Origin of the sequence: Pseudomonas sp. JV449, assembly GCF_032424295.1 — a bacterium.
Taxonomy (GTDB): Bacteria; Pseudomonadota; Gammaproteobacteria; order Pseudomonadales; family Pseudomonadaceae; genus Aquipseudomonas; species Aquipseudomonas marginalis.
In genome coordinates this window covers 1-115,343 of record NZ_VYKD01000016.1, presented here as the reverse complement: position 1 = coordinate 115,343, position 115,343 = coordinate 1, and the positions used below count along the sequence as shown (strand labels likewise).

Below are 115,343 nucleotides of genomic sequence, written 5' to 3'. Positions count from 1 at the left end.
CGGCATGCAGGCGGAATTCCAAGAGTGCCTTCATCGCCTCGCTAATGTCGCGGCGCGCGTCCAGGCACGGTTTCAGGTATTCGTTCTCGATGCGGTACAGCGTGCAGAACGTCTTGGCGGAAAAGTCCGCCAGCACGGCCTGGTCGGACAGGATCCCGGCCTCGCCAATCACTTCTCCCGGCCCCATGCGCCCGGCTTCGAATACATGGCCGCCCTTGGTCAACATCACCGAGACCACGCCGGACTCGACGATAAACAAATGATCACTGACCTCCCCCGCCGGCAGGATCATCTCGCCGGCGCGGTAGGTGTGCAGGGTCATGTTCTGGCTGAAGGTGTCTTTCTCTTCCTGGCGCAGGGTGGAGAAAATCGATGAACGCTCCAGCAACGCCCGCGCGGCGGACATGGCCGGCGGCGCGCTGCTTTCGGTGGCGGACAGCACAGCCACGCCCGCCGCTTGCAGGTGCCGGAACGCCAGGTCATAGAGCTGGTTGCGCACCTCGCGCTTGAGGGCCATGGCTGGCACGAAGCCGCTGATTTCATACTCCACGCCGCCACTGGCAGAGGTCTTGAACGCCACGCTCGGCGCCGGCTTGGCCAACAGTGGCCGACACCCCTGCATCGCACGCTCCAGCGCCTCGATCACGGTTTGCGGGCGCGCATGGGGGCTGACCTGCAGGCTGACCGCCAGGCCGAACATATCCGCCGGGCGTGAGAAGTTGATGATCTTGGCCTTGGCCGCCAGGGAGTTGGGAATCACCGCCAGGCTGCCCTGGGAGGTTTGCAGGCGCGTGGCACGCCAGTCGATGTCGGTGACCCGCCCTTCGGTACCGTCGATGGAGATCCAGTCGTCGATCTGATAAGGCTTGGTGGTGTTGAGCACGATCCCGGAAAACACATCGCTCAGGGTACTTTGCAACGCCAGGCCGACGATGATCGCCACCGCACCGGAGGTGGCCAGCACTCCCTTGACCGGCAGGTCGAGCACGTAGGCCATGGCGGCGATGATCGCGATGAGGAAAATCACCGCGCCCATCAGGTCCTGCAACAATCGCCCGGTGTGACCCACCCGCTGCATCATCACCGCGCCCAGCAACACCGTCAGCGTGCGCGCCGCAAACAGCCACCAGCCGATCTGCAAGGCCGTGGCGGCCAGGTGCAAGGCGGTACTGTCGGCATAGGGCGCAAGTTGCATGGGGTTCATGCCGTCGTTGAACAACACGGCACTGAACACGGCAAAAATCGCCAACCGCGCAGCCAGCTTCCAATTGGCCAGGTCGGCAGAGATCAGGCGCCACACGGCGATGTCGATAAAGATCAGCGCCACGGCGCAGAACATCGGGTGATCAGCGATAAATGAGGGCATCCAGGCGACTCCAGGGCGAATGACGGGAAGATCGCATGAAATAGAGGTTGCGGGTATAGCGCAGAAAAAATATTCGGGCAATGGCACAGTGATTCGAAAACCACACAGACAGGAGAGCTTTAACTGAGGGGTATAAGCATATACAACTTCCTTCAGATAATTCTGAAGAAGCGTCTAAACACATTACAAGCATCACGAACAATTCAAACCACTCAATCTAAACACGCTCATGACCCAACACCACAAGAAATGTACTACATGTCTTTGGGACGTGATTGCTTTGAAAATAACCACATTTAGTACGAGGCTGTAAGCGAAAGCCAATAGGAAATTAATTATGACCATCGCAAAAGACATTTCAATTATTGGGGCGGGCCATATGGGGTATGCAATCGCTACTGGTTTAATACAATCATCTCCAAACATATCGATAGCAGCTATTGACCTTGATCATGTCCACGACAAAGAAATGGAAGATGCGGGCATCCATGTAATAAACAGCTTACCAGAGCATTCAGCTTCGAAAATCATGATTCTGGCCATCCCACCCCAAGCATTTATAAAATTCGCAAAAATCAATTCGCAGATTAAGCATCATGCCGGAATAACAGTTTCAGTCATGGCAGGAATCAATCTATCTGATCTCGTAGGCCATCTAAAAACCTCCCAAGTCTGCCGAGCCATTCCAAATCTTCCTTGCGCCGTCAACGAAGGCATGAGTGTATTAATGTACGCACCTCGAACCACGCAGAAAAACAAGCGAGTCGTTAACGAACTATTCTCGAAACTCGGTAGTTTTCTCATCGTGGAAGAGGAAAAGCTCATAGACGATGCAACAGCGTTGGTAGGCGGAGGTCCCGCCTACGTTGCTTACTTTGCACAAGCTCTTATTGAGTACGCTTTGATGGCAGGTTTCGACAAACCTGACGCTTATTCCATGGTTGCGCAAACTCTGCGAGGATCCTCAGCGCTTCTGGAGTCGTATAAAGAGTCGCCAGCAAAAATTTGTGAAAACGTCATGACGCCAAATGGAACAACAGAAAAAGCAATAAGCTTTTTCAAGGAGAAAAAGGTACAAGCAATCATTATGGACGGGCTGAAATACGCCTGTGCACGCTCAAGAGAACTTGGACGGAGACCTTAGGTATGCTGGGATTAATTGATCATGGCTCGGCAGGTAATTTTCACGTTGAAAATAACTGTAAGAAATGTCTTGATGAGCCCTATAAAACTTATTTTGGCTTAGGGCAAAGCGTGAGCCTGACTCAGGCTCCTGACGTATTTAAAGTGAGCCGTGCAGGCATAAAACTAGGAAATCACCTAGTACAATCATTAAATCCAAAAAATCTCAATAGCAGCTTTTTGGATATTGGCACAGGAAGTGGAGTCCTTGCGCTATTGATGCGCAAGCTCGGTGGCAATGATATTACAGCTACAGATATCTGCGAAAAATCCATTGCACAGGCAAAAATCAACGAACATCTCAACTTCAAACAACCGACCATTTCCTTTTTTGTGAGTGATTTATTTGATGGTCTTTCGGAACAACGATTCCAAACTATCGTTTTTAATCCTCCTGGTTGGCGAACACCCTCTCGATCACTGATTCAGCGACTGGAAACCCTAGGTCGGACAGGCCAGTTGCCCATACGTAGTATGTTCTACGGTGATGAGGTTATAAGCCGCTTTCTTGATGAGTTACCAAAATATCTTAACCCCACAGGGGTAGCAATTGTCGGGTTAAACTCGCTGGTAGGAATACGCGACATTTTGGAAAGGTACAACCAAAAATATAGCAACACCCCTCCATTAACCTATAAGTTAATTGAGCGACATACGCTCCCACTTATTCATTATTCAACGCACTGGAAAGCACTAGAGGAACACTTAAAATTAGAGTTTAAAAAGTGGGAGGCTTTGGATTTAGCCACATACTCCACCGGTAAAAATGGCGATATTTACTGGTCATATGAAATTATCGAATTTTCTCATCACCAGAAATAACCGATCATGAACGCATATAAAACATCTAGATCAACGCACGCGCTTTCCATATTTTTATGTGGACTGGCAAACTTTCTTCTGGGGATCTCATCCCTTTACTGGAGAGGACTCAGCGATATTTCACCCACAACATTGATCGCCTATCGAATCACACTATCCGCTGCCATCCTCACTCTTTTCGTCGGTTTGTTTCGTAAAAAAAGAAACATAAAAAAACTCACTATAAAATTAGTTCTTCTACATTGCATTGCTTCGTTACTCATCGCAGTAAATTGGGGAGCTTTCATCTGGGCCTCCATTCACGGGCTTTTTTTAGAAAGTGGCCTTGGCTATCTGTTAGCTCCTTTCTTTTCTATTGCCTTAGGGATAACACTTTACCACGAATCAATCACTTTTAAAAAAGCCCTCTCCGCACTAATCGCATTCAGCCTTATAATCGCGCTAATCATATTCTCCAACAACCTAAACCATTTGACTTACATTATAATTTCCACAACATGGGGGCTTTACACCTACATCAAAAAACTCACCCCCTTAGACATGGTAAGCGGACTGCTTGTAGAAACCATATTCTTAACTGCATGCCTAACAATAGCTACTCTAGCATTCAGCCTTCCAGTTATGTATCCCAGCGAGTTTTTCACCCACTCAAACAAGCTAATCTGGCTCGCGGGCGGAGTATCCATAGTTCCTTTATTAATGCTATCTTACTCAACAGGAAAAATACCGCTATCCCTAACTGGCCTCCTACAATTCATACTGCCCGCCACGCTTATTTTAGTTTCAATACTCACACACACTCAAAAAACATCAGACGCACCACTAGAATAACCATTTATAACAATGAGCGATTTTAATCGCCCTCATAACTTACAAAACAACAAGCACCCAAAATTCTAAAAACAGGCCTCACAAATGAACAGAAGCTATGATGTTATCGTTATCGGCCTTGGAATTATGGGGGCCGCTGCTTTGTGGAGAGTCGCATCAAAATGTACCAGATCATTAGGAATCGACGCATCCGGCCCCAACCATTGCCACGGGTCCTCCCATGGAGCGTCGAGAATATTTCGCCGGGCGTACTGGGAGGGCGAAAAATATCTTCAACTACTTAATCACGCTGATTTGCTGTGGAAAGAACTGGAGCACGTGACTCAAAGACACCTGCTTTTTCGCACGGGAGGAGTTTTCATCGGAGATAAATCCAGCCGTATAGTGTCCGGAAGCATTGAAACCGCGAAAAAGGGAAAAATTGAGCATGAGGTATGGATCGCTTCAGATGCTAGAAAGCATTTGCCAGCATTCAACATACAGGATGAGATGGTAGTTGTTTACGAGCCTGGTGCATATGCAATTTCGGCCAGCGAGGCGAGACTGGCAATGCTGAACGATGCCGTTCTACATGGCGCTTTCACTGAATTCGGCAACAATGTCGTAAAACTCGAAAAAGATGGCACTGGCGTGCGTGTAACGACCAAAAGTGGATGTATTTATTTTGCTGGCTCGGTAATAGTCACAACAGGACCGTGGATCACTACCAACCTTATGCCGGAGCTCACTAGGTTCCTAGAGCCACGTCGAGTACCAATTTATTGGTTCAAACCAAAAGCAGGCTGCGAAACTCCGTTTTCTCAAGAACAATTTCCCATTTTTCTTTACGAGAGGCAGGATGGCGGACTTCTCTACGGAGTTCCCTCAATAATTAGTAATGAACCCGGCGTAAAAATCGGCTTTCACAATAGGCAGCAAAGTCCCTCGCTCCCCGACTGGGAAAATGTTCCCGTACAACATAGATATATAACGGAAATCCCCCCAATCATAGAGTCCATATTCCCTAAACTTGAAGGCATCCCGACACAAGCAAAAAACTGTTTCTATACAATGAGTCGCGATGAATCTTTTTTGATAGGAAAATCTAAAGCACTTGAGTCAACCTATTTCGCTTCTGCGTGCTCAGGACACGGATTTAAATTTGCGCCGGCTATTGGGGATGCCTTGGCTAATATGGCCATTGGTCAACAAGCAAGCTTTTCGCTATCAGCTTTTTCAGTCGATCGATTTAACTGAAGTCGCCTAATCTTTAAAGATTAGGGCATCCAGGCGACTCCAGGGCGAATGACGGGAAGATCGCATGAAATGCCGTTCCAGGGTATAGCGAAAAAAAGTGGGAGGAGGCTTGCCTCCGATAGCAGAGTGTCAGGTTGAACATCTGTACCTGATCCACCGCCATCGGGGGCAAGTCGAATCGTCGCACCGCCCCTCCCACATTGGCCTTGTGGCCGACCTTAATCCTGCATCCGCCCGAAACGACCCGATTGGAAATCCGCAAACGCCTGGTGAATCTCCTGCTCGGTATTCATCACAAACGGTCCATGCCCAACGATAGGCTCGTCAATCGGTTCGCCGCTGAGCAGCAGGACCTTCGCGTCGTCGTTGGCCTCCAGGATGAGTTGGCGGCCATCGCGGTCGAACAACGCCAGTTGGCCTTGGCGTGCGACGTCTTCGCCATTGACCAGCACCGTGCCGCGCAGGATCACCAGGGCAGTGTTGCGCCCGGCGTGCAGGTCGAGGGTGACGGGCTTGCCGGCGTTGAGGCGCAGGTCCCACACATCGATCGGCGTGAAGGTGCGCGCCGGTCCCTGGGTGCCGGCGAATTCACCGGCGATCAGGCGCAGGTGGCCGGCGTCGTTGGCCAGGGGCAGCACGGGGATATCGCCGTCGACGATGGTCTGGTAGCCCGCGTCGGCCATTTTGTCCTTGGCGGGCAGGTTGACCCACAGTTGCACCATCTCCAACGCACCGCCGCTGCGGGCGAAGGCGGCGGAGTGGAACTCCTCGTGGAGGATGCCCTTGGCGGCGGTCATCCATTGCACATCGCCCGGGCCGATTTTGCCGCCGGCGCCGGTGGAATCGCGGTGTTCGACTTCGCCATCGTAGACGATGGTCACGGTTTCAAAACCGCGATGGGGGTGCTGGCCGACGCCGCGACGCTGGTCTGTCGGGTTGAAATCGGCCGGCCCGGCGTGGTCCAGGAGCAGGAATGGGCTGATGTGCTTGCCCATCGAGTCGTAGGAAAACAGCGTACGCACGGGAAAGCCGTCGCCGACCCAATGGGCGCGAGGGCTGGTGTAGATGCCGATGAGTTTTTTCATGGTAGTCCTCCAAAGTGCATACACCTTAAAACTCGCAGCAATTCGGCGCTAGACGGTAAAAATAACCTTGATCGTCCTACCGGCAGGACGATCTACGACTGCAGCCTCACAAAAACAGCGTTAATGATAATGACTCGTAGTAATATCCGCCCTCTCCCGCTCAACCCTCGAGGGCTGCAATGCCGTTTGCCCCTGCGCCTGCCGCACCGCGCGTACTGGTGGTGGATGACCACCGCAAGATTCGTGAACCCTTGGCCACGTACCTGCGACGTTACACCTTTGAGGTGCGCACCGCTGAAGACGCGGCCGGCATGTGGCAATTGCTCAAGACCCAGGCGTTCGATGTGGTGGTGCTCGACGTGCTGCTGCCGGATGGCGATGGCTTTGAGTTGTGCAACCAGTTGCATCGGCGCAGCAACACCCCGGTGATCCTGCTGACCGCCCGCGACACTGCCGCCGACCGCATACGCGGCCTGGACCTGGGTGCCGACGATTACGTCACCAAGCCGTTCGAGCCCCGGGAGCTGGTGGCGCGTATCAACAGCGTGCTGCGCCGTCAGGGCCGCGCGACCGGCCCCACCGCGCCCGGCACTGGCGCACGGGCCTATGAGTTTGCCGGCTGGCACTTCAGTGTGACCAGCGCCACCTTGCGCCGCGACGGCAGCCCGGCCATCCAGCTCAGCACTGCCGAAAGCCGGCTGTTGCAAGTGTTCCTCGCCCACCCCAACACCCTGTTGCCCCGCGAACGCTTGATCGACCTCACCGCCGCCGCCGACAGCGATGTCAGCGACCGCGCCATCGACCGGCAAGTCAGCCGCCTGCGCCGCAAGCTGGCCCAGGGCGATGCCACCCCGGAACTGTTACGCACCATCTGGGGCGGCGGCTATCTATTGGCGTCCGAGGTCAGCGAATGCACACCTTGAGCCGGCTGTGGCCGCGGACCCTGGCACGGCAGTTGAGCCTGTTGTTGCTGCTGGCACTGCTGGCGTCGAACGCCATTGCGATGTTGTTCCTGCAGCGCACCGGCAGCCTGATCCACCCGCTGTCGCGCAGTTTCAGCCTGGAACGCCTGGGGATTGCCCATCACACGGCAATCGACCTGACCTCGAGTGAAACCGCGCACCTGCTGGCCGGCATGAGCACCGACGACACGCGCTTCTGGATCGGCCCCACGCCGGAGGTGGCGCCGTTTGCGCAACGCCCGGAAGAACAGCGCCTGGCCAACGAGCTGCGCCACCAATTACAGCTGGATAACAGCGCCGCCATCGGCATGCAGTTGGAACGCATCAGCGGCGCCGACGCCCGCACCCATGTGTTCAGCCCCGCCGGCTGGGCGCCGTTGCGCCTGCGCAGCAGCGTGCCGCTGCCCAACGGTACCTACCTGAATGCCGTGCAATACCCCGCCGGCGCCTATGAATGGGGTCGCGTCCTGGCCTACAGCCTGCCGGTGACGACCCTGCCGGTGCTGCTGATCGTGATGTTTTTCATTGCCCGCGTGGTGCGCCCGATCAAGACCCTGGCCAAGGCCTCCGAGCGCGTCAGCCGCGGTGAATGGATCGCCCCGCTGCCGGAAACCGGCCCACAGGAAGCCCGCGACCTCACTGCCGCCTTCAACACCATGCAGGCCAACCTCGCACGGCATGTCGAAGGCCGCACGCGGATGCTCGCAGCGGTCAGCCATGACTTGAATACGCCGATCACCGAACTGCGCCTGCAAGTGGAATTGCTGGAGCCCGGCGCAGCCCGCGATGACATGCTCGAAAGCCTCGCGGAATTGAGTGCCATGGTGCGTGAAACCCTGAATTTCGTGCGCGATGACACGGTGCAGGAACCTACCGCTACGACTTCATTGAACGACCTGCTGGATGACCTGGCCAAGCGTTACCAACGCCTTCAGCAGCCCGTCACCTGGGCCGGCGCACCGCCCTTGCTGCTGACCTGCCGCCCGCTGGCGCTCAAACGTGCACTGACCAACCTGATTGACAACGCCCTGCGCCATGCCGGCGATGCCGACCTGAGCCTGGTTCGCGAGGACAACGGCTGGCTGCGCATCGAGGTTCTCGACCACGGCCAAGGTCTACCCGAGGCGTGGTTGAGCAAAGTCTTCGAGCCCTTCGTACAACGGGGTGTCAGTGACGGCGGCGTGGGGCTGGGCCTGGCGATTGCACGGTCGTGCATCCAGGCCCATGGCGGTGAACTGGTCTTGGAGAATCGCCCACCGGCCGGCCTGTGCGCGGTGGTGCGATTGCCCACCGCGCTCTAGAAGTTGAGCGTGGCGCCCATCCACAGGGTGCGGCCGTAGTTCACCGTGCCATAGGTTTCATCGTCCAGGCGCTTGTCGGTGAGGTTGTTCAGGGAGGCGTTGAGGGTCAACGAATCGCTCACGTCATAGGAGCCGCCCAGGTCGGCGGTGGTGTAGCCCGGCGCCGGTTCGTCGGTGGTGATGGTGTTGCCGGTTTCCTCGCCGTAGTAGCTCAGCGAAGCCCAGGCCTGGGTGCGATCGTTAATGGTCCACTCGGTACGCACATTGGCTTTTTGCTCAGGGGTGAGGGCCAGGGGCGCGCCTTTGTTGGCGCCGCTTTTCTGCTCGGAGTCAGTGTAGGTGTAGTTGGCTTTGAGCAGCACGCTGGGGTTGATGTCCCATTGGCCGTTGAGCTCAACGCCCTGGATGATCGCCTTGTCGACGTTGACCCGCTCCATGATGGTGTAGCCGTTCCAGCGCCGGTCGGTGGTGACGGTGGAAAGCTTGTCCTGGAAGTCGTTGTAGAACAGCGTCACGCCGCCGGACAGGTTGTCGCGGTTGCTCCACAGCGCCGAGACTTCATAGTTGGTGCTGGTCTCGGGCTTGAGGTCCGGGTTGCCGAACATCACGAAGCGGTTGCGGCGCAGGTAGGCGTAATCCTCGACGACCGCACGCAGCTCGGGGGCCTTAAAGCCACGTGCAACACCGCCCTTGAACGTCCACTGCTCGGTGGCGCGCCACACCCCGTAGACCCGCGGGCTGAGGTGGGCGCCGTACTCTTCGTGCTCATCCAGGCGCAGGCCGGTGGTCAGGGCGAAGCTGTCGGTCATCGACCACTCGTTTTCCGCGAACAGGGCTTTTTGCACCACCGAGAATTTATAGTCGACGCGGTCACCGAGGCCCTGGTTCCAGTCGGTGAGCTCGCTTTTATTCCATTGCACGCCCACGGTGCTGACGTTATGGGCGGTGGGCACCACCAGCTTGGCGTCAAACACGCTGTTCTTGATCTCGGGTTTGCGCCCGTAGATGTCAGTCTGCGCCGGTGTCGCCTTGCCTTCACGGCTGGAGGTTTCCTGGGACAAGGCAATGTCCGAGGTGGCCCAGCCCCAGCGGCCCTGGTGGGACAGCGACCAGTGATCGCGGTTGTTTTCCTGTTCGCGGGTGGCCCAGTTGGCGCTCATGCCGTCGCCATTCTTCAAGCGCGTGGCGCCGGCTTCCAGCAGGATGTCGTGGTCGATAGTGGGGGTGAAGGCCAGGCGCGCGGTGAGGTCGCGGTGGTCAGCCTTGCTGAAGCCATTGGTCTGCTCGATGTCGTCATCGGCCTGGCGATCCAGGTAGCGGCCCCACACCTGCAAACCGAGGAAATCTTCCTTGAGCGGACCACTGAGGTAGAACTGGGTCTGGCGTGCATTACCCTGGTCGCTGTGCTGACGCGCCGAGTAGTCATACCCGATGGAGCCGCCCCAGGTCGGTGAGACCTTGCGCGTAATCACGTTGATCACCCCGCCGATGGCATCCGAGCCGTACAGTGACGACATCGGCCCGCGCACCACTTCAATCCGCTCGATGGCCGCGGCGGGTGGCACAAAGCTCTGTTCGTAGCCACTGTTGCCGTTGACCCGCGATTCCCGCGCACTCTGGCGCTTGCCGTCGACCATGATCAGGGTGTAGTCGGCCGGCATGCCCCGGATGGAAATGTCGGTTTCATTCGCACCGCCGTTGACGGTCACGCCTTCCACATCTTTAACCGCGTCGCCGAGGTCGCGGTAGGACTTGCGACGCAGCGCCTCGCCATCGATCACGGTGACCGAGGCCGGTGCGTCTTCCGCACTTTGCGCAAAACCGGATGCAGTCACCACTACATCATTGAGTTCCAGTGCAACAGGCTCATCGGCGTGGGCATGAAGACTGGCGGCAACCAGCAGGGCCAGGGGCGAGAAACGAAAAGCAGGCAGCATGGGCGAAGACCTTCGGATTAGACTCAAAAGAGAATCGTAATCATCCAGCCCCGAATAACTTGGACAAAGTGTGACAGCTCAAGCCGCCGCGACCTCTGCGGTACGGCGCTCACGCAACAGATGGAAGGCCGCGAAAGCCGTCACGGCAAAACACGCCTGGATCACGATCATCGGTGTTGCACTGCCGTCACGCAGATGGCTCAGTAACAGGCCGCTGCAGGTCGCGCCGAACATCTGCGCAAAGCCCATCAAGCCGGCCGCCAAACCGGCACGGTGAGCGTTGGGCATGACCCCTCCGGCCACAGACCCGGGCAATACCAGGCCGCCGCCGAGGGTCGCCAGCGCAATGGGAATATCCAGGCCCAGCACCGACAGGCCAAACAGCGCATAAATCACCAGTGCGGCAATCCCGCCCATGGCTACCAGCGTCACGCCCATCGCCACAATCCGTTGCGGCCCCAGGCGCTGGATGTTGCGTCGGGTGTAGGTGGAACCGATGATCAGCATCGACACGATCAGGCCAAAATTGATGCCGTACTCCAGGCTGCTCAAGCCCAACAGATTGATATACACCGCCGAGGAACCGGCGATCACCGCGAACATGGCGCCATAGGTACACGCCAGCGCCACGGCGAACGCGCGGTACTGGCGGCCCTTGAGCAGGTCCAGGTATTGCCCGCCGAGGGTGCGCCAGTGGCCGGCCTTGGGGTCGAGGAAGTGGTTGCTCTCGCGAAAGAACAGCAGCGCCAGCAGCAGCACCCCACTGCCAATCACCAGTGCCAGCAGGATCGGCGCACGCCAGCCCAGCAGCTTGATCAGCAGGCCGCCGACCATCGGTGCGACGACGATGGCGTACAGCATGCCGATCATGGTCAGCGCCAGCGCCGGCCCCGCCTCGGCCTTCCACACGTCACGCACCACGGTACGCGCCAGTACCAGCGCAGCGCAGGCGCCGAGGCCTTGCACGACGCGAGTGGCGATAAATTGCTGGATGTCATTGACCAGCAGCATCGACAAGGTCGCCAGCACATACAGCAACAGCCCGCCGATCAGCACCGGACGGCGGCCGATGCGGTCCGACAGCGGGCCAAACAGCAGTTGCCCCAGGCCAAAGGCGGCGACAAACGCCGACAGTGCCATCAGCGCCGAACCCGGTGGCGCCAACAGGGCGTGCTCGATCAGACCCAAGCCTGGAATGATCAATTGGGTCGAGACTTCACCCAGCGCCGTCAAGGCCACCAGTAAAAACAACAAGCTTCGCGATGGGGCCGGGGCGTTCGACATGGGGATTATCCGAGGCTGGATTTATTTATATTTCGACCATAATATGCGTAAAAAATTATGTCCATAATTTTTTGCCCAATGGTAATCCCCGGAGCCCGACATGATCCCTCTCCCCTCGCGCCTTCTCATGCCCCTGGCCGTGTTGATCGTCCTCAGCGGCTGCAACAGCCAGACCGACACCGCCGCCCAAGCGCCGCAACCGCGTCCGGTACTCGCCGCCAAGGTCGAAGCCGCCGGCACTCAGCAAAGCGCCTATACCGGCGTGGTGGCTGCGCGTACGGAAAGCGACCTGGGCTTCCGGGTCAGCGGCAAGGTCATCGAACGCAAGGTCGACCCCGGCCAGCACGTTTCCCGTGGCGACACCCTGCTGGTGCTCGACATCGGCGACTTCGAGCTGGCCCTGCGTTCGGCGAAAAACCGCGTCAACGCCGCCCAGGCACAACTGCGTCAGCGCCGTGACGATGAAAACCGCTACCAGCGCCTGGCCAGTACCGGTGCCGTGTCACGACAGATCTTCGACCAGTCGGCGACTAACTTGCGCGTGGCCGAGGCCGAGTTGGCCGCGGCGCAATCCGACGCCAGTCAGATCGAGAACCGCCGCACTTATTCGGTGCTCAAGGCCGATGGCGACGGCATCATCACCGACGTGCGGGTGGACCGCGGCCAAGTGGTCGCCGAAGGGCAAATCGTCGCGCGCCTGGCCCATGACGGTGCCCGCGAAGCCATCGTCAACCTGCCGGAAAACCAGCGCGACCAGGCCGCGCAAAAAGCCCTGGCCTTCCCCTTCGGCGCCCCGGACCAGGCGGTGACGGCGACCTTGCGCGAACTGTCGGCCAGCGCCGATCCCACCACCCGCACCTACCGCGCCCGTTATGTGCTGCACGGTAACGTCGAGCGCTTCGCCCTCGGCTCGACCATCACCGTGCGCCTGCAAGGCGACGGCCAGGCACAACAAACCCGCGTACCGATCGGCGCCTTGCACGATGCAGGGCAAGGCACCGGTGTGTGGTTGATCGGCGCGGATGACAAGGTCAGCTTCGCCGCCGTCAAGGTCGCCAGCCTCGGCCAGGAAGACGCCCTGCTCAACAGCGGCGTGAACCCCGGCCAGGTCGTCGTCGCCCTCGGTGCGCACCTGTTGCACGGTGGCGACGCGGTGCGCCTGTTGCCCGCCCAGGTGCTGGCCCTCAACCGCAAACAGGACCAATGAGCATGCGCGGCATCAACCTCTCGGAACTGGCGGTCAAGCACCGCGCAGTCACGCTGTTTTTGATCATTGCGATCCTCGCCGCCGGGATCTTCTCGTTCGGCAAACTGGGACGCGCCGAAGACCCCTCGTTTACCGTCAAGGTCATGACCATTACCGCCGCCTGGCCCGGCGCCACTGCCCAGGAGATGCAGGAGCAGGTGGCCGACCGCCTGGAGAAGCGCCTGCAGGAACTGGACTACTACGACCGCGTCGAGACCATCGCCCAGCCAGGCTTTGTGTCGATGCGCATGACCTACAAGGAGTCCACGCGCCCCAGCGAAATCCAGGAGCTGTTCTACCAGACGCGCAAAAAACTCAGCGATGAAGCCGCGAGGCTGCCCAACGGGGTGATCGGGCCGTTCTTCAACGATGAATATTCCGATGTGTACTTCGCCCTGTACGCCCTGGAGGCCGAGCACTTGCCCCATCGGCAACAGGTGCAGATGGCCGAGGCCTTGCGCCAGGGCCTGCTCAACCTGCCGGGGGTGAAGAAGGTCAATATCCTCGGCGAGCAGGCCCAGCGGATTTTTGTCGAGTTCTCCTATGAGCGCCTGGCGACCCTGGGGATCAAGCCGGAGCAGATCTTCGCTGCCCTCGCCGCGCAGAACGCCGTGGCCCCGTCAGGTTTTGTCGAAACCGCAGGCGCGCGCGCCTATATCCGTATCGACGGTGCCTTCGATAGCCTGGCGCTGATCGAAAACGTGCCCCTGGAAGTCAACGGTCGCGTGCTGCGCATTGCCGATGTAGCCAGCGTCAGCCGCGGTTATGAAGACCCGCCCAGCTATCGCATCCGCCACCAGGGCGACCCGGCGCTGATGCTCGGCGTGATCATGGAAAAACACTGGAACGGTCTGGAGCTGGACAAAAGCCTCAAGGCCGAGGAAGCCCGGATCCAGGCGGACCTGCCGTTGGGCGTGAACTTCGCCAAAGTCTCCGACCAGGCGAAAAACATCAGCCTGGCGGTGAATGAATTCATGCTCAAATTCTTCGTTGCCCTGGCGGTGGTGATGCTCATCAGCCTGCTGGCCCTGGGCTTTCGCGTCGGCCTGGTGGTGGCGGCTGCGGTGCCGCTGACCTTGTCGGTGGTGTTTGTGATCATGCTGCTCACCGGGCGTGAGTTCGACCGCATTACCCTGGGTGCACTGATCATTTCCCTGGGCCTGCTGGTGGATGACGCCATCATCGCCATTGAAATGATGGTGGTAAAACTGGAGGAAGGTTTTGACCGGGTTCATGCAGCCACCTTCGCCTGGAGCTCCACGGCGGCCCCGATGCTCACCGGTACGTTGGTGACGATCATCGGCTTTCTGCCGGTGGGATTTGCACGGTCCGGTGCGGGGGAATACGCCGGCAATATCTTCTGGATCGTCGGCTTTGCGCTGATCTCGTCCTGGCTGGTGGCGGTGGTGTTCACGCCGTACCTGGGTGTGAAGTTGCTGCCGCAGATCAAACCGGTGCCCGGTGGCCACGACGCGATTTACGCCGGGCGCTATTACCAGAAACTGCGTGATTTGGTCGAAGCCTGCGTACGCAGGCGTTGGCTGGTGACCGGGTTGGTGATCGCTGCCTTTGTACTGTGCGTACTGGGCATGGCCGTGGTGAAGAAACAGTTCTTCCCCAACTCCGACCGTTCCGAGCTGATTCTTGAGGTGTATATGCCGCCCGGCAGTGCCTTCAAGAGCACCGAGGCGGTGGCGGCGCAGTTGGAAAAGGCGCTGCTGCAAGAGCCGCAGGCCAGCATGGTCGACACCTATGTGGGCGGTGGTGCACCGCGTTTCTTCCTGTCGCTGAACCCCGAAATGCCGGACCCGGCGTTTGCCAAGCTGATCGTGCAGACGCCGGACTCTCACGCCCGTGACGCCTTGAAGCTGCGCATGCGTGAGCGAATTGCGGCCGGTGAGTTTCCGGCGGCGCGGGTGCGGGTCACCCAGTTGCTGTTCGGCCCGCCGGTGCCCTTCCCCGTGGTGTTCCGCGTGTCCGGCCCCAATGTGGAGGTGCTGCGCGGCGTGTCCGAGGACGTGCGCAAGGTCGTTGCCGCCAACGCGCTGACCAAGGACGCCTTTCTCGATTGGGGCGAGCGCACCAGCGGTTATCGCCTGGTGCTGGATCAAGACCGCCTGCGCCTGCTCGGTTTTACCCCCAACGAGGTCAAATCCCAGCTCAACGCCTTGCTCAGCGGCAACCCGATCACCGAAGTGCGTGAGGGCAACCGCACCGTGTCCGTGGTCGCCCGCGCCCAGGGCAACCAGCGCGAGAACCTCGGCAACCTCAACAACATGACCCTGACCAACAGCGCCGGCACGTCGGTGCCCCTGGCCCAGGTCGGGCAGTTCCAGGCGGTGATGGAAGAGCCGATCCTCAAGCGCCGCAACCGCGCGAGCACCGTGGAAGTGCGTGCCGACATCATCGACGGCGTGCAACCGCCCGACGTGGAAATGGCCGTGTACAAAGACCTGCAACCGCTGATCGCCCGGCTGCCGGCCGGTTACCGGATCGACATCGGCGGCCCGGTGGAAGAAAGCGCCAAGGCCAACGTTGCGCTGGCGGCGCTGTTCCCGATCATGATCCTGCTGACCCTCACGGTGATCATGTTCCAGGTGCGTTCCTTCGGCGTGATGTTCATGGTCTTCGCCACCGCGCCGCTGGGCTTGATTGGCGCGGTGCCGACCTTGCTGCTGTTCAACCAGCCGTTCGGGTTCAACGCGATCCTGGGCTTGATCGGGATCGGCGGGATCCTGATGCGCAACACGTTGATCTTTACCGACCAGATCCGCCAGAACCAGGAGCATGGCATGGCGATCCACGCGGCGATTGTCGAGGCCACGGTGCGGCGCGCGCGGCCGGTGATATTGACCGCGCTGGCGGCGGCGCTGGCGTTTATTCCGCTGACGTTGTCGGTGTTCTGGTCGTCCCTGGCATTCGTGCTGATTGGCGGGGTGGTGGTGGGCACGGTGTTGACGCTGTTGTTTCTGCCGGCGCTGTGCAGCCTGGTGCTGGGGCGGGAGAAGACAAAAATTGTCGAAACGCCCCACGTAAGCGCCGGATAAGCGCTACTCCCCTGCCCTGAAAACCGCTGCAAAGTCCCTCGCCTGAATACACAGTGCGAGGGATTGCAGATGGTGGTTTTCGTTAAAGCCCCGGTTGAAGGGGCTGTTTCATGATCGAGGTGACCCGCCAAGCCATTGGCTACCTGGTGCTGGCCGCCATGGATTCAAAGACGCGGGACGTCGAATCCGTTCTCAGCGACTTCGGGCGCTGCCTCAATACCTACGAGACCTGGGCGGAAAGCTTCTTTAGCTTTTCGGCCCTGGATATCGAACAGGTCTTCAAGGTCGGGGATGAAGTGGCGCTCATCGCGCCGATCAACCGCGCCATCCTTCCCAGCAGCACGACCGCAATGTGCCAGGCAAACGGCACGTTGACCCTGGTGCATATGTTCCAGAGCGCTCGGTTCGTGCCCATTGGCAATACGCCCGTGATGGTGCAACGCATCGATCCAGAGGGCGGCCCCCTGGGCGAGCCGATCCACAAGACCATCGGCCCCAGCGGCATCCTCGAAATCACCGAGTGTGATCGCAACCAGCAGTACCGGGTCAGCTTCTACCCCAACGTCTCCAAAGACCATTTCAAGGCGCTGTATGCCTCTTATCAGTCGGTTATCGCCCCGCTGGACAGTTGGTTGCGCAGTGAATGGGAGACCACCTTCGAACCGTTGTGGAAGGGTTACTCCGAAGCCAGCTTCCCCAAGCGCTACCTCGCCCTGCATCAAGCCTATGCCCGCGGCTTCGGCGAAGCGCTTTATTCACTCTGGGACACTGTCAAGCAGCTGTTTCAGTGGCTTGGCGACCCGCTGGCTTATGCCGAACAACTGTTGCACTACCTGTCAGCGGACGAACTTGAAAAGCTGCTGAGCCTCGGCGCCGACGCCCTCGCCAAGGGCTTGTTGGTGCTCAGCGACGAGCCGCTGCTGTTCATCTATCTGTCGGCAATGGTCAGCTGGATGCGTCTGTTGCCACCGCCCTATATGAACGAGTTGCTCGGGGAAATCAGCGCCGACGTATTGATCAACTTGTTGCTGTGTCTCGCCACTGCCGGGATGGGGATGGCGGTTCGAATAAGTACCAACGTGCTGGGCGGCATCAAGTCTCAACGTGCGCGCCGATGGTTGGAACGCATGGCTGGGCAGTTCGGAAAATCGCCCATGGATGAGCATGTCGAGCTCGCCAAACCGGTTCTGCTGGGTGGCCCTGCGACGTCGATCAAGACTGTACCGGTTGCGCCGTTGAAGGCGGGGGAGCATGTGGTTTCGAACCCGGTGCCGGCGGTTCGCAGGAAGACTCAGCAGACGGTGTTGGTCAGGCAGGAGCCTGTCGATGATGTGCCCGTTTCAGGGAAGAACCCGAACGGGGATGCGACGGCCCCTTCGGATAAGACCGTCACCAACGGCTGCCCCGTGTCGATGGTTACCGGGGAGGAATTGATCACCCTCACCGACGGCACGTTGGATGGAATCTTGCCGTTCGAGTGGACACGGTTGTACCGCACCAGTGCGGTGGAAGTGGATGTCGGGTTGGGGTTTGGCTGGAGTCATTCGCTGGCGCATCGGCTTGCGGTGTCGGGCGATTCGGTGGTGTGGACGGACCATGAGAATCGCAGTACTTCGTTTCCGATGCCGACCGTTGCTCGGCCTGCAATCACCAACAGCTTGGCCGAAGCAGCGATCTATTTGGGCGCATCGCCAGATGAATTAGTGCTGGCCCAGGCATCACGGTTTTATCACTTTCGCGACGGTGTGCTGGTCTCGATCAGTGATGCGTACGACAACTGGCTGCGGATTTCTCGGGATTTTCTGGGGCGTATCGAGCGGCTGGATAACGGTGCGGGGTGTGCGCTGTTCCTGCGCTATGCGTCGGGCCGCATCGTCGCGGTGGACTACCAGGTGCAGCGGGCCGAAGACCGTGGTCCGTATGTCTGGATTACTGAGCAGAGCATTGTTTCCTACGCCTATGACGATGCTGGCCGACTGGTCTCGGCGACCAATGCGGTAGGTGAAAGCGAGGTTTATCGCTACGACGATCAGCACGTGATTCTTGAACGTGGACTGGCCGGTGGGGCGAGTTTCTTTTGGGAATGGGAACGGCCGGGCAAGGCTGCGCGATGTGTGCGGCATTGGGCCAGTTTTTCCCAGATGGATACGCGGTATGTCTGGGGGGACGACGGCCGTGTCACGCTGCACAACGCCGATGGCAGTCAGGAAGTGTATGTCCATGACGACCGGGCGCGGCTGGTACAGCGGATTGATCCGGACGGTGCCCAGCATTTCAAATCCTACGACGCTAAAGGCCGGCTGACGGTTGAGCAGGATCCGCTGGGGGCGGTGACGGCGTATCAGTATGACGAAGCCGGACGTTTGGTGGCGTTGTTTCCGGGGGATGATGAGCCAACAACCTACGAGCATGACAATGGCTTCGTACGGGTTGTAAGGCGGGGTCTGGCGGTCTGGAAGTACGAGCGTAACGACCAGGGCGATGTCATCCGCAAGATCGATCCCGATGGTCATGTCACCGACTACAGCTACGACAAATACGGGCAACTGGTTGGGGTTTGGTACCCGGATCACAGTTGTCAGCGGCTGGTGTGGAATGAGCGGGGGCAACTGATTGAGGAGCAGCTGCCCAATGGCGGGATCAAGCGGTATCGCTATGACGATCTTGGCCGTCAGGTGGCGCGCGAGGATGAGCATGGCGCGCTGACCCAGTATCAGTGGGACAGCGTGGGTCGCTTGGTTCGCGTGGTGCTGCCCGGTGGGGCGTGTCGGGAATACAGCTACAACCCCTACGGAAAAATCACCGCCGAACGCGACGAACTGGGCCACGTCACCCGCTACGAATACGCCGACGGGTTGCACCTGATCAGTCGGCGCATCAACGCTGATGGCACTCAGGTCAACTACCGCTACGACAACGTGCGGTTATTGCTGACCGAGATCGAAAACGAAGTCGGCGAGACCTACCGACTTGCTTATCATCCCAACGGACTGATCCAGCAGGAAACCAGGTTTGATGGGCAGCGTACGGCCTACGTCTACGACCTCAACGGCAACCTGCAGGAAAAGACCGAACACGGTGACGATGGCAGTCAGCTCGTTACCCGTTACGAGCGAGACCACGCCGGACGCCTCGTCAGAAAAACCCTGCCCGACGGTAGCCTTGTTGAATATGCCTACGACCGCCAGGGCAACCTCCTCAGCGTCGATGACGGCCACTGGGCGTTGGCCTACGAATACGACCAACAAAGCCGCCTCACCGCCGAACACCAAGGCTGGGGCACCTTGCGCTACGGCTACGACGCCTGCGGCGAGCTTCAACACCTGCGCCTGCCGGACAACAACCGCCTGGTGTTCAACCACAGCAAAGGCGGCCACCTCGCCACCGTCGAATTAAACGGCGCGCTGCTGACGTCTCATCTGTTCAAGGCCGGCCAGGAACATCAGCGCCAACAAGGCCAACTCCTCAGCCACTACCACTACGACGACCAGCACCGCCTGCACGCCCACGCGATCACCCAGCAACAAGACCATCTCTACCAACGCCAATACGACTATGACAAATCCGGCAACCTCACCCGACTGCTCGACACCCGCAAAGGCGAACACCGCTACCACTACGACCCACTAGGCCGCCTCACCCGCGCCGACCACTCCCAAGACCTGCAGGAACGCTTCGGCCACACCCGCGCCGGCAACCTGCTGATGCAAGACCGCCCCGGCCCCGACATCGTCGCCGGCAACCGCCTGATGATCCAGGGCGACCGCCACTACGACTATGACGCCTTCGGCAACCTCATCCGCGAGCGGCGTGGCAAAGGCCATCAACTCGTTACCGAATACCGTTACGACTGCCAGCATCGGCTGATAGGCATCACCCAACCCAACGGCCAAACCGCCAGCTACCGCTACGACCCGTTTGGGCGGCGCATCAGCAAAACCGTGGACGGCCTAACGACGGAGTTTTTCTGGCAAGGCGACAGGCTGATTGCCGAGCACCATGCGGATAGCCATCGCAGCTATCTCTATGAACCCGACAGCTTTCGTCCACTGGCCCTGTTGGAAGGTTTCGGCCCAGAAGAAACGAAGCCGTACCACTACCAACTCGACCATCTCGGCACACCGCAGGAACTCACCGACCCCGGCGGCGAAATCGTCTGGTCCGCGCATTACCGCGCCTACGGCCAGATCAGCCGACTCGACAAAGGCACAATCGACAACCCGCTACGTTTTCAGGGTCAGTACTTCGATCAGGAAAGCGGGCTGCACTACAACCGCCATCGCTACTACAATCCGGATGTTGGATGTTACCTGACGCCAGATCCGGTGAAGTTGGCGGGTGGGATCAACGCGTACCAGTACGTGCCCAATCCTACGGGGTGGATTGATCCGCTGGGCTTAAGCACCTGCCCTGGTGACGAATGCAAGCCTAACGCTGCTCCTATTTTTCCGAAGCCTAGCGTTAATGAAGGCGCGCCCGCTCTACCTCAACTGCCGAGCACTCAGCGACAGGCGAGAATAGATGAACTGACAGAGGTAAATGCAAAACAAAAAGTACTGGGTTGGGAGCAGGAATACGATATGCACTCGGTTGAAAAGCATGGCCCAGAGATACCAGACAACGCTTTAAGGCAACGATCTATTGATGGAACGAATCCAACCACAGGGGAGAGGGAAACTATCAGTTCCAGCTCCCAATTTAAAACCTGGAGAATGCAGCTTCACGCTCTAAACAAAGCCATGGGTAGGATGCAAAGCAATTCACCATCTCCTACAGGTCTTGATGGAGCGGGTAACCCAGTGGTTATCGTCGAGCTACCCGGAGCTGGACGAGGCTACAAACCTAACCGGCGGGACGCAAACGATCCTAAGTACATTGAAAATATGGACAGAGCGGAGGTCAGATTTGATATAAACAATCCAACTCGGCCATTTACCGCATTCCCTAAGTGAGCAGAAAATGCTGAAATGCCCATTCATGAATACACCTTACACTCCTAATATTTCTCATATATTGGGAGCCTTATCGATATACGACCTTGAGGATACAGTTGGCAAAGAACTATGGAAGTACGACCCTAACAATGAGAAAGACAGAGAGATAATTATTATTTCTTTTGTCCTGAAGAAACTTATGCATTTATCATACAGACATCGCTTCGTATTGATGTCTGCACTCCGAGATGTGCTAGACAAACCCGACTTTGACTTTTCGAAAGAATTCGAAAGCGATTACGACGAATACATAACTATGGCTTGGGACGAAACAGAAATCACCGACCCTAGAGGCTTCTTCGCCGATATCTACCGTTTAGCCAATGAGGTCTGGAAAGACGACCTGCAAAAAGCCAGCCTCGAAGACCAGTCGACGTGGTAGCGCCACCATTCTCCCTGACACCCCAACGCCCCCTGTGGGGAGCGAGCTTGCTCGCGTTGGGCCGCAAAGCGGCCCCAATCAAAGCAATGCGGTGTTTCAGGTAGATTGGCGGTGTCTGGTTTAGGGCTGCTACGCAGCCCAACGCGAGCAAGCTCGCTCACCACAAGTGTTCGCTCACGAGGGGGGTTACGTTGCCCTTAGATCCCAGCCAACGCCAAGTCCATAGCAAAGTAAGTAAAGATCAAATCCGCCCCCGCCCGCTTGATCGATCCCAACGTTTCCCGCACAACCCGGTCCTCATCGATCGCTCCCGCCTGGGCGCCGAATTTGATCATCGCGTATTCGCCGCTGACCTGGTACGCCGCCACCGGCAGGCGCGAGGCTTCGCGGATGTCGCGGATGATGTCGAGGTAGGCACCGGCCGGCTTGACCATCAGTGCGTCCGCGCCTTCCTGTTCGTCCAGCAGCGATTCGCGCACGGCTTCGCGGCGGTTCATCGGGTTCATCTGGTAGCTTTTGCGGTCGCCCTTGAGCGCACTGCCGCCGGCTTCGCGGAATGGGCCGTAGAGGGCCGAGGCGAATTTGGTGGAGTAGGCCATGATCGGGATATGGGTGAAGCCGGCTTCATCCAGCGCACGGCGGATGGCCTGGACCTGGCCGTCCATGGCGGCCGAGGGGGCGATCACGTCGGCCCCGGCGCGGGCGGCGGCAACGGCTTGCTTGCCGAGGTTGACCAGGGTCGCGTCGTTGTCGACATGGGCACCGTGCATCACGCCGCAGTGGCCGTGGTCGGTGTATTCGCAGAAGCAGGTGTCGGACATTACGATCATGTCCGGCACCGCGTCCTTGATGATCGAGGACATCCGCGAGACCAGGCCGCGTTCCTTCCAGGTGTCGCTGCCGTTGGCGTCCAGGTGGTGGGACACGCCGAAGGTCATCACCGACTTGATACCGGCACGGGCATAGCGCTCGATCTCGGCAGCCAGCTTCTTTTCCGGGATGCGTTGCACGCCGGGCATGCTGGTGATCGGCACGAAGTCGTCGATTTCTTCTTCGACGAAAATCGGCAGCACCAGGTCGTTGAGGGTGAACTCGGTTTCCTGGAACAAGCCACGCAGCTCCGGGGAGCGGCGCAGGCGGCGTGGACGGGCTTGGGGGAACTGGCTGGTCATGGCTGTCCTGAAAAAGTGGCGGGAAATCTTTGGGGCGAAAGCTTATGCCCCAAGGCCCCGGCAGCACAAATGCCCAGGGGCCAACAGTGTATTGCGGGGGCCGTAATAATGTATTGATCTAGAGCTGTAGATGACCTTCGATACACACCGTAACGGCGCCGCCGACCCAGATTTCATCACCCTGGCGCTCGACGCGAATACGCCCCGCACGCCCCATGGCCGTGCCCTGGCTGACCACGTAGCACTCAGGTGCGAGTCCTTCGCTGAGCAGCCATTGTGCGACGCCCGCATTCAGGCTGCCGGTGGCAGGGTCTTCCTGGGCCCCGTCGCCTGCGACAAAGGCACGCACCTCAAACTGCGCGTCCACGTCGTCAGCCGGGTTGCAAGGAGCAATCACCCCGACGGCCAGCCCAAGCAGCTGCGAATAGTCCGGCTGCAAGGCCAGGACCTGATCACGGTCAGCCAGCATCACCGCGAGCCACCCCGCGCCATTGTCGACCCACTGGCTGCGCACAATGGCCCCCGGCGCCAGGCCCAATCCCAGGCGAACGCGCTCCAGCAGCGCGGAGTCCACAGGGCCGGAGCGCATCAACGGCGGTGCAATAAACGCCAGTTCATCGCCTTGACGCCGAATACGCACCAGGCCGATTCCACACTCCTGGATAATCTCCTCGCCTTGGGGTACCCCACCCGCCTTGAGCCACGCATGGCAACTGCCCAGCGTCGGGTGCCCGGCGAACGGCAGCTCCTGCAAGGTGGTAAAGATCCTCACCCGGTAGTCCGTCCGAGCATCGCGCGGTGTCAGCAAAAACGTGGTTTCACTGAGGTTTGTCCATTTGGCGAAGTCAGCCATCTGTTGGTCGCTGAGGCTGTCAGCACCCAGCACGACGGCCAGCGGATTGCCCTTGAGCGACACGCTGCTGAATACATCCAGTTGTTTGAAATCGAAAGTCGGCATGCTTCAGCTCGGAATATTCAGGCCACGGATGACCGCCGGCCGGGCGACAAAGCCGTCCAGCGCGCGCAGTACGTTAGGGAAGTCGGCAATGCCCACCAGATCGCCCGATTCATAGAAACCGATCAGGTTGCGAATCCAGGGGAAGGTGGCGATGTCGGCGATGCTGTAGTCGTCGCCCATGATCCAGGTGCGGCCGAGCAGGCGCTTTTCCAGCACGTCCAGCAGGCGACGGGATTCCGCGGCGTAACGGTCGCGGGGGCGCTTGTCTTCGTAGTCCTTGCCGGCGAACTTATTGAAGAAGCCCAGTTGGCCAAACATCGGACCGATGCCCCCCATCTGGAACATCAGCCATTGAATCGTTTCATAACGTGTCGCCGGATCTTCGGAAAGCAACTGGCTGGATTTTTCCGCCAGGTAGATCAGGATTGCGCCTGACTCGAACAGCGCCAACGGCTGCCCCGCCGGGCCGTCGGGGTCGATGATCGCGGGGATTTTGTTGTTGGGGTTCAGGGACAGGAACTCGGGGGAAAACTGGTCCTGGGTCTCGAAACTGACCTTGTGCGCCTCATAAGGCAGGCCCAGCTCTTCGAGCATGATCGAGACTTTTACCCCGTTGGGCGTGGGCAACGAGTACAGTTGCAGGCGCTCCGGATGCCGGGCGGGCCATTTGCTGTTGATCGGGAACGCGGCGATCGGGTTCATCGGGAAACTCCCTGGCGGAAAGCCCCCATGATAATCATCTGTCCCACGTCCTGCATGGGTCATCAATGCGCAACATCAGCGGGCTATTATCCCCCGTGGGCGAACCAATACGCCCGCGTGCACTCTTAAGTGCGCTCAAACGGTGAATGGAGGCACCTCGCTGTACTGACACGGAATACCCGCAGGACGCCCCAGGCGTCATTGGGGCCAGGCTTGTCCGCCTTAACGTGACGCACGAAGACTCGAACCCATAATGACGATCAAGCCTCTGCGCCTTGTGCAACGACTGAAACACTACGCCTACATCATGTTGCCCCTTTTGCTGGTGAGCGGCGCCATGGTTGCCGCCCTCGACGCCCGGGAAAGCCGCGCCCAACCGGTGGACGGCGTGCAAACCCTGGTGTTCCTGCGCCACGCCGAGAAACCGGCCGGCGGCCTGGGCCAACTCAATTGCCAAGGGTTGAACCGAGCAATGAACCTGGCCACCCTGCTGCCGGAAAAATTCGGCAAGGCCAACTTCGTGTTTGCCGCCAACCCGACGCGCAATGTCGAGGAAGGTGAGCTGGACAATTCCTACAGCTATATTCGCCCGTTGATGACCATCAGCCCCAGCGCCATCAAGTTGGGCCTGCCGGTGAACATCAAGTTCTCGGCCAACGACACCAGCGACCTGGCCGACGAGCTGGTGGAAGACAAATACCACAATGCCACCATCTACACCGCGTGGTCCCACGGCTACCTGCCGGAGCTGATCAACAAGGTGGCCAGTGAGGCCTCCGGCGAAAAACACACGATTACCGACGACTGGTCCGGCAGCGACTACGACACGCTGTACGTACTGACGCTGACCTGGCACAACGGCAAAGCCTCGTTGCTCAGCCGCAACTACAAGCAGGGCCTGAACGACGGTGAAGAAACCTGCCCGCAGCCAACACAGGTGAGTGCCGATAGCTGAGGGCGTATGATGCACCGCTATTGACTCATTTGCGGACCCTCCCCCATGCCCAACCTCGCCTCCACCCAGCCCGTCCGGGGCTGGTCGTTCTGGTGGAAACCTGCCCTCTTCCTATTGGTGGCCTGCGTCGGCCTCTACTACGTGAAGTGGTCGCCCTACTACTTCAAGGCGTTTGTCGCCGCTGACAACCACAGCATCGGCGCCTCGATCCTCAACGATCAACAAAGCTCGCCATTGGCGGCAGCGCTGGCCTACGCCCAGGTGTATTTCCTGGCGATCTGGAAGGCTGCCGTACTGGCGGTGATCCTCGGCTCGCTGCTGCAAGTGCTGATCCCCCGCGACTGGTTGCTGCGCCTGTTTGGCCGTGCCGGCCTCGGCTCGACCTTGCGCGGCGGGCTGTTCGCCTTGCCGGGGATGATGTGCAGTTGCTGCGCGGCGCCCGTCGCGGCCGGTATGCGCCGCCAGCAGGTGTCGGTGGGCGCGGCATTGGCCTTCTGGATTGCCAACCCGGTGCTGAATCCGGCGACGCTGGTGTTCATGGGTTTTGTACTGGGCTGGGGCTTTACCGCGTTGAGGCTGGTGGCGGGCATTGTGCTGGTGGTGGGTGTGTCACTGGTGGCACAACGCATCGCACGGCCGGACCAGGTGCCGGAAGTTGCCTTGGACGCGGTGGCCGAGGCCAGCCAGGTCGAAGCGCAACCCTTCTTCAGTCGCTGGCTGCGTACCCTGTGGCAGCTGTTCTGGAGCACCATACCGATCTATATCCTGGCGGTGCTGGTGCTCGGTGCCGCACGGGTGTGGCTGTTCCCCCACGTGGACGGCGCCATGGCCAACAGCCTGGTGTGGCTGGTGCCCCTGTCGATTGTCGGCACGCTGTTTGTGATTCCTACAGCGGCAGAGATCCCCATCGTACAAACCATGATGACCCTGGGCATGGGCACCGGCCCGGCCGTGGCCTTGCTGATGACCCTGCCCAGCGTGAGCCTGCCGTCGCTGTTGATGCTGCGCAAGGATTTCGATGCGCGGGTGCTGGTGACGGTGGCCGGGTTGACCATGCTGGTGGGCGTGGTGTGCGGGTTGATCGGCGCGCTTATCCTCTGAGGGCGCGCTCGCGCAGATAGGCCGTGACTGCGCCCTGCTCTCCCGCAAACTCGATGCGTGCGCCTTTGCTTTCACGCTGGAAGGCGTACATCGGGTCGTAATACTCGCGCAACAGCCCTTCAATCCAGGCGCGATGCAGGTCCACGGCGCCGCTGCGCAGCTGTTCCGCCAGAGCATCCTGCATGATCGCCTGCAACCGCTGGAAACGCTCGCCGCCCAGGCGCTTGTGGATATTGGCCAGGCCCTGGGTCAGGCGTTCGGCAAACAACGCCTGCCCCTGCTCACCAAATACCGCGATGAATTCTGCGCAAAGGTCAATCACGTAATCGCGCAGGATGCGCTCGACACGGCCTTCGACGCTGTCTTCCAGCCACACCATCGGAAAGGTCTGCATGCCCTTGTGCAACGGCAACGGCAGCGCGCAGCTGCCGATCATGCGGCTTTCATCCTCGACCACGAACTGCTCGATACCGCCCGCGCGTTTTTTCAGCAGGTCCACCGCCAGGCGGTTTTCGAAGTCGATAGTGGAGGGTTGCGCCGTGGCGCGTTTGCCGAAGCTGGAACCGCGGTGGTTGGCATGGCCCTCCAGGTCCAGGGCGTTGCGCAACTGGCCCAGCACCTCGGTCTTGCCGGTGCCGGTCATACCGCCCAGCAACACGAAATCACAGTGGGCGGCCGCCTGGTCAAGGGTATCCAGCAGGAAGGTCCGCATGGCCTTGTAGCCACCGCCGACCCGGGGGTACTCGATGCCGGCTTCGGTCTTCAACCATTGCTGCACGATCTGCGAGCGCAGCCCGCCACGGAAGCAATACAAGAAACCGTCAGGATTGGCCTGGGCAAACCGTGCCCATTGTTCGATGCGTTCAGCCTTGATCGTCCCCGACACCAGCTCATGCCCCAGCACAATCGCGGCTTGCTGGCCCTGCTGCTTGTAGCAGGTGCCGACGCGTTGACGCTCGTCATCGGTCATCAACGGCAGGTTGATCACGCCGGGGAACGCGCCCTTGGCGAATTCGACCGGTGCACGGGTGTCCATCATCGGCCGGTCGTTGAGGAAAATGTCGCGGTAATCGGTGATGTCAGTTGCCATCAAACCACCTCTACCGCGTGGGTCTGTCGCTCAACCAGTTCGCCGATGGGCTCAAGGTTCAGGCCCAGCTCGGCGGCGACCGCATGGAATTCTGCGTCGCCTTCAGGCGCGACCGCGATCAGCAGGCCACCGCTGGTCTGCGGGTCGCACAGCACGCGTTTGTGCAATTCCTGCAGACGCCCGACCTTGCTCGAGTAGCTGTCGAAGTTGCGCAAGGTGCCACCCGGCATGCAGCCCTGGTCCAGGTAGTCCTCGATCCCGGGCAGACGTGGGACTTTGTCGTATTCGATACGTGCGGTCACAGCGCTGCCGTCCGCCATCTCCACCAAATGGCCCAACAGACCGAAACCGGTGACATCCGTCATTGCCGTCACACCGGCCAGCTTGCCGAAACGGCTGCCGGGTTTGTTGAGGGTGCACATCCAGTCACGGGCCAGGCCGATATCCGCCTCACGCAACTTGCCCTTCTTTTCGGCGGTGGTGAGGATGCCGATGCCCAACGGTTTGGTCAGATACAGACGGCAGCCCACGGTGGCGGTGTCGTTGCGCTTCATATGGCGCTTTTGCACGATGCCGGTGACGGCCAGGCCGAAGATCGGCTCGGGCGCGTCAATGGAGTGCCCGCCCGCCAACGGGATGCCGGCTTCGTCGCACACCGAGCGGCCGCCACGGATCACTTCACGGGCGATCTCCGGCGCCAGCACGTTCACCGGCCAGCCAAGAATGGCGATGGCCATCAACGGGTCGCCGCCCATGGCGTAGATGTCACTGATGGCATTGGTGGCGGCGATGCGGCCGAAATCGAAGGGATCATCGACAATCGGCATGAAAAAGTCAGTGGTGGAGACCACGCCACGCTCATCGTCGATGGCGTACACCGCCGCGTCGTCGCGGGAGGTGTTGCCCACCCACAGGTTGGGGTCAAGGTTCTGCGCGCCGCTGCCAGCCAGGATCACTTCCAGCACCTGGGGCGAAATCTTGCAGCCACAACCCGCGCCGTGGCTGTACTGGGTAAGGCGAATCGGCTCGTTCATGGTGGACCTCAAGCTATCAAGTGGGCGGATTCTAACAGACAGCAAAAGGCCGGCTGGGCTCTTGTGAGCACCGCCGGCCTTTGGGGTTGCAGCGTTACTGCCGGGCAGCGAGCAGACGCTTGTGACGGTTGCGCCGAGCGATGTTCAGGCACTCGATGGCCGCCGAGAAGGCCATGGCCGCGTAGACGTAGCCTTTAGGCACATGGGCGCCGAAGCCTTCGGCGATCAGCGTCATGCCGATCATGATCAGGAAGCCCAGGGCCAGCATCACCACGGTCGGGTTGTCGTTGATGAACTTGGCCAACGGCTCGGCCGCCACCAGCATCACGATCACCGAGGTCACCACGGCGATGATCATGATCGGCAAGTGCTCGGTCATGCCCACGGCGGTAATGATGCTGTCGATGGAGAACACCAGGTCAAGCAACAGGATCTGCCCGATGGCTGCGGCAAAGCCGATGGCCACGACATTGCCGGTGCTGGTCTTTTCTTCGGGCTCAGGGTCCATGCTGTGATGGATCTCGGTGGTGGCCTTCCAGACCAGGAACAGGCCACCGGCGATCAGGATCATGTCCTTCCATGAGAACGCCTGGCCGAGCACTTCGAACACCGGCGTAGTCAATTGCACGATAAACGCAATGGTGCTCAACAGGCCCAGGCGCAACACCAGCGCCATGCTGATACCGATGCGTCGCGCCTTGGCCCGATGTTTCTCCGGCAATTTGTTGGTGAGGATCGAGATAAAGATCAGGTTATCGATGCCCAGCACGATTTCCATCACGATCAAGGTGGCCAGGGCAATCCAGGCGGTAGGGCTGGCGGCCAGTTGTAAAAGGTAATCCATAGGTCAGTCCTGACGTTGTGCTGGGGAGATTAGGTTTCTTTGGTGTTCGATTCAGACTCGTTTTCTTCCTGATCGTCCTTTTTTTGTGGATTGATCAGGCCATTTGTCGCTTCACTCAACGCCTGCTCGGCAGCTTTCTGGGTGTCATCGATGGCTTGCTTGGCCGACTCGGTGGCTTTGCCCATGACCTGTTGCGCGCTTTTTTCGACCTGATCGCAACCGCTGATCATCACCAATGAAAGCGCAAGCAACGATGCCGCGCTCAGGAAATTGAGTTTCATCATGTCTTCCTCGTTAGAACCATTGGGTCCAAATAGTGGCCCCGCGATAGCGAGGCATTCTATGCAGGCAAACAGTTCAGGAAAATTCGTATTTTCCTCGCGTATACTTCGGTTTTTACGAAGCGACGATCATCATGCTCAATTACCGACAGTTGCATTACTTCTGGGTAGTGGCCAAGACCGGCAGCATCGTGCGCGCCTGCGAGCAACTGAACCTCACGCCCCAGACCATCAGCGGGCAGATCAGCCTGCTGGAGCAAACCTACGGGATTGCGCTGTTTCAGCGGGTAGGCCGCCAGCTTGAACTCACCGAAGCCGGGCGCCAGGCCCTGCCCTATGCCGAACAGATGTTCCAGACCGGCAATGAACTGGAGGCGATGCTGCGCGCGCAGCCCGATGAGCAACAGATCCTGTTTCGGGTCGGGGTGGCGGATGTGGTGCCCAAGTCCATCGTGTACCGACTGATCGCGCCGACCATGGAATTGAGCGAGCCCCTGCGCATTACCTGCCGTGAAGACAAACTCGAGCGTTTATTGGCCGACCTGGCGATCCAGCGCCTGGACCTGGTGATCTCCGACAGCCCCATGCCCTCGCACCTGGATATCAAGGGCTACAGCCAGAAACTGGGGGAATGTGGCATCAGTTTTTTCGCCACCCAGGCATTGGCTGACAGGTACGCCGGTGACTTCCCACAGTGCCTGCACGGCGCGCCCCTGTTGATTCCCGGCGCGGAAACCGTAGTACGCAGCCGTTTGCAGCGCTGGTTTGCCGAGCAGCAGATCCTGCCCAGGATCATCGGCGAGTTCGATGACAGCGCCTTGATGCAGGCCTTTGGCCAATCCGGCAGCGGGATCTTTATCGCGCCCAGCGTGATCGCCGATGAGGTGGTGCGCCAGTACGGGGTGGCGTTGATTGGCCAGACCGATGCCGTCACCGAATCGTTCTACGCGATCTCGGTGGAACGCAAGGTCAAGCACCCCGGCATCGTGGCGATAACCGAAGGTGCACGGCGAGAGTTGTTTACCGCCCTGCCCTGAGCGTTCAGGCGTTGGACGCGGCCGCTGGCCTGGCGGTCATCAGCCACAGCGCCAGCAGGATCGACACCAGGATAAACCCGGAAGCGGCAAAACCCAGGCTGCCGAGGCCGAGGGTGTCGATCACATGCCCGCCGACCATGGCCCCCAGGCCAATGCCCAGGTTGGCCCCGGCGATATTCAACGACGCCGCAAACGCCGGCGCATGGGGTGCGGCCTTCATCAACCGCACATGGCTGACCAGGAACAGCGCCGCCTGGGTCACGCCCCACACCGCCATCGCCGCCGCCAGGCCGACCGTGGAGTGGATCGCAGGTACCAGCGCGACCATGCCGGCGATCATGAAACCGCAGAACACCGTCGAGGCAATCAGCGGGTGACGGTCCACCGCACGCCCGCCCAGGGAGTTGCCGATCAGCCCCACTGCGCCAAAGCCCATCAGGCACCAGCCCACCAGCGTGCCGTCGAAACCGGCCAGGCGCTCAAGGATGTCCGCCAGGTAGGTATACGCCGTGAACATGCCGCTGAACACCAGGACCGACAACAGGATATGGCCTTGCATCAGCGGGTTGCGCAGGATCTTGAACTGCGAGCGCAACGACACCTGGTCGTTCTTCGGCTGGGTCACCGGCAGGTAGATAAACAGCAGCAAGGCCTTGGCCAGCGCGACCACGGCGAGGATCGCAAACGCGGCGCGCCAGCCGAACATATCGGAAATCAACGTGCCCACCGGGATACCGAACACCGTGGCGCAGACGATGCCGAAGCCGATTTTTTCGATGGCGCGCCCGGCGTATTCGGGGCCGACAATATCCACCGCCGTTTCACTGGCCAGGGCCCAGAACACCGGCAGGCCCAGGGCCGGGATCAAGCGCGCCAACGCCATCACCCAGATATTCGGCGCCAATGCGGCCACGGTATTGGCCACGCCGAACAGGAGCAGGATGCTGATAAACAGACGCTTGCGGGGGAAACGGGCGCAGTACGCGGTCAGAAACGGACCAAAGCCCGCCACGGTAAAGGCAAACAAGGTCACCAGCAGGCCAGCCTGGGACACGCTGACGTTGAGGTCCCGGGCGATGGACGGCAACAGGCCGACGATAACGAATTCTGTGGTCAGCACGGTAAAACCGGCGGCCGACAGCAGCAGGATGGGAAACAGCATGAAAACTCCAGAAACGACGACATCAACGACAGCCCGAAGGGCCCGCTGACGGAGAGGAAAGGTGAGAGGGGAGAATCTTAACAGAGTATGTCCGGCTTTTGCGAAGCCCCGGTGACCCAATGCCGCAGCGGCCGGGACAGGTCCAGCGGCATGCTAGACTTCGCGCCCTGCTTCCTACAGCTCTTTCCGCCTGCATTGCTGCGCCCTTAAAAAAACTAGAGACAACCTTTATATGACTGCTGCCCCTTCCCTTTTCCAACGCCTGGCCCGCATCAGCCTGGTCACGCAAATCGTCATCGGCTTGATCGCCGGTATCCTGCTGGCCCTGCTCTTGCCGGAGGCGGCCAAGGCCGCCGGGTTTATCGGCAAGGTATTTGTTGCCGCGCTCAAGGCCGTGGCGCCGATCCTGGTGTTTGTGCTGGTGATGGCGTCGATCGCCAACCATAAACACGGCCAGGAAACCCATATCAAGCCGATCCTGTTCCTGTACCTGCTGGGCACCTTTGCCGCCGCCGTGGTGGCGGTGATTGCCAGCATGTGGTTTCCCTCATCGCTGGTGCTCGCCACCCATGACGCCACCGTGAGCGCTCCCGGCGGCATCGGCGAGGTCTTGCAAAGCCTGCTGTTGAGCGTGGTGGACAACCCCATCAGCGCGCTGATGAACGCCAACTTCATCGGCATCCTGGCCTGGGCCATCGGCATGGGCATTGCCATTCGCCATGCCGGCGAGACCACCCGCACGGTGCTCGACGACCTGTCCAACGGCGTGACCCTGATCGTGCGCGTGGTGATCCGCTTCGCCCCGCTGGGTATCTTCGGCCTGGTGGCTTCGACACTCGCCACTTCGGGCTTCGGCGCCCTGCTCGGCTACGCCCACCTGCTGGTGGTACTGATCGGTTGCATGCTGTTCGTGGCACTGGTGGTCAACCCGGCCATCGTGTTCTGGAAACTGCGCCGCAACCCGTTCCCGCTGGTGCTGATGTGCCTGCGCGAAAGCGGCATCACCGCGTTTTTTACCCGCAGTTCGGCGGCGAATATCCCGGTGAACCTGGCCTTGAGCAAACGCCTGGGCCTGCATGAAGACACCTACTCGGTGTCGATTCCACTGGGTGCCACGATCAACATGGCTGGCGCTGCGATCACCATCACCGTGTTGACCCTGGCGGCCGTGCACACCCTCGGCATTGCCGTGGACCTGCCGACTGCCGTGCTGCTCAGCGTGGTCGCGGCGATCTGTGCCTGCGGTGCGTCGGGTGTGGCCGGCGGCTCGCTGCTGCTGATTCCCCTGGCATGCAGCCTGTTCGGTATCCCCAGCGAAATCGCCATGCAGGTGGTGGCCGTAGGCTTCATCATCGGCGTGTTGCAGGATTCGGCGGAAACCGCGCTCAATTCGTCCACCGATGTGCTGTTTACCGCGGCGGCGTGCCTGGGCAAGGAAGAGCAGTCGGTTTAAAACAGCCAGCGTAAGCAAGCCCGGCGCCGTTCTTCAATGAAGAACGGCGCCGGGCTTTTTTTGTATGGGCTGGTCGGGTTTTCCGTGCCACGTGCTGGCTCGCAACCACGACAAACATTATGTAACACTGCCAACAGATGCCTCGGTCGATAAGGATTGTTCACCGCCATGCTCGGACAGCACCCCCTGATTCAAAAACTGTACGACTTCGTATACGCCGAACAGGCCGCCAACTGGCAAAAACTTCAAGAGGTATGGGAACGTCCCTTGAAGGACAAGTTGCTGCAGGGCTGGACACAGGGCTTCGTTCGACTCGAACGTGGCGATACAGCCAAATTACTGTGGGCCTACCTCGACGACAACGAATCGCGCTTTCGTGCAGGTGACTTGCTGCGTCTGCATCTGGGCGATGCCCAAGGCCCGCTGCTATGCCAGGCCATGAAGTTCGAAAAGGAAGAGGATGATCGCTGGCTTCTCAGTTCGGATCAGGCAATGCTCATTTGGGAGAGCTATCAGGAAGGTGTTTGCTACGCGGACCCTGATGGCATGGACCTGACGCCGAAATATCTTCAAACCTTGCAGGATATTGAGAGCGACGTACACGGTAACAACGCGATTCTTCCTTTGCTCGGCGATGCTCCCAATATCGGCTTCCATGACGCGGACCTCGAATACGCCGAGCAGATCGCGCTCAAAGAGGGCTGCAACCAGAAACAAGCCGAGGCCGTGGGTTTTGCCTTCGGTGCTGAACAGGTCGCCTGCATTCAAGGTCCACCCGGTACCGGCAAGACCAGAGCCCTGGCCCTGATCGCTCAATTGCTGGTCGAGCGCGGCGAACGGGTGTTCATCACTTCGCATACACACATGGCCATCAACAACGCTCTGAGTAAGATTGCTGCGCGCGATGTGCCGACCGTCAAGGTCGGTGGCCGCCGGGAAGACCTCGACAAACACGTGGACTGGGCAGCCGAACCGGCCAGATGGGAAGGGATGCCAGAGGCAGGTCAAGGTTATGTGATTGGCGCCACGCCTTTTGCAACGTGTTCCTCATTGTCCAATTACAATTTCGACACGGTGATCTTCGACGAGGCCAGTCAGATCACCGTACCTCTCGCCCTGATGGCGATGCGCAAGGGCAAACGCTTTATTTTCATCGGCGACCAGAAACAACTTCCCCCCGTACTGCTTTCTCGCTCGGTTCTGTCAAAAGAATCCATGTCTGTGTTCGCCCGCCTGACGGCTCAGGATGCCGATCACACGGTAATGCTTGAAGAAACCTACCGGATGAATCGCTGGCTGACCCAGTGGCCCAGCCAAATGTATTACGGCGGGCGATTACGCGCCGCCGGGCGAAACAAGGACCGTCTCCTGTCGCCCATTCATCAGGCAGATGTCAGCGAAGCGCTTGATCCGCAAACCTGCGCGGTGTTCATCCCGACGCAGGACGCAAAAGCGCGGAACCGCAACCCAGCAGACGCCAGGTGCGTCGTCCAGTTGTGCCGGCAAGCGAACGACATGGGGCTGCCACTCCATGAAATCGGCATCGTGACGCCCTACCGTGCTCAGGGTCGAGCCATTCGCAAGGCGCTGGCCAAACAGTTCGGCAGCGAGGCCGCCAGTACAATCGTCGCGGATACTGTCGAGCGTATGCAGGGTCAGGAGCGGGAGTTGGTGATCCTGTCCCTGTGCAGTGGCGACGAAGCGTTTATCAGTGCAATCGGGACATTTTTCTTTCAGCCTGAGCGCCTGAACGTTTCCATCACACGCGCGATGACCAAGCTGATCATCATCGGGCCGGAGCTGCAGCACGGGATCATCTGTTCCAGCGAAACAGCACAGGCCTGGGCTGAGCAATACCGCCAGTTGATCAGCCAATGCCATAAGGTAAATTTCCCGCTATGACTCTTTTCATACCCGAATGGCAGCGCAGCAGCGGCTCCCAGCAACAGTGCAAGCGGGTACTCAAGAAGCTTGAGGATGACTACGTCGTCCGCAAATGCCTGACCCAAGACAGTTGGGCACCGGATTTTTTCCTACAGCGCGGTGAGCTTGAGTGGCTGGCGCTGATGGTGTGCGAGTTGCCGTACGATACGCTGGACCCGGACCAGCTGTTTTTGACCGCAGAGCAGACAGCATTCAGCCAGATGCTGGAGAAACTGGGAACATTCGAAACCCAGGCCGGTATCCCGGCCATGCGCAAGATGGTGGTGATGTGGGGCTGCGACTCCGAGCAAAGTAAAATCCTCTGGTCAAGGCATTGCGAAGGTCGGGGAATCTGGCTGATGTCGAAGAAGACGTTCCTTGAGTCCGGTGCAGAACAACTGCCCAAGCTGCTCAAGGCACTGTCTTCGGAAACCCGGCAGACCCTTATGGGCCGTTACTTTTCCGAGGCCGAAATAGCCGGGCTCCGCTCAACACGCCGTCAGTTTTCGCGCGACAACAGTGCCCGCACGCTGCGCTACTTTCTGGACCCTCAGCAAGAGTGGGCCAGCAAGCTCGACCTGGACCTTCCGGATGAGCAAACGGAAATGGCGGGGGATTTTTCCGTGCGGCTGATCAATGGTGTAGCGGGCAGCGGCAAAACGCTTATTGCTGCCAGTCGCGCCTATATCCTGGCCAGGAAATTCCCTGACCAGCAGGTTCTCATGCTGATTCACAACGTTCCTGTCGTGAAAGATCTGAAACACCGCCTGCAGCGCGTCTATGGGGAAATCCCCAAGAACCTCACCATCATGACGGCGCTGGGCTGGATCTCAAGGCAATGGAGGGCGCTGTTTAAAGAAACACTGAAGATGCCTAAGTTCACTACCGAAGCCATAGGCCTTATTCAGCATTTTCGCGACACGGAATACCGGGAACTGAAACCGGACAATAACCAGTTGCTTGATGAGTTCAACTTTATAAACGACAACGTCGTCATCGACGAGCCTGATTATCTCAAGGCAGAACGGGCAGGCCAGGGCTTTGCGCTGCGCAAAGAGGAGCGACAACAGGTCTGGGCGCTGTACGAACGGGTGACCAAAGCCCTGTTCAATCAGCATGGGCTGCGTTTATGGAGCTCGCTCCCCCGTGATCTGTGCCTGGCCAATCGCCCAGACACGCTGGAAGCCTATCAGCACATTCTGGTGGACGAGGCGCAGTTCTTCGCACCGTCGTGGTTCCAACTGATCAAACTCACCCTGGAAAAAACCGAGGGAACGCTGTTTTTATGCGCTGATCCGAATCAGGGCTTTCTGAAGAGCCGCCTTAGCTGGAAACGAGTCGGCCTGGATGTGGCGGGCAAGACCAAAAAGCTGCGCAAATCGTATCGCACCACCCAGGCCATACTAAGCGCTGCCAGCCAGATGTTGGCCGATATTACACAGACCGATCCGGACGAGTATCTGCAACCAGACTTCGACGGTATGGAAGCAGGTACACCGCCGCTGTTTGTTCTGTCGCCCTCTCCACAGGATGCCGTTGTCCAGGCCTGCAATGAAATTGGAGCGCATCGGAACAGCTATGAATTACCGTTGTCGGCGATGTTGCTGCTGTATGGCAAGGGCATAGACAAAGCGTTGTTAATGAAAACCCTGAAGAAGAGTTTCGGCACCGAGCGAATCTGGGACATGAATGATCCAGACGTCGTCCCCGGTCATGATGAGACGCTGCGAATCGCGACAGTTGAAAGTGCAACCGGACTGGAAGCCAACGTAGTGTTTCTGGTTGGGCTGGAAAAATTGCTCAGGATTATCGAGCAGAAGGCTGGCATCACGGCGGACGAGCTGGAACGGAATGCTCGCAAGCTGTATATGGCGATGACTCGCGCAGGCCAACGGCTTGTGCTGATCTCGTCTACCCCGCTACCGGAGAAAATTGCGGGGGTGTTTGTCCACACCGGGATGGAATAAAAAACGCCCAGGGTCATTCGACGAAGAACGGCTCCGGGCGTTTTCCGATGCCTGGGCTTAGAAAGCGCCCATGTAGTCACGCTTGCCCACTTCTACACCGTTGTGACGCAGCAAGGCGTATGCGGTGGTGACGTGGAAGAAGAACTGCGGCAGGCCGTAGGTCAGCAGGTAGGACTGGCCGCTGAAGCGCTTCTCTTTCGGCGTGCCTGGGCGGGTGATGATCTCGATGCCTTCCTTGCCGTCGACTTGCTCGGGCTTGATGGTGTCGACAAACGCCAGCACCTTGGCGATCAGCGCTTGCAGGTCGGCGAAGGTGACTTCGGTGTCTTCGTATTTCGGCACTTCGATCTCAGCCAGGCGTGCGGAAACACCCTTGGCGAAGTCGACGGCGATCTGCACCTGGCGCACCAGTTGGAACATGTCCGGGAACAGCCGCGCTTGCAGCAAGGCGTTGGGTTCGATGTTCCTGGCGGTGGCGTGGGCTTCGGCTTTGTTCAGCACATCGCTCAGGGCGCTGAGCATTTGCTTGAAGACCGGGATGGAGGCGGCGTACAGGGAAATAGTCATGGCAGTCTCATGGGTAGTGGCAGGGTTGGAACCAGCGGCGATTATAGACACGCCAGGCGCTTGTCTTTTATTTTTTCCGGCTTACGCTAGGCGGGGGCGTTCTCAATTAGTTTCCTCGCCGCGCTGGGCCTGGCCCGCTTTAAGGCGACAACGCGGCGGGGAAACTAATTGAGAACGCCCCCATTCACTGCATAGGGAAAGCGCGATGACCGCCGAGCACGATACCGACACCCCTGAGCCGCGCCTGAACAGCACGGAAATTCGCGTCCTGGGTTGCCTGATCGAAAAACAGGCGACCAACCCGGAAACCTATCCCCTGACCCTCAACGCCCTGGTCCTGGCCTGCAACCAGAAGACCAGCCGCGAGCCGGTGATGAACCTGAGCCAGGGCCAGGTTGGCCAGAGTCTACGTGCGTTGGAAGGCCAAGGCTTCACGCGCCTGGTGATGGGCAGCCGTGCCGACCGCTGGGAGCATCGCGTGGACAAGGCGCTGGAACTGGTGCCGGCCCAGGTGATCCTGACCGGGCTGCTGTTCTTGCGTGGGCCGCAGACGGTCAACGAACTGCTGACCCGCAGCGGGCGCATGCATGACTTCGAGGATGCCGAGCAGGTGGTGCACCAGTTGGAGCGCCTGATTGCCCGCGGGCTGGCGCTGCTGGTGCCGCGCCAGGCAGGGCAGCGGGAAGATCGCTATACCCATGCGCTGGGGGATCCGGCGGACATCGAGGTGATTATCGCGGCGCGGGGAAGCCCGGTGGAGCGCTCTGCCGGCGCAGTCTCGCTGGATCGTATCGAAGAGCTTGAAGCACGAATTGCAGCTCTGGAGGAGCGGCTGGCGCAGCTGGAACAGGCCTGACACGGTCAAACATGTGGGAGGGGCTTGCCCCCTCCCACATTTAGAGCTGCAGTGGCCTTCAGTTGCGGGCGAAGGCTACTGCTGCCTGGAACTGTTCATCCGTAGGCCGCACGCCGGTATAAAGCACAAACTGCTCCAACGCCTGGATCGCAATCACCTCCAGCCCAGTGATTACCCGCTTGCCTTTGGCCCGTCCACGCACGATCAGTGGCGTTTCGGCGGGGATCGCCACCACATCGAAGACAGTGTCCGCTGCATCCACGGCATCCGCCTCGAACGCCAGGGCATCCGCCTCGGCCCCGCCGGTCATGCCGATGGGCGTCACGTTGATCAGCATCTGCGGGCGCAAATCGCCCAGTTCCGCCTGCCACTCATACCCCAGGTTATGCGCCAACGCCCGGCCCGCCGCTTCGTTACGCGCCACGATCACACCATTGGCGTAACCGCCATCCCGCAAGGCGCTCGCCACGGCCTTGGCCATACCGCCACTGCCACGCAGGGCGAAGGTCGAATCCTGCGGCACGGCGTGTTTCTTGAGCAATTGTTCGACGGCGATGTAGTCGGTGTTGTAGGCCTTGAGATGGCCATTGGTATTGACGATGGTATTCAGGGAGTCGATGGCTTGAACCGAATCGTCCAGTTCGTCCACTAAGGCAATGGCGGCCTCCTTGAAGGGCATGGACACCCCGCAACCCCGGATGCCCAACGCACGGATACCACCTATCGCGCCGGGCAAATCCTGGCTGCTGAAGGCTTTATAGTAGAAGTTCAGCCCCAGCTGTTCGTACAGGTGGTTATGAAAACGCAAGCCAAAATTCCCAGGGCGGGCCGACAGCGACATGCACAGTTGGGTGTCCTTGTTGGGGTGCATCTGCATGGATAACTCCTTTGAGTAAGCAAATCGGTACAGACCTTACACAACCTTTACTTAGCGGCCGTGCTGTTTTTCAGAAATACGTTGTCTTAAAAGTATCCCCGCGACATTACTTGAGTCTATTGATTGCAGACCACAAGCGCAGGGGCTAACCGAGGAATGACCATGATTCGTACAATCCCCAAGATCGCCTTGCTGGTAGGTGCACTCGCTATGGCAGGCCAAGCCTCCGCCCATGGTGGTGGATGGGGTGGCCCAGCCGTCTTGGGTGCCCTGGTCGGCGCCGCCGTAGTGGGCTCCGTGGTGGCCAGCCAGCCCCGTGAGGTCTATGTGCAGCAGCCGGTCTACGTGCAACCACAGCCGGTGTATGCCGCGCCCCCGCCCGTCTACTACGCACCACCGCCACCGGTGTACGTGCAGCAGGAGGTCTATTACCGCCCGGCGCCGGTCTACTACGGCCCACCGCGTGGCTACTATGGCCCGCCCCACGGCTATTACCGCCGCGGCTGGTAAGTCTCAACCGTCAGCTATGCAACAGGCCTCGCCCACCCGCGGGGCCTTTTCTTGTGGGTAACGTCCGGATTTATCCTGCCAAGGTCGCTCTGAGGACAATGGCCGGGCTGCAATCCCACATGATTAAGGTCGAAAGTCTACTTGCCCGAACGGGGCTCACGCTGTCATGTTTGTGTCACGACACACTCCCACTATCAATCCTGTCCACTCCATAACAACAAGGACGACTGACCATGCCCACACAAAATCCGCACCGCACCGCTGGCCTGTGTACGTCCAGCAAGGTCTACAGCGCCCTCACGGAGCTCAAGCACCTGGAAGGCCACCGCAGCGCCAAGTTCCTCGCGCTGCTGGCGGAAAACCTGGTGCACAAAGGCCTGCTTAATGAGCAGGAAGTGGTGAGCATGCTCGATCAAGTGGTCGACTGAGGCCTTTTGTTGATGTCGACTATCGAGCCAGATGATTTTTCCTGAGCGCCTGTGCCCCGTAAGGTGACCTCCATAGCGATTGGAGGTCCTTATGCCCACTGTTCAAATCATGTCCGTCATCGGCAGCGCCGTCCCTGCCCCGCTTCGAGAGCTGGGTTTATTGGCTTGCTGGTACGTGGTGCGCGACGGCGAAGCCATCAGCGGCCCGCTGACGACTAAAGACGCAGCGGAGAAGCAGTTACAAGCTACAAGCTACAAACTTGAAGCTTGAAGCTTGAAGCTTGAAGCTGCCCCTCTACGGCAACGGCAACTTGACCCGCGGCTTGCTTTCGACAAACAACGCCCAACTGGACATGAACAACGCCGCCACCAGCGGCCCGATCACAAATCCGTTGAGGCCGAATACCGACAGGCCGCCCAGGGTCGAGATCAGGATCAGGTAGTCCGGCATCTTGGTGTCCTTGCCCACCAGGATCGGGCGTAATACGTTGTCCACCAGGCCGATCACAAACACGCCGAACAGGCCCAGCACCACACCCTGCCAGATCGAACCGCTCAACAGGAAGTAGGCGGCCACCGGCCCCCACACAATGCCCGCGCCCACGGCCGGCAGCAGTGACAGAAACGCCATCAACACCGCCCACAGCAACGCACTGGGAATGTCCAGGAACCAGAAGATCAAACCACCCAGCGCCCCCTGGGTCACGGCCACCAGCACGTTGCCCTTGACCGTGGCGCGCACCACCCGATTGAACTTGAGCTGCAACCGACGCTTCTGCGGCTCGGCCAGCGGCACCGCCGTGCGGACCTTGCGCACCAGTTCCGGGCCGTCCCGCAGCAGGAAAAACAGCAGGTACAGCATGATGAAAAAACTCACCAGGAAATCAAACGTGCCCTGACCGAAGCTGAACGCCTGGGTCGCAAAGAACTGGCTGCCCTGCATGGCGCTCTTGACGATCTTCTCGCGCAGCCCTTCCAGGTTGCCCATGCCGAAGCGGTCCAGCAGGTGCTGGAAGTACGGCGGCAGGAAGTTCTTGAACTGCTCGATATAGCCGGCCACATCCAGCTTGCCACTCTCGACGTTTTTGTACAGCGTGGCGCCCTCTTGCACCAGCAATGCGCTGGTAATGATCACCGGCAGGATCGCGATCACCAGGCACACCATCAAGGTGGCCAGGGACGTCAGGTTGCGGTTCCAGCCGAAGCGCTGCTGCAGGCGACGCTGCATCGGCGCAAAGATGATGCCGAGGATCACCGCCCAGAACACTGCACCGTAGAACGGCAGCAATATCCAGATAAAGGCGACGGTCACCAGGGCCAGCAGTAGCAGCAGGGTCTTGAATTGCAGGTTGGTTTGATTCATGTCCGATCCATGTCAGAAAAGCAGGCCGCGCGTGTGCGTCCAGCTGCTTAGTCCACCGCAAATCCCGGGAGTGCCATCTTTGTTGCGGTAAGCGTAGACCCAGATCAATAAAGCCCGGCACATGTTGGGCTACGCTCGCGGCCTTTTGCGATCCGATCCCCATGCCTCTCGTCCTTGCCCCCGAACTGCTCGCCCCCGCCGGCACCCTGAAAAACATGCGCTACGCCTTCGCCTACGGCGCCGATGCAGTCTACGCCGGCCAGCCGCGCTACAGCCTGCGCGTGCGCAACAACGAGTTTGACCACGCCAACCTGGCGCTCGGCATCCAGGAAGCCCACGCGCTGGGCAAGCGGTTCTATGTGGTGGTGAACATCGCGCCGCACAATGCCAAGCTCAAGACGTTCCTCAAGGACCTCGCCCCGGTGATCGCCATGGGCCCGGATGCGCTGATCATGTCCGACCCAGGGCTGATCATGCTGGTGCGCCGGCACTTCCCGATGATGCCGATCCATCTCTCAGTGCAGGCCAATACGGTGAACTGGGCCAGCGTGGAGTTCTGGCAGCAGCAAGGAATTTGCCGGGTGATCCTGTCGCGGGAGCTGTCCCTGGAAGAAATCGGCGAGATTCGCCAGCAGGTGCCGGCCATGGAGCTGGAAGTGTTTGTCCACGGTGCCTTGTGCATGGCCTATTCCGGGCGCTGCCTGCTCTCGGGCTACATGAACAAACGTGATGCCAACCAGGGCACCTGCACCAATGCCTGCCGCTGGAAATACCAGGCCACCCCGGCGGTGGAAAACGCCACGGGCGATATTGTCCAGGTGTATCAACCGGAACCCACACTGGGGATCGGCGCGCCCACCGACCAGGTGTTCCTGCTGCAGGAAGCCAACCGCCCCGACGAACAGATGCCCGCCTTCGAGGATGAACACGGCACCTACATCATGAACGCCAAGGACCTGCGCGCCGTGCAGCATGTGGAGCGCCTGACCCACATGGGCGTGCATTCGCTGAAGATCGAAGGCCGCACCAAATCGCATTTCTACTGCGCCCGCACGACCCAGGTGTACCGCCAGGCAATCGATGATGCCGTGGCCGGCCGTGCGTTTGACCGCAACTTGATGACCGACCTGGAATCCCTGGCCCAACGCGGCTACACCGAAGGTTTCCTGCGCCGCCACGTGCACGACGAATACCAGAATTACCAGAACGGCAGCTCAGTGTCCGAGCGCCAGCAGTTTGTTGGCGAATTGACCGGCGAGCGCCGCGGCGAGTTGGCCGAGGTCAAGGTGAAGAACCGCTTTGCCGTCGGCAATCATCTGGAATTGATGACCCCCGCCGGCAACTTTCACTTTGACCTGTCCAGTCTGCACAACGCCAAGGGTGAAGCCATCGAAGTGGCGCCGGGGGATGGGCACACGGTGTATGTGCCCCTGCCAGCGCAGGTGGATCTGCGCTTTGGGTTGTTGATGCGCGATCTCTAGATCCTGAACTGCCCCACCAACTGCCCCAACCGCTGGCCCAGGTCCGCCAGACTGCGCGAGGTCTGGGCGCCCAACTGGGTTTCATCGGCCACGCTGTCCACCGCCACGGCAATCTGATGCACGCTGCGGTTGATCTCTTCGGCGACGGCGGTCTGTTCTTCGGCAGCGCTGGCAATCTGCGCGTTCATCGAGTTGATGGTGCCGATCAACTGGGCCATGGTGTCCAGGGACGCCCCGGCTTCGTTGGCCTTGGCCGAGGTGCCGTCGCCGGCATCGCTGGAGCGGCGCATGGCATCCACGGCCGCTTCGGTGCCTTTTTGCAGGCGGTCGATCATGCCCTGGATTTCCTGGGTGCTGGTTTGCGTGCGGCTGGCCAGGGCGCGCACCTCGTCGGCGACCACGGCAAAACCGCGCCCGGCCTCCCCTGCCCGCGCGGCCTCGATCGCCGCGTTGAGGGCCAGCAGGTTGGTTTGTTCGGCAATCGAGCGGATCACGCCGAGCACGCTGACAATCGACGACACGTCCTGCTGCAGGCTGTCGAGGGACACACCGCTGCTGCGGATGTCATTCACCAGCGCATGGATCTGCGCGATGCTGCCGTCCACCACGCGCTTGGCGGCCTGGCCTTCGGCGTCGGTCTGTTGCGCGGCCACGGAGGCGCCCTGGGCACTGCGCGCCACTTCTTGCGCTGCGGAGGACATCTGATTGATGGCGGTGGCCACCTGGTCGGTCTCGTGACGCTGGCGTTCCATGGCCTGCTCAGAACGCTGGGCCTGGTCGGACACCTGGCTGACCAGGCCGGTGAGTTGGGTGGTCATCTCGGTGATCTGGCGCACCAGGCCATGGATCTTGTCGACAAAGCGGTTGAACGCACCAGCCAGGTCGCCCAGCTCGTCCTGGCTGGTGATGGCCAGGCGGCGGGTCAAATCGCCTTCGCCGGCAGCAATGTCGTCGAGGTTGGCTTTCATCAAATGCAGCGGGCGCAAAATGGTGTTGGCCAGCAGCATGCCGGCAGCGGCGATCACCAGCAACACCACCACGGCCACGCCGAGGATGCTCAGCAGCACGCCTTCCATGCGCGTTTTCACTTTGGCTTCGACCACCGCCACCTGGGCTTCGATGCCATCCAGGTTCACCGAGGTACCGATGACCATGTCCCACTTGGGCAGGTATTCGGTGTAGCCCATCTTGGGCACCAGTTCGGTCTGGCCGGGCTGGGTCGAGCTGTATTGCAGGTAGTGGGTGCCGTCCTTGCCGACCTTGACCAGGTCGCGGTTGACGTAGACACCGTTGGGATCACGGTTGTCCTTGAAGCTCTTGCCCACGCCGTCGGGGCTGTTGCCCTTGAACAGGCGGATGGTCTCGGAGTCGTAGCCGAAGAAGTAACCGTCCTTGCCGTAGCTGGTGTTGGACAGCAGCTTGACCACCTCGGCCCGCGCCACCGTATCGCCGGGGGCGGCCGCGTCATAGAGCGGCTTGATGGTGGTCATGGCCACTTCCACATAACTTTGCAGGGTGGCCTTGGCGTTGTTGAGCAGGCGCTGGCGGGTTTCATCCACCTCATTGCGCGCCTGGCCCTGGAGGATCCACACGGTGGTCAGGCTGATGACCACGGCGAACAGCAACACCGGCACAACGGCGAGGGACAGGACTTTGGCCTTCAGGCTCAGACGCATGGCTTTTCTCTCTTATTGGGCGACTTGAGAGGTTATCGGCCAGCGCCGGTGAATCTGTAGATCAGAGCGTCATCGCCGCCAACCAGCCAAACGCCAGCAATGGGAGGTTGTAGTGCAGGAACGTCGGCACCACGGTGTCCCAGATATGGTGATGCTGGCCGTCGATATTCAGGCCGGAGGTCGGGCCCAGGGTGGAGTCCGAGGCGGGCGAACCGGCATCACCCAGCGCCCCGGCGGTGCCGACGATGCACACGATGGCCAGCGGGCTGAAGCCCAGTTGCACACACAGCGGCACGAAAATCGCCGCCAGGATCGGTACTGTGGAAAACGACGAGCCGATGCCCATGGTCACCAGCAGCCCCACCAGCAACATCAACAACGCCCCCACCCCACGGCTATGGCCGATGAACGCCGCCGAGGTTTCCACCAGCGAGCGTACGTCGCCGGTAGCCTTGAGCACTTCGGCAAAGCCTGACGAGGCGATCATGATGAAGCCGATCATCGCCATCATCTTCATGCCTTCGGTAAACAGGTCGTCGGTGTCGCGCCAGCGCACGATGCCCGAGACCGAGAAGATCAGGAACCCGGCCAAGGCGCCGATAATCATGGAGTCCAGCCACAACTGGATGATGAACGCCGAGGCAATCGCCAGGCCCGCCACCGCCAGGGTCAGCGGGTTGTACTGCACCGCCACTTGCTCGACCCGCTCGATTTTCTCCAGGTCATACACGCGCTTCTTGCGGTAGCTGATAAACACCGCCACCAGCAGCCCGACCACCATGCCCAGCGCCGGCAGGCTCATGGCGTGGGTGACGTTGACCTGGCTGATGTCCACGCCGCTCTTGGCCACGTTGGCCAGCAGGATCTGGTTGAGGAAGATATTGCCGAAGCCCACCGGCAGGAACATGTACGGCGTGATCAGGCCGAAGGTCATCACGCAGGCGATCAGGCGGCGGTCCAACTGCAATTTGGTCAGCACATACAACAGGGGCGGCACCAGCAACGGGATAAACGCGATATGGATCGGCAGGATGTTCTGCGACGCAATCGCGACCACCCACAGCAGGCCGATCAGCAGCCATTTGACGTGGTTGCCGCCGCTGGCTTGCTGACGGTCGACCAGCAGCAAGGCCCTGTCCGCCAGGGCGTGGGCCAGGCCGGACTTGGCAATCGCCACGGCGAAAGCGCCGAGCAAGGCGTAGGACAAGGCCACGGTCGCCCCCCCTCCCAAGCCACCGTTGAACGCCTTGAGCGTGGCCTCGATGCCCAGGCCACCGGTCAGGCCGCCCACCAGGGCGCCGACAATAATGGCGATGACCACATGCACGCGGGACAGGCTGAGCACCAGCATGGTGCCGACCGCGGCGATGACTGCGTTAATCATGGTTACCTCAAGCAGAAACATACAAAACAGGCATGCCCGCGCCCGGGCGGCCATCGGATGGCAGCCGGCGTGCAGGCTTGAAGGAGGTCTTATTAGAGGGCGCGCACTGTGCAGCAGGTCGCGCCTCATGTCAAAAAGCGACGCCGCTTTCAGGTTTAAATTGATCGTTTGAATAAAGAAAATTCCAGATCGGCCGATAACCGTGCTCTATGTGTTTTCAGGTAAGGATGTACCGATGTCCCTCAGACAGCTCTCCATTCAATGGAAAATCACCCTGCTCGCCGGCCTGTGCCTGCTGGGGATCGTGACCCTGCTGGTGGGTTTGTCGTTGTACCGCATGGCGCAGAGTTCCGAGCAGGTCAAGGCTTCCAGCATGCAGATGCTCGATGAAGCGGCCCAGGCTCGCATCGAGGCCCAAGGTGAGGTGCAGGCCGCGGGCATCCGCCGGCAATTCATGGACGCCTATCAATATGGGCACGGGTTTTCCCGCCAGGTCCTGTTCCTGCGTGAGCAAGCCGAAAAACGCTTCCTCGACGCCTTCGACACCCGCGAAGACCTGACCCGCCAGGTCAAGGCCGCCCTGCAGGCCAACCCGGAACTGCTGGGGCTGTCCCTGGTATTCGAAGCCAATGCGCTGGATGGCAAGGATGAGTTGTTTGCCGACCAGGCCGAACTGGGCAGCAACGACAAGGGCCGCTTCGCCCTGTACTGGTCGCAGCCGACGCCGGGCACGCTGACATCGATGGCACTGCCGGAAAGCGACATGTCCGACACCCGCGTCGGCCCCAGCGGCGAACCGGCCAACGCCTGGTTCACCTGCCCGCGCAGCACCTTCAAGCCGTGTGTGATCGAACCGTACTTTTATGTGATCGACGGGCAAAACGTGCTGATGACCAGCATCGTGTTTCCGTTGACGGTCAATGGCAAGGTGATCGCTTCGCTGTCGGTGGACATCAACCTCAACAGCCTGCAGGCCGTGAGCCAGCAGGCCAGCCAGAAGCTGTATGACGGCCAGACCCAGGTCAGTATCCTCAGCCCCACCGGTTTGCTTGCCGGCTACAGCGCGGACGCCAGCCAGTTGAGCAAACGCCTGGATCAGGTCGATACGCAAAGCGGCGCGCAATTGATCAGCGCCCTGGCCGGCGGGACACAGACCCGCAGTCTGCGCACCGACCATCAACTCAAGGTGCTGGCGCCGTTCGCGCCGATTCCCGACGGCAAGCCATGGGGGGTGTTGCTGGATGTACCGGAAAAAGTCCTGGTGGGGCCGGCTGAAGCACTGAAGACCCAGATGGACGCCGATAATACCCGCGGCACCCTGCTGGAACTGGGCTTGGGCCTGCTGGCTGCCGTGATCGGCCTGATCCTGGTCTGGCTGATGGCCCGCAGCGTGACCCGACCGATCCTCGGCGTGGCCCATATGCTTGAAGACATCGCCAGCGGCGAAGGCGACCTGACCCGCCGCCTGGCGTATGACAAACAGGACGAACTGGGCCAGCTCGCCGGCTGGTTCAACCGTTTCCTCGACAAGCTGCAACCCATCATTGCCGAAGTCAAACGCTCGGTGCAGGACGCCCGTGGCACCGCCGACCAGTCCGCCGCGATTGCGACGCAAACCAGCGCCGGCATGGAGCAGCAGTACCGCCAGGTCGACCAGGTGGCCACCGCCTCCCACGAAATGAGCGCCACCGCCCAGGACGTGGCCCGCAGCGCCGCCCAGGCGGCCCAGGCCGCGCGGGATGCCGACCAGGCTACCCGCGACGGCCTGACAGTGATCGACCGCACCACCACCAACATCGGCCAACTGGCGGCCGATATGAGCACCGCCATGGCCCAGGTCGAAGGCCTGTCTGCCAACAGTGAGAAGATCGGCTCCGTGCTCGAAGTGATTCGCGGCATCGCCGAGCAAACCAACCTGCTGGCGCTCAACGCGGCAATCGAAGCCGCCCGCGCCGGTGAGGCCGGCCGGGGGTTTGCCGTGGTCGCCGACGAGGTACGCAACCTGGCACGGCGGACCCAGGAGTCGGTGGAGGAAACCCGCCTGGTGATCGAGCAATTGCAGAGCGGTACCGAAGAGGTCGTCGGCTCCATGGGCAACAGCTATCGCCAGGCCCAGGGCAGTGTCGAACAGGTCGGCGAGGCCGTTACCGCCCTGCGCCAGATCGGCGATGCGGTCACGGTGATCAGCGACATGAACCTGCAAATCGCCAGCGCTGCCGAAGAACAAAGCGCGGTGGCCGAAGAGATCAACCACAATGTGGCGACCATTCGCGATGTGACCGAGTCGTTGTCGGAACAGGCCAATGAGTCGGCGCGGGTGAGCCAGGCGTTGAACAGCCTGGCCAATCAGCAGCAGGGGTTGATGGACCAGTTCCGCGTCTGAGTGATCGCTCCCACGCGTGGATACCGTCTTATCCAACACCACACACATCCGTAGCAGCTGCCGAGCCTTGGCGAGGCTGCGTCGGCCGCGACTCGAGCTTGAGTCGCCAGCGCGCCTGACGCAGCCTCGCTTGCGCTCGGCAGCTGCTACGGGGGTGGGGCCGTGAGGTGGATTGGTTTTCGTAGCAGCTGTCGAGCGCAAGCGAGGCTGCGTCGGCCGCGGCTCGAGCTTGAATCGGCAGCGCGCCTGACGCAGCCTCGCTTGCGCTCGGCAGCTGCGGATTTGCGCGGTGTTGGATAAGACGGTATCTACGGGGGTGTTTTCAGATCTGGCGGCGTGGCAATTCGATCAGTGCCTTGAGCCCGCCCAGCTCGCTCTCCTGCAACTGCAACATCCCGCCCCACACCTCGACAATGTCGCGCACGATCCCCAGCCCCAGGCCATGGCCGTCGATCTGTTCGTCCAGGCGTGCACCGCGGCTGAAGACCTGGTCACGCTGGGCCTCGGGAATCCCGGGACCGTCATCTTCCACCGCCAGCAGGTAAGCATGCGGCGTCTCGCTGACGCTCACGCGCACCTCCGCATCCGCCCATTTGCAGGCGTTGTCCAGCAGGTTGCCGAGCAGCTCCAGCAGGTCTTCGCGGTCCCAGGGCAGTTGCAGACCCGGCGCGACGTGGTAACTGAGGTCCAGGTGTTCGCCATGGATCATGTTCAACGTGGCGAGCAGGCCGGGCAGTTCTTGTTCACAGTCGAACAAGGCACCCGGCAGGGTTTCGCCGGCCAGCCGGGCGCGATTGAGTTCACGGTTGAGGCGTTGTTGCACCTGCTCCAATTGTTCGCGCAGCAGTTTGCTCAGTTCGGGGTGATCCTTGAGCGCCTCGCTCGAGGCGGCGCTCAACAGCACCGCCAGCGGGGTTTTCAGCGCATGCCCAAGGTTGCCGAGGGCATTGCGCGAACGTTTGAGACTGTCTTCGGTGTGGGCCAGCAGGTGGTTGATCTGGGCGACCAGTGGTTCCAGTTCCAGCGGCACCTGGGTGTCGAGTTGCGAGCGTTGGCCTTGTTGCAGTTGGGCGATCTGGTTACGCGCGTTTTCCAGCGGGCGCAAGGCGCGACGTACGGTGACTCGCTGCAAAAACAACACCAGCAGCAGTGCCGCCAGCCCCAGCACCAGGCCGATCCGACGCATCAGGCGAAAACTTTCCCGCACCGGGGTGTAGTCCTGGGCCACGCTGATGGAAATCGATTGGCCAAAGCGCTTGTAGTCCGAACGCAGCACCAGCAATTGCTGGCCTTCGGGCCCCAATTGCAGGTTGCCCTTGAGCCCGGCCTCGGGCAGTCGGGGCAATTCCTGGTCCCACAGCGAACGGGAGCGCCAGTGAGTGTCGGCAAAATCGATACGGAAATAATGCCCGGAAAACGGCCGCTGGTAGGCCGGCGACAGGCGCTGCTCATCCAGTTGCACACCGTTGGGCCCGCGTACCAGGGCGACCAGCAGGTTCTCGGCATCGTTGCGCAACCCCGCTTCCAGGTAGCGTTGCAAACCGGCCTCGAACAACCACAGGCTGGTTTGCGCCAGTACCACGCCGACGATCACCATCACGCTGATCAGGCCCAGGCTCAGGCGGCGCTGAATCGACTTCATGCAGGGCTGGCGCCAAAGCGGTAACCCTGGCCGCGCCGGGTTTCGATCACGCTGCGGCCGAGTTTGCGGCGCAGGTGGTTGACGTGCACTTCCAGCACGTTGGAGTCGCGCTCGGTCTCGCCGTCGTACAGGTGCTCGGCCAGGTGGCTTTTCGAGAGGATCTGTTCGGGGTGCAGCATGAAGTAGCGCAACAGGCGAAATTCTGCGGCGGTCAGTTGGATCTCGTCGCCATCGCGCAGCACGCACTGGCGGCCTTCGTCCAGGTGCAGGCCGGCAGCTTGCAAGGTGGGTTGGTTGGCCTGCCCGTGGGAGCGGCGCAACAGCGCCTGGATGCGCAGGTGCAGCTCTTCGGGGTGAAACGGTTTGCTCAGGTAATCGTCGGCACCGGCCTTGAGCCCTTCGATGCGCTCGGCCCAGGAATCGCGGGCGGTGAGGATCAACACCGGGGTGGTCAGCGCGGCGGCGCGCCATTGCGCCAGCACCTCAAGGCCGGGCAAACCGGGCAGGCCGAGGTCGAGGATGATCAGGTCGTAGGGTTCGCTGCGGCCCTGATACGCGGCGTCACGGCCGTCGGCCAGCCAGTCGACGGCATAACCCTGGCGCTGCAGGCCGGCCAGCAGTTCATCGGCCAGGGGTACGTTGTCTTCCACCAGGAGCAGGCGCATCAGTCTTCCTCATCTTTGATCAGTACACCGTTGGTGGCGTCGAGTTTGATCTCGCGCACCACGCCGTCGGTGGTCACCAGTTCCACTTCGTAGGCATATTGGCCGTGCTTTTTCTCAAGCTCGGCTTTCAGCAGGCGCGAGCCGGGATACCGCGCCATGGCCTGCTGCAACAGTTGCTCCAGAGGCAGGATCACCCCCTGCTGGCGCAGCGCCAAGGCTTCGTCCTGGTTGAGGTCGCGGGCCTGCAAGCCTGAGCAGAACACCACCAGCACCAACGCCACTCGACTGCCGGCGCGTAAATTTACCTTCATTACGTATCCTGATGATTCTTGAGAACCTGCCCGGTAAGCGCGTCCAATTCGACCTCCCATTCAATGCCGTCGGCATCTTGCAGTTCGACTTCATAGACATACTTGCCGTAAGCCTCGTCCAGGTCGGTGTCCAACAGCGTTGAACCGGGGTGCAGGGCCTGGGCTGTGGCTTCGAGCTGGTCGAAAGCGACAATTGTAACAGTGGCGGGCACGATCAGTGGTTTGTCGGGGTCCACGGCTCCGGCCTGAGTCGCCGTGGAGGCGATGATAGCGGCGGCGACCAGAGCAGTGAGGCGTTTCATGATGAGTCTCCGTTACACGATGTTTTTCCTACGCCGGCCACGGTAGCGGCTGCAACTTAACTGAAACTGAATTGCCACCATGGCAATTTCCAGCAGGCGCGACGGGCTACGATGTTTATTCAGGACTCACGCGGTATCGTTAACGTTTTTCGCGAGCACGCTTGCGCCTACACCTCGCTTCAACAGAGACCGGTATGACAGCCATCCATATCAAGTTCCCCGCCCTGACCCTCAAGGCCGGCAAACGCGCCTTTGCGCACATTCGCGAACAGGGTCTCAAGCCTGCGGATGTCGGCATCCTTCCCGGTGCGGCCGGCGGCCCCAAGGCGCTGGGGATCCAGGGCCTGGACCTGGCGCTGTTCGGCGACTGGCTGCCGCGCGCACCGCGGGAGCGGGCGTTGATCGGCGCATCGATCGGTTCCTGGCGGTTTGCCAGCGCCTGCCTGCCCGACCCGGTGCAAGGCCTGCTGGACCTCGGCCGCCTGTACAACGAACAACGCTTTGCCAAAGGCGTGACCATGGCCGAAGTCAGCCGCAGCTGCCAGCGCATGCTCGACGACCTGCTGGCCGGCCGCGATGCACGAGTGCTGGACAACCCCGACTACCGGCTGAACATCATGGTGGTCAAGAGCCACGGCCTGCTCGCCGATGACCACCGTGGGCGCCTGGGTTTGGGCCTGTCATCGGTGATTGCCGACAACCTGCGCGGCCGTGCGCGGCTGGCGCGGCATTTCGAGCGGCTGATCATCCACGACCCGCGCCAGGCACCGCCGGTGCACCCGCTGAAGGATTTTCCATCGCGCTTTCTTGAGCTGGACATGGGTAACCTGCGCCAGGCGCTGCTGGCGTCCGGGTCGATCCCCATGGTGATGCAAGGCGTGCGCGACCTGCCCGGAGCCGGCACCGGCACTTACCGCGACGGCGGCCTGCTGGACTACCACCTCGACCTGCCCTACCACGGCGACGACATCGTGCTGTACCCGCACTTCACCGACCGGGTCATCCCCGGCTGGTTCGACAAGGGCCTGCCATGGCGGCGCAGCAACCCACAAGGCTTGCAGGATGTGTTGCTGCTGGCGCCGTCCAGGGACTACCTGGCCCGCCTGCCCCACGGCAAACTGCCGGACCGCAGCGACTTCAAGCGCTTCATGGGCGACGACCCGAGCCGCAACAAGTACTGGCAAACCGCGATGAGCGAGAGCCGGCGGCTGGGGGATGAGTTTCTGCAGCTGGCCGATAACGGTGGCCTGGGCGAGCGCTTGCAGGCGCTTTGACCCAGCGGTATGCGCGGCATGGGATCAAGCTGTTAAACTCGCCGCCTGCCAGATACCTGACCGAGCTGAAAATACTGTGGAAATCTTCAAAGAGTTTACCTTCGAGTCCGCCCACCGCCTGCCCCACGTACCGGAAGGCCACAAGTGCGGGCGCCTGCATGGGCATTCGTTCAAGGTGGCGATCCACCTGAGCGGCGACCTGGATCCCCATACCGGCTGGATTCGTGACTTCTCGGAGATCAAGGCGATTTTCAAGCCGCTCTACGAACGCCTCGACCACAACTACCTCAATGACATCCCAGGCCTGGAAAACCCCACCAGCGAAGTGCTGGCCAAGTGGATCTGGACTGAACTCAAGCCGCTGCTGCCGGAGCTCAGTGCGATCCGCATCCACGAGACCTGCACCAGTGGCTGCATCTATCGCGGCGAGTAAACCTGCGCTGTTAAAAAACCACCCTTGCGGTGGTTTTTTTGTGCCTCCCGTAGCACCCTTCCACCCTTGCCCTTCTTCGCGACCGAGGAGATGTCCATGGAAACTACCTGGCTGGCCCAGGCCAAACGCTTGCAAGCATTGGCCTCCACGGGGCTGCACTTTTGCACCGATGATTTCGAGCGCGAACGCCTGGAAGAAATCGCCGAGATTGCCCACAGCATGCTGGCACAACTGGGCAACGTGCCGCTGGAGCGCATCACCGGGCTGGTGTCGGATTTCGCCCAGCGCTATTCGACGCCGATGATCGACGTACGTGGCGCGGTGATCGAGGGTGAGCGGATTCTGCTGGTGCGCGAGGCCACCGACGGTTGCTGGGCGCTGCCCGGTGGTTATGCCGATATCGGGTTGTCGGCGGCGGAAAACATCATCAAGGAAATTCGCGAGGAAGCCGGCCTGAGCGTTACTGCGCGTGCACTGTATAGCGTCACCCACAAGGCCAAGGGGCTGTACCGGCCGGATGTGCGGGATTTCTACAAGTTGTATTTCCTGTGTGAACGGGTGGATCAACTGGCGCCGGTGGCCGGGTTCGAGACCACCGAGGTGGGCTTTTTCAGCCTGGACGAGCTGCCGCCGCTGTCCCGTGGGCGCACCATCGAAAGTGATCTGGAGGCGGCGTTCGCCTTTCATCGCGGCGAGACCACGCAGACGCTGTTCGACTGATCCAATTTGTATCACTGCTGCACCGCTTTCGTGCCCGTCTGGGCACAACGAACACTCCCGCCTGCATTCCCCGCCTGTTTGGCTATAAATACTGTGCACGGTGCACAGTGGCGACCGTGCGCCTGTCACTGCCGGTGATTTGGCACGCCCGATGCAACAGGCCTGCGTCACTCATTCAGGGAGCACGCACATGACGCAGCAAGAACCGGGCAACGATTACCCCTTAAGCGAAGTCCCCATGCATGCGCGCAAAGGCCTGGCGTCGACCGCCATGGTGCTGCTGGGCTTTACCTTTTTTACCGCGACCATGTTTGCCGGCGGCAAGCTCGGGGTGGCGTTCAGTTTCACCGAGATGCTCGGCGTGGTGGCCCTGGGTAACCTGCTGTTGGGTATCTACGCCGCAGGCCTGGGTTACATCGCGTTCAAGAGCGGGTTGAACTCGGTGTTGATGGGCCGCTTCTGCTTTGGCGAGGTGGGCAGCAAGCTCAGTGACTTGATCCTCGGGTTCACCCAGATCGGCTGGTACGCCTGGGGCACCGCCACGGCGGCCGTGGTGCTGGGCAAGTATTTCGAGCTGAGCCAGGGCAGCGTGCTGGCGTTGATGGTGCTGTTCGGCCTGGTGTTTTGCGCCACGGCCTACGTGGGCTATCGCGGGCTGGAGATTCTTTCCTACATCGCGGTGCCAGCCATGGGCCTGTTGCTGTTGCTGTCGATGTGGGTCGCCACGGTGAAAGTCGGCGGGCTGGATGGGCTGCTGGCGGTGGTGCCGACCGGCGAGCTGGATTTGTCCACGGCGATCACCCTGGTGTTCGGCACGTTCGTCAGCGGCGCCACCCAGGCCACCAACTGGACGCGATTTTCCCGCTCGGCCAAGGTCGCGGTGCTGGCCAGCCTGATCGGGTTCTTTATCGGCAATGGTTTGATGGTGCTGATCGGCGCCTATGGCGCGATCGTCTACCAACAGCCCGACGTGGTCGAAGTGTTGCTGCTGCAAGGCTTTGCCATGGCGGCAATGGCCATGTTACTGCTCAATATCTGGAGCACCCAGGACAACACCATCTACAACTTCGCCGTGGCCGGCTGCAACCTGCTGCGCACCAAGCGGCGCAAAACCGTGACCTTGGCGGGTGCGGTGATCGGCACCTTGCTGGCGTTGCTGGGTATGTACGACATGCTGGTGCCGTACCTGATCCTGCTGGGCACGGTGATTCCGCCGATTGGCGGGGTGATCATGGCGGACTTCTTCTACCGCTGGCGCGGCCACTACCCGCGCCTGGCGGATGCGCGCCTGCCAGCCTTCAACTGGGCCGGGCTGGTGGCGTACGCAGTGGGTACCGTGCTGGCGTTCAACTCGCCGTGGGTCGCGCCGTTGGTGGGCATCGCTGCCGCGTCGCTGACCTACGTCGCGCTCACCGCCGTGCTGCGCGTGCCTTTGGCTGATGCCCGGGCATGAGCCTGACCATTGCGGATGTACTGGCGTTGCCGGGACTGGAATCCATGCGCCTGCGCGCCGGCGCTGCCGCCCTGGATAACGTCGTGCGTTGGCCTTATGTGGCGGAAAACAGTGGGATCGCCGAGTGGGTGCTGGGCGGTGAATTGGTGTTCGTCACCGGCATCAACCACCCACGGGATGAGGCCAACCTCCTGCAACTGCTGGACGAAGCCTGCCAGCGCCAAGTGGCCGGGTTGGTGATCCTGACGGGAGCGGCGTATATCCAGGCAATTCCCCAGCGCTTGCTCGACGCCGCCGAAACCGCCGGCATGCCGCTGATCGAACAGCCCTACTCGCTGAAAATGGTACTGGTGACCCAGGCGATTGGTTCGGCGCTGATCCAGTCCGAGCAACTGGGACGCTCGCGGCACGACGTGCTGGAGCGCTTGCTGAGCGGGGATTATCAATCCCTGGATTTGCTGCTGCATCGGGCCGTGCAATTGAATATGCCACTGGCCGGGCATTGGCAGGTCGCCCAACTGCAATTGGAAGGCAGTGAGTTGCTGTTTGCCCAGGGTGACGCGGCACAGGTGGAGGCACAGCTGGCGCGGCAACACGACGGTATCAGTCGGCGCTTGCGTCAATTATCGGCGGTACTGCCGGTACTGGGGCGCGCCGGACAATGGACCCTGCTGCTGCCGGCACCGGATGCCGTCACGGCCTTGGCCAACCGCCAGCAACTGGCCAACTGGCTGAACCCGCTCAACCTGCGCCTGGCGCCGCTGAAATTGTTTATCGGCCTGAGCGCCGCTGCACACCCACCCGCGCGCCTGGCCCAGGCGCAGGACGAAGCACGCCAGGCATTGGTGGCGGCACGACGCTTCAGCGAGCGTGCCGGGCTGTGCGTGTATGACGAACTGGGCGTGCTCAAGCTGCTCAGCGGTGTGCGTGATCGCGCCCTGCTCGACCAGTTCCTCAATGAACGCCTGGGCCCGCTGCTGCGTCACGACCTGCACCACGGGCCCAGCCTGATGCCGACCCTGGAAGCCTGGTTTCACGAGAATGGTAACCTTGTGGCTGCCGCCCAGCGCCTGGCCTTGCACCGCAATACCCTGACACACCGTGTCCAGCGCATCGAAGCCCTGTGCGGTCTGACATTGGATAACGCTTATGACCGCCTGGACATCGGCATCGCCCTGATGATCTGGCGGCTGTCTGCCTGATTGTTTTTAGCCAAGAGGAACTTGCCCATGCACATCATCAACGCCCGCCTGCGCAACCGTGAAGGCCTGCATGATCTGCACCTGGAACACGGCCGGATCGCCAGCATCACCCCACACACAACAGCGCCGGCAGTGGGGCCCAATGACCTGGACGCAGCCGGCAACCTGGTGATACCGCCCTTCGTCGAACCGCACATTCACCTCGATGCCACCCTCACCGCCGGCGAACCACGCTGGAACATGAGCGGCACCCTGTTCGAAGGCATCGAGTGCTGGGGTGAACGCAAGGCCACCATCACCGAGGAAGACACCAGGACCCGCGCCAAAAAAACCATCCAGTCCCTCGCCGCCCACGGCATCCAGCATGTACGCACCCATGTCGATGTCACCGACCCCGACCTCACGGCGCTCAAGGCCATGCTGCAAGTGCGCGAAGAAAGCACGCACCTGATCGACCTGCAAATCGTCGCCTTTCCCCAGGAAGGCATCGAGTCATACCGCAACGGCCGCGAACTGATGGAAGAAGCTATTCACCTGGGCGCCGATGTGATCGGCGGCATCCCCCACTTTGAATACACCCGCGACCAAGGCGTGAGTTCGGTGAAGTTCCTGATGGACCTGGCCGAACGCACCGGCTGCCTGGTGGATGTGCACTGCGACGAGACCGACGACCCGCACTCACGCTTCCTCGAAGTACTTGCCGAAGAAGCCCGCAGCCGCGACATGGGGGCCCGCGTCACCGCCAGCCACACCACGGCCATGGGTTCCTACGACAATGCCTACTGCGCCAAACTGTTCCGCCTGCTGGGGCACTCCGGGATCAGCTTCGTCTCTTGTCCCACCGAAAGCATCCACCTGCAGGGTCGCTTCGACAGCTTCCCGAAACGCCGTGGTGTCACCCGGGTCAACGAGCTGCTGGAGGCCGGCATGAACGTATGCTTTGGCCAGGACTCCATCGTCGATCCCTGGTACCCGCTGGGCAACGGCAACATCCTGCGCGTGCTGGAAGCCGGTTTGCACATCTGCCATATGCTCGGCTACCGCAACCTGCAAAGCGCCCTCGACCTGGTGACCGACAACAGCGCCAAGGCCCTGGCCCTGGGTGACCGTTACGGCCTAGAAGCCGGGCGCCCAGCCAACCTGCTGATCCTCTCGGCCGACAGCGACTACGAGGTGATTCGCAGCCAAGGGCTGCCGCTGTACTCGATTCGCCACGGCAAGGTGTTGATGAAACGCCAGCCGGCGCAGGTAGAGTTTGTCTAAGCACCCAGGTCAGACGATTGAGTCGAGATCCAGCGGCTGTGCCCTCCCCAGCTCACTCTGCGCAGCGGGAGGGATGCTCGCGACCTGAGGCAACGCCTGATTTTCACGATGGCGGAACCAGCGCTTGAGACTGGGTTGCAGGTTGGAGGAGTGGCTATGGCTGCCGTAGACATCACGCGCGTCGAGACGACGCCAGCGCAGGGTTTGCAGGCGTTCGCGACTGGTGTGCAGGCGGTCGATCTCAGCGTTCAGCGGCTCATGGTATTCATAGGCACGGTCGTTGGCCGGGCGCTGTCGAGCCAGTTCACGCCGCTTGTCTTGCAGTTGCTTGCGCATGGTCGCAAGGGCGTGGTCGAGCAGTTCAAACTCCCGTTGGGTCACCAGAGGACCGTTGCTATCCACCGCTTGTTGCCAGCGACGCAACGTCGCCCAGGCGGCCGGGATGTAGCTGGCGGTCATGAAATGCTGCTTGTATTGCACCAACTGTTTGATCAGGCCTTCGCGATCGGGCATGTCACCGCGCGTTTGCCATGCCCGGTTGCGGCCGGCTTCTTCAATGGACTCGCAGCCCGGCTTCCACAGCACGGACGAATGCGTACCGTCCGGGAGCATGATCGGCATGAAGTGCTGTTGATCGCCGTGGTGTTGGTAGGGGTTGCCGCCAATACGCACCAGGCCGGCGGCGAACAACAGGCCCCCGGCCGTGGGGGCGCTGAATAGCGTGACGGCACCGGGGATCCAGAGTTTGGCGGTGGTGTTCATCCAAGGGGCCGGGACGCTGGGGACCGGGTCGTTGTGGTTGACGATGCGGTGGTGGACCAACGTGGAAGCGCCGGCAGTGAATTCGGCATCGGCGGCGCGGGGGGCGCCGTAGGTGTAGAGGAGGATGTTGTAGTTACGCTCAGGAATACGACGTAACGCTTCTGCCAGTAACAACGCAATTGCGCCGCCCAAGCTATGACCGCAAATGACTATTCGTTGGCCTATGTGAAATTGACTGAGGTAACGCAGTACGAAGTCACGCACAGCCCGGTAAGCCTGATAGAAACCTTCGTGTGCCTTGCCGACCCCGTCGGCGAATGCAACCTGATGGGCGTTTGCATCCCGTAGTGCGTCGGCCGTGCTGAACGTTCCGCGCACTGAAATCAGGATCACCTCATCGTGATGGGTGATGAACGCCTGGGTGTCAGTGCCGTCTTTTTCGTCATCAAAGAAGTGCAAGCTTGCGGGATGTTCCTGTTTTTCGCCCAACTCCGGGCGATTTTGCAGGTACAACTCAGGGTCGAAGGGCAGGATTTCGAAGCGCCTGGAATAAGGGACATCTTCATAAAGAGGGAGAAATCGCCGGGTTTGCTCGGGATCAACTCGCCAGGCTTCACGGTATCCAGACAGTTGCTTGCCAAACAGATTCCCAACGCTGGGGTCCAGCGGGAAATGGACTTTATCAACGGGTTTCTTTGAGGGTTCCTGCCCAAAATCGCAGTAACTCAACGCTGCAAACAAAGCCAACTGATACAGGTTCAAAGCACAGAACTCATCTTCAGTGGAGAGCATCGGGCGCAAGGCTCGCAGCGGTCGGACTTCGAGAACGGTATGCTGGCTGGGGAACAGCACGATACCCGATAAGGTTGGCTGGGGCGGGCCAAAGCCCAGGTCGGCCATCATTTTTAATGCGTGGCGCTGGGGGCGGTGGGGTGTTTTTTCCACGGGGGGAAGATGGGCGATATGGCGAACCAGATCGCTTACTTCAACTTGGTAAAACCGATCTGAGCTCTGTCGTCCTGGATTGCTTTCAGTTCGCCGACCATCGACGCTTGAAAAACGGGTTTGTTCAGCTCGCACTTGAAGATCGGTGATCGGTAATGGATAGCTGTCTCGCTGCTGCAATGTTGAATAGTAGCCCCTCCCCGCCTCATATGGAGCATCTAAAACCAGCACGACAGGACCGCGACACTGCCCCTCCAACCGTGCAAACCCTTCTCCATTCAAATGGCCTTTGTACCGCTGCCCTGCGCTGTCAACAACATCATATCTAAGCCCTCCATAGGCTTTCCCATCACCTGATTCATCCACCAGACAAAAACTCAGCCAACCTCCATGCAATGCGCAAGCAGGCATACTTTCATCAAAAAAAGGGTGCTTCCATTCTTCCATCGTCATGCCTGGATATCCTTATTCAGTACAAGTTGGATAGATGTCGCATATACGCCCATCGGGCATTGTGATGGGCTTGAAGTCGGTAGTATTCCCGTTACAGAACGCATAAAGATCATCAAAATCCGTCCCTAGACAACGCTTCCACCCACCAGGAAAACGAATCCAGTTATCGCCCATGTAAGGTCGCTCTTCGGGATTGAGTCCTACTTTTATCAGTACCTTTTGTCCTCCCAGTTCATCTCGCAGCAAACCACCTCTCGTACCAGTGTTAGATAGCGCCCCACTGTCACTCAAATATCCACATTTAAGGACCTTTATGATTACGTGCTTCCGCCCTGCAGTCCGAAACAACCACTGACACTGCCAAGACAGCTCCTTAACTCCCGACTCCGGCATTCCTGGCCGATCCCCCTCCAGAAGATCCCGAATGGAAATCCCCCCTATATCCCCCCCAACGTCCGAATCCCGCTTGCCCCACTTCGCATAAAGATCAAAATCCACACTTCGCAGCACCAACGGACACCCCTGTACCGTCTCACTCAGAGGCAACTCATAACTCGCACGACTCGCCACCGGCTTGTACTCGGTAAAAAAGACCTTCCGCTCCGGCCTCTTGCCTCGGCGCCTTGGCAAGGTGCAGGTCTCACCTGTTGCAGGCCCATAGTTGGCGGCAGTTTTAAGTTTAAACTCCGCCGGTAAATCCACCTCCAACGTAAAGCGATCAACCGGCTTCATCGCACATCCCGAAAGTCCCGCCATCGCCAGCGCAAGCAGCACGCCCCATACACGCTTACTCATCCTTGTTCTCCAACATGTGCCACTGCTGCTTAACACGTTCAAAGTGATCCTGCGGTGTTTCTCCAACCGTCGGCTGCCAACGAATCCCACTGCTGCGAGTGGCCTCTTCCAGCCGTCGCACGACCAGAAACTCCAGCTGTTCCGGCTGGCTCCATCGCCAACTGCGAGCCTGTTCCAACACTTGGGTCAGCCAGACCCTGGGGTCTTGGAATTCAACCAATGCCGCCAGATCTTCACTGTGTTCAGCCAGCAGGTAACGCAGGATATTGGCGTGCAGGATGGCGCTGGCATTCGGGTTGGGCGTGTTCAGCCAAGGAGCTGGCTCGGGCACCGGATAGTCACCGGGGGCAGGGTTGTCACCACAGTGCCAACTGCCTTCATGCCAGTAGCACACACTGATCAGTGGGCCGAGGAATGCTGGCCAGTGTTCAAGGCCCAGATGGTTCAGTGCGCGCGCCAACGTACGATTGTCGTGAAGGCGGTACAGCGTCCGGTTATTCTCCGGTCCGACCAGCAGCCGGTCGCGCCAATGCCGGGACATGTCCGTCAGGTCCGCGTCTGGCAAGCTGCCCAGCCAGCCCCAATTCATCTCTGGTTCTTGCAGAAGATCGAGCAACGCGGGCTCCCCTACCTGATCCAGCAACAGGATCACGGGGCCAGCCGTGGCCATTTCCGCCAGTGGGGTTTGTGCGTAGAGGTGGCAGTACGCCGGAAAACCGCGTGCCGCCAACATTGGCTGGCACGCTGCGTTATTCCCCTCAAGCATCAGGCACAGCCTGTGCCCCGCCTGTTGCTGTTGGCTCATCCATCGGCTTGGAAGGTTTTCCATCAGGCTGCCCTCCCGCCGACAGTGCAGAGGCCTTCGCGGCAGTCCTCGCATAGCGGGCAGAAGTCCGCATCCAGTTGCCTGGCCAAGTGCATGATGGCGCCCTGTGTGGCGGAGATTTTCGGGCTCTGCGCAACCAACAGGGCGTTCGCAGACCCGGTCGCGGACGGGGTTCCACCGAGGGTGATGGGCCGACTGCTGAAAATGCCGCCTGCCTGGATCACCAGGTGCTCTCCGCCGGCCTTGAAACTCAGTTGTACGCCCGCGTCGATCACCAGGCTGGCGCCGGCCTTGAGATGCACCTGTTGCCCGGCTTCAATCACCAGGGTTTGCCCGACATAGGTCCGGCTGTCGCCCTGCACGTCCAGATGATCGCTGGCCTTGAGCACAACCTTGCGGTCACCGGTGACGTGACGGTGCTCCTCGCTTTCCAGGTGCGCCGTACTTAACCCTCGAATGATTTCACGCCGCTCACCGGCCACTTCCAGGCGACTGTCATGCCCCACCTGCTGCTCCAGGTCCCGCTGGGCACGAAGGTAGATGAGCTCCTTGCCACGGCGGTCTTCCAGGTGCAATTCGTTGCCGCCGCCTCCGCCCGGGGTGCTGCGACTGCGCAAGACGCTGCGGGTCTTGTGTTGCGGCAAGGAATAGGTCGGCATGTGCAACGCATTGGCCAGGCAACCGTTGATCAATGGTTGGTCCGGGTCGCCCTCCAGGAATGTCACCAGCACTTCCATACCCACCCGCGGGATCATCGTTGCGCCAAACCCGTCTCCGGCCCAACCCGATGCCACCCGCACCCAACAACTGCTTGTGTCATCGCTCTTGTCCAGTCGGTCCCAGTGAAACCGTACTTTTACCCGGCCGTATGCATCGCAATGCACCTCCTCGCCGGCAGGCCCGGTCACCGTGGCGGTCTGGGTGCCGTGGATGGTCGGCTTGGGGTGCTTGAGAGGGGGTCGATACGGCGCACTCCAGGGTGTCGCGGTGAAACGGTTGCGATACCCCTGGAATGCATCCACCTCACCTGTCCCATCCTCCAGCACCTGCGGTTGATAACCCTCGTGACGGACCGAAGTGATCAACCATAAATCATTGCAGGCCGGATCCGGATGGTCGTGCAGCTCAAGAAAATGCCCACTGCGCAGCACCGCTTGGTCGCTCCTGCCCAATGCCCGATATCCGCCGATCTGAAGGCGCTCCAACCCCCTGCGAGCCAGGCGCGCGCCCCGTGCATGGCCGGTAAACCCCGCCGGGTAGCGGTAGTCCTCAAGGGGTTGCGCTGAGGCAGAACCCGCGCTGTCTTGCAGACATAAGGACGGATGCTCGAAGTCATGATCACGACGCACCGTTTGCTGGCTGCGGGTCGCCAGGCGTACGTCGAAACGCTGGATAACCCGTGTCTCGGCCAGCGGCCCGCCGGCAGCTGAATAACGCTGCGCAGGCAGGCGGTGGAACACGGTCTGGTCGTCGCCAAACACCAGCACATGCTGGTGCTCGCTGTGACGGAAGTGGTAGTGAATGCCCTCCTCTTCACACAGCCGCTGGATGAAATGCAGGTCGGTTTCCGCGTATTGCACGCAGAACGTCCGCGGCGGGTAGACCACCGGCCCCAACTCAAAGGCATAGCGGTCGGCCAGGATGCCGTGGTGTTCGAGGACTGCCGCGATGATCTGCGGAACACTGCGCTGCTGGAAAATCCGCTGGTCGCGTCGATGGGCAAGGTAGGCGAGATGCGGCGCCAACGTCAGGTGATAACGGGTGAGCCGCCGCCCGGGATCATCGCGGCCAATCGCGTAAACCTGCCCGTGCAGGCCTTCATTGGCATCGCCAAAAACCAGGTAGGCAGGCTGGTGGAGCAGTGACTCCAGGTCCAGTGAAGGGTTTTCGCTGACCACCTGCACCTGGATGAAAAACGGCTGATCAAGCACCTCCTGACCGTTGAACGCCAGTACTTGAAAGTCAGTCTTTATGCCTGGAAGGATTAATTTGAAACGTGACGAAACAAACGCGTTAACCATCCGTTGTTACCCGCCAATATCGATAGTTATTACCGGACTGAGATACCTCCCCCGCCAAACATGAAATAAGTTGCCGAGGAAAAGCGCCTGAACGCCTTGAAGCTTAGCGTTTCCAGGAAAAAATCGGCCCCCAAAAAATAAAAAAGAAGTTTCGTACGACTGAGATTGAAGTGTCTTTTACAAAATAATAAATCAAGTCAATGAGCCACTTCTCAAACATAAGAAATGCCCTACACCAACTTTTATCTGATCAATTAATTAATAGCGAAACAGCTGACACCCACTCAGGGCGTCAACTGCTCAAAAGACTTCATGTCCGAGGCCGTGCAGTCCCGAACAGACTGACGCTCAGCAGCGTATCGACCTGGGTGTGCAAACGTACCGGCGCAGTGCCACCCGGCATCACCACCGCGACTTCACCTCCCTCAACCCAACCCGCTCGCCACGCCGCACAGGCCACGGCACTGGCGCTGGTGCCGGAGGACGCCGTGGGGCCCTCTCCCCGCTCGAACACCCGGGCAACCACCCGGTTGCCGGATTGCCTGGCGACCCATTGCAAATTGACTCCGGCCAAGCATGGCTCGCCGCTTCCTGCCGGGGGGGGCGAAGGCAATCGCCTGCAACGGTTCGAACAGCGCTGGCTGTTGCATCTGCAGATTGTCCGGCAAGGCTGACATGTGTTCGACCAGGGTCACACAATGAGGATTGCCCACACGCACAAACTGACTGTGCGCCCACTGTGGGTTGATTGCCGCCAACGCCTTCACATGGCTCAGTTCAATGTCGCCTTGGAACACCTGCTCAACCCCCTGAGCACCCACGGCCGACGGCCCGAACCCGGGCAACCCCAATGCCAGCCAGAATCCAGAGCGGTGCTCATAGACGGCAGGTTCGACCCGAGTCACCAACGGCGACACCCCGTCAGGCTGGTCATGATGCACGCGCAAATCACAGGCCTCGGTCATCAAGCCCTGGTCAGTAAGCGCCTGGGCAAAAATCGTCAACCCATTGCCACTGCGCTCGGCCAGGGAGCCGTCGGTGTTCACGATCAACAGGTCAAACGGCGGCTCGGCCTGGAACGGGCCCACCAGCAAGCCATCGCAGCGGTGGGCCTTGGCATTGGCCGGGCGCGGCGTCGAGCCCCACTCGCATTCAGACCTTATGGCCGATGCAGCCCAAGCCTCGCGAGTCCTCGCGGCCTGCGCCGCGCTGTCGGGCACCTCGATACCCCGCTGTCGTAGGAACGACGGGCTGGCGACCCCGTAAATGTTGCCACGTGCGTCATAGAACTGGGTCATGGCGCCACTTGCCTTGCAATCTTCATCGGTGCGTCCGCTCGGTTGCCTATAGGGTTGGACCAGCAGCGTATTACACAATGCAGGGTGTGTGGGAGGCGGCCTGGAAGGTGGTAATCCACCGTGAAAACCCGGGGGTTCACCAGCTCCCACAGGGATTACACACCTTCCAGAACGCCTTCCGCAAAGACACTCCGTGTGTGGTTGCCAACGCCCATGGCGTTCCAGAATTGCAAAAAAACTCATCGCCGCTGATCTCGGGGGGAACCCGGCTCGCCCCCCAAGGCCTGATGTGCAAGGATGTCGCGCCGGACATCGTTCGCTGAACGCAAAACCAAGGATTTTTTCATGACTGCCATCCCCACCTCAGCACCCGTGGTTCCCGGGCGGCTGGAACAAATGTCGACCCGTATCGCATTTTTCATCGCCGGCTTCGGCATTGCTGCCTGGGCGCCGTTGGTGCCATACGCCAAAGCACGCGCCGAACTGAGTGAAGGCACTCTGGGCCTGCTTCTGTTATGCCTGGGGGTGGGGTCTATCATCGCCATGCCGGCCGCCGGTGCGCTGGCGTCTCGTTATGGCTGCCGACGCGTGCTGAGCGCCGGCACGATCATGATATGCCTGGCCTTGCCCATGCTGGCCACGGTCAGCTCGATTCCGTTACTCATCGCCGGATTGTTCCTGTTTGGCGCGGGCCTTGGCACGGTGGACTCCACGGTGAACCTGCAAGCGGTGATTGTTGAGCGCGCCAGTGGCAAAACCATGATGTCGGGCTTCCACGGCTTGTTCAGCCTGGGAGGGATCGTCGGCGCGGCCGGGGTTGCCGGGCTGCTGGGGTTGGGTCTGTCACCTCTGCAGGCGACCCTGGTGGTGATCGTCATCATGGCACTGGCGCTGCTCAAGGCCGGGCCCCATTTGTTGCCCTACGGCAGTGAAAGTTCGGGTCCGGCATTTGCGATCCCCCACGGCGTAGTACTGTTCATCGGCTGTCTGTGCTTTATCGTGTTTTTGGCAGAAGGCGCCGTACTGGATTGGAGCGCCGTGTTCCTCAGTGCCGAACGCGGTCTGGACGAAGCTTACGCCGGCCTGGGTTACGCAGCCTTCGCCCTGACCATGACTGCCGGGCGCCTGACCGGCGATGCCATCGTGCGGCGCCTGGGCGCGACCCGTGTGATTGTGATCGGTGGTGCACTGGCCACTGCTGGCATGTTGCTGGCAACGTTATTGCCAGCCTGGGAAACCGCATTGCTGGGGTATGCGCTGGTAGGTGCCGGTTGTTCGAATATCGTACCGGTGCTGTACACCGCCGTCGGCAAGCAAACGGTGATGCCGGAACATATTGCCGTGCCTGCCATCACGACCTTGGGGTATGCCGGGATTCTTGCCGGCCCCGCAGTGATTGGCTTCATTGCCCATGGCAGCAGCCTGAGCAGTGCCTTTGTGCTGATCGCAGTGCTGCTCGCCGGTGTGTCCCTGAGCGGCAAGGTCCTCAAGGTATGACCCCCGCACATCAGCGCGCTTTGCGGGCCTTGTCCTGTTCCAGCCAACGCTCGAGGCTTTTGTTACTGAGCCAGCCGTCTTTTTGCGGCAGACCAAACAATCGTGTGCCGTTCGCACGTATCAGCGAAGGCAGCAGACCAGGCCGCTCAAGAATGTTCTTCGCCGTGTAGACACAGAGCTCGCTGTACCTGGGCCGAGGCATGCCGGAGGAAGGATCCAGCACAGGCGCACCCTCTTGATCAACGGCATGCGGGTCCTGCATGACGGCCTTGAGCATGGCGATTTCAACGTACTGGTGTTGTTCAAAGAAGAACGTCCGGTCCTGCGATTTATCCCTCAATTGTTCGAACTGGCCCTGCAGGGCCAGCACCACCTGGGTATTGCTCTGGGCATGGAACGGGTCCTGGCTGAACACACTTGGCGAGCTGTTCCCCTGTAGCGTTTGGGCTGCCGCCCTGAGACTGTCCGGGGTGATATCGCCGTCGCGGCTCAAAATTGCATCGCTCAACCGCGGGCGCTTGAGAATCTCGCTGACCACTTGAATCGTCCGGTCCAACTCCTCGCTTTTCCCCATACGTTCGTCTGCAACACGCTGCAATGACGAGCAGGTCAAACGCCCGTCGTTCAGGAAGGGGTACAGCCTGCCAAAATCTTTTTCCAGGCCCAACGCCAGTTGGCTGTCGGTGGACGTTACGCCGGGCTGGGCGAGGTTCACGCGCGTAGCAGCGGGCAGGTTCTGCAGCGCTCGCTGGCGCAGCACCGACATTGTTCCGCGCAGCACCAGAGGCAACCGCGACACGCCGTCGAGGCGCGCAGGAACAGCCCCCTGTCAGGTTTCAGAGGGCGTGAGCGGCGCTGGCACTGTAGACCGTAAAGCCGGCTCATCCAGTGCCAAGGGCAGACCATGAGGGGGTGCACCCTCGATCGTCATGGGTTTTCTCCAACGCGTTTCCGGTGATCACCACCCCCAGACGGAATCAGCGAATGGATTCCACCGGCAAGCACCCCATGTGTGGTTGGACAAACACAACAGTTCCGGACAACCGATGAATACCAATGACAGCATGTAAACAACGACCAGAAGGTACGGTGATTCCCACCCTTACCGACGCAACCAGGTCGTCAGGCTATTGATCAGCCTGGAATATCTGGGGGGCTTGGCGTCGTCACTCGCCATCTGTCCGGTCGCGAGCATGCCCCGGGAAAAGTCTTCCTCGACCGGCGCCTGGAATTGGCACTGACCGGCGAAAGCCCTCATGCGCCTGGCTTCGACAGCATGCACATCGGCCAGGGCCGGGGGCTCTTGCGCAACGATGGCACCCGTGGGCACAGTCGGATCGCCATCATCCGTATTGCGAAAGAGCTCATGACAGCTGGGCTGGGGCGGGTGAAACGAGCTTGACGTCATTTGCTAGCTCTCCATACGGAATCTGAAAGCCGACCGGTTTGATCAAGGCCGGTGCCTATGAACTACTTGGTCAGTCGGCGTAAACAGTTCCTGACAAAATTGAGCCAGGCACCGTCATTCAGCGGCGGCGCCTGGCGGACGGTCAGCGGGAAAGCAGGTAAAGCGCTTGCCAGCTGATCCGGCCGTCATTATCACGACCGGCGAGATTGTCCATTTTCCTCAACACGTCACTGCGCTTGAGTATCTCCTGGGACAGCTGGATCAGATGATCCATGGGCGAATCGCCTGTCTGCTCCTGGGCCGCCAGGCTCCTCAGGTGGTTGAAGCTCAGCTCCCGGTCCCAGGGATTACGTTTCAACTCGTCGAAATGCTCAAGCATTTCACCGGCCATTTCCTTGTCGGTCTTGTACTTGAAGTAGTTTTCCCCCTTGACCACGATGTTCACATTTTGCCGGTCGATCAGGCCATCCAATGCACCGGTGGAGGAGTGCCGGTCCAGGGCGCTCATCAGTTCCGGACGTCGCAGCAACTCGTTGGCCAGGCGAATGTTCGCGTTCGTGACCGGATTGGGAGACCAGGTTTTTTTCGCCATCCCATAGATACTGTCAACGCTGACATACCCAGGGTTGCTGCGGTCCCTGAAGGCATTGAAATTGTCACGTAACTGTTGCGCCAACTCGTCATTGCTTTTCAGCGAGTACGTCGGATCAGGCCAGCCCGGCGCGGGCGGATACGGCTTACCCACGGTAGGATCGGGGCGTGGTGGCGGATTGCAGTAGCCAGGACCTGGTTGTGGGCGATGCCAGGCAAACCAAGGGCTCACCCAGTGTCTGACCGTATCCATCAGGCCCTGCCTGGCCGGCTCGCTGGAGTGACGCATCACGTTGTCAGCAGCACTCTGACGGGGGGCCTGCGAAGAGGGCGCGCCGAACACGGGCCCCCTCTGGTTTTCCCGAGGCAGGAAGCTGACGTTTGCAGCCGCTTGGCCGTTGGGGGCAGTCGCTGGCCGAGGGGCTTTGACCTCAGGCCTGGAAGTGGCCTGCAAAAGGTCAGAAGTTGATGAGGTCGAGGCCTGTGTATCGGACACCAATACCGACATAGTTTTCTCCATTACAGTGGGCGCGATCTTCAGCTTGCCGCTCCAACGCAACGTCGAAGCCCTTTAGCTTTCCCATGTGTGGCACTTCTGTCGGAAACGGTTCCTGAACCAGCCGCAATATGCACTGCGAGGATGTAAGAAACAGGACAAACGATCGCAGCCTCTTGCAAGACTGCGACTTTTCCAAACCGATAAAGGTCAGAACCCGACGCTGGCCTGTACAAAAAACGTACGCGGCTCGCCCAGGTACAGCCCGGCATTGTTGTCGCTGGAGCGGGTGTAGTGCTGCTGGTCAAAGACGTTTTTCACCCCCACCCCCAGCTTCAGGTTCGACAGTTGTTCGCCAAAGTCGTAGCCACTGCGCACGTTGACCGAGACATAGCCCGGGATATCACCGTACTGCCCATCGGCGCTGCCCTGGGTAATGTAGGTGCTGGTGGTACCCGGTGCACGCTGTCCGGACTGGGCGTACACATCCAGGTTGTGGGTCCAGTGGTTGACGTCGTAGCGCAGGCCCAGGGTTGCCACTTCCCGGGAATACAGTGGCAGGTCGCGTCCTTTGAACGGTACGTCACCTTCGGCGGTAGCCTTGGTGTAGGTGAAGCCGGCGTTGGCGGTCAGGCCGTCCAGGCGAGGGTCCAGGTTCGACAAGTCATAGTGGGCCGACGCTTCGATGCCGGTGTGCTTGGTGGCGCCAAGGTTGGTCCAGCCCACGGCATTGCTGACGTATTGCAGCTCATCCGAGAAGTCGATGTAGAAATACGTGAGTTCCCCGCCCCACACACTGTCGCTGTAGCGCGTACCGACCTCATAGGTCTTGGCTTTTTCCGGGTTCAGGCCGCTGGCGGTCTGGTCGCCGCTGCCGCCTTGTCCGAGTTGGAAGTACTGCAGGCTGCCGAAGGAGGTTTCGTAGTTGGCGAACAATTTCCACGCATCGGAAAGGTGGTACATCACGCTCAGGGCCGGCAGCGGTTCCTGGCTATGGACCTCGCGGCGTTTTTCCTGGGTGCGGGGCCCCGTAAGGGGGATGACCGGACGGTCGTGCCATTCGGTGCGGATGTCTTCAAAACGGATGCCCGGGGTGACGGTCCACTTGCCGATATCGATCTTGTTGTCCACATAGAAGGCGTTGGCCTCGGTGCCACCGGTGCGATCCTGGTAGACGTGACCATCGCTGCGGCCACCCGACGTCGGCACGTTGTTGATCAGGTTCAGACTGGTGGCCTGCTCATGCATGCCTTCCTTGAGGTAGCGGTAACCGACGCTGACTTCCTGGGTGCTGGGGCCCACGTCGAATACATGGGATACCCGCGGCTCGATGCCGAAGGTGTAGTAGGTGCGCGGGTAGGACCCGAGGGTCGCGAGGTCGCGGTTAGCGATGTTACTGCCGCGGAAACTGTCGGAATAATAAGTCAGCACTTCGGCCTGGGTCCGGTCGTCGATTTGCCGGTTGTACTTGAAGGACACGTCCTTGCGACGCCCGCTGAAATTGTCCCAATCGCGCACCGACTGGTACGGGTTGGCATCGAACTGTTTCTGGGTCAGCCCGCCGGGCATGTCGGCGCTGGCATCGTAGTAATGGAAGTTCAGCGAGAAGTCGTCCTGGTCGGTCGGCGCCCAGTGGGTCTTGAAGATCACGTCGTCGATGTCGTTGCCGTTGTTGCTGTTGCGGTAACCGTTGCCATTCACTCCGGAGTACAACAGCGCAGCGCCGATGCCGTTTTCGGCAGTGCCGCCGATAAAAGCGCTCTCGATGTGCTTCCAGCCACCATGGGCGGAAGTTTGCAGGGTGGTGCCGACTTCACCGGAGAATTTCTCGGGGATCGCGCGGGTCACGAAGTTGATCACGCCACCGACGTTCTGTGGCCCATAACGCACGGAACCGGCGCCGCGTACCACGTCGATGCTGTCCAGGTTGCCGGCGGAAATCGGCGCCATCGACAGTTGTGGCTGGCCATAGGGCGCGAATGCCGCCGGCACCCCGTCGATCAGCACGGTGGAGCGTGGCGACAGACGTGATGTCAGCCCGCGTACGCCGACATTGAGGGAAATATCGCTGCCACCTGTGCCGTTGGATTCCTGCACCTGGACCCCAGGCATACGACGCAGCACATCACCGACATTCATCGCGCCCTGCTCCACCATGGCTTCGCGGCGAATCACCGTACGCGCGCCCGGGTGGTTCTGCACCACTTCGGCATCGGCATCCCCAAGCCAGTCGCCGACCACCCTGATGTCGGTGGCACTCAGTTCCAGGGGCGAACCGGCGTCACCGGCGCCGCTGCCGAGCGGGCGCAGGGTCACGGAACCGGCGTCGATCTGATAGTCCAGGCCACTGCCTTGCAGCAATTGGCGCAGGGCCTGTTCCGCCGACAGGTTGCCATCTACTGCCGGGGCCTGCTTGCCGGCGACCAGGTCGGGGCTGAAAAACACTTGCAGGGACGTCTGCTGCCCCAGTTGGCTCAGCGCGCTCCCCAGGGGTTGGGCCTGGATATGGATAGCGTCGCCAGCATAGGCCGCCGGCACTGCGGCACTGACAGCAAGCGCAAGGGCAAGCGGCGCCCAGCGGGAGATTTTATTGTTGTGAACGGCACATTTTTTCACGTCGACCCCAGTCCTGTAATCGCAAGAGTATGCGGCTGTTAATGCAAACCAGTTGCAGCTGCAGGAGAAGACGAAGAACTCGGAAAAAACCTGAATCTCAGCGTGAAATAATTTCCTGGCTGCCATCCGGCAGGGTCCTCAGGGCCACGGGCAGGATATGGGGCAAGGCCTTGAGCAAGGCATCGGTGTCATTGGCCTTGAACACACTGGTCAGTCGCAGGTTGCCAACGGCGGGTGTGCTGACGCGCAACGGGCGCTCGCGATAACGCGACACCTCACGGGCGACTTCACCCAGGGATGCGTTGTTGAACACCAGTTTGCCGCTGCGCCAGGCCGTCAGTTCCTCGGCATTCACTGCGTAGGACGCTGCCACCAAGCCTTGGTCATTGATATGGGTTCCCAGCCCCGCCGTCAGCGTCACCCCCTCGTTCGGTGAGCGCCCTTGCACCTTCACCGTACCGGCCTCGACCACCACACGGGTCTGGTCATCATCGCGACGCACATCAAAGCGCGTGCCGGTGACCGTCACCTGCCCTGCACCGGCGGCGACCACAAAGGGACGGCTGCTGTCATGCTCGACATTGAACATGGCCTCGCCCTGCTTGAGTTCAATACTGCGGCGGCCTTTTTCGTAGTGCACCGAGACAACACTGCGGCTGTTCAAATCCATCATCGAGCCGTCGGGCAATGCCACCTGGCGATGCTCACCCAGGCGCGTGCTGAAATCGGCCCGGTAGGGCTTCGGATGATCAAGGCCGCTGAACAAGCCGAGCCCCAAGGCCACGGCGACCACACTGGCGGCGACGGCGTAACGCAACACGCCACGACGTTTTGGACGCTCGGCCGGCGCCTCGCCCAACGCCTGCAAGCGGGCCTTGGGCACCAGGTCGGCGGCGCCCCACAGGCCTTGCAGCACATCGAATTCATATTGGTGCTCGGGCTTTTCATTGCGCCACACATCGAAACGCTCGCGCTCGGTGGCGTCCAACCCAGCGTCTTGCAGGCGTACAAACCATTGCGCGGCTTCGTCGCGGGCACGGTTATCCATCATGGAAGGTCCTGTTTCAGAGCGAGCGTGTGTCATGGGGCGATCGCATCCAGGCGGTCACGCAAATGCCGCAGGGTGCGGATCATATACTTTTCCACCATGTTCTTGGACAAGCCCAGGCGCTCGGCGATCTCCTGCTGGGTCAGGCCCTCGATCTTCTGCCAGATAAAGATCCTGCGGCAGTTGAGCGGCAACTCGGCCAATGCCCGCTCGATGGAGTCCGCGAGCTGGATCGCGTGCATGAAATGCTCCGGGTCACCGCCGTGGGGCTGGCTCTGATCAAAGGCTTCCAACGCCATGGCTTCCCGCCGGTCTTCGCGTCGGTAGGCGTCCACGGCGATATTTCGCGCAGTTTGATGCAGATAAGCGCGCGGTTGCTCTACCTGGGAGGCGGTTGTCTCCAGCACTCTCACAAAGGTGTCATGGGCCAGGTCCTCGGCCTGCTGACGGTTTCTCAGGCGGCGTGTCCAGGTGCCGATCAACTCTTCGTAGTGCTCGAAAAAGCCTGTTCTGCGGGGCGGCTGAGGGATCATCGCGGGAGCACTGGGGAGGCGGGGCGTGAATAGTAATGCTTCCTATTAAGTGGAGCAATTGCTACCCGTCGACCGCGCCACTGCCTGGAAACTAAAGCGCCTGTTTAAGGCGACTCAATTTCTCCCGGCTGCCGCACACGCTCATCTGGCACCATTTGCGCAGTTTGTTCTTGGAGATATCCAGGAATAGCCAATCACAGTCGGTGGCCGTGCAGCACTTCAGCACGCGAAGATCACCGGACACCAGCAACTGCGTGGCCTCGATCGCCAGGCGCCCGATCAACATTGCACTCAGTTCCTGAGCAGAGGTGCAGGTTTTCCACGCCCAGGCCGGTGTCCCATCAACCATGCGCAGCACCCGCCAGGCGGTGCCTTGCTGGAAATTCAGGTTGATCTGCTGCAAGGCGTCATCGGCCGCAGCCTGGCGCAAGGACAACGGGTAAAACACGGCATACAGGCATTCGCGGAACGCAATGATGGCGTCCAGATCCGGCTGGTAGGAAATAGGCGACTCAAACACCATGGCCTTGTATTCAGCGAACTCCTGGGTGGAGATCAACGAGGCGTGCAGCGCCCATTCAAAGAAAAACTGAAAACTGGTAAGCCGCTCTTCCATGACTTTGAGCGGCGACCCAGGGCGGCGGCCGTTGGTGGTATTGATGAAGTCCAACACCTGGGCCCCGCCGATCAGGCGGATGGATTTTGCAGTGCCGGTGAAATGCGTCATGCCTGCTCCTGAAAAAACGCGGTATGCCTGCGATGGCGCAGATTACCTTGTTTTCCGAAGGTGCAGGCACCGCCACCGCGGCGCAAAGACCAGCGGCTATGTGCGCTCGTCGTTGCGGGCCATCCAATCGAGAATAGTCGCGACAGACTGTTCGACAGACAGCGCCTGGGTGTCCACGTGCACTTCCGGAAAGATCGGCACGTCGTAGTCCGAATCAATCCCGGTGAAGTGTTGGATCAACCCCAGGCGGGCTTTTTTGTACAAGCCCTTAGGGTCACGTTGCTCCGCCGTTTCCAGCGGCGCATCCACATGTACCTCGACAAAATGCTCATTGCCGACAATGGCGCGCGCGTAATGCCGGCTGGCCGCCGACGGTGAGATCAGCGCCACGATCACCACCAGCCCTGCGTCCAGCATCAAGCGCGCCACTTCGGCGACCCGCCGGATATTTTCATCGCGGTCGCTGTCGGTAAAACCCAGGTCGCGGCACAGGCCGCCGCGCACCGAGTCGCCGTCAATGATGCAGGTCAAGCGCCCCTGTGCCTGCAAGGCCCTGTCCAGCGCATCGGCAATCGTCGACTTGCCGGCCGCCGAGATGCCCGTCATCCAGATGACCAAGGGCTTTTGCCCCATACGCGAGCGTTCCGCGACGAGATGGCTGAACGCAAACGCATGCAGATTCCGTTCTGGACGTTCCGCAAAATGACTCATGGCCGCTCACCCTCCGTCACCGCCACAGGCGGTTTACCCAACAGGAATACCATCACGCATTGCACGAACAGCAACAGCGCAACCACCCAGTAGACGGTCGCGAACGAGCCGGTCAGGTCCTTGGAAAAACCGCCCAGGAAGTTACCGCACACACCCCCCAGGCCGATCAGCACATTGGCAATGCCGAATGCCTGGGTCAGTCGGCTGACCGGCACGATTTGCCCGATGTAGCTGGGGACAAGCCCGAAGATGGGGTAGAACGCCAGCGCAAACAAAAATGCCGCCAGGTAGAACAGCGGGAGGCTGTTGAAACTGAACACCAGGGTGGCGGCCAGCCCCGCACTCAAAAAACACATGGCCAGCGACGCCCTGACGCCCACCTTGTCGGCGATCCACCCCACCAGAAAGCCCGAGGCCATGCCCACCGCGCCAATGGTGGTCCAGACAAACCCGGCGTCCTGTACCGACACCCCCAACTCGTCCCGCAGGAACGGAGCCAGGTAAGTCTGGAACGGCAACAGCGCCATCCCATTCAAAAACGCAATGGCCCAGGTCAGGTACAGCGAGCGACTCAACCAAGGTGCATGACTCTCGAACGCCGTCGAACGCGGCCCGGAAAAACCGGCGTCCTTGTCCGCCACCAGGTTGCGCAGCAGAAACCAGGCCACCACGCACAGGGCCACCGAGATCAGGCCCGCGGTGAGCCAGATCGAGCGCCAGCCACCCTGCAGGGTAAGGAACGACACCAGCAAGCCATTGATGAACACGCCGTAGCTGGTGCCGCTGGAAATCAGCCCCATGACCCGCGAGCGATTACCCGGGCTGAAACCCTTGGTGACAATCTCCGCCAACGGGATGTACACCGAGGCCGAGCAGCCGCCGAGCAAAATCAACAGCGCCCCGGACAGCCAGATACTGTTGCTGACACTCAGCCCCAACAGCGCCAGGGAGGTCATCAGCGTCGACACCAGGCTGATCTTCCAGCCTTCGAAAAAACGACTGATGTAACTGGTGACCGATGAAAACAGCAGGAAGCCGATCTGCGCACCGCCGGTGATCAGGCCCACCGTGGTGTAGTCGAAACCGATGTCGCGGCGCATGTCCACCACCAGGTTGGCGAACAGGTAGACGCCAAACCCGTAGGTACTGGCCACGAACCCGGTCAACACCACCGCCAGCACGACGCTGTCCAACGGGCGCGCGCTACTGTGTACCAGTGTGCTCATCAGGTACTCCTTAAACGGCGCGTGCCGTGTGGATGACAAAATCACAATTCATCATGTCGTAGTCACGCTGGAAATCCCCGTAACTCTCATGGGCGCAAAATCCGGACTTGAGCACCTCCCCCTTCAACTCGCCCGGCAACAGCGGATAGACCTGCAACCGATACTGCTCGGCGTTATCGAACGAGTAGATGAACTCACACACGTGTTCATCCACCTGCCCCAGGCCGACGGATGCCTGCGTGCCGCAGTAATAGTAATGACCGCTGGATTTGAACTTGCCTGCGCGAATGGCAAAGAAGTTACGTTGATCCACAATCAGCAAGCCGCCCGGATTGAGCAATGCCCTGAATTTCTCCAGCACCTCCAGCCGTTCATGGGCTGCAAACACATGGCACAGCGAACTGCCCAGGCACACCACAGCATCGAAGCGCCCCAGTTCGGCGGGATCGAGGGCCTGCCAATCCCGGTAGTGCGATTCGATCGCCAACCCGCGTTGCCGAAAATTCTCCCGGGCCTTGGTCAACATCGTGCTGCTGCCGTCCGTGGCGACGACATCGAACCCCGCCTGCTTAAGCTGGACCGCATGAAAACCACTGCCCGTGGAGACGTCGATCACCGACTTCACGCCGTGCTGCTTCAGCAGGTTTTCAAAGAACCCGTTCTCCCCCGCCTTTCTTTTGTCCCAATCGATCAAGTCATCCCAGCGTTCGACGAATTTTTTCGAGTATTGCGTGGCGTAACTGGCGACTTCGCCGCGCTTGTGCACCGACATCCGATTCATCACACACCTACCAGGTTGAATGTTTGAAAGACAGGTATTTGCTCGACAGCTCGTGGGCAAACTCGGCGGACTGTTCGATGGACATGGTTTTCTTCGAGTACCCCAGCATCGCCTGCATCACGGCCATGCATTGCGGGTTATAGGTGACCGAGCCATCGCAATGAATTTCATCGATGCCATCCTGGCTCTGGCAGATGGTGTTGATACGCACCGCTTCGTCCTGGGGGCAGTCGGCGCTGAACTGCACCTTGATCTGCCCCTCCTGCAGCCACACCGGATAGCCGCCCGGCAACCCCAGCGGGCCGGGCGCGTGCACCAGCACCGGCGTGGGCGAAAACAACCCTTCGATCACGGTGACGGCCGAGCACGCCGTGAGGAACTGCCCATCGATACCGCCCAGGCGGCGGAACTCGGATTTAACCGTGGAAAAAATCGCTTCGGCCGGCAGGTAGGCCGCAGCCGGGCGGTCGCGCACCTCATGCAACAAGCGGTAACTGGCACGCGGGGGCAAGCCGCCGCGCGGCACGTAGTGGCTGAAATAGTGCTGGGCATACAGGCACACCTGCACATCGGCAGGCGCACACTCCAGCAGCCGCGCGATGGAAAATCGCAGCGCCGGGATCAGGTTGGCGACATTGCCCACGCCAATATCCGGCGCCAGCCCGACCCTGGCCAGGATCGGGTTGACCGCATCGGGAAAGGCCGCGTTGACCGTCCTGGCCGCGATACCGGAGGCTTTCACCGCCTGCATCAAGTGATGCATCAGCGTCAGGTGCATGGGCAGCCAGGGGCCGAACTGCGCCTGGTCGAGTTGCTCGAACGAGAGCCTGGGCAACCCGGTGATCACCCGCCACGACTGCAACGACGCGCAGTTCACCACCAGGTCCGGCGCCTCTGCACGCAGCACCTGGGTGACCCGGTCGATATCGGTGAGGTCGGCGATCACCGGCTTGATCGTGATGCAGTGCCCCAACTGCGCACACGACAGGGCCACCAGGTTGCATAGCCGCACGGTCGCGTCTTCATTGCGCCCCAGCACCACGAATTCAAAGGCATTTTTCGGCCCGAGAATCTTCAGGATCTGCAGGCATAGGTTGCCTGCGCCCACCAGCAGCAGTTTCTTCTTGGAGGCTGACGGGCTCATCGTGGGTAGGCTCCGTTGTCTACCGGAATGACCTTGCCGGTGACATGCCGCATGGCATCGCTGATCACCAGCAAAATGACCTCGGCGACGCCGCCGGGCAGGATCGGTTCCTTGAGGATTTCCTGGCGCGCGTACTCGGCGCGGCGGTATTCAGGGATGGTGTCGTAGATGGCGGTGTCGTGGATCAGCGCCGGCGACACTGCGTTAACCCGCACGAACGGCGCAAAATTCCAGGCATTGGCTTTGGTCAGGCCGATCACCGCCGCCTTGGTGGCGCCGTACAAGGCATCACAGCTGCCCACTTCGCCCGCCACCGAGGCGATATTGACGATGCTGCGCGGCGCCTCGTGTTTCATCTCCCGTTCGGCGAAGTCTTTGGAGAGATAGACCAAGGCCTTGAGGTTCACAGTCAGGATTTCGTCCACTTCGGCATCGGAATAGGCGTAGATGCTTTTGCCGTGGTAAATACCGGCGTTATTGATTAATGCATGAATAGTTGCGTGGCGCTCGTACAGCGCAGGGATAAAACCCTTGATCAGCGCATTATCCGAAAAGTCCGCGACATGGGTTTCCAATACATCCGCCGTGTAAGTGCGCTGTAACGCACGCAGGCCTTCGGCATCCTTGTCGGCACCGATAACGAAATAACCTGCCTGGATAGCCTTTTCCACAGTAGCCCGGCCGATCCCATTGGCCGCACCGGTGACAATCAACTTTTTCATACAACAATCCTTATTGGCAAAATTCATTCATGCGTGCGTAGAAGGGTCGGTGGTATTCGTAAAAGGCTTTTAATTTTGGCGACTGATCGAAAGTATCCATATCGATAGCAGGTTTATCCGGCAGAGCAATGCGTTCACTGTTCTCCGCCGCCACATGCCAACTTCTCCAGGTTTTCCACTGTCGTGGACATTCACGTTTCCATGTCATGGCATGGGGCAAAAATTCAATCTGCAAGTAGTCACACAGTTTACGAATGACACGCTCCGGCTCGGCGGCGAGGTCATCGGCATTAATCACATAAGGCACTTTTCCGATGAGTTTGGTGACCACACAAAATATCTCGTACAAGGCTTTATGCCCGATGGCCTGCACGGGCATATCGGGGTGTACCCGGTGATGGGAAATAATGCTGCTGGCGGGCTCGCGAATAATAAAAACATTGTGTTGTTGCGCCAGGAAGTCCCGGTCAACTTTCAAGTCATCCAGGCAGTGGTAACACATGTCTTTGTGAAAGACATTGGTACTTTCCCGGGCCTTGAGCAGTTGCTCTTTTATACCTTGATACGTGGTGGGCAAACTGTGGTCCCATTCATCCGAAGGAATCATTGAATCTGCGGAAAATGCCATATGGGCAAACGGCTCGTGGAAAACCTCAAAATCCCCTCGTTCGATAAACACACGCTCCAACACCGTGGAACGGGAACGCGGGTGCGCCCACAACCCGACCATCTTGTTCATGCCAGCACCCCGTATTCAGCGGCCAGGATGGCGTTGAGCGAGCGTGCGAAAGGCTTCGTCACCGGGCACAGGCGCACGCAGTAGTCGGTCAGGCGCCGATGCGCACTGTTGGCTTCGTTGCAGGCGTTGATAAACGCCTCATGATTGCCAAAGTCGTAGGGCTCGATGCTGTCGATGAAATAGGCTTCGCAGAAGTACGGAATGCGGATGAGCCGGGCGAACGTCTCAGCCGGCGCCTGCTGGGGTTCACAGGCGGGTGCCACCGGTTTGCCGTGGCTTTCACGCTCGATCAGAAACTCCACCACCTCCGGCGTCAGCGTGTAGCACGTGGTGGTCAGCCCGGTCTTTTCCAGGTGCCAGCAGTGCTTGTGGCCACGTTCGTCAACGTCGACCTTGATACTGGAAAGCAGGGTCTTGACCGGCACCTTCGAGGCCGCGACCAGGGCCTGGATCTGCTGGTAAATCATCAGCTCGGCCCAGCGCATGTCCTCCGGGCCCAGCGCCAGGCCACGCTCGGCGGCCTGCAAGGCGAACTCGGGCTGGCAGGAAAAACGCCCGATCATAAAGGTGATCACATACTTGCAACAGCCGGTGTCGACGCCATTGCGGCGGGCGCAGGCGATGCCCCGCTCTATTGCCTGTATACCGGCATGGAATTGCGAAACGGTGAAGCAGAACGTGATATTGACCGAAACGCCTTGGGCCACCAGGTGTTCGATCGTCGCGAAACCCTCCAGGCTGCCCGGCACTTTGACCATCACATTCGCGGCCAGGCGATGCAGCTCCAGGCCTCGTGCGGTCATGCGTTCGCTGCACCGCACATCCGACGGGTCGACTTGGGCGCATATCCAGCCGTCGGCCTGGGCCGATTGCACCCACAGCGGCTTGAGCGTCGAAGCGCCCTCTGCAATCACTTCGTTGTAGAGTTGCTTGCGCAATTCGCCGGGAGACAGGCTGGCCAGATTAAAACGCGACGACCAGTACTCTTTCTTGTCGAGGATCGTCGCCGTCACCAGCCGGGGGTTGGTGGTCACACTGCTGAAGCCCCAGGGCTGGGAGAGATCCTGCGGCATCAACTGTTCGATATGGGCGGCGGCTGCCGGGTACTTGTCCAACAAATGCTGTTTATACGGTGCGTACACCACGGGCGACGAATCCCACCACACTTCCGAACAGGGATCATTACGTTTAAGTCGCTCTATATAACCCAGTGTGCCCACAACACTTGCTCCTTGAGTAACGTGATCAATGAGGGTCGGTAACTCACGCATATCGGCAAAAGGTAACGCGCCGGCTTCGGCCAATATTCGATGTCGAGACAACGGACCAAAACCCAGGACTTTTATAGTGGCTGCCACGGCGGCTTGAATCCCTGTGACACTGTCTTCAATCACCAGCGCATCACAGGGTTCGACGTTGTAAGTTTCACACGCTGTTAAAAACACCAGCGGATCAGGCTTCCAACGCCCCAATTCATAACAACTGAATATTCGCCCTTCGAAATAAGGCAACAACCCCACAAGGCGTAAACACTGTTCGATCTTATTGCGCGGCGCACTCGAGGCTACGCAATAGGGAATTCCCAGCACTTCCAATACGTCAAGTACCCCATCAGTCGCTTTCACATTAAGCGTCAATGCTTCCAGCGCTCGAACTCGGAAGTCCTCTTCAAACTGAGGAGTCAAACAAATACCCATTAACTGTTCTGCTTCGCGCAGACAATCGGCAATCTTTCTTCCACGAAAGTGCTCAATGAAATACGCACTATCCAGTGTCTTGCCGTCCTGTACGTGTGCATTAAGCATGCCGATCAATACAGACAGGGTGATCTCTTCGCTTTGGACGAGTACACCGTCGCAATCGAAAATAACTAACTTAGGCAACGTCGTAGCTCCCTGCTCTGGTAGTTCCCCTATAGCTGCCGATGAACACATAGGCATCTCTTATAGGTGACTCCGCATGACTTCCGAACTACCAGCGGAGCGGGTTGAGGTGTGCTTATAAGACACGGGGCAAAAAACCCTGTCAAACGCTTTTTAGCGGTTTTTTAGTATCTTATGGTTATTTTTTATTCTTCTGTTATTCCATTTTCCACCATGGTTGTAGTCGCTAATTTCACACGGCTGAACTTCCGTTATGCGCCGTCAGTCAGCTACTTGAACTCACGAATTCAAGGTCGGGTGGGCAATGCATATCTCGTTGGAGCAACAAGTGGCGCTGGTAACGGGCGCCAGTTCCGGTATCGGCGCCGGTGCGGTCAGGGCCCTGGCGCAAGCCGGCGCTGCGGTGGTGCTCAATTACAACAGCCAGGCCGCGCCCGCCGAGGCGTTGGCAGAGCAGATCAACGCCGAGGGCGGCCAGGCGATTGCCATCGGCGCCGACGTGTCGAAAGAAGCCGATGTGGAACGCCTGTTCGCAAAGACCCTCGACGCGTTCGGCCATCTGGACATCCTGGTGGCCAACTCCGGCATGCAGAAGGACGCCGCCGTGGTCGACATGACCCTCGACGACTGGAACGCCGTGATCGGCGTCAACCTCACCGGCCAGTTCCTCTGTGCCCGGGCGGCGGTACGCCTCTTCAAGCGCCAGGGCATCCGTGAAGGCGTATCCCGCGCCGCCGGCAAAATCATCCACATGAGCTCGGTGCACCAGTTGATCCCCTGGGCCGGGCATGTGAATTACGCGGCGTCCAAGGGCGGCGTTGAGATGCTGATGCGCACCCTCGCCCAGGAGGTCAGTGAACAGCGCATCCGTATCAACGGCATTGCGCCGGGGGCGATTCGTACGGCGATCAACCGTGCCGCCACCGAAGGCGCGGCGGAACAGGAGCTGCTCAAGTTGATCCCCTATGGCCGGGTCGGCGATGTGGAGGACGTGGCCAACGCCGTGGTATGGCTGGCCAGTGACGCCTCGGATTACGTGGTCGGCAGCACCCTCTTCATTGATGGCGGCATGAGCCTTTACCCGGAGTTTCGTGACAATGGTTGATTTGAAAAACGAACCACAAAGCGCCATCGATGCCCACGGCATCATCGGCGATATGCGCAGCGCGGCGCTGGTGAACGATAAAGGCAGCATCGATTTCTTCTGCTGGCCGGAGTTCGACAGCCCGTCGATCTTCTGCTCACTGCTGGACACCCCCGATGCCGGCACGTTCCAACTCACCCCGGACCTGCCCAACGCCCGCCGCGAACAGATCTACCTGCCCGACACCAATGTGCTGCAAACCCGTTGGCTCAGCGATGAAGCCGTGGTGGAAATCACCGACCTGCTGGTCATCAGCGAAGAAATCGACGACTTGCCCCTGCTGATTCGCCGCGTACGCGTGGTCAGCGGCACGGCCACCCTCCATCTGCGCTGCGCCGTGCGCCATGACTACGCGCGCGCCACCACCGAGGCGAGCCTGGATAACGCCAGCATCTGTTTCAACGCCGATGGCCAGCCGGGCATGCGCCTGTGCGGCAGCCATCCGTTGCAGATCGAAGATAACGCCGCCGTGGCCCGCTTCACCCTGGATCAGGAAGAAGGCGCCGAGTTCGTACTCGGCGGCCAGGACGATGAGCGTGTGGCGAGTGTCTGCACCGACCTGGCCCTGGCCCACACCTTGAAGTTCTGGCGCGGCTGGATCGCGCAGTCGAACTACCGCGGGCGCTGGCGCGAAATGGTCAACCGCTCGGCCCTGGCCCTCAAGCTGCTGACCTCGCGCAAACACGGCGCAATCATCGCCGCCGCCACCTTCGGCTTGCCGGAAACGCCTGCGGGCGAACGCAACTGGGACTACCGCTACACCTGGATCCGCGACGCCTCGTTTACCGTCTACGCCTTTATGCGCCTGGGCTTTGTCGACGAGGCCAACGCCTATATGCGCTGGCTCAAGGGCCGGGTCAGCGACTGCTGTGGCCAGCCGACCAAGATCAATATCCTGTACGGCATCGACGGCCGCCAGGAGCTGCCCGAAACCACGCTGGAGCACCTCAGCGGCCACGGCGGCGCCAAGCCGGTGCGCATCGGCAATGGCGCGGTCGACCAGGTCCAGCTGGATATTTATGGCGAGTTGATGGACGCGGTGTACCTGGTCAACAAGTACGGCGAAGCCATCTCCCACGAGGGCTGGAAACACACGGTGGAAGTCGCTGACCAGGTGTGTGAAATCTGGAACCGCAAAGACGTGGGCATCTGGGAAATGCGCGGCGAGCAGCATCACTTCCTGCATTCGCGGCTGATGTGCTGGGTGGCCCTGGACCGTGCGATCCGCCTGGCCTCCAAGCGCTCGTTGCCGGCGCCGTTTGCACGTTGGGACCAGACCCGCCAGGCGATCTATGCCGATATCTGGAGCAACTTCTGGAACGAAGAACGCGGGCATTTTGTGCAGCACATCGGCAGCACCGCCCTGGACGGTTCGATGCTGCTGATGCCGCTGGTGCGTTTTGTCGCCGCCACCGACCCGCGCTGGCTGAGCACGTTGCAGGCGATCCAGAAAAGCCTGGTGCGCGACGGGATGGTCTACCGCTACCGCAACGACGACAACGCGATCGACGGCTTGCAAGGCACCGAAGGCGCATTCGCCGCCTGCTCGTTCTGGTACGTCGAATGCCTGGCCCGCGCCGGGCAAGTGGAGAAGGCCCACCTGGAATTCGAACAACTGCTGCGCTACGCCAACCCGCTGGGCCTGTATGCCGAAGAGTTCGACAGCCAGGCCCGCCACCTGGGCAATACACCCCAGGCGTTGAGCCATCTGGCGTTGATCAGCGCGGCGACGTTCCTGGACCGCAAGCTCAGTGGCGAGAAGACGACCTGGCAGCCCTGAGGCGCCCTGCCTTTACAGGCAGGGCATCCCGTCATGTCTTTCGACTAGAGTTTCAACACCTGACAGGAGTCCACCATGACCATCACCGCCCCACTCCTCTACGTGCGCACCTCCATGCTCGATGTGGCGTATGAAACCCACGGTCCCATTGACGGCGAGCCTGTGATCCTGCTGCATGGTTTCCCTTATGACCCTCGCGGCTATGACGAGATTGCGCCGGTGCTGGCCGAACGCGGCTACCGGGTGCTGGTGCCGTACCTGCGCGGTTATGGCCCTACGCGGTTTATCAACGCGCAGGTGATGCGCTCCGGCCAACAGGCGGCGCTGGGCAAGGATCTGCTGGATTTCATGGATGCGCTGTCGATCCCGCGCGCCACCCTGGCCGGGTATGACTGGGGCGGGCGTGCCGCGTGTATCGTCGCGGCCCTGTGGCCGGAACGGGTACGCGGGCTGGTAACGGGCGATGGCTATAACATCCAGGACATTGCCAGGTCGCGCCAGCCACGGGCGCCGGTGACGGAACATCGGTTGTGGTACCAGTTCTACTTTCACACCCAGCGCGGTGTGGACGGGCTGACGGCCAATCGCCGCGAACTCTGTGAGTTGCTGTGGTCGCTGTGGTCGCCGTCCTGGGCCGACGGGCCAGGGCTGTATGGGCAGACGGCGCCGTCATTCGATAACCCGGACTTTGTCGAGGTGGTGATTCATTCCTATCGCCATCGTTTCATGTATGCGCCTGGCGATCCGGCGCTGGAAGCCATCGAGCAGGCCCTGGCGCGGCAACCGGCGATTGCGGTGCCGAGTATTTCGCTGTGCGGCGCCGATGACGGCGTGGGCCCGCCGTCGCAAGAGGATGACGACGTGGAGCATTTCAGCGCTTTTTACCGGCGGGAGGTGTTGCCCGGTGTGGGCCACAATATTCCCCAGGAAGCACCGCGGGCCACCCTCGACGCCCTGTTTGAATTGCTCGCCTAGGCCACCGGCGAGAACCGCTCGCGGTAGGCCTGGGGCGTCACCGACAAGGCCCGCATAAAGCTGCGGCGCAAGGTTTCTTCGCAGCCGAAACCACACTGCACGGCGATGCGCTTGATCGACGCCGTGCTGTCCGCCAGTTGCCGACGGGCGCTTTCGACGCGGATCAGTTCGACGGCGCGCGCGGGCGTCTGGCCGGTTTCAGCGCGGTAGTGGCGCACGAAGCTGCGCTCGCTCATGCCGGCCTGGGCGGCCAGGGTCGGGATACTCAGGTCGAGGGTCAGATGCTCGGCTATCCAGGCATGCAGCTCGGTGAAACGGCTGCCGCCCTTTTGCAGGGACAGGGTCACGCTGAATTGCGACTGGCCGCCGGGGCGCTTCAGGAACACCACCAGGTGCCGCGCCACTTCCAGGGCCACGGCGCGGCCCAGGTCTTCTTCCACCAGAGCCAGGCACAGGTCGATACCGGCGGTGACACCGGCGGAGGTCCACACCGCGCCCTGCTGGATAAAGATCGGGTTGGGCTCCACGGTCAACGCCGGAAACTTGCGCGCCAGTTCTTCGCAACGGGTCCAGTGGGTGGCGACGCGACAACCATCGAGCAAGCCACTGGCCGCCAGCAAAAACGCACCGGTACACACCGACGCCATGCGCCGAGTGTGCCGGGCTTTTTCGCGCACCCAATCCACCAGCGCAGGCTTTTCAGCGGCGCCGTACACGCCCCAGCCGCCCGCGATCACCAGGGTGTCGCAGGGCTGGTCGACCGCAGGCAACGGCTCGGCCACCAGCGCCAGGCCGGCGGAGGTCATCACCGGTCCGGCCTGGTCGGCGATCACCGTGACCGCATAAGGCAACGGCACGCCACGCTGGCGCGCCAGGTCATTGGCCGATGCAAACACCTGCAGCGGCCCGGTGACGTCGAGCACCTGGGCATTCTCGAAAGCGAGTACGTGAACAATTCTGGGCATGGTTGGCGTGATTCGTGGGTTCAATGGCGTATTCGCCAAAGCCTAGGCCGCTAGAGTGAGGTCGTCTACCCCTTTCTCGGAGCTTCATTCATGACCTTGCAGATCGGCTTTCTGTTGTTCCCCGGCATTCAGCAACTGGACCTGACCGGCCCCTACGACGTATTGGGTTCGCTGCCGGACGTGAAACTGCACCTGATATGGAAGGACCTGGCGCCGGTCACCTCCAGCACGGGCCTGGTGTTCACGCCGACCATGACCTATGCCGACTGCCCGACGCTGGATGTGATCTGCGTGCCCGGTGGTTCCGGCGTGGGCCCATTGATGGAAGACCCGCAGACCCTGGACTTCCTCAAGGCCCAGGCGCAGACCGCGCGCTACGTGACCTCGGTGTGCACCGGCTCGCTGGTGCTCGGCGCGGCGGGGTTGCTGCGCGGGCGCAAGGCGACGACGCACTGGGCCTACCACGACATGCTCGCCCCCCTCGGCGCCATCCCGGTACAGGAGCGCGTGGTGCGTGACGGCAACCTGTTCACCGGGGGTGGCATTACCGCCGGTATCGACTTTGCCCTGGTGCTGGCGGCGGAGTTGTACAGCGAAGCGGCGGCGCAACTGGTGCAGTTGCAGATTGAATATGCGCCGGCGCCGCCGTTCGATTCGGGTCGCCCGGACACAGCGCCTGCGCATGTGCGGGAAGAAGCCAACAAACGCACCGCCGAATCGCGCAGGGTGCGCGGTGAAATCGTCGCGCGCGCAGCAGCACGGCTGGGCTGAGCCTGTACCTGTGGTGAGCGAGCTTGCTCGCGCTGGGGCGCGAAGCGGCCCCAAGCTTTGGAGGGGCTGCTGCGCAGCCCAGCGCGAGCAAGCTCGCTCACCACAACAAGCTCGTTCACCACAACAAGCTCGTTTGGCCACAGACCGCTTGCTCGCCGCACAATCCCGTCACCTCATGGGGTCAGGCTGGGCGCGACATCACCGCCAGGCGCACCGCCAACACGCTCAGCACCGTCGCCAAGCCCCATTTCTGTAGCCAGGCGGCTCTTGGGCGCCTGGCGAGGAAGCGGCTCAGCACCCCGCCGAATATGCCCAGCAGCAGGTGAAACACCCCAGCGATCAAAGTCAGCACGCCCCCCAACAGCATCAACTGCACGGCGATGGAGCCGGCCTGCGGCCGTACGAACTGCGGCAAAAACACCACAAAAAACAGCAACGCCTTGGGGTTGAGCAGGCTGTTGAGCATCGCCTGCAGAAACACCCGGCCAAGGGGCACACGGTGCGGGCGGGCAGTCTCCAGCCCAGTTTTTTTCTGCAGCGTCTTGAACACCAGCCACAGCAGGTAGACCACACCCGCACAGCGGATCACGTCAAAGGATGGCGGCCAACTGGCGACCAACGCCGTTACCCCGCTGGCGGTCAATGCGCTCAGCAGTATGTCGGCGACACCGATGCCCAGGGCCGAGGCCACTCCCCCGCGCCAGCCGTGGGTGACGCCATGGCTGATCACAAAGGCCATGTTCGGCCCCGGGGATAACAGCAACAACAGCACAGCACCTGAAAAAACTGCCAGGGTCGCAAAGTCGATCATGCTCAAGCCGTCCACCGGGAAAAGCCTGCAGATTAGTGCGTGGGCCTGGGGCGAACAAAAAATTGTGCTGGATACATTGTTCATCGGCAATTGCGAATGGCCACGACCAGCGTCTAGAATGCGAAACATTATCAATTAAGACTGCTGCGCCAGGATGCCCATGTCGAGCGATCACCCACTGGACCATGCCGCTATCGGCCAGCTTTACCACACCCATCACTCCTGGCTGCGCGGCTGGTTGAGCCGGCGCACCGGTTGCCGTGAACGTGCCGCCGACCTGGCGCAGGAAACCTTTGTGCGCCTGCTCAACGCACGCAAACAGCAGGCCGTACTGCAGCCGCGCGCGTACCTGAGCAGCATCGCCCGCAGCTTGATGATCGACCAGTACCGGCGCCGCGAACTGGAGCGCGCCTACCTCGAAAGCCTTGCGCATTTCCCCCAGGCCGACGTGCCGTCGGAAGAAACCCGCCTGCTGATTCTCGACAGTCTGGAACGCATCGACCGCCTGCTCGACCAGCTCAAGCCGCGGGTGCGTGAAGCATTCCTGTTGGCGCAACTGGACGGCCTGACCTGTGCGCAGATCGCCCTGCGCCTCGGGGTGTCCAAGGCTACGGTGGAGCGTGACCTGTCCAAGGCGCTGCACGCCTGCTATCGGTTGCGCTATGCCGACCTCTGACCCGCGCCTGGTCGACCAGGCCATCCAGTGGATGATCAAGCTGCGCTTCAACGTCGCCGACGACGCGAGCACCGCTGCGTTCGAGCGCTGGCTGCACACCAGCGCCGAACACCAGCAGGTCTGGCAACGGGTGGCGACGATGAATGATGAGTTCAGCCACCTGCCCGCACAGGTCGGCCGCCACGCCCTGCACGGGGCGCGTCGACGTATCAGCCGCCGTGAAGGGTTGAAGCTGCTCGGCCTGGTGGCCGGTACGGCCGGCCTGACCTGGTTCGGCCGCGACTACACCCCGCTGCCCGCCTTGATGGCCGACTACCGCACTGCCACCGGCGAACGGCGTTGGGTGGCGTTGAACGACGGCAGCCGCATCCAACTGAACAGCGCCAGCGCATTCGACGCGGTATTGACTCAGGAGCGGCGCCTGGTGCAGTTGCGCCAGGGTGAAATACTGGTCAATACCGGTGCCGACACGCGGCCCTTCTGGGTACAGACCCGTGACGGTTACCTGCGCGCCCTCGGCACGCGCTTCCTGGTGCGCGAAGACGCCCAAGGCACCATGCTCGCCGTGCAGCAGGGCACGGTGGCGGTGTTTGCCGACAACCACGCCGCCGGCGCGCGCCAAGTGATCAACCCCGGCGAACAGGTGCTGTTCGACCGCAGTGGCATTCGTTCTCTGGTCGCCAATGGCCTGGACCCTTGGGCCTGGAGCGAAGGCGTGATCAGCGCCCGGGACATGCGCCTGGATGCTTTCCTCGCCGAACTGGGCCGCTACCGCAACGGCCTGCTGCGCTGCAGCGAAGCGGTGGCCGGGTTGCGGGTGTCGGGCACTTACCAGTTGGACGACACCGATCAAGTGCTGGGCCTGGTAGCGCACTCACTCAAGCTCGATGTCACTTACCGCAGCCGCTACTGGGTGACCGTCAGCGCCCGCGTTTAACATTCTCGAAAATAAATGAGGTGAATTCTCATTGCCGCTCGACCTGTAAGGAAAGGCCGATCAACAGGCCGGTTCTGTTCACTTCCTTCAGGAGCATCCCGCGGTCATGCAAGCGTTCCCCTCCCCACGTTCCCCCCTCAAGCACGCGGTGCACGCCGCCTTGCTCGGCGCCTGCCTGAGCTGCGCCGCCGCACCGCCGTTCGCATGGGCCGAAACGCCGGCCAGCGACACCCAGGCCCGCGACTGGAACATTGCAGCCGGTTCCCTGGCCACGGCACTGGACCAGTTCGCCCGTCAGGCCGGCATCAGCCTGTCGTACGACGCCACCAGCGTCGCCGGCAAGACCAGCCCGGGCCTGAGTGGTCGCCTGGACCGCGAGCAGGCGCTCGACCGGTTGCTGCGTGGCCAGGGCCTGCAAGCCCAGCGCCAGGGCAACAGTACCTGGCTGCTGTTGCCGCAAGTGGCCGACAGCGGCGCGCTGAACCTGGGCGCCACCACGGTCACTGGTGAGCGGTTGGGCGCCACCACCGATGGCACCGGGGCCTACACCACGGGCGCGGTGACGATCGGCAAGGGCGAACACAGCCTGCGGGAAACGCCGCAATCGGTGAGTGTGATGACCCGCCAATTGATGGATGACCAGAACCTCACCACTATCGATGACGTCATGGAACGCACGCCCGGGATCACCACCTACGAATCGCCCATGGGCGGCAAATATTTTTATTCCCGTGGTTTCAAGATGCTCGGCCAGTACCAGTACGATGGCGTGCCCCTGGACATGGGCAAGGACTACGTGCAGGCCGACAGCTTCAGCGCGAACATGGCGATCTACGACCGCGTCGAAGTGCTCAAGGGCGCGGCCGGCATGCTCAAGGGCGCCGGCACCGCCAGCGGCGCGGTGAACTTCGTGCGCAAACGGCCCCAGGCCAGGCCCACCACCAGCCTGTCGCTGTCCGCCGGCACCTGGGACAACTACCGCGCCGACGTCGACACCGGCGGCCCGCTGAATGACAGCGGTACGGTGCGCGGCCGCGCGGCGATCAGCCAACAGAATCGCGGTTCCTACATGGATATTTCCAAGCGCCAGGACCAGGCTTTCTATGGCGCCCTGGATGTCGATCTCAGCGCCGACACCACCCTGGGCTTCGGCGCCAGCCATGAAGACGTCGACGCCACACCGTGCTGGGGCGGCCTGCCGCGCTATGCCGACGGCAAAAGCGCCCACCTCAGCCGCTCCACCTGCCTGGGCCAATCCTGGAACGACTGGCAAAGCCGGCGCACCACCTTCTTCGCCGATCTCACCCACTCCTTCAACGATGACTGGAAACTCAAGGTTGCGGCCGTGCACAGCCGCAACCTGCAAGACACCAAATACGCCGCCAGCGAAGGCACCATTGCCTACGGCAACCCGACGCCTACGGCCAACTCCTATGCGGCGCTGATGGACTACGACCACAAGGACTTCGGTCTCGACGCCTATGTGGACGGCAAGTTCGAAGCCTTCGGGCTGGAACACGAACTGATCCTCGGTGCCAATGGCAGCCGTGGTACCCAGGACGATGTGTACGCGATCCAGAACCTGCCCAGGCGCCAGGGCATCTACCAACCCGACCACCATTTCCCGGAGCCGGCCAACAGCACTTTCTGGCCGAACATGTATCGCGGCGGCACGGTGAAGGAAACCGCCACCCAGTACGGCGCCTACACCACCTTGCGCCTGCGCCTGGCCGAGCCGTTGATGTTTATCGTAGGCAGCCGCGTGAGCTGGTACGAGAACCGTCGCCAGTCCAACAACCTGGCCTGGGGCGAGTGGGCCTTGCAGGATGCCCGCACCCGGGAAACCGGTGAAGTGACGCCGTTTGCCGCACTGATCTACGACCTCAATGAGCACCTGTCGGTGTACGCCAGCTACGCGGATATCTTCCAGCCGCAAAGTTCCTATGCCACGCTCGATGGCGCCGCGCTCAAGCCGAAGATCGGTGACAACTACGAGCTGGGTATCAAGGGCGAATGGTTCGACGGGCGCCTCAACAGCTCCCTGGCGCTGTTCCGCGCCGTCGAGAAAAACGCGGCCGAATCCGATTACATCGCCCAGTGCCCGACCTCCGCCGACGGCTATTGCTACACCGACAGCGGCAAGGTGCGCGCCCAGGGCGTGGAGGCGGAAATCAGCGGTGAAGTCCTCGAGCGCCTGCAGGTATCCGGCGGCTACACCTACACCCAGACCAAGTCCCTGAAGAACATCGATACCGCCCTGGAAGGCGGCACGTCCAACACCTACGTACCTCGACACATGCTGCGCATGTGGGGCGACTACCAGCTCGACGGCGCCCTGTCGAAATGGAGCGTGGGCACCGGCGTCAACGCCCAGAGCAGCAATTACCGCGTGCAGACCATCAAGCTCGAACAGGCCGGTTACGCAACCTGGAGTGCCCGTGTGGCGTACCGTATCGACGACACTTGGACCGTCGCACTCAACGGCAACAATCTGTTCGATAAAAGTTACTACAACACGGTGGGTACAGCCTCCTGGGGTAACTTTTATGGCGAGCCGCGAAATTTTACGGTGAGTTTGAAAGGCAATTTCTGATCTAACGAAAGTCCCGCAGGCAGGGCACTTCGTGCGCCCTGCCACCCCCTCTTTGTCCCCCCTTCCTACCGCCTTTGAAAAAAGGTTTTTCCTTTATGCAGGAAAAATCCTGCATTTGTTTCTACACTCAAAAACACACCCAATCACCGCGTACCCGGACAAGGAATGTCAATAAAATGCCGAACAAAACACTGATAAACCTGTCTGCCCTGCCACCTCCGCACCATCGTCAATTAGTTGACAAGCTGATTAAGGGAACACTCCTGTAGTCACTACCCCCGCAAATTCCCTTCAAATGGATAGCTGCATTTGAATTGATAGTTGCGTATTACCCAGAGTAGCCGTAGTTGGAAGTGCCCTCTAAAGCAGTTCGCTGCTTTATTGAACAAACATCCAAACAATAGCTCTGGCGTGCAATGAGGGATGTTTTATGCGAGAGAAGTCGTCCGTCGACAGCCTGTTTTTAACGCGCGCCGGTTTTGTTGAGTTCTTTGTTGTTTTCGTCAAGTTCATACATGGCCTGAGTGCCATTTTGCCCCCGTTGATCCTGGTGATGTTCATCGACCCGATGGACCCTGAACTGCGCGGGCACTTCCTCGGCCTGCTGGTATTTTTCGCGGTCCTGACGATCATTCTGTTCCAGGCCCTGGGCATCTATTCCGAAGAACTGTTCAGCAACCGACTGCGCCTGAAAACCAAGGTGAAAGCATGGTCGGCGGCGTTTTGCATCCTGTTGTTCATGTACCAGATCCTGCAGTTTTTCCCGCAATTGACCCCGCGTAACCTGGTGGCCTGGTACTTCGCCAGCCTCGGGTTGTTCTGCCTTGAGCGCCTGCTGATGCTGCGCCTGTACCGCAGCCTGATGCGCAAGGGCAAATACCTGCAACGTACGGTGATCCTGGGCTTTACCGACACCGCCATGCACGTCGCCGACCACCTGCAACGCAACGGTGATATCCGCTCCGGCCTGATCGGCTTTATCGACGATCGCACCGAGCGGATCCCCAAGGAATTGAGCAACCTGCCCCTGCTGGGCAACACCCGTGAGCTGGAAAAACTCATCCGCGCCGAGCAGGTCAACCAAGTGATGATCTGCCTGCCATGGGCCGCCGAGCAGCGCATCCATGGGTTGGTCAACCGCCTGCGGCAGATGTCGGTGAACGTGATGCTGGTGCCCGACATGGCCGCGCTGCGCTACGGCCATAGCCGCATCACCGACGTGGGCGGGATCCTCATGTTCAACACCTCGCAATTGCCGTTGCGTGGCTGGTCGCCGGTGATCAAGCGCCTGGAGGACGTGCTGCTGGCCAGCCTGGCCCTGGTGGCGCTGTCTCCTGTGATGGTGGCGACGGCGATTGCGATCAAGCTCGACTCCAAAGGGCCGATCTTGTTTCGCCAGAACCGCTTTGGCTACAACGACAACGAAATCCGCGTGTTCAAGTTCCGCTCGATGTACACCGACCAGAGCGACTTCACCGCCGAACGCCAGACCACCCGCGCAGACCCGCGCATTACCCGGGTGGGGCGCATCATCCGCAAGACCAGCATCGACGAGCTGCCGCAGTTGTTCAACGTGCTGCTGGGCAACATGTCCATGGTCGGCCCGCGCCCCCATGCCACGGCGACCAAGGCCGCCGGCATACCCTTCGAAGTGGCGGTGAGCGAGTACAGCTCGCGCCACCGCGTGAAACCGGGGATCACCGGCTGGGCGCAGATCAACGGTTACCGGGGTGAGACCGACACCCTGTTCAAGATCCAGAAACGTGTCGAGTACGACCTGGAGTACATCTCCAAGTGGTCGGTGTGGTTTGACCTGTACATCGTTTTCATGACGGTCCCGGCCGTCCTTTCCACCAAGGAAGTCTATTGATGAAGACCCTCAACGGATTAATTCCCTGCATCGTTTCCGGTGGTTCGGGCACTCGACTGTGGCCGGTGTCGCGGCAGAACATGCCCAAGCCCTTCATGCGCATGCGCGATGGTCAGAGCCTGCTGCAAAAAACCTTCCTGCGCGCGGCCAAACTGCCCGGCGTGGAAAGCGTGCTCACGGTGACCAACCGCGACCTGTTGTTTCGTACCCTCGATGACTACCGCGGAGTGAACAACGCCCGCCTGCCCCTGGACCTGCTGCTGGAACCGTTCGGGCGCAACACGGCGGCGGCCATCGCCGTGGCGGCCCTGCATGTGCAGGAGCATTTCGGCGGCGACGCACAGTTGCTCGTGATGCCCGCCGACCACCTGATCCTCAATGAAGTGGCGTTCGCCGAGGCCGTGACCCAGGCCCGCGACCTGGCCGAAGCCGGCTACCTGGTGACGTTCGGCATCCAGCCCGACCACCCGGAAACCGGTTTTGGCTATATCGAGCAAGGCGAGGCGCTGAGCCAGGGCTACCGGGTCAAACGCTTCGTCGAGAAACCCGACCTGGCCACCGCCCAGGCCTATCTGGACGGCGGCAAGCACCTGTGGAACGCCGGCATGTTCTGCTTCAAGGCCAGCACCCTGGTGGATGAGCTCGCCACCCATGCACCTGACGTGCTGGAGGCCGCACGCGCCGCGCTGGAGCACAGCCAGAGCCTGCAGAACACAACCTCGCGCCAACGTGAACTGGATGCGGATGCGTTCGGCAGTGCGCCGGATATTTCCATCGACGTGGCCTTGATGGAAAAGTCCCGGCAAGTGGCCGTGGTGCCCTGTGACATTGGCTGGAGCGACATCGGGTCCTGGGAAGCGCTGCGCCAGCTCACCCCCAGCGATGCCCATGGCAACCAGGTCAATGGCGAAGCGATTTTGCATGACGTGCACAACTGCTACATCGACTCGCCCAAGCGCGTGTTGGGCGCCGTTGGGGTGCACGACCTGATCATCGTCGACACCCCCGACGCGCTGCTGATCGCCGACGCCCACCGCAGCCAGGATGTGCGCTACATCGTCGCCGAGCTCAAGCGCCAGAATCATCCGGCGTACAGCCTGCACCGCACGGTGACCCGGCCGTGGGGCACCTACACCGTGCTGGAGGAAAGCAGTCGCTTCAAGATCAAGCGCATCGTGGTCAAGCCCCTGGCCTCGCTGTCGTTGCAGATGCACCACCACCGCAGCGAACACTGGGTGGTGGTCAGCGGCGCGGCACAGATCACCAATGGCGACCGCGAATTCCTGATCAACGCCAACGAGTCCACCTACATTCCCGCCGGGCACAAACACCGGCTGACCAACCCCGGCATCATCGACCTGGTGATGATCGAAGTGCAGAGCGGCGAGTACCTGGGCGAAGACGACATCGTGCGCTTCGACGACATCTACGGCCGCGCGCCTGCCGAGGCGAAAAAATGACATGCGCACTTCATTGATCATCCCCACCCGTAACGCCTCCAGCCACCTGGCACGCCTGCTGCCCGCGCTGAAGATGCAAACCCTGCAACCTGACGAGATGCTGGTGGTGGACAGCGCCTCCAGCGATGACACCGTGGCGCGCTTTCGAGCGTTCGGCGCGCGGGTCGAGGTGATCGACGCCCGTGACTTCAACCACGGCGGCACCCGCCGCTGGGCCAGCGAACAGGTGGGTGGCGACGCACTGATCGTGATGACCCAGGACGCCATCCCCGCCACCCCCGAGACCTTTGCCAACCTGCTCGATGAATTGCAGCAGGACCCGCTCAACGGCGTCGCCTACGGGCGGCAATTGCCCCATCCCGATGCGGGCGTGCTGGGCGCGCAATCGCGGCACTTCAACTACCCGGAACACAGTCGCAGCAAAAGCCTGGCCGATGCACCGGAGCTTGGGATCAAGACCTGCTTCAGCTCCGACTCGTTTTCGGTATACCGGCGCAGTGTGTTGCAGGCCGTCGGTGGCTTCCCTGCCGACGTGATCGGAAGCGAAGACGCCTTTGTGGCCGCACGCATGCTGCTCGACGGCTACAAGGTGCGCTACGCCGCCACCGCGCTGGTGCATCACTCCCACGATTACAAACTCATGGACGAGTTTCACCGCTACTTCGACATTGGCGTGTTCTACGGCCGCGAGCCGTGGATCAAGCAGGCCTTTGGCGACGCGGGTGGCGAGGGCAAACGCTATGTGCTGGCCGAACTCGCGGCGCTGCGCAAAGCCGGCGCCTTGCACCGCGTGCCCGAGGTGCTGGTGCGCAGCGTGTTCAAACTGCTCGGTTACCGCCTGGGCCATCTTGAACGCCGCCTGCCGCTCGCCCTCAAGCGGCGCATCAGCATGTTTCCCGGTTATTGGAGGTGAGCAGCATGACCCACAGGAAGTCCCCCTTGATGAAGCGAAGCGTGCTCGCCCTGGCCATGCTGACCCTGGCCGCCTGCAACACCCCGGCGCGTATCGAGCCACCGGACAGCAAGACCGTCGAGGACGGCAAGCGCGCCCTCGACCAACTGGCCCAGCTGCCACCGGCGGTGGAACGCATCCGTATCGGCGACCAGTTGCGCATCGTCCGCGATGCCGGCGAGATGCCGACGCTGTCGGCGTTCAACGTCAGCACCATCTACGAGCTGACGCTGTACACGGTGCAGACCGACGGCAAGATCAACTACCCGTTCCTGGGGCCGATCCAGGTTGCCGGGCGCCAGCCATCGGAGCTGGCCACCCAGTTGACCCACGAGCTCGCGGCGACCTACCGCGAACCCCGGGTGACGGTGAACATCAACCAGGCGCCGAGCAACTCGGTGATCGTCGGCGGTGCGGTGAATAACCCCACGGCGGTGCAGATCGCCACGGCCAACACCCTGGAACAGGCGATTGTCGGCGCCGGCGGGGTCAGCCCGGCGGGCAACGCGAGCATGGTCGCGCTGCTGCGCGAAGATGCCCAGGGCGCCTATCGTGCTTACTTCCTGGACTTCAGCCAGCTCCTCAAGACCGGCGCCAACGGACGCAAGCCGGTGCGCCTGCAACGCGGCGATGTGGTGTTCGTGCCCAAGTCCAACGTCGGCGAGCGCATCCAGGGCGTGGATACCTACATGAACCAACTGATTCCGTTCACCAAGTCCATTGGGGTCGGCTACAACTACACGCGAACCAGCGGCGGCAGCAATTAAAGGAGCGACATCCCATGATCGAGATCCGTTCTTTTCGTGATCTGCTACGCCTGTTCTTCATCTTCCGCCACGAGTTCAAACTGGCCGCCATTGCGGCGCTGGTGATCATTCTGTTGGGGGCTTTCCTGCTGCCGGCCAAGTACGAATCCACGGCGCGCCTGCTGGTCAAGCCGGGGCGTGATTCGACCTTGCCCATCGAGATCAGCAATCGCCAGGCGCTGGTGATGCCCAGCACCCAGCGCGACCCGATTGTCGACGAAGAGCGCCTGCTCACCGGGCGCCCGATTGTGCGGGCGGTGGCCGAGCACTACCTGGAAGTGATCAGTAACGCACCGCCACCGGAAGGCTTCTGGAAGCGCACCAAGTACTACGTCAAGAGTGGCATAGGCGCGGTGTTCGATGGCATCCGCGTGGTACTGGAAACTGTCGGCGTGGTGGAAAAAACCACGCCGGTGGAACGCCTGGCGGCGGGCCTGGAAAAGAACTTCGAGGTAAGCCACGCGGCCGGTTCCACGGTGATGGACATCACTTTTACCTGGGGCGACCCGGAGATAGCCCAGGCGGTGGTCAAGGATTGGGTCGAGACCTATGTCAACGAACGCACCCAGGCCCTGGGGCGCAAGAGCCTGTACGTCTTCTATGAAGGCCAGGTAGCCACCAGCGCCACCGAGATCCAGAGCTACAAGCAACAGATCCTCACGCACCTGAACCAGATCGGCGCGGCGAGCATCACCGATCGCCTGGAAGACTTGTCCGAGCGCATCAACGTACTGCGGGGCGAAACGTTCAACACCACGCGCCTGATCGCCTCCTCCGACAGCGCCATCCAGAGCACCCGCACCCAGCTCAAGAGCCAGCCCAAGGAAGTCACCACGGTGCGCCAGATCGCACTGAACCCCCAGCAGCAGGACCTGCGCCGCCTGCTGAACCAGAAGCTGCTGGAAAAGGCCGACATGATGCGCACCTACACGGACAACGCGCCGCCGGTCAAAGCCCTGGATGCATCGATCCGCGCAATGCAGGCCCATGTCGCGAGTGAAAGCAACACCGTGCAAAGCTCGGAAAACCGCGCGCCCAATACCCTGGAAATCCACTTGCAGCGAGTACTGCTGGATGAGTCGAGCAACAACCTCGCGCTGCGTACCCAACTGACACAACAACAGAAACAACTGGCCAACCTCGAAGCCCAGCGCAAGCAAGCCCTGGAGATCGAACCGGAACTGACACGCCTCGCCCGGGAGCTGGGCGCCGCCGAACGCAACTACGCGTTGTATGTGGACAACCTGGAAAAATCACGCATTGACCGCGAACTGGATAACAGCCAGATCAGCAACATCGCGGTGATCGAAGAGGCCACCCTGAACCCCGGCCGTATCTTCCCAAAAACCCTGGTGATGCTGGTGCTGGCGGTCCCATTCGCCCTCGTCGTCGGCCTGCTGGTGATCTACCTGTGCTACCTGCTCGACCAGCGCATCCACGATGGCGGCCTGGCGGAACGCAAGTTCGGCCTCCCGCTGTGGACCACCTTGCCCGAGCTGGACACCAGCACCGCCCAAAGCACCAACGCATTCAATGCGAGCATCTACCGGCTGTACGGGTTGCTGCAGTTGGAGCGCATCGCCGAGCAGGGCCTGACTCTTGGCCTGACCTCGGCACGGCACGGCGAAGGGGTGACCTTTGTGGTGGAACAACTGCGTCAGTTGCTGCAGGAAAACAGTATCAACGTGCGTGTGGGCGGCGCCGAACCGGCGGCGCCAGGTGAAGTGGTGCTGCTGGACGCCTCGGCGCTGCTGGATAACCGCGATGCGTTTATCAACCTGCGTCGGGCAGACCTGATCGGGCTGGTGGTGGAAGCGCAGAAGAGCACGGTGCCGGTGGTGGAGCACGCGCTGTCGATCCTCAACACCGCGTTCGGCAAGGTCGACGGCATCATCATCAACCGGCGCAAGTTCGAAGTGCCAGCCAAGGTGCTGAAAACCATCGCCAAGTACCGGGGGGCGTTCTGATGCGTGTCGCCCTGCTCGCCCCGTTGCCACCGGAAAAAAATGGCATCGCCGACTACGCGAACCATTTCCGCACGGCCCTGGAACAACTGGGGGTGACGGTGCTGACGCCGTTGGCCGGTGTGGCAGGCAATAGCGAAGCGATCAAGCAGGCCATAGGGAGGTTCGACTGGCACAGCGTGGACCTGGTCCACGCCGAGCTGGGCGGCGGACGGCTGGGGGAGTTCCTGGCCCTGCGCGAATTGCGCAAGGCCTACCCGGCACTGCCCTTGACCGCCACGGTGCATGATCCGGAACGCATCGTCTGGCGGCGCGAGCGCTTGCCATTCCCGTTGAACCTGCTGGAGCGCTTGCCCAGCCCGATGCCACAGGCGGCAGTGGTGCTGGCGGATCCGCTGACCTTGCGTGAAGAGCGCCAGGTCGCCGCCGGCTTGACCCGCTTGATCACCCTCACCCGCCTGGGCGCCGAGTGCCTGGGCCAACGCATGCAACTGCCGGCGGGGAAAGTCGCGGTGATCAACCATGCCAATCTGGCGATTCCATCGGCGCCGTTGCCGCCCCTGGATACGCTGCGCCTGCTGTACTTCGGGTTTATCTACCGGGGTAAAGGCATCGAAGACCTGTTAGAGGCCCTGGCCGGCGTATTCAAGCAGGCCCCCGAATTGCGTGAGCGTGTGCGCCTGACCCTGGCCGGTGGCACCGCCGCCGAAATGGCGTTTGGCGCAGGCGGCAACTACCTGGAGCAGTTGAACCGCCAGATCGCTGAACTCGGCCTGGCGGATGCCATCGACTGGCGGCTGAACCTGCCGGCTGAAGAGATTGCCCAGACCATCCAGGCCCACCATGTGATGGTGCTGCCCTATCGCGAATCGAAAAAACTCGGCCTGCTCGGGCGCCAGCGCGGTACCAGTGGCGCGCTGTCCTGGGCTGCCGCCTGCGGGCGTGGGGCGATCACGTCTGACGCTCGCGCGTTTGCCGAGGAAGTCGCCAGCGGCAATGGCGCTATCTACCCCGAAGGCGATGTGGATGCCCTCAGCGAGCAACTGCTGCGCCTGGCACGCACGCCGCCGCTGGCCCGGGACTGGGCCGAACGCGCCGGCGAAATCGGCCGCGAACGCTTGTGGCCGTTGACCGCGCAGAAGTTCAAGGCGCTGTTTGAGCAAGCCATCGAGGGCAGCCGCCATGGCGCGTAAACGCACGTACGTCGCCACCCTGGTCGTGGTCGCCGCCTTGGGCCTGACCGCGTTTTTGTGGGGGCGCCAGGCCGATGCCGAGAGCCATGTGCTCAAGGGCAACAAAACCGTGGTGTGGAAAGATTTCCTCGGGGTGAACGCGCAGTTCCTGTGGTTCGCCCCTGAGCGCTATCAGAAGCAGATCGACCGTCTCAAGGCGCTGGGCCTGGAGTGGGTACGCCTGGATTTGCATTGGGACCAGCTGGAGCCGGTCCCAGGGCAATACCAGGTTGCGACGTTGGATCAGTTGGTAGGCAAACTGCAGGACAACCAGCTCAAGTCGGTGTTCTACCTGGTGGGGTCGGCGCCGTTCGCCACCACTGCGCCGGTGGGTGCGCCGTATCAGGACCAGTACCCGCCGAAAGACCCGAACGTGTTCGCCAACCGCATGGCGCTGTTGGCACAGCGCTACCCCAGTGTCGACGCCTGGCAGGTGTGGAACGAACCGAACCTGCTGGGCTTCTGGCGCCCGGCAGCCGACCCGGCCGGCTACGCCGCACTGCTGACCACCACCGCCGCCGCGTTGCGCGCAATGAGCCCGAGCAAACCGGTGGTGGCCGCCGGCATGGCATTCTTCAGCGAAATGCCCAACGGCCAGAGCATGTTCGATGCCCTCGGCGCCCTGGGCGTGGCCAGCCTCAATACCGTCGTCTCGTACCACCCTTATACCCAATTGCCCGAAGGCAACGACCCGGCCAACCTGGACTTTATCGCCAGGACCACCGCGCTCAACCAGGCCCTGCGCAACGGCGGCGTGCAGACCCTGTGGAGCACCGAGTGGGGCTGGTCGACCTACACAGGTCCCAAAGACGCCCAGGACATCATCACCCCACAGGCCCAGGCCGATTACGTGGTGCGCCGCCTGGCGCTGATGAGTGCGCTGGATTACGACCGGATCTTCCTGTTTACCCTCAGTGATCTGGACCAGCGCGCCAGTGTGCGTGATCAGTCTTACGGTTTGCTCGACATCGACGCCAACCCCAAGCCGGTCTACACCGCGCTGAAAAATTTCCTCGACGTCAGCGGTCCGACGCTCACCCCCGGCGACCCGCCCAGCGCCGATCAGTTGCCCGACGGCCTGTTCAGCATCGGCTGGACCCGCGCCGACGGGCGCAAGCTATGGTTCTTCTGGGCGGCCGGGGGCGGCAACGCACACCTGCCCAACCTGGCCAGCGCCACCCTGTATGACCCGCTGCGCGGTACGCAAACCCCGGTAAGCGGCACCCACGGGCTGACCGTCATGGTCAAGCCGAACCTGCAAATTCTGTTATGGGAGTGAGGCCCGCCATGCGCATTTTATGGATCCTGCCCTACTCGCCCTGGCCCGCCACCAGCGGCGGCAAGACGCGCCAGTTCCACCTGCTGCGCAGCCTGGCGGCGCGGGGTCATCGGCTCACCTTGCTGCTGCATGACAAGCATCCGGTGTCCCCTGCCGACCGCCAGGTGCTGGAAGCATTTGTCGAACAGTTGATCATCCTGCCGCGCCGCCCGTTGCGCAGCCTCAAGACCCTGGTGGCGGGGCTGTTTGCACCCTACCCGCTGCTGGCCAGTGTGAATGGGCTGGCGGGCGAGTTGCAGGACACCTTCAACTGGTTGCTGGGTGAGCAGTGGGACGTGGTGCAGATCGAGCACAGCTACAGTTTCCAGCCTTACGAAGATGCGCTGGCGCGTAAATCACAGCCCTTTGTGCTGACCGAACACAATGTGGAGTCGGCCCTGGGCGTGGCCACCTACGACCGTTTGCCGCGTTGGTCGCTGCCGTTCATTCGCTACGATCAATGGCGCTATGCCCGCTGGGAACGCCGGGTGATGCGCCAGGCCGCGCAGGTGGTGGCGGTCACTCAAAACGATGCGCACGTCCTGGAAAAAATCGCCGGCAAACCCGTACCGGTGGTGGTCAATGGCGTGGAATGCGATCACTTCGCCGCCGCCCATCCCGACCCGTCGACACGCCGCGTGCTGTTCCTCGGCAACTATGAATACGCGCCGAACGTGGACGCCATCGAATGGGCCCTGGATGAAATATTGCCCAAGGTCTGGGCGCGCTGTGCGGATGCGCGCATGAGCGTGTGCGGCTTCGGCATGCCCGGCAGCTGGCGCGAGCGTTGGAAAGACCCGCGTATCGAGTGGCAAGGCTTCGTGCCCAACCTGCTCGACCTGCAATCGAGCTGTTCGGTGTTCCTGGCGCCGTTGCGCCACGGCGGCGGCTCCAAGCTCAAGGTGCTCGAAGCCCTGGCCGCCGGCCTGCCGCTGGCCAGCACCGAACAAGGCGTGTCGGGGCTGGACCTGGTGGAAGGCCTGGACTACCTCGGTGGGCAAAGCGCCGACGACCTGGCCGATGCCGTGGTGCGCCTGCTGCAATGCCCTGAAGCCGCCGCGCCCATGGGTGAGGCGGGCCGCGCCTACGTACGCCGCGCCCATGACTGGAGCGTCGCCGCCAGCCAATTGGAGCAGGTGTACGCCACCCTCGTGCCGCTGAGCCAGAGGGAGCCCGTATGCGTATAGGCCTGGATTACCGCACCGTCGGCACCTCGCCGCAATCGGGCATCAGCCGCCAGGTGTACGCACTGGAAAGCGCCCTGCACACCTTGCCGGGCATCGAGCTTGAACGGTTTACCGTGGCACCACTGGGCGATGAAACGCGCCTGCAGGCCCACTGCCCGGCGTGGGGCTGTGCCAAGACCGCCATGCACCAGCCGCAGAATCGTCTGCGCTTTGAGGCCGGTTTTCTGCCCCGCGCCTTGCGCGAGGAGCGTATCGACCTGTACATCAGCACCTTCAACATGGGCCTGCCGTTGCCGCCCAAACCGAAAGGCTTGCGCACCGTGGTACTGCTGCATGACCTGTTCCAGATCACCCTGGACAACTACCATGCCAACCGCTTGAAGGCGCTGATCTACAAGACCAGCGATCGCCTGTCGATTGCCTACGCGGTGCACAGCGCCGACCGCGTGTGGACGCCGTCGCAGTACAGCGCCGATGAAACCGCGCGGCTGTTTCCCAAGGCGGTGGGCAAGATTCGTGTGCTGCCCAATCAGGTCGATGGCTTTGCCGGGCTGGTGGCGGACCTGAGCCGGCATCAATTGCCCGAGCACTACTGGCTGCTGGTGGGCACCCGCGAGTTGCGCAAGAACGTGCCGTTTTTGGTGGACGCCTGGCAGCAGGCGCGGCGCCAATCCCCTTCGGTGCCGGAGTTGGTGCTGGTGGGCAGTTTGGAACACTTGCCCGAAGCCCAGCGCACATTGCCGGGGATTCGTGCGCTGAGCGGCGTGTCGGACGCCGAGTTGCAGGCGCTTTACCGCCAGGCGTCACGCCTGTGGCAGCCGTCCTATGCCGAAGGCTTTGGCCTGCCGGTGATCGAGGCCCTGAGCGTCGGTACGCCGGTGGCGGTGGCGAGCGGCACTTCGCTGGATGAAATCACCCCGCCGTCGGCCCCGCGCTTTTCGCCCATCGATGGCCCGGCGCTGGTGCAATTGATGCTCAGCCTGGGCGCGCGGCCGGATGAAGACTGCGCCGAGCAACGGCGCCTGTGGGCGCAACGTTTCAACCATCATGCCTATCGCCAGCGCCTGGCCGAACTGATCGAGGAACTTCAGTGAGAGTGAACCTGGCAAGCCTCGTCGCGATCCTCTTCGGCCTGCTGTTTGGCGCCCTCGCCCTGTTGCTGTCGCCGGCCAAGGCGTTTCTCGCCGTAGTCGGCCTGGCCGGGGCGGTGACCATCCTGCGCTTTCCGTTCTGGGGCCTGTTGCTGTTTGCCCTGATCGCCACGTTCATGCCGTACTCGACCCTCAACCTGGGGATCCGCAGCACCGTCAGCGAAGCGATCCTGGCCCTGACCTGGGGCGCGGTGCTGTGGCACAACTTCCTGGCCCGCCTGCCCGATACGCCCAGCCTGATCCGCCGTCCCACCGACCAGATGCTGCTGTGGCTGATGCTGTTCAGCGTGTTCCCGTTCATCGTCGGCCAGGTCACCGTCCACGCCGACAGCAGCGGCGTGGCCAACTGGCTGCGCTGGTTGCTGAGCCTGTCGGCAGTGTTTCTCTGCGCCAGGTTGCTGGTGGACCGCAAGCAGCGTGAATCCTTGGTCATCGCCCTGTTGCTGGGCAGCCTGGCGATGCTGGTGCTGTCGATTGCGGTGTTCGTGCGCACGCGCTCCGGGGCTGGCATTGCGCCGATTCTGGCGTTGTTCAACTACGGCAACTTCGACATGTTGAAATTCGGCCTGGAGGCCATGTCTTCGCGCATGGGTTCGCCGTGGATGCACCCGAATGCCATCGGCGGGATCATGGCATTGCTGCTGCCCCTGGCCTTCTGCTTCGGCGTGACCGAACAGGGCTGGAAACGTGCGCTGGGCCTGGGCGTCGCCTGCCTGGGCGCGGCCGCGTTGCTGTTGGCCAGCAGCCGCGGCGCGATGGTCAGCCTGGCGTTGGTGCTGGTGTGGATGGCTACGCGCCGCGTGCCCTACACCGGGCGCCTGCTGATGATCGGCGCGGCGCTGACCGTGGCACTGGTAATGGCCTACCCACCGTTACAGGAACGCCTGGCGACGATTTTCTCGTCGGACAACGCCAGTACCGAAGTGCGGTTCGACGAGTACCGCATGTTCCCGCAGGCGGTGGTGTCCTATCCGTTCGGGATCGGCTTCAAGGTTGACCCGCCGGTACCGGGTACCCACCTGCTGGGGATCTCCAACCTGTGGCTGAACTTCATCTACAAGACCGGCATCGTCGGCATGCTGTTCTTTGTGGCGGTGACCGTGCGCTGGTGGCGTGAGGCGCGTCCGCAAAAAGGCCCGATCCGCCTGACCAAGGACAATGCCCTGTGGCTGGGCACCACCGGCGGGATTCTGTCGGCGCTGGTCAGCGGCCTGTTCGACCACTACTTCAGTTTTGCGGTGGTGATGGTGGCGTTGTTCTGGCTGATGGTGGGCATCAATGTACTGGAGGCGCGGCGGTTGTTTCCGGCGCGGCTGCCGCAAGTGAAGACCGTGGCCTACCGCAAACACCTGCCTGATGGGGCACGGCCCTGATGCTCGGCTCTGCCGCCTGGCTGACATTGGCGACCCTGGTGGGCCTGTGCCTGGGATTTGCCCGTGAATGGCTGCTGGTGGCGGCCTGGGGCGCCGGAGAGCGCAGCGATGCCTTCCTGATCGCGCTGTTTTTGCCGGAAGCGCTGCGCATGTCGTTGGCCGGCGGTGTGCTGAGCGCCGCCGCGCTGCCGTTGTACCTGCAACGCAAGCATGGCGAACGCCTGGAGTGGCTGGCGGTGCTGTTCCCGGCGTTGCTGCTGATCGCGCTGGTCATCAGCCTGCTGCTGACGCTGTTGGCACCGTGGTTGGTGCAAATGCTCGGCCCGGGGTTGGCCGACACCGCCACAGTCTTGGCCAGCAGCAACCTGCAGATCGTCGCCTGGTGTGTGCCGGGCTTGATGTTGCATGGGCTGTTCAGCATTCCCTTGCAGGCCAGCGAACGTTTTGTCCTCGCGGGGCTGGGCTCGTTGCTGTTCAACCTGCCGCCGGTGACGTACCTCGCCCTCGCGGGCACTACCAGCCAACCGCACGCGCTGGCCCTGGCCTGCCTGGCCGGCAGCCTGTTGATGCCGCTGGCGCTGTTGCCGTCGGTGTGGCGCCAAGGCTGGCGGCCATGGCGCTGGCAACTGAGCGTCGCACCCTTGCGGGAGCTGGGCCAGCGCATCGGACCGCTGTTGCTGAGCAATGGCGCCAGCCAGGGGTTGGCGCTGATCGAGCGGCTGGTGGCATCGCTGCTGGGCGAAGGCGCGGTGACCTGGGTCAACCTGGCGCGCAAGCTGATGAACCTGCCGCTGATTGCGCTGATGAGTCTCAACCAGGTACTGCTGGGCATGATGAGCCGTCGTCAGGGCGATGAGCGCCTGGCCCTGCTCAAGCGCGGCCTGGAAACCGCCAGCGTACTGACCCTGCCTGCCGGTGTCGGCCTGGTGGCGGCAGCCCCGAGCCTGGTGGCGCTGCTGCTGCCCAGGCAATCGGCGGATTCGCCGTTGCCGCTGCTGCTGGCCTGGTTTGCCGTGCCGTTGGTGTTCGGCGCCTGGAACGCCTTGCTCGCGCGCTATGCCTACGCCGCCGGCGATACGCGCCAGCCGCTGCGCTGCGAGTTGCTCGGCAGCCTGGTCAACGTGTTGTTGCTGGGAGCGCTGCCCTGGGTGTTCGGCCTGGCCGGCATCCCCTTGGCCGCACTGGCCGGCGTGCTCTGCACCGCACTGTTGCTGATGCAGCGCCAGGCCTTGCTCGACGCCCTGCCCTGGGCCCGGCACTGGCTGCTCAGTGCACTGCTGATGGGGCTGGCGGCGCTGATGCTGTTTGGTATTGAGGGCGTGTGGCTGCAACTGGGGCTGAGCACCCTGGCGGGCGCCGTGGTGCTGCTCGGCATGGGGCTGTGGCTCAAGCCGTGGCGCAAGGCATGACGCTTATTGTAGGAGCTGGCTTGCCAGCGAAAATCGTCAACGATAACGCGGGCATTCTGGATGCACGTGGTGCCCTTGCGTTCTTCGCTGGCAAGCCAGCTCCTACAGGGGCGGTGGAGTTTATAGATCGGGAGCACTCAGGTGAAAAATCGCTGGATTCAAATGGATATCGCCAAGGGCATCGGCATCCTGGTGATCGTGTACGCCCACAGTTGGTTTGTCGCCACGTCGCCGGACTTGATGTACCCGATCCTGGCGTCGTTCGTACTGCCGTTGTTCTTCTTTCTGTCGGGGGTGTTTTTCAAACCTGAACAGCCGTTTGTCGAGATGGCGGTGCGTAAGGCCGACGGCCTGCTCAAGCCGTTTTTCTTCACCATGCTGGTGTATGTGATCGTGCGCGATGTGCTGCGCGGCCAACCGCTGCTGCCGGATATCGGCGGCGTGCTGTACGCCTCGGTGGACACCATCCCCTGGCAGGCGCTGTGGTTTTTGCCGCACTTCTGGGTGGCGATCCTCTTCAGTTGGGCGGTACTGCGGCTGATTCAGCGCCTGCCGCTGGCGGTGAGCTGTGCAGTGATGCTGGTGCCGCTGCTGATCGGCATCTGGATGCTGCCGTGGTTCTGGCAACTGCCGGTGACTCTCGGCGGGCAAACCTGGGTGCTGCCCGGCTTGCCCTTCAGCCTGGATATCACCCTGATCAGCAGCGCGTGTTTCGTCTACGGCTACCTGCTGCGTGACTGGCTGCGTACCCATGCGGGGTCACTGCTGACCCTGCTGGTGTCGGTGGCGCTGTTCGCGGCGGTGTTCCTCTACCGGGGCGATACCATGGACCTGGCGCAGCGTCGCTACGACCACTGGCTGTGGACCAGCCTGCTGGCGGTGATTGGGGTGTACCTGTGCTGGGCGTTGGCGCGGGTGCTGATGGCGTCGGCCCTGATCACCCGGGTCATGACCTACATCGGCCAGTCGACCCTGATCCTGCTGATCTTCCATGGGGAGATCCAGCACAAGACATTCGATTTGATGGAGCGTCTGGGGCTGCACGCGTTTGTCGCGGCCTGCATCGGTTTTGTGGTGGCGGTAGTGGTGCCGTTGTTGATCGGGGAAGTGATCAAGCGGGTGGCATTCCTGCGGTTTTTCTACTTTCCATTTCCGCTGCGCAAGGCTGCCAGATAACGGTAGGAGCGAGCGTGCTCCTACCGGGTATCGGGTTCAGTCATCCAGTTGTTGCGCGGCGGGCTTGCCGGCGTGTTTCGCCGGCTTGGCGCCCTTGGCCGGAGCCGGTGCAACGGGCTCGGGTTCCGGGGCGGCGGCGGTTTCTTTCTCGGCCATCGGCATCTGGTCGATGGCGCTGAAAAACTCTTTCAAATCGAGGGTATCCGGTGGCACGGTCTTCTCGACTTTCTTCTCGCCATCCTTGCCCACCAGGATCACTTTGGTGCCGCTGCCGGCACCCAGTTTGAGGGCGCGGATCAGCGCATTGGTCTCGGGCGGCGTGAGCTTCTTGTTGTCCTTGGGGTCCTTGGCGAACTTCTCCCCTTCGGCACCGATGCTGCCAAACTTCACGGTGTAGAACACCATGCTGCGCTCTTCAAAGGACTGCTTGGTGGCAGGCTCGTCCAGTTGTTTCTTGAGGGTCGCCAGTGTGTCGTTGCCGGAATCAAGCTCCACCACCACCAGTGGCCGGGCTTTGCCCAGGTCCTGCTTGAGCGGGTTGATATCATCAGCAGCCAACAGCGGCCCCGTAAAAGCCATCAAGGTAGCCAGGGTCAGCGACCGGATGAGCATGCGCACCTCCTTTGAATTCCATGCAGGGTTCTTGAGTTTCATGTCTGCGACAGTCAAATTCAAGGATGATTCCTACACCGCGTTCAGAAAGCGTAGGTCAGGACGCCCGCTCCGCAAGGGCTTGGCGGCGACATGCGGCATTGTTTCCTTTGATTGCACAAACATTACGAGACCTTCCAGCCCGGCCAATGGCGGGCAAAGACAGGCGCCACGATCGGGTCGGCATCCACCTGCGCCAGGGTCTGGGCAAAGCCTGGCGCCAGGGCAGTCAAGGCCTCACGCGCCTCATCCCAGCGCGACACCGCCGCCGCCATGATGCCCAGCGCATTCGGTTCGCCGTTGGACGCGAACAGTTGGCCGGCAAACTGTTCGGCAAACACCACCCAGGCCTGATGCAGATAGCGACGCGTGCCCGCGACCAATTGCGCCTGCACCGCTTCATCGGCATTGCCCACCCAGCGTTGCGGGTAGTCAATGATGCCAATCGCCGAATAGCAATTGGCCGCGATGTACACCAGGCCGCGGATGATCTGGTCACGGTCGCCGCCCAGCAGATGCGCATCGGGAAACGCCAGGCCCAGGTGGATCAGGATCGCGGCACTTTCCGTCAGCACCTGTCCATCGGGGATAACCAGGGTGGGCACCTGTTTGAGCGGGTTGATACGGGCAAGCTCATCACTGCCCTCGCCGTCGGCCCAGGAGGCGGCGTCCACCCGTCGCCATGGTACCGCGCACCGTTGCAGGGCGATTTCAATCATGCAGGAGCCGGATTCGTCGATGCCATAGAGTGTGTACATAGCCTTTCCTCCATTGGATGAATCAAGAATTTTAGAACAAGCCCATTTGCCCGCCGACCAGGGTGCTGAAATCGTCACTCACGAACGGCAGGATGGCATCTGCGACCGGTTGCAATTGCCGGGTGACGTAGTGGTCGTAATCAATCGGCGCCTGGCGTACTTCCAGCGGTTCGGGGCCGTTGACGCTGATCACATAGCGGATCCAGCCGCCGCGCTGGTACTGGCGCGGGCGCCCCAGGCGGTCGTTGTATTCATCGGCCAGGCGCGCCGCGCGTACATGGGGCGGCACGTTGCGCTCGTAGTCATCCAGTTGACGGCGCAGACGTTTGCGGTAGATCAGCAGTTCATCGAACTCGCCGCTCAAGGTGCGGCGCACGTAGTCGCGTATGTAGTCCTGATGGGGCTGGCGGTGGAAGATGCGCTGGTAGAGTTCCTGCTGGAACCGGCGGGCCAGGGGCGACCAGTCGCTGCGTACGGTCTCCAGGCCTTTGTAGATCATCTCTTCGCTGCCGTCGGCACGTACCACCAGGCCGGCGTAGCGCTTCTTGCTGCCCTCCTCCGCGCCGCGAATGGTCGGCATCAGGAAGCGGCTGAAGTGGGTTTCGTATTGCAGCTCCAGGGCACTTTGCAGGCCGAACGCGCTGTGCAGGTGCTCACGCCACCAGGTGTTGACGTGCTTGACCAGCGCCTGGCCGATACGGCTGGCGTCGTCCTGGGAATGCGCGCTGCCGAGCCACACGAAGGTGGAGTCGGTGTCGCCGTAGATCACCTCATACCCCTGGGCTTCAACCAGTTCGCGGGTCTGGCGCATGATCTGGTGGCCGCGCATCGTGATCGACGAAGCCAGTCGTGTATCGAAAAAGCGGCAACCGCTGGAACCGAGTACGCCGTAGAACGCATTCATGATGATTTTCAGCGCCTGGGACAGCGGCGCGTTGTGCTCACGCTTGGCCTCTTCGCGACCTTCGGAGACACGCGCAACGATGGCCGGCAGGCAGTGCCGGGTGCGAGAAAAGCGTGCACCGCGAAAGCCTTCGACGGAGTCGCTGTCGTCGGGGTGCTTGAGGCCTTCGATCAGGCCCACCGGGTCGATCAGGAAGCTGCGGATGATCGACGGGTAAAGGCTTTTGTAATCGAGCACCAGCACCGATTCGTAGAGGCCAGGACGCGAATCCATGACAAACCCGCCGGGGCTGGCCTGGGGTGGTTTGTCGCCCAGGTTCGGCGCGACGAAGCCCTGGCGGTGCATCAGCGGCATGTACAGGTGGGTAAACGCCGCCACCGAGCCGCCGTTGCGGTCGGCCGGCAACCCGGTGACGCTGGCGCGTTCGAGCAGGAACTTGAGCAGTTCGGTCTTCTCGAAAATCCGCGTGACCAGCTCGCAGTCCTTGAGGTTGTAACGCGCCAGGGCGGGCTTGTCCTCGGCGAACATGCGGTTGATTTCGTCCATGCGTTGATACGGTGTGGAGATGTCCTTGCCCTCGCCGAGCAGGGTTTGCGCGACGTTTTCCAGGCTGAAGGATTCGAAACTCCAGGTGGCCGAACGCAGGGCCTCGATACCGTCGATGATCAGACGCCCCGCCGCTGCGGCGAAGTAATGGTTGCGGCTGCCGTGTTCGCGCCAGGCCATGGGCTCATCGCCGCGACCGAGCATCAACGGTACGTTGAGGCGCTGGGCATGTTCGTGGAGTACGCGCAGGTCGAACTGCACCACATTCCAGCCGATGATTGCATCGGGGTCATGGGTGGCGAGCCATTGGTTGAGGCATTCGAGCAGTTGAGCGCGGGTGTCGCAGTAGTCGAGCTTGAAATCCACCGCGTCAGTCTTGTTCGGCGGGCCGAGCATGTACACCTGGCGTTCGCCGCAGCCTTCGAGGGCGATGGAATAGAGGTCGCCCTGGGCGGTGGTCTCGATGTCCAGGGACACCAGCTTGAGCGGCGGGCGGTAGTCGGGCGCGGGCTTCATCTGCGCATCGCACAGGGCACCACTGGCATCCGGTGTCCCACCGAACCAGACCGGAGCGGTGATGAAACGCTCCATCATGTAGCGTTCCGGCGGGCGCACATCGGCTTCGTAGACATCGACACCGGCGGCGCGCAGGCGCTTTTCCACGTCCATCAACTGGCGATGCTGGCGCGTGTAGAGGCCCAGGACCGGGCGGTGATGGAAATCGCAGAGTTGCAGCGGGCGCAATTCGATATCGCGTTCGCCTTTGAGCAACCAATCCAGCGGCTTGCGATGGGCCTCGGGAATGAACATCACCGAGGTCTGCACGGGTAGGCGGATAAACCGTGGCCCCTGGTCTGTGGCCAGCCAGAAACTGACCTCCGTGCCCGCCGGGGTATCGCGCCAATGCCGGGTCAGGACAAAACCCTGCTGTAAATCCACCGTACCGCACCTCAGGAATAGCTTTCAGGCGTTGATTCTACGCGGCATCTGCGCAAACGCGGCAGGTAAACGCGCACGCAAGCGGTGGACTTCTAAAGGCGGCGAAAGCGGGCACCGCAATGGTGCCATTTCTCCAGCTCACGCCCGACGTGTTTTGCTCAAATAGTTTTCGATATTGCCCATCTGCTCGTCCCAGCCACGGGAATTCATCTTGAAGGCTTTTTGCCGACGAGCCTCCGGCACCGCGTCGAAACCGGATTCAACCACCCGCAGCAAAATGCCCGGCGCCCGATCCTCAATGGTGAATTCAACCAGTGTCGGGGTTTCCTTGTCGTAGTCGACGCCCTTTTCTACCGCGAAGGGGTGCCACCAGAAAGAGAACAACGTTTGCGGCAGGATGCGTTCGATTTTGGCTTTCCAGATCACGTGTTCGTAACCTGGGTAGGTAATCGGCGCCTCTATGGTTTCCCCTGCCACAAAGGCTTTGCCCTTGAGGGCGATGCCAAACCAATCGCCGAATTGCTCGGCATTGGTGAGCGCTTCCCAGACCTGTTTACGTGAAGCGTTCAGCAGAACTTTTCGCTCAATGCGATCTAATACGTGCATAAGTCACCTCCTCCATTGACAGTAGGCGACACCAAATAATGCGCAACCTCAGGTTGTAAGCAATCATGATGACCCCGTCCTTGAACCGGCAATACGTTTATGACTGACCCATTGAATGGAAGTTGCTTCTGCAAAGGTGTCCGCTATCAGGTGGACCAGTTGGACATGCCTATCAGCCACTGCCACTGCGCAAGCTGCCGCAAAATACATGCGGCACCGTTTGTCGCCACCGCAGGAGTAATGCGCGAACATTTTCGCTGGACGCTGGGGGAGGAACTGTTGGCGTCCTTTGAATCTTCGCCGGGCAAGCTCAGGCATTTCTGCTCGCGCTGTGGCTCACATCTGATAGCAGAACGTGGGCATCAGCCCCATGTGATCGTGCGGGTGGCGACGCTGGACGATGATCCGGGCGTCAGGCCCACCTCGCACATCTGGATGGCCCATGATGTGCCCTGGCTTGACCATGAAGGCATAGAGCAATGGGACGAGTGGAAGGCATGATTTAGACGTGGGGGTCACCTGGCGCTTTTGCCGGCGTCGCATATTGCGGCTTCAGGTGACCGTCCTGGTCGAGTAGCCAGGCATCCATGATTTGCCGCACCACCGGACCCGCGACGCGACCACCGGCCTCACCGTTTTCGATCATCACCGAAATCACGATCTTCGGATGTTCGGCCGGAGCGAAGCCAACGAACAACGCGTTGTCGCGATGGCGCTCCAGGGTTTTTTCGCGGTTGTAACGCTCACCTTGCTTGATCGCAACCACTTGCGCAGTACCGCTCTTGCCGGCAATGCGGTATTGCGCCCCTTGTGCGGCGGCCCGGGCGATACCTCGCGGGTCATGCATCACCAACTGCATACCGTGATTGACCTGCTCCCAATCACGCGGATCCTTGAGGACGACGTTGGGCATTGGATTCTGGTCCACCGGCGGCTCACCATTGATCGTCTTGGCCAGGTGCGGGCGATTCCACACACCCTTGTTGGCGATCAACGCCGTGGCCTGGGCCAATTGCAGCGGAGTGACTTGCATATACCCCTGGCCAATGCCGAGGATCACGGTTTCGCCCGGGAACCAGGGTTGGCGCCGCGTGGCGCGCTTCCAAGCCTGGGATGGCATCAAGCCAGCGGACTCTTCGAACATGTCCAGGGAGACTTTCTGGCCCAGGCCAAACTCCGCCAGGTAGTCGTGCAGACGGTCGATGCCGAGTTTGTGAGCAAGGTCGTAAAAGTAAGTGTCGTTGGAACGCATGATGGCAGCGTCCATGTCTACCCAGCCGTCGCCGCTGTGGTTCCAATTGCGGTATTTGTGGTCAAAGTCGGGGAGCTGGTAGTAACCGGGATCGAATACACGGGTCTGTGGGGTGACGACACCGCTGTCGAGGCCAGCGATGGCCACTTCCGGCTTGATGGTCGAGCCCGGCGCATAGAGCCCCCGGAGGACACGGTTGAAGAGCGGCCGGTCAATGGAGTCGTGCAGGGCGGCATACTCCTTGAAACTGATGCCGGTGACGAACAGGTTCGGATCAAAACTCGGCTTACTGACCATGGCCAGTACTTCGCCGGTTTGCGGATCGAGGGCAACCACTGAGCCACGGCGATCACCCAGGGCTTCTTCCGCAGCTTCCTGGAGCTTCACGTCGAGGCTCAGGACGATATTTTTGCCAGGAATCGGGTCGGTGTGCTTGAGCACACGGAGTACGCGGCCTTGGGCATTGGTCTCGACCTCTTCGTAGCCGACATGACCATGCAGTTCGGATTCGTAGAAACGCTCGATACCGGTTTTGCCGATGGACTGCGTGCCACGGTACTCCACCGAGTCGAGGGCTTTGGATTCTTTCTCATTGATCCGCCCCACATAGCCGATGGAGTGGGCAAAATGCGCACCCAGCGGGTAGTGACGGACGAATTGCGGCTCTACATCTACTCCTGGCAGGCGGAACTCATTCACCGCCAGCAATGCGACTTGCTCTTCGGTCAACTCGTAAAACAACGTCACGGGGACGAAGGGGTGCCGTGCCTGCTTCAGGGCCTTGTCGAACAACGCACGGTCTTCGACAGGCAGGTGCAGCAAGTTGACGATGGCGTCGAGTTCGCCCTTGAGGTCAGTGGTGCGCTCGCGGGTGATGGTCAGGTTGTAGCTGGGTCGGTTATCGGCCAGCACCACGCCATTACGGTCATAGATAAGGCCGCGCGTCGGAGTGATGGGCAGCACGTGGACGCGGTTGTTTTCAGAAATCGTGGAGTGGTAGTCGAACTGTACGACTTGAAGGAAATACATACGCCCCACCAGGGCACACGTAATGCCTATCACCAACAACGCACAAGCGAGCAGGCGCTTGTTGACCAGGCGGTTTTCTTTTTCGTGATCTTTAATCGGTATCGGTTCAGGCATTTCTACAGCATCTCGTTGAAGAAGGTCGACGCCGCATCCTGCGATGAAAGATCAGTCCTTGGGAAATGTGCTGCACCATACCAAAAATGCAGAAACACTTTGCATTGAATTCCCCAACGGCACTCTGAAGTGAGTTCCCTCTCGACGGGTACGGTGATACGGCAGCTGCCCTTGAAGATACTCAACAGCTCATCCGCCTAGGCGTACCCACTTTTCGAGCGCCCAAAACAAAACCCCATCTGCTCTCGCAAATGGGGTTTCGGAATTTAATCTTGACGATGACCTACTCTCACATGGGGAAACCCCACACTACCATCGGCGATGCATCGTTTCACTGCTGAGTTCGGGATGGGATCAGGTGGTTCCAATGCTCTATGGTCGTCAAGAAATTCGGGTACTGAGTCGTGGCCAGCTGGCCTCGCTTCAGCAAATTGGGTATGTGACAGCTGTCGGTGTTTTGTAAGATCTCGAACTTTCGGTTCATTGCGTCTTCACACACCGCAATCTGGCCTTTCGACGCAAATTGCTTGGGTGTTATATGGTCAAGCCTCACGGGCAATTAGTATTGGTTAGCTCAACGCCTCACAGCGCTTACACACCCAACCTATCAACGTCGTAGTCTTCGACG

94 protein-coding genes, 2 rRNA genes and 4 pseudogenes (1 of these 100 running past the window's edge) are annotated in these 115,343 nt (G+C 60.9%); 50 read left to right on the top strand and 50 right to left on the bottom strand.

Translation table 11 applies throughout. From position 1 onward, the window contains the following. Nucleotides 1-1,366, bottom strand: partial view of a mechanosensitive ion channel domain-containing protein gene (locus F6S08_RS16170; RefSeq protein ID WP_315871893.1) — the 5' portion only. Its footprint begins 80 nt before the window's first position; only the first 1,366 of its 1,446 coding nucleotides appear in the window; its start codon is at nt 1,364-1,366; its stop codon lies beyond the left edge, outside the window. A gap of 337 nt (nt 1,367-1,703) precedes the next feature. Between F6S08_RS16170 and proC the strand changes: the two genes are divergently transcribed. The 4 genes from proC (at nt 1,704) to solA (ending at nt 5,437) form a co-directional block, all read left to right on the top strand. Next, nucleotides 1,704-2,510 carry a pyrroline-5-carboxylate reductase gene (gene proC, locus F6S08_RS16165; protein ID WP_315871892.1) on the top strand — a complete coding sequence of 269 codons (807 nt, stop codon included), beginning with the start codon at nt 1,704-1,706 and terminating at the stop codon, nt 2,508-2,510. A 2-nt stretch (nt 2,511-2,512) separates the two neighbouring features. Further along, nucleotides 2,513-3,370: a methyltransferase gene (locus tag F6S08_RS16160; RefSeq protein WP_315871891.1), complete on the top strand. Its 858-nt coding sequence runs from the start codon at nt 2,513-2,515 to the stop codon at nt 3,368-3,370. Nucleotides 3,371-3,376: 6 nt separating this feature from the next. Continuing rightward, complete coding sequence (locus tag F6S08_RS16155; protein WP_315871890.1) at nt 3,377-4,201, top strand: hypothetical protein; 825 nt, start codon at nt 3,377-3,379, stop codon at nt 4,199-4,201. A gap of 84 nt (nt 4,202-4,285) precedes the next feature. Then, a complete protein-coding gene (gene solA / locus F6S08_RS16150) occupies nt 4,286-5,437 on the top strand; it encodes an N-methyl-L-tryptophan oxidase (protein WP_315871889.1) in 1,152 nt (383 codons plus the stop codon). 218 nt (nt 5,438-5,655) lie between these two features. Here the strand turns inward: solA and F6S08_RS16145 are convergent, their stop codons facing one another. Then, a complete protein-coding gene (locus tag F6S08_RS16145; RefSeq protein ID WP_315871888.1) occupies nt 5,656-6,522 on the bottom strand; it encodes a pirin family protein in 867 nt (288 codons plus the stop codon). A gap of 179 nt (nt 6,523-6,701) precedes the next feature. On the opposite strand from F6S08_RS16145, the gene F6S08_RS16140 reads away from it, so the two are divergent. After that, nucleotides 6,702-7,445, top strand: coding sequence for a response regulator (locus tag F6S08_RS16140; protein ID WP_074846535.1), 744 nt, complete (start codon nt 6,702-6,704; stop codon nt 7,443-7,445). 20 nt (nt 7,446-7,465) lie between these two features. Then, the gene (locus tag F6S08_RS16135) at nt 7,466-8,785 is read left to right on the top strand and encodes an ATP-binding protein (protein ID WP_315871917.1); all 1,320 of its coding nucleotides are present in this window, start codon (nt 7,466-7,468) and stop codon (nt 8,783-8,785) included. Here the strand turns inward: F6S08_RS16135 and F6S08_RS16130 are convergent. Beyond that, nucleotides 8,782-10,722, bottom strand: coding sequence for a TonB-dependent receptor domain-containing protein (locus F6S08_RS16130; protein ID WP_065927779.1), 1,941 nt, complete (start codon nt 10,720-10,722; stop codon nt 8,782-8,784). The genes F6S08_RS16135 and F6S08_RS16130 overlap by 4 nt on opposite strands. Before the next feature lie 78 nt (nt 10,723-10,800). Beyond that, on the bottom strand, nt 10,801-12,006 hold the full coding sequence (locus F6S08_RS16125) for a multidrug effflux MFS transporter (protein ID WP_315871887.1): 1,206 nt from the start codon (nt 12,004-12,006) through the stop codon (nt 10,801-10,803). 100 nt (nt 12,007-12,106) lie between these two features. Between F6S08_RS16125 and F6S08_RS16120 the strand changes: the two genes are divergently transcribed. The 4 genes from F6S08_RS16120 (at nt 12,107) to F6S08_RS16105 (ending at nt 21,675) form a co-directional block, all read left to right on the top strand. Next, nucleotides 12,107-13,213, top strand: coding sequence for an efflux RND transporter periplasmic adaptor subunit (locus tag F6S08_RS16120; RefSeq protein WP_315871886.1), 1,107 nt, complete (start codon nt 12,107-12,109; stop codon nt 13,211-13,213). 2 nt (nt 13,214-13,215) lie between these two features. Next, nucleotides 13,216-16,299, top strand: coding sequence for an efflux RND transporter permease subunit (locus F6S08_RS16115; RefSeq protein WP_315871885.1), 3,084 nt, complete (start codon nt 13,216-13,218; stop codon nt 16,297-16,299). Between the two features lie 110 nt (nt 16,300-16,409). Then, complete coding sequence (locus F6S08_RS16110; protein WP_315871884.1) at nt 16,410-21,251, top strand: RHS repeat-associated core domain-containing protein; 4,842 nt, start codon at nt 16,410-16,412, stop codon at nt 21,249-21,251. Nucleotides 21,252-21,276: 25 nt separating this feature from the next. Next, nucleotides 21,277-21,675, top strand: coding sequence for a hypothetical protein (locus F6S08_RS16105; RefSeq protein WP_409999763.1), 399 nt, complete (start codon nt 21,277-21,279; stop codon nt 21,673-21,675). A 197-nt stretch (nt 21,676-21,872) separates the two neighbouring features. On the opposite strand, the gene hemB is transcribed toward F6S08_RS16105, so the two are convergent. The 3 genes from hemB to F6S08_RS16090 all read right to left on the bottom strand — a co-directional run bounded on the left by hemB (nt 21,873) and on the right by F6S08_RS16090 (nt 24,507). Continuing rightward, complete coding sequence (gene hemB / locus F6S08_RS16100; protein WP_065926960.1) at nt 21,873-22,847, bottom strand: porphobilinogen synthase; 975 nt, start codon at nt 22,845-22,847, stop codon at nt 21,873-21,875. Between the two features lie 118 nt (nt 22,848-22,965). After that, a complete protein-coding gene (locus F6S08_RS16095; protein WP_315871882.1) occupies nt 22,966-23,805 on the bottom strand; it encodes a PhzF family phenazine biosynthesis protein in 840 nt (279 codons plus the stop codon). Between the two features lie 3 nt (nt 23,806-23,808). Then, nucleotides 23,809-24,507 (bottom strand): glutathione S-transferase N-terminal domain-containing protein, encoded by a 699-nt coding sequence (locus F6S08_RS16090; protein ID WP_065926958.1) that lies wholly within the window; start codon nt 24,505-24,507, stop codon nt 23,809-23,811. Nucleotides 24,508-24,760: 253 nt separating this feature from the next. On the opposite strand from F6S08_RS16090, the gene F6S08_RS16085 reads away from it, so the two are divergent. Together F6S08_RS16085 and F6S08_RS16080 are read left to right on the top strand one after the other, a co-directional pair. Then, entirely contained in the window at nt 24,761-25,462 is a 702-nt protein-coding gene (locus tag F6S08_RS16085) for a histidine phosphatase family protein (protein ID WP_065947080.1), read from the top strand. Nucleotides 25,463-25,507: 45 nt separating this feature from the next. Further along, a complete protein-coding gene (locus F6S08_RS16080; protein WP_137212949.1) occupies nt 25,508-26,563 on the top strand; it encodes a permease in 1,056 nt (351 codons plus the stop codon). Here F6S08_RS16080 and mnmH read toward each other — a convergent pair. From mnmH to F6S08_RS16060, 4 genes are all read right to left on the bottom strand, one after another. Next, nucleotides 26,553-27,653: a tRNA 2-selenouridine(34) synthase MnmH gene (gene mnmH / locus F6S08_RS16075; RefSeq protein ID WP_315871881.1), complete on the bottom strand. Its 1,101-nt coding sequence runs from the start codon at nt 27,651-27,653 to the stop codon at nt 26,553-26,555. The two genes, F6S08_RS16080 and mnmH, sit on opposite strands and share 11 nt — an antisense overlap. Further along, nucleotides 27,653-28,687 carry a selenide, water dikinase SelD gene (gene selD, locus F6S08_RS16070; protein WP_065926955.1) on the bottom strand — a complete coding sequence of 345 codons (1,035 nt, stop codon included), beginning with the start codon at nt 28,685-28,687 and terminating at the stop codon, nt 27,653-27,655. Before selD ends, mnmH begins: the two co-directional genes overlap by 1 nt. A gap of 94 nt (nt 28,688-28,781) precedes the next feature. Further along, entirely contained in the window at nt 28,782-29,531 is a 750-nt protein-coding gene (locus tag F6S08_RS16065; protein WP_065926954.1) for a TerC family protein, read from the bottom strand. A 29-nt stretch (nt 29,532-29,560) separates the two neighbouring features. Continuing rightward, nucleotides 29,561-29,812 carry a hypothetical protein gene (locus F6S08_RS16060; protein WP_065926953.1) on the bottom strand — a complete coding sequence of 84 codons (252 nt, stop codon included), beginning with the start codon at nt 29,810-29,812 and terminating at the stop codon, nt 29,561-29,563. Nucleotides 29,813-29,946: 134 nt separating this feature from the next. On the opposite strand from F6S08_RS16060, the gene nhaR reads away from it, so the two are divergent. Continuing rightward, nucleotides 29,947-30,849, top strand: a complete 903-nt coding sequence (gene nhaR / locus F6S08_RS16055) for a transcriptional activator NhaR (protein ID WP_065926952.1) — start codon at nt 29,947-29,949, stop codon at nt 30,847-30,849. 4 nt (nt 30,850-30,853) lie between these two features. Here the strand turns inward: nhaR and F6S08_RS16050 are convergent, their stop codons facing one another. Further along, nucleotides 30,854-32,011: an MFS transporter gene (locus F6S08_RS16050; RefSeq protein WP_315871880.1), complete on the bottom strand. Its 1,158-nt coding sequence runs from the start codon at nt 32,009-32,011 to the stop codon at nt 30,854-30,856. 232 nt (nt 32,012-32,243) lie between these two features. On the opposite strand from F6S08_RS16050, the gene sstT reads away from it, so the two are divergent. From sstT to F6S08_RS16035, 3 genes are all read left to right on the top strand, one after another. Next, entirely contained in the window at nt 32,244-33,464 is a 1,221-nt protein-coding gene (gene sstT / locus F6S08_RS16045; RefSeq protein ID WP_065926950.1) for a serine/threonine transporter SstT, read from the top strand. A gap of 168 nt (nt 33,465-33,632) precedes the next feature. Then, the gene (locus F6S08_RS16040; protein ID WP_315871879.1) at nt 33,633-35,366 is read left to right on the top strand and encodes a DEAD/DEAH box helicase; all 1,734 of its coding nucleotides are present in this window, start codon (nt 33,633-33,635) and stop codon (nt 35,364-35,366) included. Continuing rightward, nucleotides 35,363-37,354, top strand: coding sequence for a 3'-5' exonuclease (locus F6S08_RS16035; RefSeq protein WP_315871878.1), 1,992 nt, complete (start codon nt 35,363-35,365; stop codon nt 37,352-37,354). Before F6S08_RS16040 ends, F6S08_RS16035 begins: the two co-directional genes overlap by 4 nt. Nucleotides 37,355-37,411: 57 nt before the next feature. On the opposite strand, the gene F6S08_RS16030 is transcribed toward F6S08_RS16035, so the two are convergent. Continuing rightward, nucleotides 37,412-37,921, bottom strand: a complete 510-nt coding sequence (locus F6S08_RS16030; protein WP_027603156.1) for a DUF1993 family protein — start codon at nt 37,919-37,921, stop codon at nt 37,412-37,414. 205 nt (nt 37,922-38,126) lie between these two features. Here F6S08_RS16030 and F6S08_RS16025 point away from each other — a divergent pair, with 205 nt between their 5' ends. Further along, complete coding sequence (locus F6S08_RS16025) at nt 38,127-38,777, top strand: YceH family protein (RefSeq protein ID WP_065926946.1); 651 nt, start codon at nt 38,127-38,129, stop codon at nt 38,775-38,777. A 58-nt stretch (nt 38,778-38,835) separates the two neighbouring features. Here the strand turns inward: F6S08_RS16025 and F6S08_RS16020 are convergent, their stop codons facing one another. Further along, on the bottom strand, nt 38,836-39,654 hold the full coding sequence (locus F6S08_RS16020) for a shikimate 5-dehydrogenase (protein ID WP_074845302.1): 819 nt from the start codon (nt 39,652-39,654) through the stop codon (nt 38,836-38,838). Nucleotides 39,655-39,810: 156 nt separating this feature from the next. Here F6S08_RS16020 and F6S08_RS16015 point away from each other — a divergent pair, with 156 nt between their 5' ends. From F6S08_RS16015 to F6S08_RS16005, 3 genes are all read left to right on the top strand, one after another. Continuing rightward, entirely contained in the window at nt 39,811-40,164 is a 354-nt protein-coding gene (locus F6S08_RS16015; protein WP_027603153.1) for a hypothetical protein, read from the top strand. 233 nt (nt 40,165-40,397) lie between these two features. Beyond that, entirely contained in the window at nt 40,398-40,592 is a 195-nt protein-coding gene (locus tag F6S08_RS16010) for a hypothetical protein (RefSeq protein WP_027603152.1), read from the top strand. A gap of 91 nt (nt 40,593-40,683) precedes the next feature. Continuing rightward, a complete protein-coding gene (locus tag F6S08_RS16005; protein WP_065926944.1) occupies nt 40,684-40,863 on the top strand; it encodes a hypothetical protein in 180 nt (59 codons plus the stop codon). Nucleotides 40,864-40,887: 24 nt separating this feature from the next. Here the strand turns inward: F6S08_RS16005 and F6S08_RS16000 are convergent, their stop codons facing one another. Further along, entirely contained in the window at nt 40,888-41,955 is a 1,068-nt protein-coding gene (locus tag F6S08_RS16000) for an AI-2E family transporter (RefSeq protein ID WP_027603150.1), read from the bottom strand. A gap of 161 nt (nt 41,956-42,116) precedes the next feature. Here F6S08_RS16000 and yegQ point away from each other — a divergent pair, with 161 nt between their 5' ends. After that, a complete protein-coding gene (gene yegQ, locus F6S08_RS15995; RefSeq protein ID WP_065926943.1) occupies nt 42,117-43,436 on the top strand; it encodes a tRNA 5-hydroxyuridine modification protein YegQ in 1,320 nt (439 codons plus the stop codon). On the opposite strand, the gene F6S08_RS31440 is transcribed toward yegQ, so the two are convergent. The 3 genes and pseudogenes from F6S08_RS31440 to F6S08_RS15985 form a co-directional block, all read right to left on the bottom strand. Then, nucleotides 43,433-44,188, bottom strand: coding sequence for a methyl-accepting chemotaxis protein (locus tag F6S08_RS31440; protein ID WP_370671271.1), 756 nt, complete (start codon nt 44,186-44,188; stop codon nt 43,433-43,435). The genes yegQ and F6S08_RS31440 overlap by 4 nt on opposite strands. Before the next feature lie 102 nt (nt 44,189-44,290). After that, nucleotides 44,291-45,112 (bottom strand): annotated as a pseudogene (locus tag F6S08_RS31435) (cache domain-containing protein); the annotation flags it as partial. A 61-nt stretch (nt 45,113-45,173) separates the two neighbouring features. Continuing rightward, the gene (locus F6S08_RS15985; protein ID WP_161985740.1) at nt 45,174-46,493 is read right to left on the bottom strand and encodes a Na+/H+ antiporter family protein; all 1,320 of its coding nucleotides are present in this window, start codon (nt 46,491-46,493) and stop codon (nt 45,174-45,176) included. A 238-nt stretch (nt 46,494-46,731) separates the two neighbouring features. On the opposite strand from F6S08_RS15985, the pseudogene F6S08_RS31430 reads away from it, so the two are divergent. Together F6S08_RS31430 and F6S08_RS31425 are read left to right on the top strand one after the other, a co-directional pair. Then, a pseudogene (locus F6S08_RS31430) lies at nt 46,732-48,021 on the top strand (HAMP domain-containing protein); the annotation flags it as partial. A 102-nt stretch (nt 48,022-48,123) separates the two neighbouring features. Beyond that, complete coding sequence (locus F6S08_RS31425) at nt 48,124-48,879, top strand: methyl-accepting chemotaxis protein (protein ID WP_370671270.1); 756 nt, start codon at nt 48,124-48,126, stop codon at nt 48,877-48,879. Nucleotides 48,880-49,201: 322 nt separating this feature from the next. On the opposite strand, the gene F6S08_RS15975 is transcribed toward F6S08_RS31425, so the two are convergent. Genes F6S08_RS15975 through F6S08_RS15960 form a run of 4 tightly spaced genes read right to left on the bottom strand, consistent with a single transcriptional unit; the run spans nt 49,202 to nt 51,799 of the window. Beyond that, nucleotides 49,202-50,521, bottom strand: coding sequence for a sensor histidine kinase (locus tag F6S08_RS15975; RefSeq protein WP_074845296.1), 1,320 nt, complete (start codon nt 50,519-50,521; stop codon nt 49,202-49,204). Then, the gene (locus F6S08_RS15970; protein ID WP_065926938.1) at nt 50,518-51,186 is read right to left on the bottom strand and encodes a response regulator transcription factor; all 669 of its coding nucleotides are present in this window, start codon (nt 51,184-51,186) and stop codon (nt 50,518-50,520) included. Before F6S08_RS15970 ends, F6S08_RS15975 begins: the two co-directional genes overlap by 4 nt. Then, nucleotides 51,186-51,497, bottom strand: coding sequence for a PepSY domain-containing protein (locus F6S08_RS15965; RefSeq protein WP_315871875.1), 312 nt, complete (start codon nt 51,495-51,497; stop codon nt 51,186-51,188). The genes F6S08_RS15970 and F6S08_RS15965 overlap by 1 nt, the downstream gene beginning before the upstream one ends. After that, entirely contained in the window at nt 51,497-51,799 is a 303-nt protein-coding gene (locus tag F6S08_RS15960; protein ID WP_065926937.1) for a PepSY domain-containing protein, read from the bottom strand. The genes F6S08_RS15965 and F6S08_RS15960 overlap by 1 nt, the downstream gene beginning before the upstream one ends. A gap of 194 nt (nt 51,800-51,993) precedes the next feature. Between F6S08_RS15960 and F6S08_RS15955 the strand changes: the two genes are divergently transcribed. The 6 genes from F6S08_RS15955 to codA all read left to right on the top strand — a co-directional run bounded on the left by F6S08_RS15955 (nt 51,994) and on the right by codA (nt 58,144). After that, nucleotides 51,994-53,073, top strand: a complete 1,080-nt coding sequence (locus tag F6S08_RS15955; protein ID WP_065926936.1) for a hypothetical protein — start codon at nt 51,994-51,996, stop codon at nt 53,071-53,073. A 76-nt stretch (nt 53,074-53,149) separates the two neighbouring features. Then, nucleotides 53,150-53,506: a 6-carboxytetrahydropterin synthase QueD gene (gene queD, locus F6S08_RS15950; RefSeq protein ID WP_003237990.1), complete on the top strand. Its 357-nt coding sequence runs from the start codon at nt 53,150-53,152 to the stop codon at nt 53,504-53,506. Between the two features lie 96 nt (nt 53,507-53,602). After that, a complete protein-coding gene (locus F6S08_RS15945) occupies nt 53,603-54,226 on the top strand; it encodes an NUDIX hydrolase (protein WP_027603137.1) in 624 nt (207 codons plus the stop codon). Between the two features lie 190 nt (nt 54,227-54,416). Next, nucleotides 54,417-55,679, top strand: a complete 1,263-nt coding sequence (codB, locus tag F6S08_RS15940; RefSeq protein WP_065939378.1) for a cytosine permease — start codon at nt 54,417-54,419, stop codon at nt 55,677-55,679. After that, entirely contained in the window at nt 55,676-56,881 is a 1,206-nt protein-coding gene (locus F6S08_RS15935) for a PucR family transcriptional regulator (RefSeq protein ID WP_065926933.1), read from the top strand. Before codB ends, F6S08_RS15935 begins: the two co-directional genes overlap by 4 nt. 27 nt (nt 56,882-56,908) lie before the next feature. Continuing rightward, complete coding sequence (codA, locus tag F6S08_RS15930) at nt 56,909-58,144, top strand: cytosine deaminase (RefSeq protein ID WP_315871874.1); 1,236 nt, start codon at nt 56,909-56,911, stop codon at nt 58,142-58,144. Between the two features lie 9 nt (nt 58,145-58,153). On the opposite strand, the gene F6S08_RS15925 is transcribed toward codA, so the two are convergent. From F6S08_RS15925 to F6S08_RS15905, 5 genes and pseudogenes are all read right to left on the bottom strand, one after another. Continuing rightward, nucleotides 58,154-60,304, bottom strand: a complete 2,151-nt coding sequence (locus tag F6S08_RS15925) for a lipase family protein (protein ID WP_315871873.1) — start codon at nt 60,302-60,304, stop codon at nt 58,154-58,156. 12 nt (nt 60,305-60,316) lie between these two features. Further along, nucleotides 60,317-61,099, bottom strand: coding sequence for a hypothetical protein (locus tag F6S08_RS15920; protein ID WP_315871872.1), 783 nt, complete (start codon nt 61,097-61,099; stop codon nt 60,317-60,319). Then, nucleotides 61,092-61,928 carry a DUF4123 domain-containing protein gene (locus F6S08_RS15915; RefSeq protein WP_315871871.1) on the bottom strand — a complete coding sequence of 279 codons (837 nt, stop codon included), beginning with the start codon at nt 61,926-61,928 and terminating at the stop codon, nt 61,092-61,094. The genes F6S08_RS15920 and F6S08_RS15915 overlap by 8 nt, the downstream gene beginning before the upstream one ends. Beyond that, nucleotides 61,928-63,946, bottom strand: coding sequence for a type VI secretion system tip protein VgrG (locus F6S08_RS15910; protein ID WP_315871870.1), 2,019 nt, complete (start codon nt 63,944-63,946; stop codon nt 61,928-61,930). The genes F6S08_RS15915 and F6S08_RS15910 overlap by 1 nt, the downstream gene beginning before the upstream one ends. A 310-nt stretch (nt 63,947-64,256) precedes the next feature. Further along, nucleotides 64,257-65,244: pseudogene (locus tag F6S08_RS15905) on the bottom strand (diaminopimelate epimerase). 345 nt (nt 65,245-65,589) lie between these two features. Here F6S08_RS15905 and F6S08_RS15900 point away from each other — a divergent pair. After that, nucleotides 65,590-66,741 carry an MFS transporter gene (locus F6S08_RS15900; RefSeq protein WP_027603128.1) on the top strand — a complete coding sequence of 384 codons (1,152 nt, stop codon included), beginning with the start codon at nt 65,590-65,592 and terminating at the stop codon, nt 66,739-66,741. 10 nt (nt 66,742-66,751) lie between these two features. Here the strand turns inward: F6S08_RS15900 and F6S08_RS15895 are convergent, their stop codons facing one another. From F6S08_RS15895 to F6S08_RS15830, 14 genes and pseudogenes are all read right to left on the bottom strand, one after another. After that, nucleotides 66,752-67,522, bottom strand: a complete 771-nt coding sequence (locus tag F6S08_RS15895; protein WP_315871916.1) for a type III secretion effector protein — start codon at nt 67,520-67,522, stop codon at nt 66,752-66,754. A gap of 769 nt (nt 67,523-68,291) precedes the next feature. After that, a complete protein-coding gene (locus F6S08_RS15890; protein ID WP_065926924.1) occupies nt 68,292-69,248 on the bottom strand; it encodes a type III secretion effector protein in 957 nt (318 codons plus the stop codon). A 198-nt stretch (nt 69,249-69,446) separates the two neighbouring features. Continuing rightward, the gene (locus F6S08_RS15885) at nt 69,447-71,852 is read right to left on the bottom strand and encodes a TonB-dependent siderophore receptor (RefSeq protein WP_065926923.1); all 2,406 of its coding nucleotides are present in this window, start codon (nt 71,850-71,852) and stop codon (nt 69,447-69,449) included. A gap of 97 nt (nt 71,853-71,949) precedes the next feature. Then, on the bottom strand, nt 71,950-72,903 hold the full coding sequence (locus F6S08_RS15880; RefSeq protein ID WP_065947062.1) for a FecR family protein: 954 nt from the start codon (nt 72,901-72,903) through the stop codon (nt 71,950-71,952). A 29-nt stretch (nt 72,904-72,932) separates the two neighbouring features. Then, nucleotides 72,933-73,433, bottom strand: a complete 501-nt coding sequence (locus F6S08_RS15875) for a sigma-70 family RNA polymerase sigma factor (protein WP_315871869.1) — start codon at nt 73,431-73,433, stop codon at nt 72,933-72,935. 91 nt (nt 73,434-73,524) lie between these two features. Continuing rightward, nucleotides 73,525-74,160, bottom strand: a complete 636-nt coding sequence (locus F6S08_RS15870) for a CGNR zinc finger domain-containing protein (protein WP_065926920.1) — start codon at nt 74,158-74,160, stop codon at nt 73,525-73,527. 96 nt (nt 74,161-74,256) lie between these two features. Beyond that, nucleotides 74,257-74,871 (bottom strand): adenylyl-sulfate kinase, encoded by a 615-nt coding sequence (cysC, locus tag F6S08_RS15865; protein WP_065947061.1) that lies wholly within the window; start codon nt 74,869-74,871, stop codon nt 74,257-74,259. Continuing rightward, the gene (locus F6S08_RS15860) at nt 74,868-76,097 is read right to left on the bottom strand and encodes an MFS transporter (RefSeq protein WP_065947060.1); all 1,230 of its coding nucleotides are present in this window, start codon (nt 76,095-76,097) and stop codon (nt 74,868-74,870) included. Before F6S08_RS15860 ends, cysC begins: the two co-directional genes overlap by 4 nt. 10 nt (nt 76,098-76,107) lie before the next feature. After that, entirely contained in the window at nt 76,108-76,878 is a 771-nt protein-coding gene (locus tag F6S08_RS15855) for a class I SAM-dependent methyltransferase (protein WP_315871868.1), read from the bottom strand. Nucleotides 76,879-76,885: 7 nt separating this feature from the next. Continuing rightward, entirely contained in the window at nt 76,886-78,022 is a 1,137-nt protein-coding gene (locus F6S08_RS15850) for a hypothetical protein (protein ID WP_315871867.1), read from the bottom strand. Then, entirely contained in the window at nt 78,019-78,744 is a 726-nt protein-coding gene (locus F6S08_RS15845; RefSeq protein WP_027603118.1) for an SDR family oxidoreductase, read from the bottom strand. The genes F6S08_RS15850 and F6S08_RS15845 overlap by 4 nt, the downstream gene beginning before the upstream one ends. Nucleotides 78,745-78,754: 10 nt before the next feature. Next, entirely contained in the window at nt 78,755-79,483 is a 729-nt protein-coding gene (locus tag F6S08_RS15840; RefSeq protein ID WP_065926914.1) for a sulfotransferase family protein, read from the bottom strand. Continuing rightward, entirely contained in the window at nt 79,480-80,703 is a 1,224-nt protein-coding gene (locus tag F6S08_RS15835) for a transaldolase family protein (RefSeq protein WP_065947056.1), read from the bottom strand. Before F6S08_RS15835 ends, F6S08_RS15840 begins: the two co-directional genes overlap by 4 nt. Nucleotides 80,704-80,826: 123 nt before the next feature. Beyond that, nucleotides 80,827-81,417, bottom strand: a pseudogene (locus F6S08_RS15830) (HAD family hydrolase); the annotation flags it as partial. A 253-nt stretch (nt 81,418-81,670) separates the two neighbouring features. Between F6S08_RS15830 and F6S08_RS15825 the strand changes: the two are divergent. The 3 genes from F6S08_RS15825 (at nt 81,671) to F6S08_RS15815 (ending at nt 85,265) form a co-directional block, all read left to right on the top strand. Continuing rightward, nucleotides 81,671-82,471 carry a glucose 1-dehydrogenase gene (locus F6S08_RS15825; RefSeq protein ID WP_315871866.1) on the top strand — a complete coding sequence of 267 codons (801 nt, stop codon included), beginning with the start codon at nt 81,671-81,673 and terminating at the stop codon, nt 82,469-82,471. Continuing rightward, nucleotides 82,464-84,290, top strand: a complete 1,827-nt coding sequence (locus tag F6S08_RS15820; protein WP_065926911.1) for a glycoside hydrolase family 15 protein — start codon at nt 82,464-82,466, stop codon at nt 84,288-84,290. The genes F6S08_RS15825 and F6S08_RS15820 overlap by 8 nt, the downstream gene beginning before the upstream one ends. Nucleotides 84,291-84,365: 75 nt before the next feature. Then, the gene (locus F6S08_RS15815) at nt 84,366-85,265 is read left to right on the top strand and encodes an alpha/beta fold hydrolase (RefSeq protein ID WP_065926910.1); all 900 of its coding nucleotides are present in this window, start codon (nt 84,366-84,368) and stop codon (nt 85,263-85,265) included. Here the strand turns inward: F6S08_RS15815 and F6S08_RS15810 are convergent. Continuing rightward, nucleotides 85,262-86,230 carry a GlxA family transcriptional regulator gene (locus F6S08_RS15810; RefSeq protein ID WP_065926909.1) on the bottom strand — a complete coding sequence of 323 codons (969 nt, stop codon included), beginning with the start codon at nt 86,228-86,230 and terminating at the stop codon, nt 85,262-85,264. The genes F6S08_RS15815 and F6S08_RS15810 overlap by 4 nt on opposite strands. A gap of 90 nt (nt 86,231-86,320) precedes the next feature. Here F6S08_RS15810 and inhA point away from each other — a divergent pair, with 90 nt between their 5' ends. Then, on the top strand, nt 86,321-87,001 hold the full coding sequence (gene inhA / locus F6S08_RS15805) for an isonitrile hydratase (protein ID WP_065947053.1): 681 nt from the start codon (nt 86,321-86,323) through the stop codon (nt 86,999-87,001). A 181-nt stretch (nt 87,002-87,182) separates the two neighbouring features. Here inhA and F6S08_RS15800 read toward each other — a convergent pair whose 3' ends face one another. Then, the gene (locus F6S08_RS15800; protein ID WP_074845793.1) at nt 87,183-87,812 is read right to left on the bottom strand and encodes a LysE family translocator; all 630 of its coding nucleotides are present in this window, start codon (nt 87,810-87,812) and stop codon (nt 87,183-87,185) included. Nucleotides 87,813-87,972: 160 nt separating this feature from the next. Between F6S08_RS15800 and F6S08_RS15795 the strand changes: the two genes are divergently transcribed. The 15 genes from F6S08_RS15795 (at nt 87,973) to F6S08_RS15725 (ending at nt 107,916) form a co-directional block, all read left to right on the top strand. Then, on the top strand, nt 87,973-88,488 hold the full coding sequence (locus F6S08_RS15795) for a sigma-70 family RNA polymerase sigma factor (protein ID WP_053132260.1): 516 nt from the start codon (nt 87,973-87,975) through the stop codon (nt 88,486-88,488). Next, nucleotides 88,475-89,425 carry a FecR domain-containing protein gene (locus F6S08_RS15790; protein ID WP_315871865.1) on the top strand — a complete coding sequence of 317 codons (951 nt, stop codon included), beginning with the start codon at nt 88,475-88,477 and terminating at the stop codon, nt 89,423-89,425. The genes F6S08_RS15795 and F6S08_RS15790 overlap by 14 nt, the downstream gene beginning before the upstream one ends. A 106-nt stretch (nt 89,426-89,531) precedes the next feature. Next, complete coding sequence (locus F6S08_RS15785) at nt 89,532-92,018, top strand: TonB-dependent siderophore receptor (protein WP_315871864.1); 2,487 nt, start codon at nt 89,532-89,534, stop codon at nt 92,016-92,018. A 430-nt stretch (nt 92,019-92,448) separates the two neighbouring features. Further along, nucleotides 92,449-93,888 carry an undecaprenyl-phosphate glucose phosphotransferase gene (locus F6S08_RS15780; RefSeq protein WP_065926905.1) on the top strand — a complete coding sequence of 480 codons (1,440 nt, stop codon included), beginning with the start codon at nt 92,449-92,451 and terminating at the stop codon, nt 93,886-93,888. Beyond that, entirely contained in the window at nt 93,888-95,348 is a 1,461-nt protein-coding gene (locus tag F6S08_RS15775) for a mannose-1-phosphate guanylyltransferase/mannose-6-phosphate isomerase (protein ID WP_315871863.1), read from the top strand. The genes F6S08_RS15780 and F6S08_RS15775 overlap by 1 nt, the downstream gene beginning before the upstream one ends. Nucleotide 95,349: 1 nt before the next feature. Beyond that, nucleotides 95,350-96,261: a glycosyltransferase family 2 protein gene (locus F6S08_RS15770; protein ID WP_065926903.1), complete on the top strand. Its 912-nt coding sequence runs from the start codon at nt 95,350-95,352 to the stop codon at nt 96,259-96,261. Between the two features lie 29 nt (nt 96,262-96,290). Next, a complete protein-coding gene (locus F6S08_RS15765; protein WP_065926902.1) occupies nt 96,291-97,067 on the top strand; it encodes a polysaccharide biosynthesis/export family protein in 777 nt (258 codons plus the stop codon). Nucleotides 97,068-97,081: 14 nt separating this feature from the next. Continuing rightward, entirely contained in the window at nt 97,082-99,073 is a 1,992-nt protein-coding gene (locus tag F6S08_RS15760; RefSeq protein WP_065947050.1) for a GumC family protein, read from the top strand. Further along, nucleotides 99,073-100,263: a glycosyltransferase gene (locus F6S08_RS15755; RefSeq protein WP_315871862.1), complete on the top strand. Its 1,191-nt coding sequence runs from the start codon at nt 99,073-99,075 to the stop codon at nt 100,261-100,263. The genes F6S08_RS15760 and F6S08_RS15755 overlap by 1 nt, the downstream gene beginning before the upstream one ends. Then, nucleotides 100,253-101,581 carry a GH39 family glycosyl hydrolase gene (locus tag F6S08_RS15750; protein ID WP_315871861.1) on the top strand — a complete coding sequence of 443 codons (1,329 nt, stop codon included), beginning with the start codon at nt 100,253-100,255 and terminating at the stop codon, nt 101,579-101,581. Before F6S08_RS15755 ends, F6S08_RS15750 begins: the two co-directional genes overlap by 11 nt. An 8-nt stretch (nt 101,582-101,589) precedes the next feature. After that, complete coding sequence (locus F6S08_RS15745; RefSeq protein WP_315871860.1) at nt 101,590-102,807, top strand: glycosyltransferase family 4 protein; 1,218 nt, start codon at nt 101,590-101,592, stop codon at nt 102,805-102,807. Next, complete coding sequence (locus F6S08_RS15740) at nt 102,798-103,901, top strand: glycosyltransferase family 1 protein (protein ID WP_315871859.1); 1,104 nt, start codon at nt 102,798-102,800, stop codon at nt 103,899-103,901. The genes F6S08_RS15745 and F6S08_RS15740 overlap by 10 nt, the downstream gene beginning before the upstream one ends. Nucleotides 103,902-103,903: 2 nt before the next feature. After that, a complete protein-coding gene (locus F6S08_RS15735; protein ID WP_315871858.1) occupies nt 103,904-105,331 on the top strand; it encodes an O-antigen ligase family protein in 1,428 nt (475 codons plus the stop codon). Beyond that, nucleotides 105,331-106,740 carry a lipid II flippase MurJ gene (locus F6S08_RS15730; RefSeq protein WP_065947046.1) on the top strand — a complete coding sequence of 470 codons (1,410 nt, stop codon included), beginning with the start codon at nt 105,331-105,333 and terminating at the stop codon, nt 106,738-106,740. The genes F6S08_RS15735 and F6S08_RS15730 overlap by 1 nt, the downstream gene beginning before the upstream one ends. A gap of 141 nt (nt 106,741-106,881) precedes the next feature. Continuing rightward, complete coding sequence (locus F6S08_RS15725; protein WP_137212920.1) at nt 106,882-107,916, top strand: acyltransferase family protein; 1,035 nt, start codon at nt 106,882-106,884, stop codon at nt 107,914-107,916. Between the two features lie 36 nt (nt 107,917-107,952). Here F6S08_RS15725 and F6S08_RS15720 read toward each other — a convergent pair whose 3' ends face one another. The 4 genes from F6S08_RS15720 to F6S08_RS15705 all read right to left on the bottom strand — a co-directional run bounded on the left by F6S08_RS15720 (nt 107,953) and on the right by F6S08_RS15705 (nt 112,320). Then, nucleotides 107,953-108,528 carry a DUF4174 domain-containing protein gene (locus F6S08_RS15720; protein WP_065926894.1) on the bottom strand — a complete coding sequence of 192 codons (576 nt, stop codon included), beginning with the start codon at nt 108,526-108,528 and terminating at the stop codon, nt 107,953-107,955. Between the two features lie 164 nt (nt 108,529-108,692). Next, on the bottom strand, nt 108,693-109,325 hold the full coding sequence (locus F6S08_RS15715) for a glutathione S-transferase family protein (protein WP_065926893.1): 633 nt from the start codon (nt 109,323-109,325) through the stop codon (nt 108,693-108,695). A 31-nt stretch (nt 109,326-109,356) separates the two neighbouring features. Further along, complete coding sequence (locus F6S08_RS15710) at nt 109,357-111,714, bottom strand: DNA polymerase II (protein WP_137212918.1); 2,358 nt, start codon at nt 111,712-111,714, stop codon at nt 109,357-109,359. Between the two features lie 138 nt (nt 111,715-111,852). Beyond that, entirely contained in the window at nt 111,853-112,320 is a 468-nt protein-coding gene (locus F6S08_RS15705; protein ID WP_065926891.1) for an SRPBCC family protein, read from the bottom strand. A 99-nt stretch (nt 112,321-112,419) separates the two neighbouring features. Here F6S08_RS15705 and F6S08_RS15700 point away from each other — a divergent pair, with 99 nt between their 5' ends. Then, nucleotides 112,420-112,821, top strand: coding sequence for a GFA family protein (locus tag F6S08_RS15700; protein ID WP_065926890.1), 402 nt, complete (start codon nt 112,420-112,422; stop codon nt 112,819-112,821). A gap of 1 nt (nt 112,822) precedes the next feature. Here the strand turns inward: F6S08_RS15700 and mrdA are convergent, their stop codons facing one another. The 3 genes from mrdA to F6S08_RS15685 form a co-directional block, all read right to left on the bottom strand. Continuing rightward, nucleotides 112,823-114,715 carry a penicillin-binding protein 2 gene (gene mrdA, locus F6S08_RS15695; RefSeq protein ID WP_065926889.1) on the bottom strand — a complete coding sequence of 631 codons (1,893 nt, stop codon included), beginning with the start codon at nt 114,713-114,715 and terminating at the stop codon, nt 112,823-112,825. A 270-nt stretch (nt 114,716-114,985) separates the two neighbouring features. Further along, nucleotides 114,986-115,101, bottom strand: a 5S ribosomal RNA gene (gene rrf, locus F6S08_RS15690). 152 nt (nt 115,102-115,253) lie between these two features. After that, a 23S ribosomal RNA gene (locus tag F6S08_RS15685) occupies nt 115,254-115,343 on the bottom strand; the annotation flags it as partial.

What these genes read in the sequence shown, in the direction of transcription:
- proC (WP_315871892.1), top strand. Translation starts at nt 1,704, where the DNA reads ATGACCATCGCAAAAGACATTTCAATTATTGGGGCGGGCCATATGGGG.
- F6S08_RS16160 (WP_315871891.1), top strand. Translation starts at nt 2,513, where the DNA reads ATGCTGGGATTAATTGATCATGGCTCGGCAGGTAATTTTCACGTTGAA.
- F6S08_RS16155 (WP_315871890.1), top strand. Translation starts at nt 3,377, where the DNA reads ATGAACGCATATAAAACATCTAGATCAACGCACGCGCTTTCCATATTT.
- solA (WP_315871889.1), top strand. Translation starts at nt 4,286, where the DNA reads ATGAACAGAAGCTATGATGTTATCGTTATCGGCCTTGGAATTATGGGG.
- F6S08_RS16145 (WP_315871888.1), bottom strand. Translation starts at nt 6,522, where the DNA reads ATGAAAAAACTCATCGGCATCTACACCAGCCCTCGCGCCCATTGGGTC.
- F6S08_RS16140 (WP_074846535.1), top strand. Translation starts at nt 6,702, where the DNA reads ATGCCGTTTGCCCCTGCGCCTGCCGCACCGCGCGTACTGGTGGTGGAT.
- F6S08_RS16130 (WP_065927779.1), bottom strand. Translation starts at nt 10,722, where the DNA reads ATGCTGCCTGCTTTTCGTTTCTCGCCCCTGGCCCTGCTGGTTGCCGCC.
- F6S08_RS16125 (WP_315871887.1), bottom strand. Translation starts at nt 12,006, where the DNA reads ATGTCGAACGCCCCGGCCCCATCGCGAAGCTTGTTGTTTTTACTGGTG.
- F6S08_RS16120 (WP_315871886.1), top strand. Translation starts at nt 12,107, where the DNA reads ATGATCCCTCTCCCCTCGCGCCTTCTCATGCCCCTGGCCGTGTTGATC.
- F6S08_RS16115 (WP_315871885.1), top strand. Translation starts at nt 13,216, where the DNA reads ATGCGCGGCATCAACCTCTCGGAACTGGCGGTCAAGCACCGCGCAGTC.
- F6S08_RS16110 (WP_315871884.1), top strand. Translation starts at nt 16,410, where the DNA reads ATGATCGAGGTGACCCGCCAAGCCATTGGCTACCTGGTGCTGGCCGCC.
- F6S08_RS16105 (WP_409999763.1), top strand. Translation starts at nt 21,277, where the DNA reads ATGAATACACCTTACACTCCTAATATTTCTCATATATTGGGAGCCTTA.
- hemB (WP_065926960.1), bottom strand. Translation starts at nt 22,847, where the DNA reads ATGACCAGCCAGTTCCCCCAAGCCCGTCCACGCCGCCTGCGCCGCTCC.
- F6S08_RS16095 (WP_315871882.1), bottom strand. Translation starts at nt 23,805, where the DNA reads ATGCCGACTTTCGATTTCAAACAACTGGATGTATTCAGCAGCGTGTCG.
- F6S08_RS16090 (WP_065926958.1), bottom strand. Translation starts at nt 24,507, where the DNA reads ATGAACCCGATCGCCGCGTTCCCGATCAACAGCAAATGGCCCGCCCGG.
- F6S08_RS16085 (WP_065947080.1), top strand. Translation starts at nt 24,761, where the DNA reads ATGACGATCAAGCCTCTGCGCCTTGTGCAACGACTGAAACACTACGCC.
- F6S08_RS16080 (WP_137212949.1), top strand. Translation starts at nt 25,508, where the DNA reads ATGCCCAACCTCGCCTCCACCCAGCCCGTCCGGGGCTGGTCGTTCTGG.
- mnmH (WP_315871881.1), bottom strand. Translation starts at nt 27,653, where the DNA reads ATGGCAACTGACATCACCGATTACCGCGACATTTTCCTCAACGACCGG.
- selD (WP_065926955.1), bottom strand. Translation starts at nt 28,687, where the DNA reads ATGAACGAGCCGATTCGCCTTACCCAGTACAGCCACGGCGCGGGTTGT.
- F6S08_RS16065 (WP_065926954.1), bottom strand. Translation starts at nt 29,531, where the DNA reads ATGGATTACCTTTTACAACTGGCCGCCAGCCCTACCGCCTGGATTGCC.
- F6S08_RS16060 (WP_065926953.1), bottom strand. Translation starts at nt 29,812, where the DNA reads ATGAAACTCAATTTCCTGAGCGCGGCATCGTTGCTTGCGCTTTCATTG.
- nhaR (WP_065926952.1), top strand. Translation starts at nt 29,947, where the DNA reads ATGCTCAATTACCGACAGTTGCATTACTTCTGGGTAGTGGCCAAGACC.
- F6S08_RS16050 (WP_315871880.1), bottom strand. Translation starts at nt 32,011, where the DNA reads ATGCTGTTTCCCATCCTGCTGCTGTCGGCCGCCGGTTTTACCGTGCTG.
- sstT (WP_065926950.1), top strand. Translation starts at nt 32,244, where the DNA reads ATGACTGCTGCCCCTTCCCTTTTCCAACGCCTGGCCCGCATCAGCCTG.
- F6S08_RS16040 (WP_315871879.1), top strand. Translation starts at nt 33,633, where the DNA reads ATGCTCGGACAGCACCCCCTGATTCAAAAACTGTACGACTTCGTATAC.
- F6S08_RS16035 (WP_315871878.1), top strand. Translation starts at nt 35,363, where the DNA reads ATGACTCTTTTCATACCCGAATGGCAGCGCAGCAGCGGCTCCCAGCAA.
- F6S08_RS16030 (WP_027603156.1), bottom strand. Translation starts at nt 37,921, where the DNA reads ATGACTATTTCCCTGTACGCCGCCTCCATCCCGGTCTTCAAGCAAATG.
- F6S08_RS16025 (WP_065926946.1), top strand. Translation starts at nt 38,127, where the DNA reads ATGACCGCCGAGCACGATACCGACACCCCTGAGCCGCGCCTGAACAGC.
- F6S08_RS16020 (WP_074845302.1), bottom strand. Translation starts at nt 39,654, where the DNA reads ATGCAGATGCACCCCAACAAGGACACCCAACTGTGCATGTCGCTGTCG.
- F6S08_RS16015 (WP_027603153.1), top strand. Translation starts at nt 39,811, where the DNA reads ATGACCATGATTCGTACAATCCCCAAGATCGCCTTGCTGGTAGGTGCA.
- F6S08_RS16010 (WP_027603152.1), top strand. Translation starts at nt 40,398, where the DNA reads ATGCCCACACAAAATCCGCACCGCACCGCTGGCCTGTGTACGTCCAGC.
- F6S08_RS16005 (WP_065926944.1), top strand. Translation starts at nt 40,684, where the DNA reads ATGCCCACTGTTCAAATCATGTCCGTCATCGGCAGCGCCGTCCCTGCC.
- F6S08_RS16000 (WP_027603150.1), bottom strand. Translation starts at nt 41,955, where the DNA reads ATGAATCAAACCAACCTGCAATTCAAGACCCTGCTGCTACTGCTGGCC.
- yegQ (WP_065926943.1), top strand. Translation starts at nt 42,117, where the DNA reads ATGCCTCTCGTCCTTGCCCCCGAACTGCTCGCCCCCGCCGGCACCCTG.
- F6S08_RS31440 (WP_370671271.1), bottom strand. Translation starts at nt 44,188, where the DNA reads ATGGAACGCCAGCGTCACGAGACCGACCAGGTGGCCACCGCCATCAAT.
- F6S08_RS31425 (WP_370671270.1), top strand. Translation starts at nt 48,124, where the DNA reads ATGGAGCAGCAGTACCGCCAGGTCGACCAGGTGGCCACCGCCTCCCAC.
- F6S08_RS15975 (WP_074845296.1), bottom strand. Translation starts at nt 50,521, where the DNA reads ATGAAGTCGATTCAGCGCCGCCTGAGCCTGGGCCTGATCAGCGTGATG.
- F6S08_RS15970 (WP_065926938.1), bottom strand. Translation starts at nt 51,186, where the DNA reads ATGCGCCTGCTCCTGGTGGAAGACAACGTACCCCTGGCCGATGAACTG.
- F6S08_RS15965 (WP_315871875.1), bottom strand. Translation starts at nt 51,497, where the DNA reads ATGAAGGTAAATTTACGCGCCGGCAGTCGAGTGGCGTTGGTGCTGGTG.
- F6S08_RS15960 (WP_065926937.1), bottom strand. Translation starts at nt 51,799, where the DNA reads ATGAAACGCCTCACTGCTCTGGTCGCCGCCGCTATCATCGCCTCCACG.
- F6S08_RS15955 (WP_065926936.1), top strand. Translation starts at nt 51,994, where the DNA reads ATGACAGCCATCCATATCAAGTTCCCCGCCCTGACCCTCAAGGCCGGC.
- F6S08_RS15945 (WP_027603137.1), top strand. Translation starts at nt 53,603, where the DNA reads ATGGAAACTACCTGGCTGGCCCAGGCCAAACGCTTGCAAGCATTGGCC.
- codB (WP_065939378.1), top strand. Translation starts at nt 54,417, where the DNA reads ATGACGCAGCAAGAACCGGGCAACGATTACCCCTTAAGCGAAGTCCCC.
- F6S08_RS15935 (WP_065926933.1), top strand. Translation starts at nt 55,676, where the DNA reads ATGAGCCTGACCATTGCGGATGTACTGGCGTTGCCGGGACTGGAATCC.
- codA (WP_315871874.1), top strand. Translation starts at nt 56,909, where the DNA reads ATGCACATCATCAACGCCCGCCTGCGCAACCGTGAAGGCCTGCATGAT.
- F6S08_RS15925 (WP_315871873.1), bottom strand. Translation starts at nt 60,304, where the DNA reads ATGACGATGGAAGAATGGAAGCACCCTTTTTTTGATGAAAGTATGCCT.
- F6S08_RS15920 (WP_315871872.1), bottom strand. Translation starts at nt 61,099, where the DNA reads ATGAGTAAGCGTGTATGGGGCGTGCTGCTTGCGCTGGCGATGGCGGGA.
- F6S08_RS15915 (WP_315871871.1), bottom strand. Translation starts at nt 61,928, where the DNA reads ATGGAAAACCTTCCAAGCCGATGGATGAGCCAACAGCAACAGGCGGGG.
- F6S08_RS15910 (WP_315871870.1), bottom strand. Translation starts at nt 63,946, where the DNA reads ATGGTTAACGCGTTTGTTTCGTCACGTTTCAAATTAATCCTTCCAGGC.
- F6S08_RS15900 (WP_027603128.1), top strand. Translation starts at nt 65,590, where the DNA reads ATGACTGCCATCCCCACCTCAGCACCCGTGGTTCCCGGGCGGCTGGAA.
- F6S08_RS15890 (WP_065926924.1), bottom strand. Translation starts at nt 69,248, where the DNA reads ATGTCGGTATTGGTGTCCGATACACAGGCCTCGACCTCATCAACTTCT.
- F6S08_RS15880 (WP_065947062.1), bottom strand. Translation starts at nt 72,903, where the DNA reads ATGATGGATAACCGTGCCCGCGACGAAGCCGCGCAATGGTTTGTACGC.
- F6S08_RS15875 (WP_315871869.1), bottom strand. Translation starts at nt 73,433, where the DNA reads ATGATCCCTCAGCCGCCCCGCAGAACAGGCTTTTTCGAGCACTACGAA.
- F6S08_RS15870 (WP_065926920.1), bottom strand. Translation starts at nt 74,160, where the DNA reads ATGACGCATTTCACCGGCACTGCAAAATCCATCCGCCTGATCGGCGGG.
- cysC (WP_065947061.1), bottom strand. Translation starts at nt 74,871, where the DNA reads ATGAGTCATTTTGCGGAACGTCCAGAACGGAATCTGCATGCGTTTGCG.
- F6S08_RS15860 (WP_065947060.1), bottom strand. Translation starts at nt 76,097, where the DNA reads ATGAGCACACTGGTACACAGTAGCGCGCGCCCGTTGGACAGCGTCGTG.
- F6S08_RS15855 (WP_315871868.1), bottom strand. Translation starts at nt 76,878, where the DNA reads ATGAATCGGATGTCGGTGCACAAGCGCGGCGAAGTCGCCAGTTACGCC.
- F6S08_RS15850 (WP_315871867.1), bottom strand. Translation starts at nt 78,022, where the DNA reads ATGAGCCCGTCAGCCTCCAAGAAGAAACTGCTGCTGGTGGGCGCAGGC.
- F6S08_RS15845 (WP_027603118.1), bottom strand. Translation starts at nt 78,744, where the DNA reads ATGAAAAAGTTGATTGTCACCGGTGCGGCCAATGGGATCGGCCGGGCT.
- F6S08_RS15840 (WP_065926914.1), bottom strand. Translation starts at nt 79,483, where the DNA reads ATGAACAAGATGGTCGGGTTGTGGGCGCACCCGCGTTCCCGTTCCACG.
- F6S08_RS15825 (WP_315871866.1), top strand. Translation starts at nt 81,671, where the DNA reads ATGCATATCTCGTTGGAGCAACAAGTGGCGCTGGTAACGGGCGCCAGT.
- F6S08_RS15820 (WP_065926911.1), top strand. Translation starts at nt 82,464, where the DNA reads ATGGTTGATTTGAAAAACGAACCACAAAGCGCCATCGATGCCCACGGC.
- F6S08_RS15815 (WP_065926910.1), top strand. Translation starts at nt 84,366, where the DNA reads ATGACCATCACCGCCCCACTCCTCTACGTGCGCACCTCCATGCTCGAT.
- F6S08_RS15810 (WP_065926909.1), bottom strand. Translation starts at nt 86,230, where the DNA reads ATGCCCAGAATTGTTCACGTACTCGCTTTCGAGAATGCCCAGGTGCTC.
- inhA (WP_065947053.1), top strand. Translation starts at nt 86,321, where the DNA reads ATGACCTTGCAGATCGGCTTTCTGTTGTTCCCCGGCATTCAGCAACTG.
- F6S08_RS15800 (WP_074845793.1), bottom strand. Translation starts at nt 87,812, where the DNA reads ATGATCGACTTTGCGACCCTGGCAGTTTTTTCAGGTGCTGTGCTGTTG.
- F6S08_RS15795 (WP_053132260.1), top strand. Translation starts at nt 87,973, where the DNA reads ATGTCGAGCGATCACCCACTGGACCATGCCGCTATCGGCCAGCTTTAC.
- F6S08_RS15790 (WP_315871865.1), top strand. Translation starts at nt 88,475, where the DNA reads ATGCCGACCTCTGACCCGCGCCTGGTCGACCAGGCCATCCAGTGGATG.
- F6S08_RS15785 (WP_315871864.1), top strand. Translation starts at nt 89,532, where the DNA reads ATGCAAGCGTTCCCCTCCCCACGTTCCCCCCTCAAGCACGCGGTGCAC.
- F6S08_RS15780 (WP_065926905.1), top strand. Translation starts at nt 92,449, where the DNA reads ATGCGAGAGAAGTCGTCCGTCGACAGCCTGTTTTTAACGCGCGCCGGT.
- F6S08_RS15775 (WP_315871863.1), top strand. Translation starts at nt 93,888, where the DNA reads ATGAAGACCCTCAACGGATTAATTCCCTGCATCGTTTCCGGTGGTTCG.
- F6S08_RS15770 (WP_065926903.1), top strand. Translation starts at nt 95,350, where the DNA reads ATGCGCACTTCATTGATCATCCCCACCCGTAACGCCTCCAGCCACCTG.
- F6S08_RS15765 (WP_065926902.1), top strand. Translation starts at nt 96,291, where the DNA reads ATGAAGCGAAGCGTGCTCGCCCTGGCCATGCTGACCCTGGCCGCCTGC.
- F6S08_RS15760 (WP_065947050.1), top strand. Translation starts at nt 97,082, where the DNA reads ATGATCGAGATCCGTTCTTTTCGTGATCTGCTACGCCTGTTCTTCATC.
- F6S08_RS15755 (WP_315871862.1), top strand. Translation starts at nt 99,073, where the DNA reads ATGCGTGTCGCCCTGCTCGCCCCGTTGCCACCGGAAAAAAATGGCATC.
- F6S08_RS15750 (WP_315871861.1), top strand. Translation starts at nt 100,253, where the DNA reads ATGGCGCGTAAACGCACGTACGTCGCCACCCTGGTCGTGGTCGCCGCC.
- F6S08_RS15745 (WP_315871860.1), top strand. Translation starts at nt 101,590, where the DNA reads ATGCGCATTTTATGGATCCTGCCCTACTCGCCCTGGCCCGCCACCAGC.
- F6S08_RS15740 (WP_315871859.1), top strand. Translation starts at nt 102,798, where the DNA reads ATGCGTATAGGCCTGGATTACCGCACCGTCGGCACCTCGCCGCAATCG.
- F6S08_RS15730 (WP_065947046.1), top strand. Translation starts at nt 105,331, where the DNA reads ATGCTCGGCTCTGCCGCCTGGCTGACATTGGCGACCCTGGTGGGCCTG.
- F6S08_RS15720 (WP_065926894.1), bottom strand. Translation starts at nt 108,528, where the DNA reads ATGCTCATCCGGTCGCTGACCCTGGCTACCTTGATGGCTTTTACGGGG.
- F6S08_RS15715 (WP_065926893.1), bottom strand. Translation starts at nt 109,325, where the DNA reads ATGTACACACTCTATGGCATCGACGAATCCGGCTCCTGCATGATTGAA.
- F6S08_RS15705 (WP_065926891.1), bottom strand. Translation starts at nt 112,320, where the DNA reads ATGCACGTATTAGATCGCATTGAGCGAAAAGTTCTGCTGAACGCTTCA.
- F6S08_RS15700 (WP_065926890.1), top strand. Translation starts at nt 112,420, where the DNA reads ATGACTGACCCATTGAATGGAAGTTGCTTCTGCAAAGGTGTCCGCTAT.
- mrdA (WP_065926889.1), bottom strand. Translation starts at nt 114,715, where the DNA reads ATGCCTGAACCGATACCGATTAAAGATCACGAAAAAGAAAACCGCCTG.